The organism is Streptomyces shinuiensis (assembly GCF_043660855.1).
Lineage (GTDB): Bacteria > Actinomycetota > Actinomycetes > Streptomycetales > Streptomycetaceae > Streptomyces.
The window spans coordinates 5,243,359-5,356,140 of the sequence record NZ_JBIHML010000001.1; the positions used below are offsets into that span (position 1 = coordinate 5,243,359).

Sequence of the window (112,782 nt, forward strand, 5' to 3'; positions counted from 1 at the left end):
GAGAGGATCTGCGTGCCCGGGCGGGCCAGTTCGGCCCGGATCAGCAGGGCCAGCACGCCGGCGACCGTGAAGAAGCCGAAGGAGCTGATGAGGTAGAGGGTGCCGATCTTCTTGTGGTCGGTGGTGGTCAGCCACTCGACCACAACCGCCCCCACGCTTTTCTTCCGCTCCCGCGCCCGCTTCGGCTCGTCCGTCCGCAGTGCCATGCCCGTGTCCTCTCGACCCACCAGCTCCGACCGGTGCCCCGGCGGCGACGCCTGTCCGGCGCGCACCCGCGGCCTCGGTTCCCGTCCTCTACACGGGCGGTCTCGTCCGACGGGCCGCCCCGACGTGGATAACACCGCCGCCCGGCTCCACCGGCTTTTGACCCTTCGGTGGGCGTGTGGAACGAATGCCGCGGTCGTGTCCTCCGTCTTGTGTCCTACGCGCGCGGGCCGTCGGCCGCAACGGCGCCCTCCGGGCGTCCGGAATCCGAAGCGGCCGCGGCACGGCGGCCGGGACCCGGGGAGACGGCCGTACGCGCTCCGCCCCTCTCGCCGGGCGCCTCGCGGCCGTGTGGGCCGGCCGGGGTGAACCACAGCAGCCATGCCGCGAACGCCGCGCCGGTACCCAGCAGGACGGTGAGGACACAGGTGCTCAGCACCTCGGGGGAGGGGGCGAAAGAGGCCGTCAGGTCATAGGCGATGTGCCCGGCGACCAGCGGAGTGAGCCTGCGGCAGCGCAGGTAGAGCAGGAGGGCACACGAGCCGAGCAGTACCAGTGCGACGCCGGGCACGCCCAGGTACAGGTGCGCCGCCACCCGCAGCAGCAGGCTGATCGCGCAGGCCGCCCACAGCGGGCGGCCCGCCGCGCGGCTCAGTACCACGACGGCGCCCACCAGCACCATCTCCTCGGCGACGCCCGTGAAAAGGACGTTGGCCATCATGTCCGCGGGGCCGCTCCAGCCCAGGGCCGCGCTCTGGGCGCGGTCCAGGACGGGCAGCCAGGGCGCGGCCTCCGGCAGACCTATCCGGAGGCCCGCCATCCAGGTGACGGTGGTGTAGGCGAGGACGAAGACCGCCCCGAAGACCATCGCGGCCGTCAGCCGTTCGGCGGCGGGGTGCGCACCGGACGGACCGACCCCCGGCCCGCGCCACCCGGCCCCGTGCCGCGCCGCCAACTCGCCGCAGAGCCAGGCCAGCAGAACGGTGGTGGCGACGCTGCCCACCACCCCCTGGGCCTCACCGGCCCGTACGAGATCGGCGACGCGGGCGGCACCGGCCACGGCCACCACGGCGAGGGCGGCACCACGCCGCCGCGGCGCGCCGCGCTTTGTGAGCAGCCCGGCCAGCCGGCAGCCCGCGGCCAGCGAGCACAGCAGCCGCAGCCACGGAAGCACCGCGCCGGACCACCCGTCCACCGGTGCGCCGGAAAGCCGGGCGAAGTCGAGCACCGATCCGGTGAGCGGCACCGCGCACGCCACCAGCAGCAGCCCCCACAGATCGCGTTCGGCCCGCCGCGCGCCGGCGGTACGCGCGGGGCGGCGGGCCGGGCCGGGCACGGTGGTGTTCGGCGGGATGTGGGCCACGGGCGTGTCTCCCGTACGTCGGCGTCGGCGGATGGCCGCGCTGTCGAGAAATGCTGGGACGGCTCTCCTTTCCGGGTAGCCGGTCACGGGCGGCCGACACCTGCGAAGGCGGCATCCGGCCACGGAGCCCCGCGGAGGCGGCTGCGGGAGTCGTCTCGCGAACGGCCGCAAGGGGGAGCGACCGTGAGGCCGTGTCAGGGAGCGAGCGGCACCGCGCCCGCCGTCCCGTCCCCGCCGTCCGCCCGGCTGCCTCCGCCTCCGGCGGAGCCCGGACGCACAGGCTCAGAACACGTCCAGGGGGACATCGGGAACGGTGCCCGGCGCCTGCTCGGTCCAGATGGTCTTGCCGGAAGGGGTGTAGCGGCTGCCCCAGCGGTGTGCGAGCTGGGCGATGAGGAACAGACCGCGGCCGCCCTCGTCGGTCAGGCGGGCACGGCGCAGATGGGGCTGGGTCTGGCTGGGATCGGACACCTCGCAGATCAGGGTCTTGTCCCTGATCAGCCGCAGCCCGATGGGGGAGCCGGCGTAACGGATGGCGTTGGTCACCAGTTCGCTGACGATCAGTTCGGTGGTGAAGGCCATCTCCTCCAGACCCCAGGCGGTGAGCTGGGCGGTGACCAGCTCGCGGGCCTGGCCGACGACGGTCGGGTCGGCGGTGAACCGCCAGGCCACGGTGGCGCCTTCCGGCAGTGCTCGCACCCGGGCGACGAGAAGGGCGATGTCGTCGGCCGCGGGTTCGGTCAGGACGCGGTCGACGGCGGTGTGTCCGATGTCGGCGGGGGAGCCGCCGGCCTCCACCGCGGCGTGCAGGCTCTCGCGCAGCCGCCGCGTCAGGCCCTCGGAGGACGCCTCGTCGTGGGCCACCAACTGGTTGGTGTAGAAGGCCAGTACGCTGTCCGGGCCCAGGTGGAGTTCGACGGGCTCGAAGGGCATGCCGCCCACCCCGAGGGCGGGACCGGGCTTGAGGTCCACGTGGCGGGTGCGCCCTTCGGCACTGGTCAGGATCGGCGGCGGATGGCCGGCGCTGGCCATCGCGCAGCGCCCGGTGACCGGGTCGTAGACGCAGTACAGGCAGCTCGCCCCCACGACTCCGCCCGTGCTGCCGTCCGGCTGCGGTTCGGTGTAGGACAGGCGGGTGGCCAGATCGTCGAGGTGGGTGAGGAGCTCCTCCGGAGGGAGATCGAGGTCGGCGAGGGTCTGCACGGCGGTGCGCAGCCGGCCCATGGTGGCCGTCGCGCCCAGCCCGTGCCCGGCCACGTCGCCGATGACGAACGCGACCCGTGCGGAGGACAGGGGGATGACGTCGTACCAGCTCCCGCCGATTCCCGCGGCGGTGCCGGCCGGTACGTAGGTCCCGGCGGTCTCGGCCGCGGTGAACTCCACTCCGGCCGGGGGCAGCAGACTGCGCTGCAGCGTCTCCACGGTGCGCAGCTCGGAGGTGTAGCGGCGGGAGTTCTCCACGCTGAGCGCGGCCCGGGAGGCGATCTCCTCCGCCAGGGGGACGTCGTTCATCCCGAAGGGGAGCCGGTCCCGGCCGCGCCACAGGCCCAGCACGCCCAGTACCCGCCCCCGGGCGCGCAGCGGGACGATCAGTGCCGAGGCGGCCCCCTCCGGGAACAGCAGCCGCTGCCGCTCCGGGTCGGGAGCCAGCCGCTTTGCCAGGTCGGCCAGGTCGGGCACGAGGACGGCCTGGCCGTCGCGGAGGGCGTCGCTCTCCAGATCCCTGGCGTGGATGGGATCCCCGCGCTGGTACATCCCGGCGGGCCAGGCGCCGCCCGCCGGAGCCACCGCGATCCGGCGCAACGGCGTCCCGGGGGAGAAGGCCCCGGGCTCATCACCCTGCAACACCTTCTCCACCAGGTCCACACAGGCCAGGTTCGCGAAGTCGGGCACCAGGACGCGGGTCAGCTCCTCGGAGTTGCGGGCGATGTCCAGGGTCTGCCCCAGCCGCGCCGCGGCGGCGTGCAGGAGGGCCAGCCGCCGCCGCGCGGTGTGCTGCTCGGTGACGTCGGTGAAGACCGCGGCGACCCCGATGGCGCGGCCGTGGCTGTCCTCGAGCCGGAAGGCCGAGGAGGACAGGATCCGCTCCTGGTCGGGAGCGTTCAGGCGCCGCGCCGAGTGCTCCCAGTCGATGACCGCCTCGCCGGTCCGCAGGACCCGCCGCCACCGCTCCTCGACCGCGGCGGCGTCCTCCGGCACGAGGATCGACCGCAGGTCCCGGCCGGGCACGTGCTGCCAGGGCTCCGCGGCCAGGGGGACGCCGAAGAACTCCGAACCGAGGTTCGCGCGGGTCGTGCGCAGTTCGGTGTCGTGGACCACCAGGCCGATACGGCTCTGGCCGAACAGCGCGCGGATGAGCGACTGGTCCTCCGTCCAGCGCCGCCCGGCGGCGGACGGAGCGGCGCACACCAGGAAGCGCGCCTCGCCGTCGGCGGGCAGCGGCAGCACCTCGGCGTCCACCTCGACCGGCGTGCCGTCCCGGTGGCGCAGGGTCGTGCGCAGCTCCAGGGGCTCGGAGCCGGGGTGGCCGGCTGCTCTGCCCCAGGGCCCGGGGTCGGTGGCGAACTCCGTCATCGGCCGTCCGCGGACCTGGCCGGCCGAGCGGCCGATCAGGTCCAGCACGCCGGCGGTGCACTGCAGCACGGCCCCGTCCCCGTCCAGCACGAACACCACCGCGCCGCCCCGCGCGGGGCCGGCACCGGCGTCGTGGCGATCTGTGGTCGGGTTCACTCGGCTGCCTCGCTCCATGGGAGTGCGACGCTACTTTCGGCCATTCAACCCCGACCGGAGCCTGTGCGCATGACGACGGCCGTCCGCGTACCGGCCCTGCGGGGCGCATACCGCGAGGACGGACGGTTACCCCGTGAGTCGGGCGGGGAATCGCTTTGCCGCCCACGTGCCACCGGAAGGCGGCGGAGGACGGCCGGGGACGGCGGACGGCGGGAGGAGAGACCATGACGGAGGGTCCGGAGCCGGTTCCGGTCCTGTACACGGTGGGGCACGGCACGGCCGGCCGGGAGAGACTGGCCGGGCTGCTCGCGGAAGCGGGCGTCACCCTGGTGGTGGACGTGCGCACCGCCCCGGGCAGCCGCCGCGACCCGGACCTCGCCCGGGACAGGCTCGCGCGGTGGCTGCCCGAACACGGCATCGGCTACCGCTGGGAGAAACCGCTGGGCGGTTTCCGCAGGCCCCCGGCCGACTCGCCCGACACCGTGTGGCGCAACGCCTCCTTCCGGGGATACGCCGCCCACACCCGGGCCCCCTCCTTCCGGGAGGCGCTGGACGGGGTGCTGAGGGACGCCGCACGGAACACCGCGGCGGTCATGTGCTCCGAGTCGGTGTGGTGGCGCTGCCACCGCCGGCTGATCGCCGACGCCGCGGTCCTGACCGCGGGAGCGGACGTCCTGCACCTGATGCACGACGGCAGGTTGATGCCGCACCGGCCGACGCCGGGAGCGCGGTTGCGGGAGGACGGTCTGCTCGTCTACGACGATCCGGCCGCCGCCGACGGGGACCGGTGACGGCCCCGCACCGGCGGCGGGCCGGCGTGGGGCCGGGGTCAGACCACCGTCCACAGGCCCAGGGCGATCAGGAACGCCGACAGGCCCAGGGTCGTCTCCATCACCGTCCAGGTCCGCAGGGTGGTCTTGACGTCCATCCCGAAGAAGCGGCTCACCAGCCAGAAGCCGGAGTCGTTCACATGTGAGAGCACCGTCGCGCCCGCCGCGACGGCCACCACCAGCAAGGTGAGCTTCAGATCGCTCAGCTCCGCGGCGCGGGCCGCCCCGGCGATCAGGCCGGAGGCGGTGGTCAGGGCTACCGTGGCCGAGCCCTGGGCGACGCGCAGCAGGGTGGCGATCACGAACGCCTGGACGATCAGGGACATGCCCAGGCCGGACAGGGAGTCGCTGAGTGCGCTCCCGATGCCGGACAGTTCCAGCACACCGCCGAACATGCCGCCCGCGCCGGTGATCAGGATGATGGAGCAGATCGGCCCGAGGGCGCCGTCGATGATGTCGCCGACCTTCCCCATCGGGGCGCGCGGCCGCCCCAGCACGAGGATCGCGGCTATGACGGTGATCAGCAGGGCGACCGGGGTGAAGCCCAGCAGGCCCAGGAACTCCGCCCAGTCCTCGCCCTCGTCGATGACGCCCGCGGTGGCCAGCGTGCTCAGGACGGTGTCGAAGGAGATCAGCACCAGCGGGATCAGCAGCAGGCCGAGGACCGTGCCGAAGGACGGCGGCCGCTCGCCGAGCCGCCCCTCGCCGGTGCCGTTCGCGCGATCCCCCTCGCCGCGCCCGTCGGCGTCGCGCACCTCGCCGAAGACCACGTCGGGCAGCGACACGTGTATGCGGGAGCCGAGGAAGCGGGAGACCAGCAGGACGCCGACATACCACGACGCCACTGCGACCGGGAGGCCCACCAGCAGGGTGAGCCCGATGTCCGCGCCGAGCACCTCGGATGCGGCGACCGGCCCCGGGTGGGGCGGGACGATGGCGTGCATGGCGGCGAAGGCGCCGGCCGCGGGCAGGGCGTACAGCAGCAGCGAACCGCCGAAGCGCCGGGCCACGGTCAGGATGATGGGCAGGAACACCACCAGCCCGGCGTCGAAGAAGATCGGGAAGCCGAAGAGGAGCGCGGCCGCGCCCAGCGCCAGCGGGGCCCGTCGCTCCCCGAAGCGGTTGATCAGGGTGTCGGCCAGTACCTGGGCGCCGCCGGTGATCTCCAGCAGCCGGCCGAGCATCACCCCGAAGGCGACCAGGAGGGCCACCGAGCCGATGGTGTCGGCGAAGCCGAACATCAGCACGTCGGGGATGTCGGCCAGGGGGAAACCGACCGTGATCGCGGTCACCGCACTCACCAGGACCAGCGAAACGAAGGCGTGCAGTCTCACCTTCATGATCAGGAACAGCAGCAGGGCCACGGCGCCTGCGGCTATCAGCAGCAGTGTCGTCGTTCCGTAGGCCGGGTCGATCGCTTCCACGAACCACTCCGTTTTCGTGTTCGCATCGCCGGTCGCCTCGCCCGCGACGGCCGGCGGCTGTCAGAGACACCGTCACCCTGCCCCGGCGTGCTCCCTCCGACACGTGAGCAGCGGAGGCCGGGGAAGCGGCGGGAAGGGACGAAGGGGCGTCCCGTGACCCGCTTCTGGAGGCGCTCCCACAAAGGGGCAGGTGGGGGGGCGGCGCCCCCGGAGGGTGTCGTGACGCCCCGTCTGTTGCCTCATACCTGTTCAGGAAAACGTCGCCGTTCGGTTGTCGCGCAGTTTCCCTTGACGCCGAACCCAGTGTCGCTACTCTTTGTGGGAGCGCTCCCATGAAGTGTTCCAGATCACATGCTCCGGATCGGCGGTCGGCCGCCGACGGTCGGCGTCCACCGCGGCGCCGCACCGCCGGTCCGGTGACCGTACCCTCCCGGTCTTCGCGTCCGGCCGAGTTCCGGGCTTCCGCGTGACGCGGACACACTCCGTTCCGGTCGTGCGGGAGCGGGGCCGGGAGGTCCGGAGTCGCGACGGGCCGCCGGCGAGCGGTGGTCCGTGTCCCCCCACCGAGGAGTACGCATGCTCCGCAAGAACTTTTCCCCGACCGGTCGCGCGCTCGCGCCGGCCGCGGCCGTGCTGGCGGCCGCCAGCACGGCGCTGTTCCTGCCGGCCGAGGCCGCGCAGGCGACCGCCGCCGCGGCCTCGCCCTACTACGTCAACCCCGCCACCCAGTCGGCCCGCTGGGTGGCGGCCAACCCGGGAGACCGGCGCGCGCCCGTGATCCGCGACCGGATCGCCTCCGTCCCGCAGGGGCAGTGGTTCACCAAGACCGACACCGGCACGGTCCGCGCCGAGGTTGACTCGCTCGTCACGGCCGCCGAGGAGGCGGGCGGGATACCGATCCTGGTGGTCTACAACATGCCCGACCGCGACTGCGGCGGCGCCAGCGGAGGCGGAGCCCCCAGCCACTCCGCGTACCGGCAGTGGATCGACGAACTGGCCGCCGGGCTGGAGGGCCGGCCGGCCGCCGTCGTCGTCGAGCCGGACGTCCTGGCCCTGATGACGAACTGCCAGAGCGCCGGGGAGCAGGCGCAGACCCGGGAGTCGATGGCCTATGCGGGCAAGGCCCTCAAGGCGGCATCTTCCCGGGCGAAGGTTTACTTCGACGCCGCGCACTCGAACTGGCACCCCCCGGCGGAGATGGCGTCCCGGCTGAGGGCGGCCGGGATCACCGAGAGCGCCGACGGCATCTCCACCAACGTCTCCAACTACAACCGCACCGCCGACGAGACCGCCTACGCCAGGGCGGTCCTGGACGCGATCGGATCACCGGGCCTGCGTGCGGTGATCGACACCAGCCGCAACGGCAACGGGCCCGCCGGAGGCCAGTGGTGCGATCCGTCCGGGCGGGCGATCGGCGCCCCGACGACCGACCGGACCGGCGACGAGAGGATCGCCGCCTTCCTGTGGGTCAAGCTCCCCGGCGAGGCGGACGGCTGCGCCGGACCGGCCGGGCAGTTCGTCCCCCAGCTCGCTTACGACATGGCCGCCGCGGCACCCGCGGGGACGCGGTGAGCGGCGGCAGGACGGCCGAGAGAGGACACCCCATGGAACTGCTGGACAGGTACAGGGACCATGTGCTCGGGCTCTACCGGATCGTGGTGGGGCTGCTGTTCGCCTGCCACGGCGCGGCGACTCTGTTCGACGTGCTCGGCGGGCCCCACGGCGGCCAGGTGCCCGGGGCCGGCCAGTGGCCCGCCTGGTGGGCCGCCGTCATCCAGCTCGTCGGCGGCGGCCTGGTGATGTCGGGCGTCGGCACCCGTGTCGCCGCGCTGCTCTGCTCCGGCTCGATGGCGTACGCCTACTTCGTCAAGCACCAGACCGAGGCGCTCTTCCCGATACAGAACGGCGGGGAGGCGGCTGCGATGTTCTGCTGGGCCTTCCTCCTGGTCGCCGCGCTCGGCCCCGGCGCGTGGTCGCTGGGCTCCCTGTTCGCGCGCACCGGTCGCGCCGGCCGCGGCGAGGGGGTGCGGGCCACCGCTGCCTGAGGCGGCCGTCGCCGGGTCCCGCGCACCCGCCGCGGGGTCCGGCCGCGGCGGGTGCGCGGGACGGAACGCCTCAGGCGCTGGACCGCTCCACCGGGGCGGGGTCGGAGTCGGCGAGGTTCTCCGGCAGGCGCAGCCCCTGGCGCAGCGGTACGAGTTCCGACTGCAGCACCAGGGCCGCGGCGCCGATCGCGGGCGCGGTGGCGGCCGACCGGGAGAGCCGGACGGCGACGGGGTGCGCCGCGCGGGAGAAGAACGCGCGGTCCAGTTCCTCCTGCACCACCGGCAGGTACACCGAACCCGCGATCGCCAGGCTCGGGCCGGTGAGCACCAGCAGCTCCAGGTCCATGATGTTGGCCAGCGTGCGTGCGGCCACCGCCAGATAGCGCGCCGAGCGCTCCAGCAGGGCCCGTGCCCCCGGTTCGCCGCGGCGCGCGGCGCGGGTGACGGCCGCGAAGTCCGCGGTCACCGACGCCCGGCGGCGTCCGGAGCCGCCGTCCAGCCCGGCCGCGCGGGCCAGGGCCCGGTCGGCGCGGGCGGCGGCGACGACGGCGGAGGGCCCGGCCAGGGCCTCGACGCAGCCCCGGGCCCCGCACCAGCACTGAGGGCCGTCCACGGCCAGGCAGCTGTGGCCGATCTCGCCCGCGTTCCCGCTGGCGCCGCGGTAGGCCATCCCGTCGACCAGCAGGCCCGCGCCTATGCCGGTGCCCATGTACAGCGCGGCGAAGGTCGCGGCCGCGCCGACGCCTCCGGACCAGTGCTCGCCCAGGGCCGCCGCCGTGGCGTCGTTGTCGGAGACCACCGGCAGCCCGGTGGCCTCCTTCAGGGCCCGGTCGAGGGGGAAGTCCTCCCAGTGCCGCATCAGGGGCGGGGTCAGCCGCATTCCGCTGGTGGGGGTCAGGGGGCCGGGGGAGACCAGGCCCAGGCCGAGCACCCGTTCGCGCCCGACTCCGACGCCCTCGACGAGGGCGCCGACCTCGCCCGCCATGCGTGCGACGACGGAAGGAGGGTCCTCGGCCCCCGCCCCCGCCCGGGACATCCGGGCGACGACCGAGCCGCCGAGGTTGGTGAGGACGTAGGTGATGCCCGCGTGGTCGAGGTGGACTCCGACCGCGTACCGGGAGGACTGGTTGAGCTGGAGCAGTACGCGGCGCTTGCCGCCGGTGGACTCCGCGCGCCCGGTCTCCACCACCAGCCCGTCGTCGATGAGGCGGCGTACGACGGTCGAGATCGTCGCACCGGTGAATCCGGTGGCGTTGATGAGGCCGACCCGGCTGATGGTGCCCGCCGCGCGGATCACGTCGAGGACGGCCGCTCTGCTGCTCGCGTGGGCCGTGGCCCGAGCCGGTCCGCTCACTGCTTCCTCCGCCCGCGCCCCGCCGCGGCGGGGCGCTGTCGATGTGCTCCGCGCGGTCCGCGCCGCGCGTGTACGGAACGTTAGTTTATTTGCCTATCGAAGACGGGCAAGCGCCCCTCCGGCCGGGCGTCCGGCGCCTCTCCCCGTGAACGGCCCCCGTCCGGCCGCCTCCCGGCCGCCTCCCGGCCGCCCCCGGTCCCCGTCCGGTTCTCGGTCTCACTTGTGTCTCTGTGAACCGGTGGCGTCGCAGGAGTATTGACTTTCTTTCTTCGGCGACTTAAGAATCGCCCCACTGAGCGACCCGCCGCCCGCGAGGCGGCCGAACGGCACAGGGACGTGCCCCTCCAGGACGAGAGGAACCATCCACCATGTTCCAGCAAGCAAGACGCCGCCGTGCACGCGTCGCAGCGGCCGGGATGGCCGCGATCGCCCTGCTGGCCACGGCCTGCTCGGGGTCGGGCGGCAGCGGCGGCGCCGAGGGCGAGACCCTGGTGGTCTTCACGGGGCAGGCCGGCGACTACCAGGCCAACTTCAACCCGTTCTCGCCGACCATGAACGAGGGGCCGGGCACGATCTTCGAACCGCTCTTCTACTTCAACCAGGTACGCGACGAGCCCGCCGAACCGCTCCTGGGCACCGAGTACTCCTGGAACGAGGACGGCACCGAGCTCTCGGTCACCCTGCGCGAGGGCGTCGAATGGTCGGACGGCGAGGCGTTCACCGCCGACGACGTCGTCTTCACGCTGGGCATGATCTCCAAGTACAAGGAGATGAACGGCACCGGCTACAAGGGCAGGGCCGAGGCCGTCGACGACACCCATGTGAAGATCACCTTCGACGAGCCGTCCTACATGGACGGCCCGCAGATCCTGGGCAAGATCTTCGTCGTTCCCGAGCACATCTGGAAGGAGTTCAAGGAGCCCTCCAAGAACACCGTCACCAAGCCCGTCGGTACCGGCCCCTACCTGATGGGCGACTTCAAGGGCCAGGCCTTCACGCTCAAGGCCAACCCCGACTACTGGGACGGCGAGCCCGCCGTCAGGCAGGTCCGCTACATCGCCCTGTCGGGCAACCAGGCCGGCGCGGACGCGCTGAAGGCGGGGAAGATCGACTGGCAGACCGGCCCGGTCCCGGACATGAAGAACGTCGAGAAGAACTACCCGGGCTACAAGGCCGTCACGGTCCCGATCAACCAGACCGCCCTGATGACCTGCTCCGACGCGGAGATGGGGTGCGAGGGCCCGCAGACGGACCCCGCGGTGCGCAAGGCGATCTACTACGCCATGGACCGCTCCCAGATCAACTCGCTGGCCTTCCAGGACACATCCAGCCAGATATCGCCCGGGTTCGCACTGGCGGGGAGCAGCGAGGAGATCGTCTCCGACGAGCTCGAGGAGAACCTGGCCCCGATGAAGCCGGACGTCTCCAGGGCCACGCGGCTGCTGGAGCAGGCCGGCTACACCAAGGGCTCGGACGGCTTCTACGCCAAGGGCGGCAAGAAGCTGTCCCTGACCGTCCGGGTCGTCTCCGGCTGGACCGACTACATCACCGCCGTCGACACCATGGCCGAGCAGCTCAAGAAGGCCGGCATCAAGCTGACCTCCCAGCAGTCCTCCTGGAACGAGTGGTCCGAGGCGCGCGGCCAGGGCAAGTACCAACTGCTGATCGACTCGCTGTACCCCGGACCGACACCCGACCCCTACTACACCTACAGCTACTTCTTCAGCAGCGAGACCACCGCGAAGGTCGGCGAGACGGCGAACCCGAACTTCGCCCGCTACAGCGACCCGCGGGTGGACAGGGCGCTGAAGGAGCTGAAGAAGATCTCCCCCGATGCGGCCGAGCAGCGCCAGAGGCAGTACGACGTCATCCAGACCCGGATCGAGGAGGACATGCCCTACATCCCGATCCTCACCGCCGGCACCACCAGCGAGTACCACGCCTCCAAGTTCGAGGGCTGGCCGACGGAGTACAACCTCTACGCCGTCCCGGCGGTCTGGAGCCGTCCCGACCAGGCGCAGATCTACAAGGCCCTCAAGCCGGCCGGCAAGTGACGGCACGGCGATGACACGGCAGTGAACGGTTCCGAGGAGAAGCAGACAGTGATAGGCGGAGATCGGTGAGGTACTACGCCCGGAAGATCGGGTTCTATCTCGTCGCCCTGTGGGCGGCGCTGACCCTGAACTTCTTCATCCCGAGGATGATGCCGGGGAACCCGGTGGACACCCTCATGGCGAAGCTGCAACAGCGAGGCGGCGCAACCGACCCGTCGGTCCGCAGATCCTACGAGCTCCTCCTCGGAACCGACACCGGCGAACCGCTGGTGGTCCAGTACTTCTCGTACCTGGCCAACATGTTCCGCGGCGACCTGGGCATCTCGGTGAGCGTCTTCCCGGCGGAGGTCGCCACCGTCATCGGGGACGCGCTGCCCTGGACGATCGTGCTGGTGGGCATCGCCACCGCGCTGTCGTTCCTGCTCGGCGTCGGACTCGGCGCCCTCGTCGGATGGAAGCGCGGATCCTGGCTGGACTCGCTCGTCCCGGCCACCACCGTGCTCGCGGCGGTGCCCTACTTCTGGCTGGCGCTGATCCTGGTCGCCCTCTTCGCCACGGCTCTGAGCTGGTTCCCGCTCAACGGCGGCTACGACGTGATCCTCACCCCCGGCTGGGACGGCGAGTTCATCGCCTCGGCGGTCTACCACGGCATCCTCCCCGCCCTGACGATCGTGATCTCCTCGGTGGGCGGCTGGCTGCTGGGGATGCGGAACATGATGGTCTCGACCGTGTCGGAGGACTACATCCTCACCGCCCAGGCCAAGGGTCTGCGCGACCGGCGCATCATGACCCGCTACGCCGCGCGCAACGCGGTCCTGCCGTCCGTCGCCGGCTTCGCGATCTCCCTCGGCTTCGTGGTCTCCGGTTCGGTCATCACCGAGCAGGTCTTCTCCTACCCCGGCATCGGATCGAGGCTGCTGCAGGCCGTGGAGAACAACGACTACGCCCTGATGCAGGGGATCTTCCTGGTCATCACCGTGGCCGTGCTGGGCGCCAACCTGGTCGTCGACCTGCTGTACGGCCTCATCGACCCCCGCACCCGCGCCGGCAACTGAGAGCTGAGGGACCGACACCGTGACGAACACCAACCCGCCCGCCGGGGCCGCCGACGCGGCGCCGGACACCCCGGCCGGCACCACCGGCGCATCCCCGGCCCCCCCGCGCCCCGGCGCCGGCGGCTGGCGCTCCCTGGTGCCGCGCTGGTCGCCCAGGCTCGGGATCGGCCTCGGCCTCGTGGGCGCCATCGCCCTGTTCGGGATCCTCGGACCGATGCTGACCGGCGACCCCGACGCCATCCGCAACATCAGCATGACCCCGCCCGGCGGCGAGTTCTGGCTGGGCACCACCCAGACCGGCCAGGACGTGCTGGCCCTGCTGGCCCACTCCACCCGAGGCTCCCTGCAGATCGGTCTGCTGGTGGGCGTCCTGGCCACCGTGCTGTCCGCGGTCTTCGGCGTCATCGGCGGCTATGTCGGCGGTGCGGTGGACGAGGGGTTCTCCCTGTTCTCCAACGTGATGCTGGTGATCCCCGGCCTGCCGCTGGTGATCGTCATCGCCGGCTTCGTCCCCGTGGAGCAGCGCGGCTGGTGGACCATCGCGGTCGTCCTGGCGATCACCGGCTGGGCGGCCTCCGCCCGGGTGCTGCGCGCCCAGACCCTCTCCCTGCGCAACCGCGACTACGTCGCCGCGGCGAAGGTGGCGGGCGAGAAGCCCTGGCGAATCGTTTCCGTGGAGATCCTGCCCAACCTGCTTCCGCTGATGGCCTCGCAGTTCGTGTTCGCCGTCATCCTGGCCATCCTCAGCGAGGCGGGCCTGTCCTTCCTGGGCCTGGGTGCCTCGGGCTCCGACACGCTGGGCACGATGCTCTACTACGCCCAGAACGGCTTCGCCCTCCAGCGGGAGGCGTGGTGGTGGTTCGGCCCGCCCGGGCTGGTAATCGCGCTGTTCGGCTGCGGCCTCTCCCTGGTCAACTTCAGCATCGACGAGATCATCAACCCCAAGCTGCGCACCGTCCCGGCCGCCTCCCGCCGCGCCCGTGAGGGCAGGGGCGGCGCAGAACGCAGGGCCCGTACGGCCGCCGCCCGTTCCGTCCCCGGCCGCGAGGAGTCCGGCCGCGACGCCGTCCTGACCGTCGAGAACCTCAACGTGGTCTACCGGGGCGAGAAGCCCGTCCACGCGGTCAGGGACGTCTCGCTCACCCTCGGCCGCGGCGAGATCCTCGGCCTGGCCGGGGAGTCCGGCTGCGGCAAGACCACGCTCGCGTACGCGATCAACCGGCTGCACAGGCCGCCGGCCGAGGTCACCTCGGGATCGGTGGTCTTCCACGACCGCGACGGCTTCGACCTCGACCTGCTCGCCCTGGGCAGGGAGGAGTTGCGCACCTTCCGCTGGTCGAAGCTGTCGATGGTCTTCCAGGGCGCGATGAACGCCCTGAACCCGGTCGTCTCCATCCGGTCCCAGCTCGAGGACGTGCTCACCACCCACCGCCCCGGGATGTCCGCGCAGGCCCGCCGCGAGCGGTGCGCCGAGGTCCTGCGCCTGGTCGGGGTGGACCCGTGCCGACTGGACTCCTTCCCGCACGAACTCTCCGGGGGCATGCGGCAGCGTGTCATGATCGCCATGGCGCTGCTGCTCGACCCCCAGGTGATGATCATGGACGAACCCACCACCGCCCTCGACGTGGTGGTCCAGCGCGGCATCCTGAGGGAGATCCTGCGCTTCCGCGACGAGCTGGGCTTCGCCGTCGTCTTCATCACCCACGACCTGCCGCTGCTGCTGGAGCTGAGCGACCGCATCGCGGTCATGCGCGAGGGCGAGGTGATCGAGTACGCCACCGCCGACGAGATACACCGCGCCCCGGAGCACCCCTACACCCGCAGGCTGCTCGACTCCTTCCCCAGCCTCACCGGCGAGCGGGGGGCGTTCATCCGCACCGGGGAGTCCGGCGCCCGCGAGCGCACCGGCGCGGGGACCGGCACCGAAACGATCGTGAAGGAGGCGGGCTCGCGATGACGACGCTCGAAGTACGCGGCCTGACCAAGGACTTCCCCATACGCTCCGGCCTGCGCCACTCCCGCCTCCGTGCGGTTGACAACGTCTCCTTCACCCTCAACCCCGGCCGGACGGTCGCACTGGTCGGTGAGTCCGGGTCGGGCAAGTCGACGGTCGCCCGCATGATCGCCCGTCTGGAGAAGCCCAGCGCGGGCGAGATCACCGCCACCGGTCCCGACGGCAGGCGGGTGGCCGACCGCGCCTACCGCGACCATGTCCAGATGGTCTTCCAGGACCCCTTCGCCTCGCTCAACCCGTTCCACACCGTCGAGCACCATCTGGCCCGCCCGCTGAAGCTGCACGGCAGGGCCCGAGGGAAGGCGGAGGTCGCGGAGAAGGTCGGACAGCTCCTGGAGCGCGTCAACCTGACCCCGGCCGCCGACATCGCCCAGCGCCGCCCCCACGAACTGTCCGGCGGCATGCGCCAGCGCGTGGCGATCGCCCGGGCCCTGGCGCCCGGGGCCCAGGTCGTCGTCGCCGACGAGCCGGTCTCCATGCTGGACGTCTCCATCCGCCTGGGCGTGCTCAACCTGCTCGCCCGCCTCCAGCGCGAGGACGACCTCGCCGTCCTCTACATCACCCACGACCTGGCCACCGCGCGGCACTTCTCCGACGACATCCTGGTGATGTACCGCGGGCGCGTGGTGGAGAGGGGGCCGGCGGACGAGGTCATCCTCAACCCGCGGCATCCGTACACCAGGATCCTGGCGGCCGCGGCGCCCGACCCCGAGGCACGCGACCGAGCCCGGCCCACCGGGGCGCCGGGCACCGAGCCGGCCGGCGGCTCCGCCCTCCCCGGCGACGATCCGGGCTGCGCCTTCCGGGACCGCTGCCCCGCGGCGTTCGACGCCTGCACCCGTGTGCCGGAGGACTTCGCGGTGGGCTACGACCACTACGCGAAGTGCTGGCTGCACGCCGGTGACGGCCGCGGCGCCCGTCCGGCGGCCGGAGGCACCGCCACCGCGTAGGGCCGGCCCGCCCGCGCGGCGGCGCGCCGGGAGGGACCGGTCGGCGGTCCCTCCCGGCGCGCACGGCTCACACCCGGGTCGCGCGCAGCAGCACCAGCCGCTCGGGGTGGAGCACCGGGGCCTGGATCCCCGCCGCGGCCAGCACCCGGCCCGGCAGCCGTACACCCTCCGGCGTCCACCAGGGCAGACGGACGCCCCAGTGGTGGGCGTTGCCGTCCGGCAGATCGCCGGGGGGCTGCGGACGCACATGGTAGACGGCGTCGGCGTCCAGCCCCGGCAGCCGGACCGCGCCGGCCGGATACAGCTCGGAGGAGGCGGTGGTGACGAGGGCGTACACCGCGTCCGAGCCGTCCTCGGCGACCACGCCGTGCAGGCGGCAGGCCGGGTCCGGATGGTCGGCGTGGACGGAGGTGCCGGTGTGGAGCAGGCCGCGCAGCTCCTTGTAGAGCTCCACCCACCTCGCCAGCCGCGCCAGTTCCTCCGGCGCGGCGGCGCTCAGGTCCCACTCGATGCCGAAGTGCCCGAACAGCGCCGTGCCCGCCCGGAAGTCGAGGGGATGGCGGCGCCCGGTGGTGTGCGCGACGTCCGACCCCACATGGGTGCCCATGAGTTCGAGGGGGATCAGGGCGTTCGTCCAGCGCTGGATGGTCTGGCGCTCCAGGGCGTCGATGCAGTCCGAGACCCACACCCGGTCGGTGCGCTGGAGGATCTCCAGGTCCACCCGTGCGCCGCCGGAGGAGCAGGACTCGATCTCCACCCCGGGATGGCGGCGGCGCAGCTCGTCCATCAGCCGGTGGACCGCCCGGGTCTGGCCGTGCACGCCGGCGCGGCCGGTGGGCCGGTGCCCGGCGTCCACCAGGTCCCGGTTGTGGTCCCACTTCAGATACGCGATCGGATGCGCCTCCAGCAGTTCGTCCAGGCGCTGGAGGATGTACGCGAACGCCTCCGGGCGGGCCAGGTCGAGGACCTGCTGGTGGCGGGCCGCGCCGGGCAGCCGGTCACCGGCGGCCATGATCCAGTCGGGGTGGGCGCGGGCCAGGTCGGAGTCCTCGTTGATCATCTCCGGCTCGACCCAGAGGCCGAACTGCATGCCCAGGCCGGTGACGTGGTCGGTCAGCGGACCCAGCCCGTCCGGCCACACCTCGCCCGAGACGTACCAGTCGCCCAGGGCCCGCCGGTCGTCGCGGCGCGAGCCGAACCAGCCGTCGTCCAGGACGAAGCGCTCGGCCCCCACAGCGGCGGCGGCGTCGGCCAGGGCGCGCAGCCGGTCCAGGTCGTGGTCGAAGTAGACCGCCTCCCAGGTGTTGAGGGTGACCGGCCGGGGGGTGGAGGGATGGTGCGGGCGGGAACGCAGCCATCGGTGGAAGCGGGCGGAGACCTCGTCCAGGCCGTGCCGACCGTAGGAGCCGTACTGCCAGGGGGAGGCGTAGGACTCCCCGGGCTCCAGCAACACCTCGCCGGACAGCAGCAGCTCGCCCGAGCCCAGCAGCGACACCGAGTGGAAGGTGCGCTCGGCGAAGGTGCGGTGGTTGCCGGACCACGCGGTGTGCACGGCCCACACCTCGCCCGAGCGGTCGCCGAAGCCCGCGGTACCCGCGGCCAGCAGATAGGCGCTGTCGTAGCCGGTGCGGCCGGTGCGGTTCTCCCGAACCCGCAGGCCCTGGGTGAAGGCGGTGCGCTGCGGACTGCGTTCGCGCAGGTGGTGCCCGGTGAAGTCCAGCAGTTCGGCGGCCTCGGCGGGCACCGGCAGCGTGAGGTTCACGGCGTCGACGGTGAAGGGGGAGGGGCCGCGGTTGGTGACCGTGGCGCGCTGGCGCACCAGCCCGGACGCGGTCAGCTCGATCACCAGCTCCACATCCAGGGCCGCGGCCTGGTCGTGGGCGAGGACGGTGACGGTGGTGCCGTCGCCTTCGCCACCGGAGGAGCGGGACTCCCGCGCGGGCCCGGTGAGGGTGGCCTCGCGGACGGCGAAGGTGGTGGAGAAGTCCCGGCCGCCGCGGTTGCCCACCAGACCGGGGGTGCCCAGCCAGCCGGCCGACTGCTCGGGCAGCACGGAGACATCGACCGGGCCGTCGACGGAGAAGCCGATGGGCTGCGGCGCCCCGGCGAGCCGCAGGGAGCCCAGTTCCCCGGGGCCGAGCGCGCCGAGGTCGGCGCCCCAGTGCAGGACCCGCGGAAGGGTACCGCCGGTCAGGTCCAGCACGAGGCTGACGCCGGCTGCCCGCAGATGTGTCACATCGAGGGGGAGGGGAGCGGGAGATGGTGCCACGGTGGTGTCTCCGTCCTGGCCGTGCCGGCGCCGGAGGCGCCGTTGACTTACTTTGTTCGGTGGCGTAAGAATCTCGGGCGACGATACTCGGCCCGCCAGGGAGAAATCCACCGGAGGCCGACCGCATTCTCCCGTCCGTTCCCGTTCCCGTCCCCGCCCCGTCTTCCGTCCGTTCCCGGACGCCTTCGCAGACCAGCCGCTCCGCACCGCGGAGCCGACCGAGGAGTGAGCGCCGATGATCCGCCAAACCCTGCACGACGGCTGGCAGTTGTCGGCGACCGGCGGGCCGGTCCCCGCAGGCGTCGCGGGCCGGACCGTACCGGCCGCCGTGCCGGGCAGCGCCCACCTGGACCTGCTCGCGGCCGGCCTGATCCCCGACCCCTACCTGGACCGCGCCGAGGAGGAGCTGGCCTGGGCCCACCGCACCGACTGGCGCTACACGCTCGCCCTCACGGCCGACGCCGCGGAGCCGGGGGAGCGGGTGGACCTCGTCTTCGACGGCCTGGACACCGTGGCGACGATCGAGCTGGACGGGAAGGTGCTGGGCGGCACGGCCAACATGCACCGCGCCTACCGCTTCGACGTCCGCGGCGCCCTGACCGGCGGTGCCCAGGAGCTGGCGGTGTCCTTCCGCTCCGCGCTGGAGTACGCCGAGGAGGTCGAGCGGAGCCTCGGCCGCCGCGACCACGTCTACCCGCACCCCTTCAACATGGTCCGCAAGATGGCCTGCAGCTTCGGCTGGGACTGGGGGCCGGACCTGCAGACCGCGGGCATCTGGAAGCCGGTGCGCCTGGAGCGCTGGCACACCGCCCGTCTGGCAGGGGTGCGCCCGCTGGTGACGGTGGACGCGGACGGCACCGGGCGCGCCGAGATCCACGTCGACGTCGAGCGCTCCGGTCCGGACGGCGCCGGCGGGGACGTCCCCCTGGAGGTGGCCGCCACCGTGGACGGCCGCACCGAGCGCGTCACCGTACCCGCGGGCGAGACGGCCGCGACCGTCACCGTCACCGTGCCCCGCGCCCGCCTGTGGTGGCCCGCCGGATACGGCGACCAGCCCCTGTACGGCCTCACGGTGACCCTCGGCGCCGCCGGGGAGGCGGGCTCCCGGGAGCCGCTGGACACCTGGGAGCGCCGCATCGGCTTCCGGAACGTCACCGTGGACACCGCGCCGGACGAGATCGGCACCCCCTTCACCGTCGTCGTCAACGGCAGGCCCGTCTTCGTCAAGGGCGCCAACTGGATCCCCGACGACCACTTCCTGACCCGGGTCACCCGCGAGCGGATCGAGCGCCGCGTGGACCAGGCCGCCGGTGCCCATATGAACCTGCTGCGGGTGTGGGGCGGCGGCATCTACGAGACCGAGGACTTCTACGACGTCTGCGACGAGCGCGGCGTCCTGGTCTGGCAGGACTTCCCCTTCGCCTGTGCCTCCTACCCGGAGGAGGAGCCGCTGTGGAGCGAGGTGGAGGCCGAGGCCCGCGAGAACGTCGCCCGCCTCGCCCCGCACCCCTGCCTGGCCCTGTGGAACGGCGCCAACGAGAACATGTGGGGCTTTCGCGACTGGGGCTGGCCCGAGCGGCTGAAGGGCCGCACCTGGGGCCTGCGCTACTACACCGAACTGCTGCCCTCCATCGTGGCCGAACTCGACCCGACCCGCTTCTACAGCGCCAACAGCCCCTACAGCCCCGGCGCGCCGGTCGACGGGACCCACCCCAACGACCAGGACCACGGCACCCGGCACGAGTGGGAGGTGTGGAACCGCGTCGACTACACCCACTACCGCGACCACATCCCGCGGTTCTGCTCGGAGTTCGGCTTCCAGGGCCCCCCGACGTGGGCGACCCTGACGAAGTGGGTCCACGACGAGCCGATGACGCCGGCCTCGCCCGCCTTCCTGCTGCACCAGAAGGCCGAGGAGGGCAACGACAAGCTCGCCCGCGGCATGGCCCCCCATCTGCCCGAGCCGGGCGGCTTCGAGGACTGGCACTGGGCGACCCAGCTCAACCAGGCCCGCGCGGTCGCCTTCGGCATCGAGCACTTCCGCTCCTGGTGGCCGAGGACGGCCGGGTCGGTCGTCTGGCAGCTCAACGACTGCTGGCCGGTCATCTCCTGGGCGGCGGTGGACGGTGACGAGCGGCCCAAGCCGCTGTGGTACGGGCTGCGCCACGCCTACGCCCCCCGGCTGCTGACCGTCCAGCCCCGCGACGGCCGGCCCGCCCTGATCGCCGTCAACGACCACGACGAGCCCTGGAGGGGCGAGCTGCTCCTGGAGCGGCAGACCTTCGCGGGCGTCGTACTGCGGAGCGTTAAGCTTTCCCTCGACGTGCCGCCCCGTTCGGTCACCCGCACCGAACCGGACACGTCACTGGTCAGCCCGGACGACGCCCGCAGGGAGGTGCTGGTGGTCACCGCACCGGACGCGCGCGCCGTGCACCTCTTCGCCGAGGACGTGGAACTGGACTACGACCCCGCGCCGCTCAAGGCGGAGGCCGTCGCCGTGCCGGGCGGCTACCGGGTGGACGTGAGGGCCTCGTCGTTCGCGCGCGACATCGCGATCCTGGCCGACCGGGTCGCCCCCGACGCGGTCGTGGACGAGATGCTGGTGTCCCTGCTCGCCGGGGAGAGCCGGTCCTTCACCGTGCGGACCGGGGCCGACATCGACCCCGCCGCGCTGACGGAGCCGCCGGTGCTGCGCTCCGCCAACGGCCTGCGCGCTCCGGTGGTGCGGTCTGAGTGAACGCTTCGGAACACACCGGGACGGCGGGCGCCGGCTTCTCGGGAGCCGTCGGGCTGGTGCTCGCGCGTCCCGCGCGGCTGCTGGGCATCGAGCCGTTCTTCATGGAGTTCATCGCCGGCATCGAGGAGCGCCTCGCCGAGCGCGGCCTGTCCCTCCTGCTGCACGTCGTGGCGGACCAGGAGGCCGAGATCGCAGCCTACCGCCGCTGGGCGGAACGCGGGCTGGTCGAGGCGGTGGTGGTGGTCAACCGCACCGTCGGCGACCGGCGGCCGGCGGTACTGCGTGAACTGGAACTGCCCGCGGTCCTGGTCGGCGCGGGCAGCGGTGACGACACACCGGTGCCCGCGGTCCGCACCGACGACGCGGGGCCGGTGCGCGAGGCGCTGGCGCACCTGCTCGACCTCGGCCACCGCCGTATCGCCCGGGTCAGCGGCCCGGCGGGCCTGCTGCACACCCGGGCCCGCACCGGGGCGCTGGTCGAGGGGTGCCGGAAGGCCGGCATCGAACCGGTGGTCGTCGAGGGCGACTACTCCGACGAGTCGGGGGCCAGGCTCACCGCGGAACTGCTGCGCCGGCCGGAGCCGCCCACCGCGATCCTCTACGACAACGACGTGATGGCGGTCGCCGGGCTGGGCGCGGCCAAGGAGGCGGGCGTCGCCGTTCCCGGGCGGCTCAGCCTGATCGCCTGGGACGACTCGACGATGTGCCGCCTGGCATCGCCGCCGCTGACCACCATGAGCGTGGACGTGCACCAGTACGGCGTGCTGGTGGCCGAGTCGGTGCTGGAACTGGTCGACGGCCTCCCGGTCGCCGAGCGGTGGTCGCCCACCGCCCGGTGCGTACCCCGGAGCAGCACCGCGCGCTGCGCCGTCCCCTCCACCGCCTGACGCCGAGCGGCGCCTCCCGGCACCGGGACGGGGGCGCGGGGAGGCCGGAAACGGAAGACCTCCGGGGAGGAGGCCCTTCTCACGGGCCTCCTCCCCGGAGGTTCTCATGGATCCGGACGTGGCCGGCGGCGCGGTCAGCGGCTGCCGTGGTGCTTCTTGCCGTGGTCCTTCTTGGAGTGGTGCTTCTTGCCGTGGTCCTTCTTGGTGTGGAACTGGTGCCCGTTGACGCAGGTGTTGCCGAAGGCCGGGTTCAGCAGACCGACGATGTTGGCGGTGTTGCCACAGGCGTTGACCGGGATGTGGACCGGCACCTGGATGACATTGCCGGAGATGACGCCCGGGGAGCCGATGGCGGCGCCCTGCGCCCCGGCGTCGGCGGCGGCGACTCCGGCGGAACCGGCCAGAGCGGCACCGGCGGCGGCCGTCACGGCGACAGCCTTGGCAATACGCGACATGAAGAGTCACTCCTTATAGCGAACAAATACCCATCCGCCCGACTGGAGGCGGTGGTGCCGTGACCAACGCCCGACCATTCCGGAGGTCACCACGATTAGGCCGAATGGTGGTCAAACGGCAGCCCGGAGGCGGCCCGAACGGCCCCGGCCGCCTTCGGCCCCGGCCGTTTCGCCGGCAGGTGCCCGGGTACCGGAACCCGGCCCGGAGCACGATCGAGGAGGCCCGATGAACGCGCACGGCGATTCCCCCGCTCGCGTCGCGGTGGTCACGGGCGCGGACTCGGGGATCGGTCGCGCCACCGCCGTACGACTGGCCGAGCAGGGGATGGGAATCGGCATCACCTGGCACGAGGACGAGCAGGGCGCCCGGGAGACGGCCGAAGAGGTCCGCTCCCACGGACGCCGGGCCGCCGTCGAGCGGATGGACCTCACCGACCTGCCCGCCGCGGCGGACGCGGTCGACCGCCTCGCCGACGAACTCGGCAGGATCGACGTCCTGGTGAACAACGCCGGCACCGGCACCGCCATCCCCTTCCTCGACATCGGCCTCGACACCGTCCGGCAGGTCCTCGACGTCGACCTCGTCGGCCCCTTCCTGTGCGGGCAGCGCGCCGCCCGCCGTATGATCCGGCAGGGCGAGGGCGGCAGGATCGTCAACATCACCAGCATCCACGAGCACCAGCCGCGGGTGGGGGCCGCGCCCTACTGCGCGGCCAAGGGCGGACTCGGCCTGCTCACCCAGGTCATGGCCCTGGAACTGGCCGCCGACAGGATCACCGTGAACGCCGTCGCGCCCGGTGAGACCGCCACGCCGATGACCGGCCGGCAGGACACCGACGTGACCACCGAGAAGCGGCCCGGCATCCCCGCGGGACGGCCCGGCGACGCCCGTGAGGTGGCGGCCGTGGTCGCCTTCCTCGCCGGGCCGGACGCCGCCTACGTCACCGGTGCGTCGTGGGCGGTGGACGGCGGCATGCTCCGGATGGGACCGCAGGCCGGCTCCCACCTGGAGGACGACTCCTGGCGCCGTCCCTGAACCGCTCCCGCCGGGGACGGCCGTTGCTCCGGTTGGTGGACGCCGGTTTCCCCCAGGCGCCGTGAGAGGGCAGCATCGGTCCGGGGCGGTCCGGTCAGGAAGACAGCCCGGACAGGAAAGCCCGGATGGGACAACCCGGACAGGGCAACCCGGACAGGACGGCCCGGCAGAACGGCCTGACAAGACGGCCCGGACGAGAGACGGTGTGGTGATCGGCCGTGACGGAGACCGAGCGCGTGCCGCAGGGCGCGCCCTGCTGGGTCACCCTGCTGGTTCCCAGCCTGGAAGCCGCGCAGAACTTCTACGGCGAACTCTTCGGCTGGCGGTACCGGCCGGGCTCGCAGCGGCTCGGCCACTACGTGGTCGCGCTGGCCGGGGACGTCCCGGTCGCCGGGCTGGGCGAGACCAAGGACAGCCTGCGCACCCTCACCGCCTGGACCGCGTACTTCGCCTCCGACAGTGTCGACGCCGCGGCCGGGCGGGTGCGCGAACGAGGGGCGACCGTCGCCGTGGGACCGGTGCGGTTCGCCTCCGGCCGGGTGGCGTGGGCGGCCGACCCGGCGGGGGCGGTCTTCGGGATCTGGGAGGGCGGCATCGACCCGGAGTGGCAGGCCGGGAGCAGGATCAACGCCCCCTCCTGGCTGGAACTGCTCACCCGCGACGCCTTCGCCGCCGCGCTCTTCTACGGTGAGGTGTTCGGCTGGGACAAGGGCGATCCCGAACGCTACGACGTCCACTACGAGCACGACCGGGTGATCCTGCGCATCGACAGGCGCACCGTGGCGGGACTGAGCGGCGGAGCGGTGGAGGACGCGCCCGATCCGCAGGTGCGGCCGCACTGGCACGTCCACTTCCGCGTCGATGACGTGGACGCGGCGGCGGTGAAGGCGGAGGCGCTGGGGGCCGAGGTGGTCTCCGCCCCGGCCGACACCCCCTCGGGGCGGCAGGCGGTCGTCCGGGATCCGCAGGGCGCCCTGTTCTCGGTCGAGAACAGGGCGCCCTAGGGGCGTCTGTGCGATGTCGTGTTCGGCCGGCCGCCGACCGAACACGCCCGGCCTCGCGCCACCGCGCGGTCTGCCCCGGGCCGCCGGATCCGGAACGGAAGGGCCGGTCACGACGTCGCGCCGCCTCCGGGGCCCCAGGCGCCCTCGCCGTAACGGCCGAGGTGGCGTCGCAGGCTGAGCTCCAGATGGTCACGCATGGCCTGCGCCGCCAGTTCGGGGTCGCGCCGCAGCACCGCCTTCAGGACGCGGATGTGCTCCAGGACGGTGGCCGGGCTTCCGCCCCTGACGGCGCCGAGGCGGAAGAGATGCAGATGGGTGTGCAGCCGCTCCAGCGCCGCTGCCAGCAGGGGACGAGTCGACGTGGCGGCGAGGGCGTCGTGGAACTGCTGGTCCAGCGCCGCGAAGCGGCCGTACTCGGCGTAGCTGTCGCCCTTGTCGGGCAGCCCCCTCATCTCCTCGATCACCGACTCCAGCCGGTCCAGCGCACCCCCGCCGATGTTCTCGGCCGCCAGGGCGGCAGCCCTCGGCTCCAGCAGCAACCGCACCTCGAACAGGTCCTCCACCCCCTGCCGGGTCAGCAGTTCGGTGGCCCGGTACCCGGACAGGGAGCGCTTGACGACGAGGCCGTCGGCCTCCAGCCGGGCCAGTGCCTCGCGCACGGGTGTCGGGGACACGTCGAGCGTGCGTGCCAGGGCCTCGATGCCGACGCGTGCGCCCGGGGCGATCTCATGGTCCATGACCATGGCCTTGACGTTCTCGTAGACACTGTCGGACAGCACCTGGCGGGGCGGTGACGCGGGCGGCCCGTCCGCCCCGGCCGCGTCACCGGAGACGGACGCGTCGTATGCCGACATCCGGATCTCTCCTCCACGCTCCGGAGCTGTGCCCGGGCCGTCCCCGGGGCCACCCGCCGTCAGTCTAACGGGACGGCGGGTGCGGACCTCACACGTCCGTGCGGACCACCACCACGAGGGTGCGCGGCCCGTGCACGCCCTCCACCCGCTCCAGTTCGATGTCGGAGGTGGCGGACGGCCCGCTGATCAGAGTCGTCGGCCGTTCGGGGACCAGCCGGGCCAGTGCCTCCGGGACACCGGCGGCCACCGAGGACAGCTCCACCACGCACACATGGACGTCGGGGACGAGGGACAGGGCACGGCGCCCCTGGCCGGCCGAGCCGTCGAGGAAGACCGTTCCGGTTTCGGCGCAGCCCGCCGCCGAGGCCGTCACGACCGCGTCGAGGGACTCCAGCCGTGCCACGGGGACATCGGCGCCGTCCTCCTCGGCGGTGCCGTCCCAGTCCGCGAGCCAGGACGGCTCGAGGCCGGCGGGCACTCCGATCCGGTGGGCGCCGAGCCCGTCGAGGACCTCCGCCAGGGTCGCGGCGGTCCCGGCGGCGGTACAGGCGTGGACGCGGGCCCCGTGGTCCACCAGCCGGTCGGTGAACAGTGCCAGGCGTTCGCCGTCCGGCAGGACACGGTCCCGCAGGTAGGCGCGTTCCACCGTGACGGTCGGCTGCGGGGCGATCTCCAGCGCGTCCCGTACACGGCCCAGCACCGTCTCGCGTGCGGTCACCGCTCCTCCTCGCCGGTGTCGCCGGTGTCGTCGGTGGTCTCGGGCACGGCGTCGGCGAGGGCGCGGCGGCCCGCGTCGGAGGCGTACCACTCCCGGAAGCTCCGCCGGGGTGGTGCGGGTGTGTCACGGCTGTCGCTCCAGCCGTCGAGGGGAGGCGGCAGGCGGGAGATCTTCCCGTCGCGCCCGGCGGCGACCCGGCCCAGCCGGGCGGCCTTCTGCGCCGCCGTGTACAGCTTCGGCCGGCTCATGACGGCGGCGGCGGCCCGCATGGCGAGTCGCTCGGCGGTCCGGCCGCTCCGTTCGGTGTTCTGGTGGCGCAGTTCCACCAGCAGCGACGGTATGTCGATCTTCACGGGACAGGCGTCGTAGCAGGCGCCGCAGAGTGTCGAGGCGTACGGAAGCGACGCGTTCGGGTCGTTCTCCGCCTCGTGCATGCCGGCGAGCTGCGGGGTGAGCACGGCGCCGATCGGGCCGGGGTAGGTCGACCCGTAGGCATGCCCGCCGACCCGCTCGTACACCGGGCACACGTTGAGACAGGCCGAGCAGCGGATGCAGCTCAGCGCCTGCCTGCCGACGGCGTCGGCGAGCGCGGCGGTGCGTCCGTTGTCGAGCAGCACCAGGTGGAACTCCTGGGGGCCGTCGCCCGGTGTCACGCCGCTCCACAGCGAGGTGTAGGGGTTCATCCGTTCGCCGGTGGAGGAACGCGGCAGCAACTGGAGGAAGACCTCCAGGTCGGCGTAGCGCGGCAGGACCTTCTCGATGCCCATGAGCGTGATCAGGGTGCGCGGAAGCGTCAGGCACATGCGGCCGTTGCCCTCGGACTCGACCACCGACAGGGTGCCGGTCTCGGCGATCCCGAAGTTGGCACCGGAGACGGCGACGGGGACGGTCATGAACTTCTCGCGGAGACAGGCGCGGGCGGCGGCCGCCAGTTCCGCGGGCACGGAGGTCAGTGCGGGATCGACGCCTGCCATCCCATCGAGGAAGATCCGGCGGATCTCCTCCCGGTTGCGGTGGATCGCGGGAACCAGGATGTGGGAGGGCCGGTCGTCCGCGAGCTGCACGATCAGCTCCGCGAGGTCGGTCTCGTGCGCGGTGATGCCGTGACGGCGCAGGTGTTCGTTGAGGCCGATCTCCTGGGTGGCCATGGACTTGACCTTGACGACTTCCCGGCTGCCGGTGGCGGCGACGAGATCCCTGATGATCCCGTTCGCCTCCGAGGCGTCCCTCGCCCAGTGGACGGTGCCTCCGGCCGCCGCGACGTTGGCCTCCAGCCGTTCCAGCAGCTCGGGCAGCCGGCTCATGGCGTCGGCCTTGATCGCCGCGCCGGCGGCGCGCAGCTCCTCCCAGTCGGGCAGCTCCTCCGTGGCGGCCAGGCGTTTGGCACGGATGGTGTGCGTCGCCCTGCGGAGGTTGTCACGGAGCTGCCCGTCGCGCAGCCCGGCCACGGCCGACTCGGGGAACGTGCGCTCGCCGCGCAGCCGGCCCTCGCCGTAGGGGGCGCGGGGAGGGGGTGCGGGCATGCCGAGGAAGGTGCTGCTCATCGTGCGGCCTCCGACAAGGGGTACGGCGAGGTACGGGTGGCGGCGAGAATCTGGGCCAGGTGGAGCGCGAGGGTTCCGGAGCGGATCCGGGACAGGCCGCCGCCGATGTGCATCAGGCACGACGTGTCCCCGGCGGTGCACACGGACGCCCCCGTGGACATCACCCGGTCGACCTTGTCGGCCAGCATCGCGGAGGATGTCGCGGCGTTCTTGACGGCGAAGGTGCCGCCGAAGCCGCAGCAGGCGTCCGCCTCGGGCATTTCGGCCAGGTCGATGCCCTCGACGGCTCTCAGCAGCCGCAGCGGTTTGTCGCCCACACGCAGCATACGCAGCGAGTGGCAGGTCGGGTGGTAGGTGACCCGGTGCGGGAAGTACGCCCCCACGTCCACGGTTCCCGCGACGTCGACCAGGAATTCCGACAGCTCGTAGGTCTTGCCCTCGACGGCCGCGACCCCGGCGCGCAGGGCGGGGTCGCCGTACCGTTCGGCGACCATCCGGTGCTGGTGGCGCACGCATCCGGCGCACGAGCCGGACGGCATCACGACGGCGTCGATGGCGCGGTCGCCGAACTGCTCGGCGAAGTCGCGTACCAGGGGCACCGGTTCGCGCTGGTACCCGGTGTTGATGTGCACCTGGCCACAGCAGGTCTGTTCCGGCGGGAACACCAGCTCGTGGCCGAGGCGGCTGAGGAGCAGCGCCGTCGCTCTCACCGCGTCGGGGAACAGGGTGTCTCCCAGACAGGTGGCGAAGAGTCCGATCCGCATGAGGACCTCCACGAATCTACTTGTGGTCCGACCATATGCCGAGCGCAGTGAGTGCGTAAAGGGTGGACCGAATTTTGGTCGGACCATACATGTTCTCGTCGTCGGAGGACAGGGGCCGGGTTCGGACGCGCTGCTCCGGGACTTCGGTGACGGGCGGCGTGCCCCGAGCCGCCCTTGAGAGGGGAGAGTGAGGGACCGGTGGCCCGGCGCCGTGGGGACACCGCACGACACCCGGTGTGACCTGGGCCTCGGCCCCGCTTCGGAGGCCGAGGCCCGGCGGCGTTTCCCGGTGCTAGGCCGTGCCGGTCCCCTCCGGGCGCACCAGGGCGCCGTGGAATCCGCGGATGTGCCGCTCCACCAGGTCGGCGGCCGCGGCCCCGTCGCCGGCCCGCAGCAGCCGCAGCAGCTCCGCGTGCTCGGCGTCGAGCCCCTGGGCCGTCGACGACCAGTCCGCCGAGGCCTCCTCCGCCCGGAGGATCAGGCCGCGCACGGACTCCCGTACGGCGGAGGTCAGCGTCGAGACGAGGTTGTTGCCCGAACTGCGGGCGATCAGCACGTGGAAGGCGGTGTCCAGCTCGTTGTAGGCGGCGGCGTCCGATCCCGCCTCGCGCATCCGGGCGAGCAGCGTCTGCGCCTCGGCCAGGTCCTCTTCGGACGCGCGGCGGGCGGCGGCCTCGAAGCTCGAGCGCTCCAGCACGACGCGGGCCTCGAGCACGTTCTCGAGGTCGTAACTGCCCAGGGCCAGATGGAGCCGCAGCACCCGGCCGAGGGCGTCGTCGGGATTCCGCACGATCCGTGCGCCCGTGTCCGGGCCGCGCCCCACGTTCGCGACCAGCACCCCGATGGCCTCCATCACCCGCAGCGCTTCGCGCAGCGCGGACCGGCTGACCCCGAGTGCCGACGCCAGCTCCCGCTCCGGCGGCAGCCGGTCGCCCGCCCTGAGCTCACCCGCGAGCACCCGCTGCTCGATGCTCTCCAGCACCAGCTCGTGCGTGCGCGACCGGCGCACGGGTTGCCACTGGGCCGTCACCGGCGCCTCCCCGTCTCGAACACACGGAGCATGGCCTGCATGCCCGCCCGGGTCATCGTAACTGTGGTCCGATCAATGCGCGGACCGTCGGGGGCGACACCGGAGACCGGAGGTGCTCTCATGCGCCCGGCGGAAGCCCGGCCCGGTCAGCCGTCCGTCTCCTCGCCGAGGGCGAGCAGCCCCTGCCCGACCACGGCGTCCAGCGACAGGGTGCGGTAGCCGACCGTGTCGAACAGGACGGTGATCCGGTCCTCCTCCTCGCTCATCACCAGGCCCTCGCCCCACTCGCGGTGGCGCACCCGTGCCCCGGCGCGGAACCGGCCCGCGTCCGGTCGCGGCCCCTCTCCGGCGCGGGGCACAGGCCGTTCGGGCAGGCCGCGTGCCCCGCGCTCCTCGTACCGCTCCGGCCCACGGCCGTCGCCGCCCCGCGTCCGCTCCCGTTCCTCCCCGGCCGCCGGGCAGTTGTCGCAGTTGCCGCAGGGCGGTTCGTACTCCTCGCCGAAGTAGCCCAGCAGGAAACGGCGGCGGCAGCCGGCGGTCTCGGCGTAGCCGCGCATCATCTCCACCCTCGACCGCTCCAGCCTGTGCCGCGCCTCGGCCAGCTCCGCCGCGCGGCCGACGGCCTCCCGGGGGCCGAGCTCCCCGGCGGGCGCCAGCTCGCCGCCGGGGGTGACGGCCACCGCCCCGGCCTCCTCCAGGAGGCTGACGGCGGCGGTGAGGCGGCTGGCGGACAACCCGGTCCGCTCGCGCACCCGCGCCACGGGCAGCGGGGCGCCGCGGCCGCGCACCGCCTCGGCGACGTCGGTCAGCGTCCCGGTGTCGGTGTGCCCCGAGGAGAAGAACTTCTGCAGCCCCAGGTCCTCGGGCCGGTAGTGCAGCACGGCCAGTGCCGGGGCGCCGTCGCGGCCGGCCCGGCCGATCTCCTGGTAGTAGGCGTCCGGCGAGCCCGGCACGGAGGCGTGCAGCACGAACCGCACGTCCGGCTTGTCGATGCCCATTCCGAAGGCGGAGGTGGCGACCACCACGTCCAGCCCGCCGCCGAGGAACGCCTCGTGGGCGCGGGAGCGCTCGGCCGGCCGCAGGCCCGCGTGGTAGGCGAGGGCCGACAGGCCGAGCTCCGCCAGCTGCCCGGCGTACTCCTCCGCCTCCCGGCGCGTGGCGGTGTAGACGATGCCCGGCTTGGGCTCGGTGGCGGCCCGCTCCACCACGGCCCGGCGCTTGTCCGCCCCGTCCAGGAAACCGCGCACCTCCAGGCGGAGGTTGGGACGGTCGAAGCCGGCGACGATCCGGGCGGGGCGCTCCATGCCCAGGCGCTCGGTGATCTCCTCGCGCACGGGAGGGGCGGCGGTGGCGGTCAGAGCGAGGACGGTGGGACGGCCCAGCCGCCGCGCCACGTGCCCCAGGCGGAGGTAGTCCGGCCGGAAGTCGTGGCCCCAGGAGGAGACGCACTGGGCCTCGTCGACCACGAACAGCGAGGGCCCGGTCCGTGCCAGCCGCTCCACCACCTCGTCCTTGGCCAGCTGCTCGGGGGAGAGGAGCAGATACTCCGCGTCCCCCTCGCGCACGGCCCGCCAGGCCTCGGCCGTCTCGCCCGTGCCCTGGGCGGAGTTGACCGCGACGGCCTTCGGGGCGTCCGGCGCCCCGCCTCCCGACAGCCCCTCGATCTGGTCCCGCTGGAGCGCGATGAGGGGGGAGACCACCACGGTGGGACCGGGCAGCAGCACCGCGGGCACCTGGTAGACGGCGGACTTCCCCGCGCCGGTGGGCATCACCACCAGCGTGTCCCGGCCGCGCAGCACCTGCTCCATGGCCTCGGCCTGGCCGGGGCGCAGCTCGCTCCAGCCGAATACCTCCGCGGCGACACGCTCCAGCCCGGCCCGGGCGCTGTCCTCCGCGTAGGTGGCCGCACCGCGGCCGGACCCGGTGGCGTCGTGCACGGCCTGCTCTCCTCTCGTACGCACGGGGCCGGGTGTGCGGAACGGCGCCCCGGCGCTCCGGCGGACGCGGCGGTGGCTCAGCGGGAGGCCCCGGCCAGCGCCCCGGCCCCGCGTTCCGGGCCGGGTTCCAGGTGGTAGACCGCGAAGGCGCGCCGGATGACCGGCTGGGCGACGTTGCGCACCCGCACCCCGCCGCTGGTCAGGCCGTGCTCGGTGCCCGCGTGGGCGTGCCCGTGGACGGCCAGGTCGGCGCCCGCCTCGTCCACCGCCTCGGCCAGCAGATAGCTGCCCAGGAAGGGGTAGATCTCCAGCGGCTCGCCGGCGAGGGTGTCGGGCACGGGGGAGAAGTGCGTCAGGGCGATCCGTACGGCGCACCCCCGCCGGTCCAGCTCCTCCAGCGAGGCCCGCAGGCCGTCCGCGCAGCGGCGGGTGTAGCGGATGAACTCCTTCATGACCGGCTCGCCGAACTCGCCGCCGCTGCGCCCGGCGAACCCTCCGCCGAAACCCTTGGTCCCCGCGACGCCGACACCGGTGCCGTCCACGTCCACGACCGTCCCCTCGCCCTCCAGGACGGTCACGCCCGCGTCCCGCAGCACGGCGGTGACCTCCTCGGGGCGCTCGTCCTGGTGGTCGTGGTTGCCCAGCACGGCGATCACCGGCACCCGCAGGCCCGTGACCTCCTCGGCGACGACACTCATCTCCTCGGGCGTGCCGTGGCGGGTCAGGTCCCCGGCGAGCAGCAGCAGGTCGGCGCAGTCGGGCAGGGTCTCAAAAGCGGGGCGCAGCACTCCGCCGCTGTCCGGTCCCATGTGGATGTCACCCACGGCTGCGATGCGGATCATGCCAGCTCCTCAGGACGGTCGGGGGCGGTGGGGTCGGCCACGACGATGTCGGTCCGCACCGGTGTGCCGCCCAGTTCCTCCTTCGCGACGCGCACGACGGTGTCGCGGCACTCGGCGGTGGGGACGGTGCCGCTGACGACCACCGCGCCGCCGTGGGACTCGATGCGCATGCCGAGTTCGGCGACCTCCTCGCGCACGAGCCTCTCCTGCAGGTGGGCGATGCGGTACTCGGTGTTGTCCGCGCCGCTTCCCCGGTCGCCCCGGCCGGTGTCAGGGTCCGTCATGGCCGTCCTCCGCGGTCGTCGTCCTCCGGTGAGATGACCTGCAGACGTTCCAGCAGGTAGAGAAAGGCGTCCGGCATCGGCGCCGCGCCGCACTCGCGCCGCACCCGGGACCAGTCGACCTTCTCGCGCAGGGCCCGCGCGATCGGCAGCACGGCACCGAAGTCGCAGTGGTGCTCGGTGAAGGCGTTCAGCAGGCTGGCGAGCAGGTCGGTCACCGACAGCACGGGCATGCGGACCGACTCCACGGGCAGTTCCCCCGCCCGCCCCAGCAGTTCGCGGGTCACCGGCTGCCGTGCCAGCTCGAAGATCAGATCGATGTCCTGGCCCATGCACCGGGCCTTGAGCAGCCAGTCCTCCGGCGGGGTGTACACCTCCAGCCCGGCGTCGCGAAGCGTGGCGGCCACCGCGTCGGCGTCCTCGGGCAGGACGCAGAAGTCGGCGTCGTGCTGGAGGTTCCCCGGGCCGCCGTGGGCGTAGACGGCGACGCTGCCCGCCAGGGCGAAGGGATGCCCCGCGCCCTTCAGCAGGGAGGCCACCTGCTTGGTGGCCTCCAGAATGGCCTGGGTGAGGTTCGGGGGCAGCTCATCGAGTCCCGCGTCGGCCTCCGGCCCCTGCCGGCCGTCCTGCCGGCCGCCCTGTCCGCCGCCTGGCCCGGTCGCCGGGCGCGGGGCGGTCGGCGCGTTCCGCTCGGCCGGTGCCGCCTCGCCCGGATACTCGGTCACAGTCACTCCGCTCTCCAGGTCGTCTCGTCGTTCCCCACCGCCGTGACACCGCGCCGCCGTCCCGGTGGACCGCCGGGGTCGCGGTCGGCGGGCGCGAGGTGCCGGCCCGGCCTCCTCGGCCGTACGGCCGAGGAGGGGCCGGAGGCTTCCACGAGAGGACCGGTACCCGCCGTCGTCCGTTCGATACCGGCCGATACCGGGCGCACCGGGGCGGACGGGCGGGGCGGACGGACCGGCGGGCGGGTGCGACGCGGCGTCCGCGGGCGCGCCCGCCTCTTCCGGAACGGCCCCAACTCCCTGCCATGCGGCGGAAGTTTCGGGGAACACCTCATCTGACGGAGTCTCCCGCCGCCGACGGAGGTGCACGCAGATGGTCCGCCCCGACAGGTCCAAGTCCTCCCCGAGATGGATCGCCCCGCTCCTCGTGGTGGTCCTCCTGCTGGCCGGAGCGCTGCTGGCCGGGCAGCTCCGCCTCCTGCCCGAACTGGGGAACCCGTTCGCCACCGAGACCGAGGACCGCACCGGCCCCGCGGTGCTGAAGTCCCTCAGGGACATGAGCCGTTACGAGGGCGCCTCCGGTACCTTCCAGGTCGTCGTCGACCTGGACAAGGACGCGAAGTTCCTGCCGGACGCGGTACGCGGCAGCCGGACGCTGTTCGTCGGCACGGGCAGCGTCGGCGCGTACGTGGACCTCGGCGGTCTCGGTGAGGAGGCCGTCACGGTCACCGACGACCGCAGGGGCGCCGCGGTACGGCTGCCGCACGCCCGGCTGGAGAAGCCCTCGCTGGACGCCGAGCGCTCGTACGCCGTCACCAAGGAACGCGGCCTGCTCGACCGGCTCGGCGACCTCTTCTCCGACAATCCGGGCGACGAGCGGGAGGTCCACCGGCTCGCGGTCGAGCACATCGGCGAGGCCGCGAAGGAGAGCGGACTGGCGAAGCGGGCCGAGGCGAACACCGAGGACATGCTGGAGAACCTGCTGCGTTCCCTGGGGTTCGAGCAGGTCTCGGTGACCTTCGGAGAGGAAGGGGGCGGGCGCGGCTGAACGCGGGTGCCGGTGTGCCCCGTCCGGCACGGGGCGGTCGCGGGAGGCCGCCCGGCCGGGGAGCCTTCCGCCGTTCCCTCCGGGAAGCTGCCCCGCTATCGTACCGACCGGCTGGTAGGTGGCACCCGCCCGGCGGGCCCCGCACGGCCCGGCGACGGGCGGCGTACCGCCCGACGGCCGCGGAAGCCGACCGCCCCGGCCCCGGCCGGGCCCCGCCGAGGAGGAACACATGCCGCGTGCCCTGTCCAACGGGATGGAACTGGAGTACGACACCTTCGGCGACCCGGAGGGGCCGGTGCTGCTGCTCATCATGGGGCTCGGCGCCCAGATGACCGCCTGGCACCCGGAATTCCGCGGGATGCTCGCCGACCGGGGCTTCCGCGTCGTCCGCTACGACAACCGCGACTGCGGTCTGTCCACATTCCTGGACGGCTGCCCGCCCCCGGACTTCCGGGCCGTCCTGGCGGGCGACACCTCCACCGCTCCCTACCGCATCGCCGACATGGCCCGGGACGCCGCGGGCCTGCTCGACGTCCTGGAGGTCGAGGCCGCACACATCGCCGGAGCCTCGATGGGCGGCATGATCGCCCAGCAGTTCGCGATCGACCACCCGTCGCGGGTACGCTCGCTGTGCTCGATCATGTCCACCACCGGGGACCGCTCCGTCGGCCGGGGCACTCCCGAGGCGCTGGCCGCGCTGGCGGCACCACCGCCCCGCGACCGGCGGGAGGCGGGGGAGCGGGGCGTGCGCTCGTTCTCCGTCATCGGATCGCCCGGCTACCCGGCCGACCCCGGGGAACTGCGCGAGCGTGCCGAGGCCGCCTACGACCGCTCCCCCCGGTCCGACGGCTTCGCGCGCCAGTACGCCGCGATCCTGGCCTCGCCCGACCGCACACCGCACCTGCGGACCGTCACCGCTCCGGCGCTGGTCGTCCACGGCGCCGACGACCCCCTCGTCGACCGCGCCGGCGGCGAGGCGACGGCAGCCGCGATCCCCGGCGCCGAACTCCTGATGGTCCCCGGCATGGGACACGACCTGCCCGAACAGCTCTGGCCGCTCCTCGCCGACGCCATCGCCCGCAACGCCGCCCGCGCGGATGACCGCGTCACCGCCCCCGGTGCTCCCGCCTCTTGCGGCACCGCCTCCCCGGGCTCCGCGGCGGGCGGCCCCGGGCACGGCGGCTGAAGCCCCTCACGGCCCCCTGTGCGCGGGAGCTGTGCCTGGAGTGCCCCGGGGACGGGGAGAAGTGGGTGACCGAGCCCCGGAAGCCGATCACACCGGCCCGGCCCCGTACGACGACGTCGTCCGCTCCCGCCCCGCCACAGGGGCGGGAGAAGGCACCGGCACGCCGCGCGAGCCGGTCACGGCCAGGACGTCTCGCTGCGCGGCACCACGACCACCTCGGGTATCACGCTGCCCTCGGGGACCGCCAGCGCGCACATGACCGCGTCCGCCACGATGTCGGGGCTCTGCAGCTTGGAGGTGTCCGCGTCGGGGAAGCGTTCCGTCACGAACGGGGTCTCCATACCCCCCGCGACCACCCCGGTGACCCCGATGCCGGCGCAGTCGCGCTGCGCCTCCTTGAAGAGGGTGTGGGTGAAGGCGCGCAGCCCCGACTTGCCGGCCGAGTACGGGCCGGCCTCGGTCCAGGTGCGGTTGGACGCGGTGGACAGGATGTTGACGATGTGTCCGCCGCCGCGGGCGACCATGCGCCGGTAGGTCTCCAGGCACATGTACATCGGCCCCAGCAGGTTGGTGGAGACCACCCGGGTGACCTCCTCGGCGGACAGGTGCTCGATCGGCTTGGAGACGTCCACGGCCGCGTTGTTGACCAGGACGTCCAGTGGCCAGGACGCCTCGTCCAGCCCCCGGAAGGCCACCCCGACAGCCTCCGGGTCGCGGACGTCCACCTCCATGAAGCGGACGTCCGCGCCCTCCTCCTCGCTGAGCCGGGCGCAGAACTTCTCGCCCTCCCCGCGGCGTACGTCCACCACCCGCACAGCGGCCTCGGCCCGTGCGAGACGCCGGGTGATGGACGCGCCCAGACCGCGGGCGCCGCCCGTCACCAGTGCGTTCCTGCCCTCCAGGTCCAGCCGTACCGCTTCGCCCACGGTGCTGCCTCCTCACTCGGCCGCTGCGGCCGCTGCGGCGTCCGCGCCGGGTGCCCTTCCGGCAGAGGGCCGAAACGGGGGACGGGCGTCCGGCGGCGGACGGAAACCGCCCGTTTCACCCGTACGGAGCACCGCCGGGCCGGACCGCCGCGCGGCGGGGCGACGCCGGCGACGAGCTGCCGCACCTCCTGGCCTGGACGCTCGCCTGGACGGGGCCGGACGAGGAGGTGCCCACCGACGGCACGGTGCCCGGACCGGGGGTGCTCAGCGGGGGGCGAGGCGCGCCGGCCGCCCGAACAGGGGGAACAGCCGCGTGGTGTCCAGGAAGGAGTTGAGCGCGGTGATCCGGCCGCCGGACACCTCGACGACCTGCAACGCCCAGGGGGAGAAGCCGCCGTCCGGATCCGGCCGGTACTGCCCGAAAGCCCGGCAGCCGTTCGCCGTGACCGGTACCAGGCGTGACCCCCGGCAGCCCGCGCCGTGCCCGGTGAGCCACGCCCGTATCTCGTCCCGGCCGCGCAGCCACAGCTCGTAGGGCGGCATCGACAGTGTCGCGTCGTCGTGCAGCACAGCGGTGAGGGCGTCGAGGTCGTAGGACTCGAAGGCGCTGACGTAGCGGGCGAGGAGAGCGCGCTGCTCCTCGTCCATCGGATCCGTGCTCCCGCCGGCGGTGATCTCGGCGGAGGCGAGCGTGGCGCGGGCGCGCTGGAGCGCGCTGTTGACCGACGCGACCGTGGTGTCCAGCAGCTCGGCGACCTCGCTCGCCCGCCAGGCGAGCACCTCGCGCAGGATCAGTACCGCACGCTGCCGGGGCGGCAGATGCTGGAGGGCCGCGATGAAGGCCAGCCGGACCGATTCCCGCGTCACGGCCGTCTCGGCCGGATCGCCGCCGGGCAGGATCCGGCCGCTCGGCATCGGCTCTATCCAGGTGGTCTCCGGGAGGGTTGGTCCGGGCGGATTCTCCGCTCCCGAGGGGGACGACAGGTCCATGGGGCGGGCGCGTCGCCCGCTGCCCCCGAGCATGTCCAGGCACACGTTGGTGGCGATGCGGTACAGCCACGACCGCAGTGAGGAACGGCCCTCGAAACGCTCCAGGGCGCGCCAGGCGCGCACCATCGTCTCCTGTACGGCGTCCTCCGCCTCGAAGGCCGAGCCCAGCATCCGGTAGCAGTAGCCCGTCAGCTCCACCCGGTGCCGTTCCAGCCGCAGCTCCGCCTGCTCCGGCTGAGCGGACTCGCGCGCGGCCGCGCCCTTCGTGCTGCCCGCCGTCGCGACGTCACTCATCGAGACTCCCTGTGACCCTTGCCCCTCGTCCGGGCCCTCCGCCCGGCGGCGGGGGAGCGGAACACTCACGGACCGGCCCGCCGAGGTTTTGGCCGACCGCTTCCCAGCAAACCACCGGCCACTGACAATCGCGCCCCGACGCGGCCCGGGTGCGCTCACACCTCCGCCCGGTCGGTGTCGGGACCGCGGCGGCGACGGCGGCCGCGGGGCAGCCGGAAACGGCGCTTGAGCTCGTACAGCACCGGGTGCCGGTCCCGCTCCTCGCGGGTGTAGCGGTCCAGCTCCTCCGCCAGGCGCGTCGAGCGCTTCTCCACGTCCAGCTCGTCCAGCACCCGGTCGAACTCCGACAGCAGGGCCCCCAGCAGGTGCCACTGGCGCGGGTGCTCCTGGACGCGGGCGAGCAGCAGGTGCGCGACCCGCTCGCGCCCGGCGCGCCCGGCCTCCATCTCGGCCGCCAGCCGGTCCTCCGCCTCCTCGGAACTGGCGCTGTCGGTGCTGGTGACCAGGACGGCGAAGCTCTGCACAGCTCTGGCGACGTTGCCGAACAGCTCCTCCACGGCCTCGGCCACCTCGTGCGGGAACAGCGGCTCCTCCTCGCGCGCCCTGGCGAGGTCGGTGAGGGTCCGCGACATCGCGCGTATCACGGTGGTGCAGATCTCCAGGGTGTCCAGGCCCGTCCGCAGCACGACCCGGGACAGCAGCGCCTCCTTGACCCGGGGGTTCAGGCGCAGGCTCTCCTCGGCCTGTACGAGCGCGGCGTCGACCTGTGCGATGTCGTTGTCCAGCCGCCGGGCCTCGTGGAGCCGGGCGGCCGCCCGGTGCACCGGCGTCGGGACGCCCAGCTGCTCGCCCATGCGCAGCAGCAGCCGCCGCATCCGGTCGGCCAGGTCCACCAGTGCCTCCTCGGCGGGCTGCACCCACACCGGAGGCACGAACAGGAAGTTGAACAGCAGGCCGACCGCGGCGCCGATCAGGGTCTCCAGCACCCGGCTCAGCGCCAGGTCCGTGGCGTGGGACACCCCGAGCACCAGCATGGCGCTGATGGCCACCTCGGGGATGAAGACGCCGGCCCGCACCAGGTGCCCGACGGCCAGGGAGGTGAGGATCAGCAGGCCCAGACTCCACCAGCTCAGGCCCACCAGGACGCTGAAACCGACGGCGACCGTGACCCCGGTCACCACGGCGTTGACCCGGGTGATGCCGCTGGTGATCGTGGCGTAGAGGGTGACCTGGACGACCAGCAGCGCGGTCAGCGGGGCCAGCAGCGGGGCCCGGGCGTCGGTCAGCCAGAGGGCGGCGGAGTAGGCGAGCGTCGCGGCCGCCGTGGAGCGCAGGGCCTGGACGACCACCGGCTCCCTGCGCCGCCGCACCAGCTCGATCACGGGTTCGGGAACTTCAGGCACACTACGGCCCTTCCCGTCCGGGAAAGATCGATACCGGCTCTCCTCCCACCGTCCCACCCGGCTGTCCCTCCCACCGTCCCCCCGCGGTCCATGGCCGTGCCCCCGGCCGCCCGTCGCATCCCGCCCACCCGGGCGGAGTACGCCCGCCCGGCGGTGCGGAATGTCTGGGAAAGCGGGAACCGGGTAACCGGCAGTTCCGCGGCCCTGGCGTACGCGGGTGCGCGGTGCCGGCGCGGGCAGGGCGGGACACCGCGGCCGGCCGGGCGAGGAGGCGGTGAAGGGCAGTGGGACCAGCAGGGACGGAGGGGCGATGAGCGGGGCCGACCGGACGCGGGAGCCCGGTGTCCTGCGCGCGGTCTTCGACAGCCTGGGCGCGGGCGTCTACGCCACGGACGCCACGGGCCGCCTGATCGCAGCCAACCCCCGGGCCGAGCGGATGGTGGCGCGGCCGGCGGCGGAGATGCTGGGCCGCGACATGCACGACCTGCTGCACCGCGACGCGGACGGTGCGGAGATCCCCAGGGAGAGCTGCCGGATGTTCGCGGTCCTCGCCGACGGCCGCCCGCGTGAGGGGGGCGACGAGTACCTGCTGCGGGGTGACGGCACCACCATCCCGGTCATCTGGTCGGCCGCCCCGCTGGAGCTGTTGGGGGAACCGGCCGGACTGGTCCTCGCCTTCCACGACTTCAGCGTGCGCAGGGCCGCCGAGCGGCAGACGGCCGCCTACCTGGAGGCGCTGGAGGCCCTGACCGCCCGGCTGACCCTGGTGTCGGAGGTCTCCTCCGTCCTCATCTCCAGCCTGGACATCCCCCAGGTGCTCCGGAAGCTGGGCCGGATGCTGGTGCCGGACCTGGCCGACTGGACGGCGGTGGACGTGTTCACCGGGCAGCCGGAGGAGGTACGGCGCATCGCCGTGCACAGTGCCGCGGACCCGGCAGCGGCCGGTGAACTGGAGGGACCTCTGCCGCCGCCGGCGGCGGAGTCCGCGGGCGCGGGCCCGGTGCGCGCCCTGCGCGACGCCGAGACGGTCCTGCTGGACGCCGGGGACCTCGCGCGCGAACCCGACACGCCGCTCACGGTGGCCCATCGGCGGCTGTTCGACCGGTTCGGCGGGCACAGCGCCGTGGTGGTGCCGCTGCACAGCCGCCGCCAGGTCTTCGGCGCCTTCACCGCGGCGCGCACCGGCGACTCGCCCCCGTACACCGAGGACGAGGCGATGATGCTCGCGGACATCGGCCGCCGGGCCGGGCTGGCCATGGACAACGCCCGCCTCTTCGACCAGCAGAGGCATGTCGCCGAGACCATGCAGCGCCAGCTGCTGACCCCGCTGCCCCAGGTCGACCATCTGCGGATGGCCGCCCGCTACCGGCCCGCCCAGGTGGCGGCCGAGATCGGCGGGGACTGGTACGACGCCTTCCTGCTGGAGGACGGCGTCACCACGATGGTCATCGGGGACGTGGTGGGCCACGACCTCAGGGCCGCCGCCCACATGGCCGAGGTCCGCAACATGCTGCGCGCCCTGGCCTGGGACCGCATGGAGCCGCCCAGCGTGATCATGCGCCGTCTGGACGAGGCGATGACCAACACCAGCGACGCCCCCATGGCCACCGTCGTCTTCGCCCGGATCGAGGGCCGTGAGGGCGGGCCCTGGCGGCTGCACTGGGTCAACGCCGGGCACCCCCCGCCGCTGCTGGTCGCGCCCGGTGGCGGCACCCGCTTCCTGGAAGCCGGCCACGGCCCCCTGCTGGGCATGAGCGCGACCCTGAACCTGGGGCTGCACTGGCCCGACGCCCACGAGGAGCTGCCGCCGGAGGCGACGGTGGTGTTCTACACCGACGGCCTGGTGGAGAGCCGCACCAGGCCGATCGACACCGGCATGGAGCTGCTGTGCCGCCACGCCTCCGCCCTGGCCCGCCACGATCTGGAGGAGTTCTGCGACGAGCTGCTGGAGCGCATGGACCCCCGCGGCGACGATGTCGCCCTGTTGGCCCTGCGGCTGCCGCGGTACGGGGAAGGGGGCCCCGGAGACCTCACCCCGCCGCCGTCGCGCGGCGAACCGGCGCACAGCCCGGCGGACCCCTCCAGGTCGGCCCCGGGGGCCGAGGCGCTGGGCGCGGACGAGGTCTTCACGCAGGCGCCCCACGGAACCGACCGGCCGCCGCTGCCCTGAGGATCCCGGAACCCTCCGCCGTACGCCGGCCGCCCGCCCCCCGGAGGGAAGACGCCCCCGGGTGCGCATTTCCGCCGCAGCCCGGGGTACCGCGTGGCACGGCACGCACGGCCGGGAGCAGGCAGGGAGAGGAAGCGCATGGACCGGATCGCCGACATCTGGGGACCCCGCACGCCGCACGCCGGAGGGACGGTGTGGCCCGCCCGGGTCGACCGCCGTCTGGAGGAGGGGGTGGCGGAGGAGGACGTCGAGCGCTGGGTGCGCTCCGCCTGTGTGCTGTGCAGCAACGGCTGCGGCTGCGAGATCGCCGTCAGGGGCGGGCGCATGGTCGGGGTGCGCGGGGTGGCGACCGACGTGGTCAACCACGGTCGGCTGGGTCCCAAGGGTCTGTACGGGAGCTGGCCCTGGGCGAACAGCGCGGACCGGCTCACCCGGCCCCTGGTGCGCGAGAACGGCCGCCTGGCCGAGACCGACTGGGAGACCGCGATGGGCCGGATCGCCGGGGTCTCCCGGCGGCTGCTGGCTGAGAAGGGCCCGCTGTCCCACGGCTTCCACACCTCCGGCCAGCTCTTCCTGGAGGAGTACTACACCCTGGCCGTGATCGGGAAGGCCGGTCTGGGAACCCCCCACATGGACGGCAACACCAGGCTGTGCACGGCCACCAGTGCCGCCGCCCTCAAGGAGTCCTTCGGCACCGACGGGCAGCCCGGCTCCTACACCGACGTCGAGCACTGCGACGCGCTCTTCCTCTTCGGCCACAACATGCCCGAGACCCAGACGGTGCTGTGGACAAGGGTGCTGGACCGCACCCGCGCCGACGACCCGCCGAAGGTGGTGTGCGTGGACCCGCGCCGCACCAAGGTCGCCGAGGAGGCCGAGCGCACCGGCGGCGTCCACCTCGCGCCCCGGGTCGGCACCAACATGGCCCTGATGAACGGCCTGACCCGGGAACTCTTCGCGAACGGCCGGGTGGACGAGGAGTGGGTGGGGCGCCACACCCTGGGCGTGGAGGAGCTGCGCGAGACGGTGGAGTCCTGCACGCCCGAGGAGACCGCCCGGATCTGCGGCGTGGACGCCGGCGACGTACGGCGCGCGGCACGGATCTTCGGGGAGAGCGAGCGGGTGCTGTCCACCGTGCTGCAGGGCTTCTACCAGTCGCACCAGGCCACCGCCGCCGCCGTGGCCGTGCACAACCTGCATCTGCTGCGCGGCATGATCGGCCGCCCGGGCGCCGGTGTCCTCCAGATGAACGGCCAGCCCACCGCCCAGAACACCCGTGAGTGCGGCGCCGACGGCGATCTGCCCGGCTTCCGCAACTGGGGCAACCCCGCGCACGTCCGCGAGCTGGCGGAGCTGTGGAACGTCGACGAGATGACGATCCCGCACTGGGCCCCGCCCACCCACGCCATGCAGATCTTCCGCCACGCCGAGCAGGGTTCCATCGGACTGCTGTGGATCTCGGCCACCAACCCGGCCGTCTCCATGCCCGAGTCGTCCCGCGTCCGCAGGATCCTCGGCGGCGAGAAGTGCTTCACGGTCGTCCAGGACCTCTTCCTCACCGAGACCGCGGAGCTGGCGGACGTGGTGCTGCCCGCGGCCGGCTGGGGCGAGAAGACCGGCTGCTACACCAACGCGGGCCGCGTCGTGCACCTGTCCGACAAGGCCGTCGAGCCGCCCGGCGAGGCCAGGAGCGACCTGGACATCTTCCTGATGTACGCCGACGCCATGGACTTCCGCGACTCCGGCGGCGCCCCGCTGCTCAAGTGGCGCACCCCCGAGGAGGCGTTCGACGCCTGGCGCGAGTGCAGCCGCGGCCGTCCCTGCGACTACAGCGGCCTGTCCTACGAAAAGCTGCGCGGCCCCACCGGCATCCCCTGGCCCTGCGACGAGGAGCACCCCGACGGCACCGACCGGCTCTACGCGGACGGCGTGTTCAACACCGACCCCGGATACTGCGAGAGCTACGGCCACGACCTGCTCACCGGCGGCACGGTGACCCCCACCGAGTACCGGGCCGAGGCACCTGCCGGACGTGCCTTCCTCAAGGGCGCGGCCTACGTGCCGCCCCACGAGGAACCCGGTGAGGAGTACCCGCTGCTGTACACCACCGGGCGCACCGCCTACCACTTCCACACCCGCACCAAGACCGGCCGCTCCCGCGAGCTGAACCGGGCCGCGCCCGACGCCTGGGTGGAGCTGTCCGTCCCCGACGCGCGGCGGCTGGGGATCGCCGAGGGCGACCGGGTGCGGGTGGAGTCGCCGCGCGGGGCGATCGAGGTACGCGCCCGGATCGGGCATGTGCGGGAGGGCACGGTGTTCGCGCCCTTCCACTACGGCCGCTGGGACCCGGACGAGGCGGCGTCCGACGGCGCGCCCCGGCAGGCCAACGAACTGACCATGACCATCTGGGACCCGGTCTCCAAGCAGCCGTACTTCAAGACGGCCGCCTGCCGGGTGGTGAAGGCCGCCGGCGGCGACGGCCCCGCCCCCGCGCCCACCACGACCGCCTCCGAGCCGGCCGGCGCTCCCGTGCCGCCCACCCGGGGCGGGCCGGAGGCGGACACCTCCGCCGAGTCCGCCGCCACCCCCGACTACCCGGGCGACCCCGCCGCCGCCCCCGAGTACCCCGGCCACATCGCCGAGGTCGCCGCCCCGGGGAGGTCCTGATGTCCCACCTGGCCGTCTACGTGGGCCTGCTCCACCGCAGCGAGCGGACCCTCGCCGAGGCCCTGCGCACCGTGGGGGAGGGGCATGCCGCGGAGGCCGACGTGTACCACGTCTGCGACACCCTGGCCAGGATGAGCGAGGAGCACGTCCGCCGCCTGACCCCCGTCGCCCGCCGCTACGGCGAGCAGGCCGCCGGCGAGGACGTCGAGGAGCCCGAGCGGCTGCACGCCGACGGGCTCGCCGGGGTGCGGGAGGGGCCCGTCGGGCTGCTGCGCGACCTTCAGGACCTGTACGTGCTGGGCGCCCTCGTCCAGACGACCTGGACGGCCGTCGCCCAGGCGGCCCAGGGGGCGCGCGACCGCGAGCTGCTGGAACTCGCCCACCACTGCGAGGGCGAGACGGGCCGCCAGTTGTCCTGGCTCAACACCCGGCTGAGGGCGGCGGCCCCGCAGGCGCTGCTGGTCGCGGGCTGACCGCGAGCCGGCCCGGCCCGACCGCGCCCCGGCGCCGCACCGGCCGGAGGGGCCGCTCCCCACCCGCGGGGCGGATCACGGTTAAGGGGAACGGAGTCCGCGTTCGAGCGCGGCCCGCGCCGCGGCGACGTACGCCGAGGCGCGGGGCAGCTCGCGGAAGGCGTCGGCCATGGCCTCCAGTACCGCGGACAGGGCGTGGACGGGCAGGTTCCGGGCGGTCATGATCCGGCCCGTCCACGCGGTGAAGCCCTCGAACAACCCCGGATCGTCGACGTACAGCGCGGCCACCAGGTACTCCACGACGCGCTGGAGATCCTCGACGGTGTACTCCCACCGGCGTCCGGTGTACTCCCGCAGTTGCGGGAACCGTTCGGGCAGCACCGCCATCACGTCGTCGACGAGCCGACGGCGGGCCTCGTCGACCAGGGCGTGCTCGCGGTCGGCCAGATGCGGCAGCGCCTCCTCGGCGGTCGGGGGGAGCGCGGACGGGGGCGGGATGCCCGCCGCGAGGCGTTCGGCCGCGCCGCGGGCGCTGCCGGCCCAGCCGTCGGCGCCCAGCAGACGGGCGTAGCGGCCGTCCGGGCCGAACCCGGCGCCTCCCGCCAGTACGGGCACACCGGCGGCCCGGCAGGCGGTGACGGCCGCGTGGGCGACGGGCAGGCGTACGGGCAGGGAGCACGACAGGGCCACCGCGTCCGGGCCGGTGGAGTGCAGATGGGACACCAGTTGCCGGATGGACACATGGGCCCCGAGGAAGTCCACGTGCCAGCCGCGCAGCCGCAGCACCTCGGCGACCAGCCGGGCGGGCAGCGTGTGCCACTCGCCGTCGGCGCAGGCCACGGTGACCCGGCCGAGCCGGGCCGGGACCCGGGCCGCCGGATGGCCGGCGACCGCGGTGACGGCGCGGTCGCTGACGGCGGTGGCCGCGTGCTCCTGGGAGACGGTGAGCCGGTTCTCCGCCCAGCGCACGCCGACCTGCCGCTGCGCGGGCGCGATGACCTCCAGCAGGACGTCCTCGGGAGCGAAGCCCCGGTCCAGCGCCTCGGTGACCTGGGCGACGGCCCAGTGCTCGTCCGCGTTCTCCAGCGCCGTCCAGAAGTTCTCCATCCGGCTCCCGAGGGACTCCGCCCCCGGGCTCACCGGTCGTCTCCCGAACGGACGGTCCCGCCCACCGCGCTCAGCGGGGTGCGGTGGGCCGCGGTGACGGCCACCAGCGCGATGTCGTCGTGTTCCCGGCCCGCCAGCCACTCGGAGGTGAGCATCCCGACGCGCTCGACGACGGCCTGGGCGTGCAGGCCCGCGCAGGAGCCCAGCGCGTCGGCCAGGCGCTCCTCCCCGAACATCTCGCCGTAGGGCCCGCCCCTGGCCTCGGTGACGCCGTCGGAGTACAGCAGGCAGGTCTCCCCGGGCAGGAGGGTGGTGGAGCAGGTGGTCGCGGAAGCATCCGGCAGCACGCCGATCAGCGTGCCCGAGGTGCGGGCGGCCTCCACCGTCCCGTCGCGCCGCAGGATCAGCGGCGGCGGATGCCCGGCCGAGGTCAGCCGCAGGGTGACCCGGCCGGTGCCGGGGTCCGGGGCGCCGAACGAGGCGAGCACCAGAGTGACGAACCGGTTCTGGGGGCCGCTCAGCAGCGCGCGGTTGAGCAGGTCCAGCAGCCGTACGTGGTCGGACTCGACCAGCCGCAGCGCCGCGAGCGTGTTGCGGACCTTCCCCGTCAGAACGGCCGCCTCCGGGCCCTTGCCGGCCACGTCGCCGAGCACGACGTCGGTCTCCCGGCCGGGCCCGCCGGCCGGGTGCACGTCGTAGAAGTCGCCACCGACGCTCTGGGCGCCCTGGGCGGGTCGGTAGGCCCCGGCCAGCTCCACGCCCTCCGGATGCTCCAGTGTGGGCGGCAGCAGCTCACGCTGGAGCACGGCGACGGTGGCGACCTGCTCCGCGTAGAGCGCGGCGGCCGAGATCGCCGCACCGGCGCGGGCGGCGAAGATCCGCGTCACGGTGTCGTCCCCCGGGTCGGCGTCCTCGCTCCCGGCACGGCGCAGCAGCACCATCGCCCCGGCGATCTCGCCGCTGCCCGGCAGCGGGACGACCGTCGGCGAGGCCGGGCGGCCGAACCCCTCGGGCAGCAGCCACGCGGGGACCCGGCCGGGGTCGACGGACCGGAAGGACAGCGGCGGGAAGCCCGCCAGTGCCTCGGCCAGCCCCGGCATCTCCTCCGGGGACGCGGACAGGGTCTCCTCCTCCAGCCGCCCGTCGGAGACCGCCCGGGTCACCTCCGGGCGGCGGTCCCGCGACAGGCGGACCACGACGGCGGCGTCGGCGAGGTGGCCGGCCGCCAGCCGGGCGGTCGTCACCACGCACCTGCGCGGGTTGAGCGAGGCCTGGAGCCGGGCGGAGGCCCGGGCCAGGAAGGCGGTGCTCTCCCGTTCCGACCGCAGCGACCGCTCGGCGTCCTCCCGGCCGGTGACGTCCGACAGCCACCAGGCGGTGTGCCCGTCCGGCAGAGGAGCGGCGTGCGCGGTGAAGGCACGCCCCCGGAGGGGCCCGTGCGCCGTCGCTGCCGTAGTCGCCGTCTTCGCCCCGGACGTCTCGGCTGCCTCGGTCGTCTCGGCGTCCGGCCCGCCGTGTCCGCGGCCTGCGGCGGCGACCAGCCAGTCGGGCGCCATGCCTGTGTCCAGCGGGACCCCGGGGACGAGACCGGGCAGCAGGGCGCGCGCCGCGGCGTTCACCAGCGACACCCGTCCCCGCCGGTCCACCGCGACCACCGGCGCCGGCGCCGACTCGACCGCCGGCTCGGCCAGGCCGCGGTGATGCGGGGCCGCGGGCCCGTCACCGCCGCCGGTCCGGGCGTGGTCGTCCCCGGGGACGTCTGGGAAGAGAGGAGGGTTGCTCACGGAAGAACAGGGGCACGGCACCCGAGGTGCTCCGCCCGGTCCCCCCTTCGACGGTCGGCGCAGATGGACGGTTGCTCTCTGCCAAGATTCTCGCGGAGGGGGTGACGGGCGCAAACCCGTCCCACCACGCCCCCCGCCACCGGCCCGCGCGGGCCCCGACCGCCTCCACCTCCCTCCCGTACCCCCGGGCCGGGACCTCACCCCGGCTCCTGGGTGCGGGGGCCGCGGTCGGAGGCGGGCCACACATACGGCAGGCCGGCCGGCACACCGGGGAACAGGGGCGCGTAGTGGTCGGGATCCTTGCGGACCAGGGAGGAGCGGTGGCTGCGGTGGAAGGAGGGCTCGCCCAGCCAGGGCGGCAGCTCACCGGCCGCCCCCAGTTCCCCCTGGGAGCGGGGAACGGCGATGCCGGTCGCGTGCCGCAGATCGGTCAGCATCGTGGCCTCGCAGGTGTCGGCGCGCCCCGCCAGCCGCCAGTGGCGGCAGATCTCCATGCCGTAGCGGACCAGTGCCTCCTCGTAACCCGTCCACATGCGCACGGCCGGGTGCCGGGCCCAGCCGTAGCCGGGCACGGTCAGGGCACGCAGCGCCTGCAGGGCCTCCACCCGCTGCTTCCCCAGCCGCCGGGCGTCGAGCACACGGGCGGTCCCGGCGAAGTCGGAAAGCGGCAGGAACGTCTGCACGGTGTCCCATCCATCCCTTCCGTCCCCCGCGGCGCGGACTGCGATCATCGCAGTCCGCGCCGCGCGCCGCAGTCGGGAGGCGGCCGACCGGGTGCCCGGCCTACCGCCTCCCGGAGCACCGCCCGCAGCGCCGCCGGATCAGTCCTCGCGGGCGTCGACGACGCGGCGGATCTTGCCCACCGAGCGCTCCAGGGTCTCCGGATCGACGACGTCGACATCGACGGTGATGCCGATCCCGTCCTTGACGTCCCGGGCGATCGCCGCGGCCGCGTCCGTGCGCTGCTCGGGCCCGGCACCCGGGCGGGCCTCGACGCGTACGGTCATGTGGTCCATCCGGCCCCGGCGGGTGAGCCGTATCTGGAAGTGCGGTGCGACGCCGGGGACCCGCAGCAGGATCTCCTCGACCTGGGTGGGGAAGACGTTGACCCCGCGCAGGATGATCATGTCGTCGCAGCGGCCTGTGACCTTCTCCATGCGCCGGAAGGCCGGGCGCGCGGTGCCCGGCAGCAGCCGGGTCAGATCGCGGGTGCGGTAGCGGACGACCGGCAGGGCCTGCTTGGTCAGCGAGGTGAACACCAGCTCTCCCTCCTCGCCGTCGGGCAGCACCTCGCCGGTGACCGGGTCCACGACCTCCGGGTAGAAGTGGTCCTCCCAGACGTGCAGCCCGTCCTTGGTCTCCACGCACTCCTGCGCGACCCCGGGACCCATCACCTCCGACAGCCCGTAGATGTCCACAGCGTGCAGCCCGGCGCGTTCCTCGATCTCGCGGCGCATCCCCTCCGTCCACGGTTCGGCGCCGAAGATCCCGACCTCCAGGGAGGAGTCGCGCGGATCGACGCCCTGGCGCTCGAACTCGTCGAGGAGGGCGAGCATGTATGAGGGCGTGACCATGATGATTTCGGGCCGGAGGTCCAGGATCAGCCGCACCTGCCGGGCCGTCATCCCGCCGGAGGCCGGTATGACGGTGCAGCCCGCCCGCTCGGCCCCGTAGTGCGCGCCGAGCCCGCCGGTGAACAGGCCGTAGCCGTAGGCGACGTGCACCTTGTGCCCGGGGCGGCCGCCGGCGGCCCGGATGGAGCGGGCGACGACGTCCGCCCACACCTCCAGGTCGTCCTCGGTGTAACCGACCACGGTGGGGCGTCCGGTGGTGCCGCTGGAGGCGTGCAGCCGGCGCACCCGCGACATCGGGACGGCGAACATGCCGTAGGGGTAGGTGTCGCGCAGACCGGCCTTGGTGGTGAACGGGAAGCGCGCGAGGTCTGCCAGGGAGCGGCAGTCCTCCGGCGTGACGCCCGCCTCCTCGAAGGCGTGCCGGTAGTGCTCCACGTTGTCGTACGCGTGCCGCAGGGTGGAGCGGAGCCGGTCGAGCTGGAGGGCGCGCAGCTCCTCGCGGTCCATCCGCTCGGCCGCGTCCAGCGAGTCGGGGGCGGGCGCCCGGCCCGGTCGCGGGGCCGGGCCGGCGGCCGGCCCGCCGCTCATGACGACTCCTTCCCCGCCGTGGCGCCGCGTTCGCCCGTGCCGCGTTCGCCGACGGCGCGGCTGCGTCCGCGGAACTCGGCGATCACCAGGCCGTCCGCCTCCCGCAGGACGGTCACGTCGTAGACGCCGCTGCGGCCGAAGCGGGCGCGCTCCTCGGCGACGGCCAGCAGCACGTCGCCCTCGCGGGCGGGAGCGGTGAAGACGACGTCCGCGCCGGCCGCCACGGTCACCGGGCCGCGGCTGTTGCAGGCGCAGGCGAACGCTGTGTCGGCGAGTGTGAACAGAAAGCCGCCGTGGGCCACTCCGTGGCCGTTCACCATGTGCGCGGTCACCGTCATCCGCACCGCCGCCGAGCCGTCGCCGGCCCGGAGCAGCTCCATGCCCAGGCCCCGGGAGGCCCGGTCGGCGGCGAACATCCGCTGGGCGGGGCCCTGTCCGGCCTGCGTGAGCTGTGTCATGCGCCTCCACCACTTCCGTCGTGGGCCGTCGTCGGCCGTCATGGAGCACAGCGGGCCCGGCCCCGCGGCTCTTGAGCCCGACCGACCATTCGGTTAGCTTTGCGGCGACGCCAGATAAACCGACACCCGGACCCCCTGTCAAGGGACGGGACGCCCGCCGGTACGGTCGCCCTGCCCCCGCCGTGCGCCCCGGTGCCTGTGCGGCACACGCACGTGCTGACGGGCACACGCGGCGCGGCGGACACGGCGGGCACGGCAGCGGACGCGACAGACACGAGGAGAGCTCATGGCAGCGGCACCGGGAACCGTCGGCGTGGTGGGCGGCGGACGGATGGGCGCGGGCATCGCGCAGTCCTTCGCGACGGCCGGCTCGGCCGTGGTCGTCGTCGAGAGCGGTGAGGAGGCCGCCGCGGCGGCCCTGGAGCGCGTCGCCACCGGTCTGCGCCGGGCCGCCGAGCGCGGCAGGCTGGAGGAGCCCGCCGAGCGGGTCCTGGCACGCGTCACCACGGTCACCGCCGTGGACGACCTGCCCGTCGGCGCCGAACTGGTCGTCGAGGCCGTCCCCGAGGACCCCGCCCTCAAGGCCCGGCTGCTCGCCGCCGCGGAGAAGGCCGTGGGCGAGTCGACGGTGCTGGCCACCAACACCAGCTCCCTGTCAGTCACCGAACTCGGCACCGCGCTGGCCCGCCCCGAGCGGTTCCTGGGCATGCACTTCTTCAACCCCGTGCCCGCCTCCGCCCTGGTGGAGCTGGTCGTGGCCGGGCGGACCGCGGACGACACCGTGCGGGCGGCCCTGGAGTGGACCCGCGCACTGGGCAAGAAGGACGTCGTCGTCAGGGACTCGCCCGGCTTCGCCAGCAGCCGGCTGGGCGTGGCCCTCGGCCTGGAGGCGATCCGGATGGTGGAGGAGGGCGTCGCCGAGCCCGAGGCCATCGACGCCGCCATGAGCCTGGGCTACAAGCACCCGATGGGTCCGCTGCGGCTGACCGACCTCGTCGGCCTCGACGTGCGCCTGGCCATCGCCGAGTACCTCCACGGCACCCTGGGCGAGCGCTTCGCGCCGCCGGAGCTGCTGCGGGAGAAGGTCGCCCGCGGCGAGCTGGGCCGCAAGACCGGCCGCGGCTTCTACACCTGGGAGGACTGACACCCGGGAGGACCGACGCACCCCGGTTCCGGCCCCGCGAGTACAGCCGGCGGGCGGTCCGCCTCACCCGCAACGGATTCGGCATCAGGCCGGACGGACGCCTGTACGTGGCCGAAGTCGGCGAGATCCCGGTCCGCCGGCCCCGCGAGCCGCCGTCCGCGCCGTCCTCGGTCCGGGAGGGGCCCGGGCCCCTACGCCGGAGGAGGATCCAGCTGGTCGCTGATCGGGCAGATGCGCAGGGCCTGTTCGATGACGCGCCTGCGCCGGTCCCCCTCGGCGGAGGGCAGCGAGACGTCGGCGGTGGCGTCGAAGCGGTAGTGCTGGGCGCCGCCGTTGCTGAGCCGCACGCGGGCGGTCACCTCGCTGCCGGAGGGGTCCACACCCGTCTCGGTGGCCGCGATGACCAGCGCCTGGTGCAGACAGGTGGCCAGCGCGGCCGCGTAGAGCTGCTCGGCGTCGTACCCGTGCCCGCTGCCGCCCAGCTCGCCCGGGGCACCGACCGGGAGGCCGGCCCTCCCGGAGACGTCCACCCGGCCGGTGCCGTGCAGGGAGCGGGCCTGGGCGGTGTACAGATCCTGTTGGGTTGGGGCCATGGGGAAGGTCTACCCGTGCGCTCCGGCGGGAGGCGCCCCCGAACGCGTGACGCCCCGCGGGCGCCGGCCGGCCTCCCGCAGGCCCCGTGCCGGGCCCCCGCGTCAGCCCGCGTCCTCGGTGCGCATCCGCACCTCCTCGGCCAGCCTCTCCAGGCTCCGGTCGAGGGAGGTGCCGATCTCCTCCCGCGAGGGCGCATGGCCCTCGTCGAAGAAGGACAGGTGCACGGTCACCTCGCTGGCTCCGCTGCCGATGCCCGCCACCTGCAGCCAGCCCGCGTACGCGCCCTCGTCGCGGGTGCCCCACTCCGCCCGCAACTGCTCGGGCCGGGTGCGGAACAGGGCCCGGACGTCGTGCCCGGTGCGGTCCTCGTGCACGGTCACGGCCGGGGGATCCTCCACATGGGCGTGGAGGTCCGACGGAAGCCAGCGGTCCAGCCGCTCCGGATCGCTGACCTGGTCGAAGACCAGCTCGGGCAGGGCGGGCATGGTGCGGGAACGCTCGTACTCGCTCACCGGATCCCACTTTCGGGTCGTACGGCATCGGACCCGGCACTGCGTACCCCCATCCGGGCCGGGCATCCCCGCCTTCTCCGTCCGACCCGCTACCGGCGGGTCAGCCGAACCCGCCCGCCGCGTCCAGGATCCGCCCGGCGACCCCCACCGAGTCCACCAGCGGGTGCAGCGCCAGCGCCCGCAGCGCCGCCCCGCGCGACCCGGTGCGCGCCGCCTCGATCGCGGCCCGCTCGACGGCCTTGAGCGTGAGCATCAGGCCGAGCTGGTCGGCCGCCACGGCACCGGCCGCCAGCGGGTGCGCGCCGGAGGCGTCGACCAGGCACGGCACCTCGACCACCGCGTCGCCGTCCAGCCCGGGGACGGCGCCGAGGCCGGGGACGTTCAGGATCAGCGTGGTGCGCTCGTCCCGGGCGATCGCCCGCATCAGGGCCAGCGCCACCCGGTCGTAGCCGCCGCCCTCCAGATCGCAGCTGTCGCGCTCCCAGCCGCCGGAGGCCTCGCGGCTGTCGGCCAGATAGGTCTCCTCGCGCTCGCGGCGGGTGCGCTCCCACTCGCCGTACGCCTGCGCGGGGTCGTCCGGCCGCGCCAGCTCGTAGAAGCGGGACTGCTGGCCGCGCAGGAACTCGCCGCGCGTCTCCCGGGCCCCGCGGACGGCGGCCACCGCCTCGCGGTTGAAGTAGTAGTGGTGCAGGTACTCGTTGGGCAGCGCGCCCAGCGTCCGCAGCCAGTCGGCGCCGAACAGCCTGCCCTCCTCGAAGGAGGCGAGTGCGGCGGGGTCTGCCAGCAGTTCGGGCAGCCGGTCGCGGCCGTCCACCGTGAGGCGGCGCAGCCAGCCCAGGTGGTTCAGGCCCACGTAGTCGTAGCCGGCGCGGTCCGGGTCGGCGCCCAGGGCGCGCGCGGCGCGGCGGCACAGCCCGACGGGCGAGTCGCAGATGCCGACGACACGCTCGCCCAGGCCGCGCTCGCGCAGGACGGCGGCCATCGCCTCGGTCACCATCCCCGCCGGGTTGGTGAAGTTGATGGTCCAGGCGCCGGGAGCGACCTCGGCGATCCGTTCGGCGACGCGCACGGCCACCGGCAGGGTGCGCAGGCCGTACAGCACGCCTCCCGCGCCCACCGTCTCCTGCCCCAGCACCCCCTCGGCCAGCGGGATCCGCTCGTCGCGCACCCGGCCGGCCAGACCTCCGACCCGGATGGCGGAGAAGACGAAGTCGGCGCCGCGCAGCGCGTCGTCGAGGTCGGTGGTGGCGCGCAGCGCGGGGGGCCGGCCGGTGTGCCGGCCACGCTGGTGGGTGAGGACCGCGCCGATCGCGTCCAGCCGGGCGCGGTCGGTGTCGTACAGGACGAGTTCGGTGACGCGGCCGGCCCGGTCCCCGGAGTCCTCCAGCAGCGCCCGGTGCACCAGCGGCACCCGGAACCCGCCGCCGCCGATCACGGTGAGCCTCATGCCCGGCCACCTCCGGCAGCCGCTCCCGGCACGGTCCGCGGCACGGTCGTCACGACGTCATGTCTCACGCCGCCACGGTCTCACACCGGCCCCGCACCGGGGTACGGGCCGGCCGTCCGGCCGCTCAGCCGTGGTCGATCAGCTCCGCGTGCCCCTGCGTCCGCGCGCAGTGGGCGGAACAGAAGAACCGTCCGTCCGCCGACTGCGAACCGTGGCCCAGGATGCGGCACTGGCAGTTCTCGCAGATGGGCGCCATCCGGTGCGCCGCGCACTCCAGGCTGTCGAAGACGTGGACGGCGCCCGCCGCGCGCACCTCGAACGCCATCTCGTAGTCGTTGCCGCACACCTCGCACACGCTCATGACATGTGTCCCTTCCGCCGGTCGTCCGCTGGGTGGGTCAGCCGCAAGGATGGCGGCGGGCGCCCGGCGGCCCCTCCGCGACGCGGCGGCCGGGCTCCGACCGGCGCACCGCTACCACCCGCCCGGCCGACGCGCCGACGCGCCGGGGCGCGAACGGGATGACGTGCCCCCGACAATAAGGTCCGGGTTCCGGACATCTCCTCTCCGCCGGCGGGGCATGACTGGCCGTGACACCCACGGCGGGGCCCGGCAGGGCGCGCACCGACGGACCGGGAGGACGGGACGATGACGGCGACCGAGGAGGCCAGGGACGGAGAGGCCGCAGACGGGGAGGGCACGCCGCCCGCGTCACGGCGCGCGCTGGTGGCGGGATCGGTCGGCAACCTCATCGAGTGGTACGAGTTCGGGGTCTACGGCTATTTCGCGACCGTCATCGCCGCGCGGTTCTTCACCCCCGAGGGCGGGAGCGACGCCGAGGCACTGGTGAAGACCTACGCCTCCTTCGCCCTGGCCTTCTTCTTCCGCCCGGTGGGCGCGGCCCTGTTCGGCCGGATCGGCGACCGGATCGGCCGCCGCCCCACCCTGATCCTGGTGGTCCTGCTGATGACCGCCGCCACGGCGGCCATCGGCCTGCTGCCGACGTACGGCACCGTGGGCGCCGCCGCGCCGTGGCTGCTCACCCTCGCCCGCGTCGTCCAGGGGCTTTCGGCGGGCGGGGAGTTCGGCGGCGCGGTGTCGGTGATGACGGAGTTCGCGCCGCCCGGCCGGCGCGGGCTGTACGGGGCCTGGCAGTCGTTCACGGTGGCGCTGGGGCTGCTCGCCGGCGCCGGTCTGGCGGCCCTGCTGGCCGCGGTGCTCGGCGAGGCGGACCTCCAGCGGTGGGGCTGGCGGCTGCCGTTCCTGCTGGCCGTGCCGATGGGGCTGGCCGCACTGTGGCTGCGGCTGCGGCTGGAGGAGACACCCTCCTTCCGGCGAGCCTCCGGCGGTCCCACCGGCCACACGCACGGCGCGGGAGCGGCCTGCGCGCCACAAGGCGCGCCCCCGGCCCACGCCGTGGCGCCCCCGCCGTCCGCCGCCGCGACCCGGCGGGCCATCGGACTGGGCATCGGCCGTCTGATGGGCTGGTCCGCGGCCGGGTACACCTTCCTCGTCGTGATGCCCTCCTACCTCCAGAGCACCCTGGGGGCCTCCTTCCAGCAGGCGCTGCTGGCCACGGTCGTGGCCAACGCGGGCTTCGCGCTGGCGATCCTCCCCGCCGGGGCGCTCAGCGACCGGATCGGACGGCGGGCGGTGATGGCCGCGGGCACGGTCGCGCTGATCGCCCTCGCCCTCCCCCTGCTCAACCTCCTCCAGGACCCGGACGCCTCCTCGGCGGCCAGGGCGGCGGCGGTGTTCGCAGCCGGCGCGGCGGTGGGGCTGCTGGCCGGGCCCGGCCCGGCGATGCTCGCCGAGATGTTCCCCACCACCGTCCGCTACACCGGTCTGGGGCTGGCGTACTCGCTGTCCAACGCGGTGTTCTCCGGCTCGGCCGGGCTCATCATCACCGAGCTGATCAAGCGCACCGGCGACGCCGACATCCCCGCGCTGTACGTGATGGCCGTCTGCGCGGTGGGCCTGCCGGCGCTGCTCACGCTGCGCGGCGACGACCACCGGCGCGCGCTGCGGGACTGACCGGGCACGGACGGCGGGCACGGACAGGGACGGCACGAAGGACGAGGAGGGCACGGGCATGAGGGTGATCGGACTGATGTCGGGGACGTCCTGCGACGCGATCGACGCGGCGGCCGCCGATCTGCGGATCGAGGGTGACACCGTCGTCCTGACGCCGCTGGGCGACCGCGAGTGCGTCTTCCCCGGAGGGCTGCGCCGCGAACTGCTCGCGGCACTCCCGCCGTCGTCCACCACCATGGCCGCGGTCTGCCGGCTCGACACCCTCCTCGGGCAGGCCCTCGCCGCGGCGGCCGACCGCGCCGACCGCGAACTGTGTTCCGGAAGTGCGGAGTTGGTCGTCTCACACGGGCATACCTGTTACCACTGGACGGAGGACGGCCGGGTCCGCGGCACCCTCCAGCTCGGCCAGCCCGCCTGGATCGCCGAACGCACCGGCCGCACGGTCGTCTCCGACCTGCGCCCCCGCGACGTGGCCGCCGGCGGGCAGGGCGCGCCGCTGGTGAGCGCCCTGGACGTGATGTGGCTGCGCGGCCGGCCGGGGACGCCCGTCGCCCTCAACCTGGGCGGCATCGCCAACATCACGGTGGCGCACGGGGCGCACGGCCCGCTGGCGTACGACACCGGGCCCGCCAACGTGCTGCTCGACACGGCCGTTCGGGAGCTGACCGGGGGGCGCGCCGACCACGACGCGGACGGCGCGCTGGCCGCCGCGGGCGCCGTCCGCGGGCCGCTGCTGGACAGACTGCTGGCCGAGCCGTACTACACCCGGCCCGCGCCCAGGACCACCGGCCGGGAGCTGTTCAACGCCGCCTATCTGCGCACCGCCCTGGCCGGCTTCGGACAACTGCCCGCCGAGGATGTGCTGGCCACCCTCACCGAGCTGACCGCCCGCACCGTCGCCGACGCCGTACGCGCCGCCGGCGGCACCGAGGTGATCACCTCGGGCGGCGGCACCCGCAACCCCGTGCTGCTGGCCCGGCTCGCCCGCGCCCTGGACGGGATCCCGGTGCGCGTGTCCGACGAGCTCGGCCTGCCTTCCGGGGCCAAGGAGGCGCACGCCTTCGCGCTGCTGGGTTTCCTCACGGCCCTCGGCCTGCCCGGCACGCTCCCGGCCTGCACCGGCGCGCGCCACGCCCGGGTGCTGGGGTCGATCACACCGGGCCGGGGCGGGCCGCTGCCGCGCCCCTGGGGCGGTCCGGCGCCCGTACGGCTCCATGTGGCCTGAACCGGACCTCCGCACGATCCTCAAATTCGCATCCAGGATGCGCATTGATACCGTCATCGCATGCGGTTGACGAAGTTCACCGATCTGGCGCTGCGTGTGGTGATGCGCCTGGCGGTGATGGACGAGGGCGACGTCCCCACCTCCCGGGAGGTCGCCGAATCGGTGGCCGCGCCGTACACGCACGTGTCCAAGGTGGTGAGCCGGCTCCAGCACATGGGCGTGCTGGAGGCCCGGCGGGGCAGGGGCGGCGGGCTGGAGCTGACCTCCCGCGGCCGGGAGGCCTCCGTCGGCCGGCTCGTCCGGCAACTGGAGGGCGCCGGTGACGTGGTGGGCTGCGAGGACCCGTCCGCGCCGTGCCCGCTGCGCGGCGCGTGCCGCCTGCGGACCGCGCTGCACGAGGCCCAGGAGGCGTTCTACGCGACGCTCGACCCGCTGACGGTGCGGGATCTGGTGGGCGGGCGGGCGGGGCCCGTGATGCTCCGTCTGCTCACCGGCCCGCCGTCCCCCGCGTAGCCGCCCGGGCCCGATCCGTACCCGATCCAGCCGCGAACCGACCGAGGTGCCGTGGAGTGATTCCGCGCGCCCTGAAACTCGCATCTTCTGTGCGAATTAAGGAGTCAGTGATGCTGTCCGAGAAGTCCACCGCCGTCGTACGCGCCACCCTGCCGGCCATCGGAGCCGCCATCGGCGACATCACCCCGGTCTTCTACCGCAGGATGTTCGCCGCCCACCCCGAGCTGCTGCGCGACCTGTTCAACCGGGGCAACCAGGCCAACGGCACCCAGAGCCGCGCACTGGCCGGCTCCATCGCCGTCTTCGCCACCATGCTGCTGGAGCACCCCGACCGCCGCCCCGACGCGATGCTGGCCCGTATCGCCCACAAGCACGCGTCCCTGGGCATCACGGCCGACCAGTACACGATCGTCCACCGCCATCTGTTCGACGCCATCGCCGAGGTCCTGGGAGAGGCGGTCACGCCCGAGGTGGCCGAGGCGTGGGACGAGGTGTACTGGCTGATGGCCGGAGCCCTGATTGCCATGGAGGCGCGGCTGTACGCGGCGAGCGGACTCGGCGACGGGGACGTGTGGCGGCCCTGGAGGGTGATCGGCCGCATGGAGGAGACCGCCGAGGTGGCGACCTTCATGCTCCGCCCGGCCGACAGCCGCCCGGTGCCGCCCTTCCGGCCGGGGCAGTACGTCTCCGTCCAGGTCACCCTGCCCGACGGGGCGCGGCAGATCCGCCAGTACAGCCTCTCCTGCGCCCCCGACGGCGACGACCGCTGGATATCGGTCAAGCGCGTCGACGGCGCCCTGGCCGGCGAGGTCTCCAACTGGCTGCACGAGAACGTCCGCGAGGGTGATGTGCTCACCGTCGGCGCCCCCTTCGGCGACGTGGCGCTGGAGGACGGCGACGACCCGGTCCTGCTCGCCTCGGCGGGGATCGGCTGCACTCCGATGGTTGGCATGCTGGCCCATCTGGCCGCCACCGGATCCCCGCGCCGCACGACCGTGGTGCACGGCGACCGAACCGAGTCCTCGCACGCCTTCCGCGAGCAGACGGAACTGCTCACCGCCAAGCTGTCCGACGCCGCCCTCCACGTCTGGTACGAGCGCCCCGAGGGCGAGTGGCCGGCCGAGCGCACCGGACTGGTCGACCTGTCGGGCGTCGAGATCCCCGAGGGGGTCCGCGCCTACCTGTGCGGGCCGGTGCCGTTCATGCGCTCGGTGCGCACCCAGCTGCTGGAGCGCGGCGTCCCCGCCTCCCGCATCCACTACGAGTCCTTCGGACCCGACCTGGGCCTCGACGCCGACTGAGCAGGCCGGCCGGGCAGGCCGGCCGGGACACCGCTCCGGCGTCCCGCCACAGGCCGCCGCGCTCTTCAGCGTGCGGCGGCCGAGGCCCTCAGGGCGGCGACCACCTCCTCGTCGCCCACCTGGTGGAAGTCCTCGTACCACTGCCCGACCCCCTGGAAGGACGGCGGCGTCTCCAGGCACACCAGGAGGTCGGCCACCCCCTCCATCGCCGCGGCCGCCTGTACGGAGGAGACCGGGACGGCCAGGACCAGCAGCTCCGGCTCCAGGACACGGGCGGCGTGCAGCGCGGCGCGCGCGGTGACGCCGGTGGCCAGCCCGTCGTCGACGACCACCGCAGTGCGGCCCCGAAGCTCCAGGGCGGGACGGCCGCCGCGGTACAGGTGCTCGCGGCGGCGCAGCTCCGCCCGCTCCCGCCCGACCTGCCCGGCCAGGTCCCCGGCCGTCAGGCCGAGCATCCGCAGGGACTGCTCGTCGAACAGCGGCGGACCCCCGCCCGCCACGGCCCCGACGCCGAACTCCGGGTTGAACGGCGCGCCGATCTTGCGGGCGACCAGTACGTCCAGCGGTGCGTGCAGTGCGCGGGCGACCTCATCGCCCACGGGAACGCCGCCCCGGGGGAGGGCCAGGACCAGCGGGTCCCCGATCTCTCCGGCGCGCTGGAGGTCCCGCAGCGGCTCGGCGAGCATCCGGCCCGCCTGCGTGCGGTCGTGGAAGCGCATGATCTGTCTCCCTTCGCTTCCGGCGGCCCCGCCGCCCGGAGGCCGGACACCGGTGCGGCAGCGGCGGGACGGCTCACCCGGGCACCGTCTCCCGGGCCATCCGGACGAACCAGTCGCGGGCCGCGGCGGCGGCCTGGTCGAGGGTGCCGGGCTCCTCGAACAGATGGGTGGCGCCGGGCACCACGTGCACCGTGCACGGGGCCGACAGCCGTGAGGCCGCCTGCTCGTTCAGCCGCAGCACCTCGCGGTCCTCGCCGCCGACGATCAGCAGGACGGGCGCGGAGACCCGGTCCAGGGCGCCGCCCGCGAGGTCGGGCCTGCCGCCCCGGGAGACCACGGCCCGCACCCGGCCGGGCTGCTCGGCCGCGGCCACCAGGGCCGCGGCGGCGCCGGTGCTGGCCCCGAACAGGCCGATCGGCAGCCGGGCGGTGCCCGGACGGCCGCCGAGCCAGTCGACCGCCGCCACCAGGCGCCGCGCGAGGAGGGGGATGTCGAAGCGGTACTCGGCGGTGACCATGTCCGTCCGCTCCTCGTCCTCGGTGAGCAGGTCGAACAGGAGAGTGCCCAGCCCGGCGTCCTGCAGGACCCCGGCCACCGCCCGGTTGCGCGGACTGTGCCGGGAGCTGCCGCTGCCGTGGGCGAAGGCCACGACGCCGCGGGCCCCGTCGGGCACGGTGAGGTCCCCGGTCAGGGCGGCTCCCGCGTCGGTCGGGATCCTCAGTGTCTGGGGGAGCATCGGCCACCTCCCGTGCTGTGGGGATCGGTGCGCCGCCGGGGTACCCGCCGGTCGCGGCGGTATGCGTCCGGAGGCGGGCCCGGCGCCCTACCGGCCCGCCCCGCCCGCCGGTGCCCGTTCCTCCTCTCGCCCTCCCGGCCCTCCCGGCTCCCGCTTTTCCCGCGGCTCCCCGGCGTCCTCGGGCCCGAACAGCGAGATCGAGCCGTACTCGCCGTCGTAGCCGGGCTCGCGCCGTACCCGGTCGGCGCGCAGCCGCTCGATCGCCTCGGCCGTCTCCGGCTCGCCCGCCTCGCGCACCCGGCTCACCGGCACCTGGAGCAGTAGCGGCAGCTCCGGGCCCAGCGCGGCGGTCAGACCCTCCAGAGCCCGCCCGACGGCCTTGGTCTTCGGCCCGACCCCGAGGACCTCGCCCGTGATCTCCGGCAGCGGGACGATCCTCAGTGCCTCCCCGCCGGTGGACGGCCTCCGCCCGGGGGGACGGTCGGCCAGCTCCTCGACCCGGTGGAGCACACCGACGGTCGGCTTCCTGCCGCACACCGGGCACCTGCCGCCGAGCGCCCTGGTCTCGGCCGGCTCCAGCCGCACCCCGCAGGCACGGTGCCCGTCCAGGTGGTACTTGCCCGCCTCCGGGTACAGATCCACGGTGCCGGCGTACCCCTGACCGGTCTCCAGGGCGCGGCGGATCGCGAAGTAGTCCAACCCGGTGTCGAACACGGTGGCGTTGCGGCCCAGGACGGGCGGGGAGTGCGCATCCGAGTGGCTGACCAGCCGGAGGCGGTCCAGGCGGGAGACCCGCCAGTTCATCTCCGGATCCGAGGACAGGCCCGTCTCCAGTGCGAAGACGTGCCCGGCCAGGTCGCCGTAGCACTCGTCCACGCCGTCGAAGCCGGACTTCGAGCCCAGGACGCCGAACCAGGGCGTCCAGGCGTGCGCCGGGACCAGATAGGAGCCCTCGCCGCAGGACAGGACGGCCTCCAGCAGATCGCGGGAGTCCATCGCCAGGGCGGGCCGCCCGTCCGAGGCGAGGTCGCCGTACGGGGACAGGGCGCGGGCCAGGCGCCCGGCCGCGTCGAAGCCGGGCGCGTAGCACAGGTGGTGGATCCTGCGACCCCGGTCGCCGCGCCGGTAGTTCGTGGCGACCTCCACCTGGAGCAGGAAGCGCAGCGGGCCGCGGCATGAGGGCGGCAGGGCCTCCAGCACCTCGTGGTCGAGGTCGTCGCGCAGCCGGAACAGGCCCGGCTCCGCGGGCACCAGCGACTCGCGCAGCACCTCCGCCCACACGGGGTGGAGGAAGTCGCCGGTGCCCAGCACGGTGATCCCCTTGCGCCGCGCCCACCAGGCCAGGTGCGGCAGATCGCTGTTGCGGCTGCACGCCCTGCTGTACCGGGAGTGCACGTGCAGGTCGGCGTAGTAGCGCATGTACCCACGCGTGCCCGGGAAGCGCGGCGGCATGACGGGGGCGCGGACGAGGGTACGGACGAGGGTACGGACGGGGGCGTCGCGGGCCGGTGCTAGGTTGGCCGTGGCGCCCCGCGCCCCGGACGAGCGCGCCGTACCCGGCAGGACAAGACGGCGCAGGTCATACGCGGCAAAGCGACATCACCTGCGGAGGGTCACGTCATGGCGTGGGTCGTACTGGTCGTCTCGGGGCTCCTGGAGGCGGTGTGGGCCGCGGCGCTCTCGGCGTCGCACGGCCTCACCCGCCTCAGGCCCGGCGTGCTGTTCGTCGTCGCCCTCGCCCTGAGCATGGGCGGCCTGGCCTACGCGATGCGCGGCATCCCCATCGGCACCGGGTACGCGGTGTGGGTCGGGATCGGGGCGGTCTGCACGGCGCTGTACGGGATGGTCGCGCTGGGTGACCCCGTGTCCGCCGGACGTGTGCTCTGCCTGGTGCTGATCGTCGCCGGTGTCGTGGGTCTGAAGATCCTGGAGTGAGTGCGGTGGGTCCCGGCCCGCTCGGCCGGGATCCACCGCACAGGGCCGGAGCAGCCCTCAGCGGGACGTGTCGCCCTTGCCGGGGGATCCCTTCTTCCGCCAGGTGCGTCCGGCGCGCCCGGTCGTGGACGGGTCGACCCGCCCCTTGGCGGTCTCGCCGGACAGGTGGCGGACGTGCTCCTTGGCGACCTGCCTGAGTCGCCTGTCCTTCTCGTGCTGCTCTTCCTTGTGGCGGCGTTTGAACATGGTGCCTCGCTCCCTGCCTCGTACGGGCTGCGCGTGCGGGCCGTACGGGCAGCCCGTTGTGGGCGTTCCGCGCTACGCGGTTCCCCGCACCCGGGTGTCCATGCCTCCTCGGTGGGGAGCAGCTGGAACGGGGAGCCGGAATAGGCGGGGGAGCCAGGCTGTTCGATAAAGTGATTGAACAGTCAACTATTGGGATGTGAGTGCAGTGCAGTTCGGAATCTTCACCGTGGGCGACGTCACCCCGGACCCGACCACGGGCCGGACGCCCACCGAGCACGAGCGCATCAAGGCCATGGTCGCCATCGCGCTCAAGGCCGAGGAGGTGGGCTTGGACGTCTTCGCCACCGGTGAGCACCACAACCCGCCCTTCGTGCCCTCCTCGCCGACGACCATGCTCGGCTGGATCGCCGCCCGCACCGAGCGCCTGATCCTGTCGACCTCCACCACCCTGATCACCACCAATGACCCGGTCAAGATCGCGGAGGACTTCGCGATGCTTCAGCACCTGGCCGACGGGCGCGTGGACGTGATGCTGGGCCGCGGCAACACCGGACCGGTCTACCCCTGGTTCGGGCAGGACATCCGCCAGGGCGTCCCGCTGGCCGTCGAGAACTACGCGCTGCTGCACAAACTGTGGCGCGAGGACGTGGTGGACTGGCAGGGCCGTTTCCGCACCCCCCTGCAGGGCTTCACCTCCACCCCGCGCCCGCTCGACGGCGTCCCGCCGTTCGTCTGGCACGGCTCCATCCGCTCCCCGGAGATCGCCGAGCAGGCCGCCTACTACGGCGACGGCTTCTTCCACAACAACATCTTCTGGGACAAGGAGCACACCCGGCGCATGGTCTCCCTGTACCGGGAGCGCTACGCCCACTACGGCCACGGCACCGCCGAGCAGGCGATCGTCGGCCTCGGCGGCCAGGTGTTCATGCGGCGCGACTCCCAGGACGCCGTCCGCGAGTTCCGCCCCTACTTCGACAACGCGCCCGTCTACGGCCACGGGCCGTCGCTGGAGGACTTCACCGAGCAGACCCCGCTGACGGTGGGCAGCCCGCAGCAGGTCGTCGAGAAGACCCTCGCCTTCCGCGACTACGCCGGCGACTACCAGCGCCAGCTCTTCCTGATGGACCACGCCGGGCTGCCGCTGAAGACCGTGCTGGAGCAGATCGACATGCTCGGCGAGGAGGTCGTGCCCGTGCTGCGCGAGGAGTTCGCCGCCAGGCGCCCCGCGCAGGTGCCGGACGCACCCACGCACGCCTCCCTCGTCGCCCGCCGCGAGGCCGGGGCCGAAGCCGCGGCCCCCGGTGCCACGGCCTGACCCCACCGCCGCACCCCGCCCGGACACCACCGGGCACACCGGACGCCCCCGCACAGGACCTGTAGGAGCACAACCATGGAACCCATCCGGATCACGGCCGTCTCGGCCGGCCTCGGCCGCCCCTCCTCGACCCGCCTGCTCGCCGACCGGCTGGCGGAGTCGACCCGGCGGCACCTGGAGGGCGGGGAGCGCCCGGTCGAGGTGCAGGTGGTGGAACTGCGCGGCCTGGCCACCGACATCGCCCACAACCTGGTCACCGGCTTCCCCGGTCCCGCCCTGGCCGAGGCGGTCGGGGCCGTGACCGGCGCCGACGGCCTGATAGCGGTCACCCCCGTCTTCACCGCCTCCTACAGCGGTCTGTTCAAGTCCTTCTTCGACGTCATCGACAACACCGCGCTGCACGGCAAGCCGGTCCTGATGGCCGCGACCGGCGGCACGCCGCGGCACTCCCTGGTCACGGAGCACGCCATGCGCCCGATGTTCGCCTACCTGCGGGCGGTCACCGTCCCCACCGCCGTCTACGCGGCCTCCGAGGACTGGGGTGCCGGGGACGAGAGGGCCGGTGAGCTGTCCGCCCGGATCGGCCGGGCCGCGCGGGAGCTGGCGGAGCTGGCCGGCGGCCGGCCGCTGCCCGGTGACGGGACCGGCGGGGAGAATGCGATCGCGGGGGAGGCCGGCGGGGCGGGCGAGACCGTCGTCCCCTTCGCCCGGCACCTGGCCGCCCTCGGCCTCGACTGATCCGCCCGCGCCCCGCCCGCCGCGTCCGCCCGGGGCCGATACTGGGCCGTATGGGCACCGCGAACGGAACCGACCCAACCCGCCCCGCCGGCCCCGAGGCGGCCGGCGGGGCGGTCGACGAGTACGTGGGCCGCCGCCCGGCCCCCGCGCTGCGGCCGTACGTCGCCGGGTACACCGGCTACCGCCAGGCCGGTCTGCCGCCCACCCTCCACCGCGGCCTGCCCTCCCCGTACCTGACGCTGATCCTCACCCTGGACGACCGGCTCACCGTGGCCGCCCACCCCGACCCCCGGCAGCCGCCCGCCCACTACGACACGCTGCTCGGCGGCCTCCACGCGGCGCCCGCGCTGATCGCCCACGAGGGCAGGCAGTCGGGCGTCCGGATCGCGCTCGGCCCGCTGGGCGCACGGGCCCTGCTGGGCCCGCCCGCCGGTGAGCTGGCGCATCTGGACGTACCCGCCGACGCCGTGCTCGGCCGGCGCTGCGCCGAGCTCCACGACCGGCTGCGGCAGGCCGCGACCTGGCCGGAGCGCTTCGCCGTACTGGACCGCGCCCTGTCCGACCTGCTGCGCCCGGAGCGGACCGTGCGCCCCGGAGTGGCGAGGGCCTGGCACCGGCTGCTGGCCTCCGGCGGCACCGCCGCCGTCCCGGAGCTGGCCAAGGAGGCCGGCTGGAGCACCCGCCACCTCACCGGCCGCTTCCGCGCCGAGATCGGACTCACGCCCAGGACCGCGGCCCGGGTGGTCCGCTTCGACCGGGCCCGCCGGCTGCTGGTGGCCCGGGCCGCGGGGACCGCCGGAACCGGTGCGGCGGTCGCGGGCGAGCCGGGACCGGCCGGACTGGCGGTGGAGTGTGGTTACTTCGACCAGGCCCATCTGGCCCGGGAGTTCCGCGCACTGGCGGGCTGCGCACCCAGCCGCTGGCTGGAGCAGGAGCACGGCACGCTGTTCCGAAACGTCCAAGCCGCCGAGGACGCCGCGGCGCCACAGTGGGATGTGCGGGGGCTCACCGAGAAGGGGTGAGCCGCGAGAAACCCGGCGGAACCCGGCACAGGAGGGCGGCGGAGATGACGGCAGGCACGGAACCCACGACACCGGAACCCACGGCACCGGACCCCGCGGTGTGGCCGACGCTGCGGGCCCGCGACGCCCTGGCGCTGATCCGCTTCCTGACCGACGCGTTCGGTTTCCGGCAGACGCTGGTCGTCAGGGGCGAGGGCGCGGACGCCGACACCGTCCACCACGCGCAACTGGACTGGCCCGAGGGCGGCGGGATCATGCTCGGCTCGGTACGCGGAGGCGACGACGACCCCTGGCCCCTGGAGCCGGGGAGCTTCGGCGCGTACGTCGTCACCGCCCGCCCCGACGAACTCTTCGCCCGGGCCGTGGGCGCCGGTGCGCGGGTGCTGAGGGAGCCGTACGACACCGGCCACGGCTCCCGCGACTTCGCCGTACGGGACCCCGAGGGCAACCGCTGGCAGTTCGGCACCTACCGCGGCGAGCCGCGCGGGGCGGCGCGTCCGGCGCGGGCCGCCGCCGGGAGCTGACGGGATCCGCCGGGGCCGCCGGGCGTACGGGTGCCGGAGCGGGCGAGCGGGTAGGCGTCCGGTTCCCGCGCCCCGAGAACCGGTCAACCGGTCAACCGGACGGCCGGACGGCCGGGCGTCCGAGAGCCGGCGAGCCCGAGAGGAAGACAGCCCCCATGACGACCAGCGTCGGCAACCCCGGCAGCACGACAGCCGAGTACAAGAGGTCCCCGAGCCACTTCACCGACCGCATCACGGCCGACGGCGCCGGCGGCTGGCCGGCCGAGGCCGGACGGTACCGGCTGGTGGTCAGCCGGGCCTGCCCCTGGGCGAGCCGGGCCCTGGTGGTGCGGCGGCTGCTCGGCCTGGAGGACGCGATCTCCCTGGCGGTCGCCGACCCCCTGCAGGACGAGCGGAGCTGGCGCTTCACCCTGGACCCGGACGGCCGGGACCCGGTGCTGGGCATCGCCTTCCTCGGCGAGGCGTACGCCGCCCGCGAACCCGGCTACGACGGCGGGATCAGCGTCCCGGCGATCGTCGACGTCCCCAGCGGCGTGCTCGTCACCAACGACTACCCGCGCATCACGCTCGACCTGGCCACCGAGTGGACCGCGCTGCACCGCGACGGCGCGCCCGACCTGTACCCCGAGCCGCTGCGCGACGAGATCGACGAGGTGATGGAGGACGTCTACCGCAATCTGAACAACGGCGTGTACCTGGCCGGGTTCGCCAAGAGCGAGCGGGCCTACGAGCGCGCCTACCGGAACCTGTTCGCCTGCTGGGACCGGCTCTCACAGCGCCTGGCCGACCGCCGCTACCTGGTGGGGGACACCATCACCGAGGCCGACGTGCGGCTGTTCACCACCCTGGTGCGCTTCGACGCGGTCTACCACAACCACTTCAGGTGCAACCGCAACAAGCTGACCGAGGACCTGGTGCTGTGGGCCTACGCCCGCGATCTCTTCCAGACCCCCGGCTTCGGCGACACGGTCGACTTCGACCACATCAAGCACCACTACTACCAGGTGCACACCGACATCAACCCCACCCAGATCGTGCCGCTGGGCCCGGACCTGTCCGGGTGGTCGGCCCCGCACCGCCGCGAGGAGCTGGGCGGACGGCCCTTCGGCGACGGGACCCCGCCCGGCCCGCCGCCCGCGGCGGAGGAGATCCCCGCCCCGGGCCGGGCCGGCACCGGATCCGGTGCCGGGAGCGGGGGCGGCGCAGGCGGAGCGTGAAACCGCCTGCCGGGCCGCGTTCCCCGTCATTCCGCGTCGTTCCCCGGCCCCGGATTTCCCGTCTCCGGCGCGGGTACCCCGGCGGGGACGCAGGACGATCGCAGGCACCGACGTGGGAAACAGGTGGTCACCGTGCTCGCCGGACGGCTGGACGTGAAGACGCGGGCCTTCTCGGTGGAGGAGGTGCCCACCCCGCGCCCGGGGCCGGGAGAAGCGCTGGTCAAGGTGGAGGCCGCGGGGGTCTGCCTGTCGGACGTGCACCTGATCGACGGCACGCTCACCCCGCTGTACCTGCCCGGGGACACCGTCACCCTCGGCCACGAGGTCGCGGGCGTCGTCGCCGAACCGGGCGCGGGCGTGACCCGGTGGCGGCCGGGGCAGCGCGTCCTGCTCCAGGCCGGGGAGGAGCGGGACGGGGCGGTGTGGACCCGCGGCGTGGACTACGACGGCGGCTGGGCCGAGTACGCGGTGGCGACCGAGTCGACGCTGGTGCGGATCCCGGACGAGCTGCCCTTCGAGCAGGCCGCGATCATCCCGGACGCGGTGTCCACCCCGTGGGCCGCCATCACCGCCACCGCCCGCACCGAGCCCGCGCGCCCGGCCGGCGTCTGGGGCGCGGGCGGTCTGGGCGCGCACGGCGTGCAACTGCTGCGCCTGGTCGGCGCCGCGCCGATCATCGCGGTCGATCCCCTGCCCGAGGCGCGTGAGCGGTCCCTGGCCTTCGGCGCCGACATGGCCTTCTCGCCGGACGACCCCGAGCTGCCCGCCCGGGTGCGGGGGGAGACCGGCGGGGCCGGGCTGGCCGTCGCCTTCGACTTCGCCGGTGTGCCGACGGTGCGGGAGCAGGCGGTGCGCTGCCTGGGGCCAGGTGGCAGGCTGGTGCTGGTCGGGCTCACCGACAAGCCGCTGACCATCAGCGACGGCACCGCCTTCAGCTACTTCCAGCAGCAGGTGCTGGGCCACTACGGCTCCTCCGACGAGCACGTGGTGCAGCTCGTCGAACTGGTGCGGCGGCACCGGCTGGACTTCTCGCGGTCGGTCAGCGGGGTGCTGCCGCTGGCGGAGGCACGGGAGGCGGTGGACCGGCTGCTGCGCAAGGAGGGCAACCCGGTTCGGCTGATCCTGCGCCCGTGACGCGGCGCCGGTGCGGCGGCCGGGCGGGCCGTACGGGTTGTGCGGGCCGTGGGCGCCGGCGCCGGGCAGGGTCTCGTCCCTCCTGCCCGGCGCCGGAGCGAGTCCGCCGGACCGGCGTCCGTGGGGGGAGAAAACGCCGGGCCGGCGGGCGGGTGGCCGCGCCGGTCGGCGGTCGCCCGGTGAGCGGGCTCACCAGGTGGCCGCCCTGCCGTCAGCGGGCCTTGGCGGCGGATTCCTTCTGGAAGGCGCTCAGGCCGTACGCCCAGATCTGGTTGACCCGGCTGCGCTCGGCGGCGTTGGGGTAGGCGTTGGTGCAGGACGGGCCGGGGCCGCCGCCGGACATCAGCTCGCTGCACGGCCCGGAGTAGTTGTCCCGCAGGCCCAGCACATGGCCGGTCTCGTGCGAGGTCACGCGGGTGGAGTTGTAGACCTGGTTCTGCCGGTAGTCCAGGAAGATGTAGCCGTTGCCGCGGCCGTCGGTGCTGGCGTAGGAGCCGCGCGAGTCGTTGCCCTCGTAGTACCGGAAGTCGGCGTTGCTGCCCGACACCAGGCGCACGTTGCTGACCGAGGAGTTCCAGATCTGGGCGCTGCGGGATATCTCGGTGGCGAACGAGGGCGCCCGGCTGGCGTCGTAGACCACCGTGACGGCCTGCGCGCCCGTGGTCCGCTGCTTGGACAGCGCGGACTCCATCACGGCCTCGAAGAAGGCCCTGGTGTTGGCCTGGTCGGTGGCGGAGCCGGAGTACGCGGCGATCGAGGCGGGGAGCCGGTCGGCCTGGGCGGGGGCCGCGGAGGCCGGCACCGCGGTCAGGCTCAGGGCCGTGCCCAGGCCGAGCGCCGCGGCCAAGGCCGCTCTGGAGGACTTCATGTGGGGGGTCTCCTTCTCGTCGGTGAACCCGGGTGCGGAACCTGTGGGGGCCGGGTCCGGCGGAGGAACTTCGTTCAGTCAGAATTGTGTTCGACCTCGGCGCCGCCGGGATGATGCCAACAGCCGATAGCGCCGGGCTATCACCCGGATCGCACCGCTCGATCCCCCGACCGGAAGAGGCGTGCCGAGGACCACCGGAACGGCCCGGGACGGCCGAAGTCGCGTGCCGGGAACGCCGGGCATGCCGTTTCGGTGGCGTTTGGGCGGCTGGTGCCGCCTGTTGGGGCGTCGTTATCCTCCAGGGGTGGAGCTCGACGTGAGGCATCTGCGTGTGCTGTGCGCCATCGCCGACGCCGGCAGCGTCCGCAAGGCGGCGCTGCGCCTGGGCATGAGCCAGCCCTCCCTGACCACGCAGCTGCGCCGTATCGAGAACGCCATCGGCGGACGGCTGTTCACCCGTGAGCGCACGGGCAGCCGCCCCACGGCCCTGGGGCGGTCCGTGCTCTGCCGCGCACGTCCGATCGTCGCCGACATGGCGGCCCTGGTGAGCGAGGCCAGGAGCGCGGCGGCGCTGGCCGGAGGGGCGCGGCTGCGGATCGGCAGCACGGCCAGCCGTGCCGTGGCCGGATGGGTGCGCAGGCTCCGGGCCCGCTACCCCGGCGCCGAGACCGGGATCCACATCGACGTCTCGGCCAACTCGCTGCTCCAGACGGTCGCCGACGGGCAGGTGGACGTGGCGTTCGTCCACGAGCCGGAGGGCTTTCCGCTGCGTTTCCCCCCAGGCGTGGAACAGCACGTCCTGGTCGCCAGGGAACCGCAGTTCATCGCCCTGCCCGAGACCCACACCCAGGCCGGCCGCCGGGTGGTCGACATGGCCGACCTCGCCGAGGAGCAGTGGATCGTCGACTTCACGGCGGACGGGGAGTGGGCCGCCACGCGCCGCGCCTTCGCGACCGCCGGACTGAACCCGCGCATGGTCCACGTGCCCGACAACACCACCGCCGCGGCGCTGATCGCCGGGGGTGAGGCTGTGAGCGTGTGCCAGCCCGCCTCGCAGCAGCGCCAGGGAATGGTCATCCGGCCGCTGCGCGACGACCCGCTGGCGGTACGGCTGTTACTGACCTGCCGGTCGGACAGCCCTCTGGCGGCGGAGATCGGCGGACTGCGCACCGACCTCATGGCCGCCTACGCCGAGGTCGCCTGGGCCAGCCCCGCCTACCGCTGGTGGCTGCTGCGCCACGGCAGCCCGCTGCTCCCCTCACCGGGCGGCGGCCCCGCGCCGTCCGCCGCCGTGCGGTCCGGCGCACCGTCGCCCGGCCACGCCGACGGCCGGGCTGAGGCCGCGGGCGGCCTGCCGGACGGGCCGCCGGAGCACGCCCTGGCCGCGGTGCCCGGCCCGCTCCGGGCCGCACGGCGGCCCGCCCCGCACACCACCGCGCCGCGCGTACCCCGGGCGCGCGGATGAGGCGGACGCAGGGCGGGATACGGGTGGGAAGAGCAGGGCGGGATACGGGTGGGAAGAGCGGGGCGTGGGCGGGAAGAAGTGTGCGCGGCGGACGGCCCCGGGTCAGCCCCTGCCGAAGTCCAGCGGCGGCTCGACGGTGTGGAAGCACTGGGTGCACACATAGCCGCCGCGCGGCCCTTCCTGGACCGACCAGCCGCACTGCGCGCAGTGCATCACGGCCACGTCGTGCGCCGGGACGTCGGAGTGTGATGGGCTCATCCGGTTGCTCCGCAGTTGCCGCAGGACCAGCGCCCGTCGGGGCCCTGGATCACGGTGGCTCCGCATGTGGTGCAGTTCAACGGCAGTTCCCCTCCCGCCGTGTCCCGCCGGGTCCGTCCGCGCCGCCGGTGCGGTCACCACCGAAGGCGCGGCTGTCACACGTCACCGTAGCCCGGCGTACGGCCGGTGACGAGACCCCTCCGCGCGCCCTCCTACCTGATCCGCCTCCCGGTGCGGTGTTCCGCGCGCCGCCGGGTGCCCGGTGTCGCAATTCACCCCGGCGGCCCGGGTGCGGCTCGCTACCATCGAGGTACCGAATACCGGAATCCGCTCTTCCGAAATGCGGGACCAAGGTGTCTGCTGATCTCTCCTCCGTCATAGCCGCCACCACCCGGTGGCTGGTCCGTTCCTACCCGACCGCCGGCGGCGTGCTCAGCGCCTCCCTTGCCGAGGCGCAGGCGCGCCAGGCGGTCACGGTCGCGGCCTGGCTGCGCTATCCGACGCCGCTGGACGCCGCGCTGGTGACGGTCGCCGGACCGGGCGGCGCCCTGCGGCTGGACCGGATCACCGGCGTGGTGGCCCCGGAGCCGGCCGGCCCCGGGGACCCGGAAAGGGCCGACGAGTCCGGCGGCCCCGGCAGCTCCGGCGACCTCGCCGGCGCGTCCGCCGGACTGCCGTGGATCCCCGTGCCCCGCGAGCCCGGTGAGACGGGGAGCGCCTGGCGCACCTGGGTGGACGAGGTCCTCGCCAGCTGGGCGGCCTGCCTGCTGACCTCGCCGGACCTGGTGGAGGAGGCGGTGGCCGGTGCCCTGCGCAGCGAGCACGCGCGGGGGCTGGCGGTCGACTTCCGCAGGCTGGCCGCTCCCGACGGACTCGACCGGCAGGCCGTGCCCCTGCTGCGGCACCCCGACCTGATGGCGCCGATCGCCGAGCTGCACCGTGCCGGACTCCTGGCCTGCCTCACCTCCCACCGGGGCCCGGACGCCGAGGCCGCGGCGGCCGGCTGACCGCGACGGCGCTCGCCGCCGGGGCGGGCCGGCCGGCCGCCGTGTGCCGGAACGGCACCGGGTCGAGGATCGCGTCGGTGCCGTTGCGCGGCTCGCCCGGGAAGTAGAGCCGGGTGGTGAGCACGCGGCGGCCGCAGCCACGGCCGCTTCCGCAGACCCCGCAGCGTCTCGCGGTCCTCCGGGTGCTCCAGCAGGAAGTCGTCGGTGAACAGCACCACCCAGCCGTTCAGGCCCGGGACCCCGCGTCAGGGGCGCACCTGCCCGGGGGCGACCGCGCAGAGGTTCGGCGGGCTCGGCCGCCACGGCACCGCGTCCACCACATGCGTGCAGCGGCCGCCGGTGACGTACACGATCTCGTGGAAGACGTGCCGGCGCGGGAAGCCGGCGCGCGACGGCGGCCCGATGGTGTCGAAGGAGCCCACGGCGAACAGCAGCGCGTTCGGCGCGGGCACCTCCAGCCGGTGCGGCGGTACCGGCTCGTACGTCACTCCCCCCACCTCCCCGGCCGCCGGGGAGGATCAGGCCAGCACGGTGAACGCGCGCGTGGTGCCGGAGAAGGAGCGGGCGCCGCCCAGCAGGGGTTTGGCGTCGCCGTGGTAGCGGACGCGGTAGCGGCCGGGGGCGGTACCGTCGGGCACGTCCCAGGTGACGGTCACCTTCGAGGCGGCGATCCCGTCGCGCTCCCAGCGGAAGGCCGTCGACCAGTCGCCGTCGTCGGCGACCGTGCGCCACACCCCGCCCTCGTACCGCTCCACCCGCAGATAGGTGCTGCCCCTGTGCAGGTCGTTGCCGGGATGGGCGCCGGCGAACACCGCCGTGACCCGCTCGCCGGCCCGGTGGCCCTCGCGCGGCTGGGTCAGCACGTCCCCGAACGAGCGCCCGATCTGCGGGGCGTCCACAACGATCGGCGGCTGGAGGGCGAGCGGCGCGGCGGACAGGTCGGGCGGCTCCGGGCCGGCCGGCAGCGTCCGCCCCTCGCGCATCGCGCGGGCCAGCTCCGCCGAGATCTGCTGGACGGCGGGCAGTTGCCAGCGGCCGAAGAGGGTGCTGCCGCCCTCGTAGTGCTGGGCGTCGTACTCCTCGGGGGTGGTGAGGTAGTGGAAGTAGGAGTTGGCGTAGCCCGCCACCAGCACGTCGTCCAGGTCGGCGCCGGTGACCTCCGCGACGGTGCGCCGCAGCCGCAGCCCCGCCGCGATGGTGACCTCGCCGGGGACGCCGATCAGGTACAGGCGGCCGATCCGCACGAGCTGGACGGGGACGGTCTCCTGCACCCAGGGGTAGATCCGGTTCATCTCCCCGATGGGCACGGCTATCGCCTTGGGCGCGTGGGCGTCGCGCAGCTCCGGTGAGACGGTGTAGATCACCGAGTGGGAGACGGCGTCCCAGAAGGGGTTGTCGCCCTCGGAGAAGCCGGGAAAGGCCGGGCCGTCCTCCGTGCTGCCCGCCGCCATGGCCGCGCCGACCGCGGGCCTGGCGGTCCTGTGGGTGCGCCCGTCGCCGGTGAACTCCGGTTCCACGGTGACGTCGGAGAGGTCCACGTACACCAGCCGGGAGTCCACGCCGCCGGACAGCCGGGTGCCGGGCCGGTCCAACTGCCTCACGGCTGCCTCGTACTGGCGCAGGCCCATCTCCCGGGTGCGCTCGAAGTCCTCCGGCGTGGTCGGCGGCTCCAGGTCGAGGTTGGGGGACATGTCCCCGGCGTTGGTCTGCGCGAAGGCCGCGATCACCTCGGGCGCGGTACCGGCCAGGTAGTCCGCGCCCGCCACCTCGCGCTCCCAGCGGTGGGCGGCGTAGCCCTTGTTGTCGGCGCTGATGAGCCGGTTGTCGCCGGACATGCTGGTGCAGTGGGTGGCGAACCAGTTGACCGCGCCCACCAGCCGGCCCTGCCGCTCGATCCGCAGCAGCGTGGTGAGCGGGTCGGTCGCGTCGGGGAAGTGCGCCTTGACGCCGGCCGGGTTGCGGTCGAAGGCGGTACGGGAGCGGTTGACGCTGGCGCCGCGCAACTCACCGCGGGAGAGGGAGAGATCGGAGGGCGCGAGATCGGCGTGGGCCCGGCCCACGGCCTCCACGATGCCGCGTACGACCGCGTCGAAGGTCTTGGCGTGGAAGCCGAGCGTGGTGATGTTGTAGAGCAGGTGGTGGGAGTAGCCGCCCGGCCCGGCGTGGGTGTGGGTGGCGGTGACCATGGTGTTGCGGGCGTTGTAGAGGCCGCCGTACCGCTCGTCCAGGGCACGCAGCACCGCCTGGTGCACGCTGGAGAAGATCATGGGGGAGTCGACCACGACGAGGGCCACCCGCTCCCCGGCGCTCCCGTCCCCGGCCTGGTCGGCGATGACGAAGGCGCGGGCCCGCAGCCGGTTGTGCAGGCCCTGGGCCTGCTGGTCGGTGCGCCCGTAGCCCATCATGCCGACCTCGGCCACCTCGCCGGTGGCGTCCGCGATGCCGCGTCCCACCAGGTAGGAGCCGTCCCCCGCCCCGCCGGCCTGCCCGGGTGCGGCGGAGGTGTGGCCGGCGGTGGTGCTCCCGGCGGCGCGGGCCGCGGCCGCGGGGAGTCCGGCGAGGCCGAGTCCGGCCGTCGCGGCGGTGGCGCGCAGGACACCGCGGCGGCTGCTGCCCGGCGTACGGGCGGGGGAGTCCGGTGCGCCCGGTGCGTCGCCGGACGGTGTGCGCCGCTGGGTTCGGGGATCGCTCACGTGCGGCTCCTCACGGTGCTGTGGGGGGTTACCGCCGGTTTACCGACAGGTGTTGCGAGCATGACACCCATGGCATCCGCAGACAATCCGTCTGCGCGGGATCGACGCCGAAGCGGCCGCGCCGCCCGCGACCGCTCCGGTGTGAGCCCGGCGCGCCTCCTGCGGGCCGCCCGCGCGGGCCGCGGTGGACCGGGCGGCGGGACCGCTGGGCGGGTACGGCCCGCCCCGAGGCCGCGCCGTGCGAGACACCCGGCCCCGCAGGGGGCCGGCCGACTACCAGAGATCGCCCTCGCGCCAGTCGCAGACCAGTTCACCGGACAGGTCCGGGACCGGACCGCCCGCCACCGGCAGGACGTGGACGCACCCGTCGTCCTCCTCCGTGCGCACGGCGCCCGAGGTGGTGAGCACCGAGGTGGGCCCCTGCCACAGCAGCCAGCCGCGCGCCGCGTAGAAGCCCAGCGCCTCGTCGGTGGAGGCCAGCGCCCCCAGGTCGTACGCACCGCGCACCACCCGCTCCAGCGCCCCCATCAGTGCCGCCCCGTATCCGCGTCCGCGCCGGCCGGCACGGACCCCGACCCCCTCCACATAGCCGGCGCGCAGCGCGCGGCCGCCGTGCAGCAGCCGCCGCTGGACCAGCGAGGCGTGGCCCACCAGCTCCGGCCCCTCCCAGGCCAGCGCGTGCACACCGCCCAGGGCGTGCTCCCAGTCCTGGTCGGTCATGTCCCCCTCGAACACCTCCTCGAGCAGGGACCGGGCCGCCGCGCGGACGGAGGCGCCCAGATCCGCCGTGTGGACGAGCACGATCCCGCCGGAACCACCGCCGTCCCCGATCCTGATGCCTGTCATGCCCCCATCCTGGCAGTACGGCGCCGCCCGCCGCCGTGTCCCCACGGCGGCGGGCGGCGTTGCTCGGGGGCGGCGGGCCGGGCAGGGGCGGTACGCCTCAGTGGCGCCCCGGCCCCCGGCCGCGCAGCCTGCTCAGGGCCTGCTTGGCCTGGGCCCGCTTCCTGGGGTCGGAGGCCGCCCTCTTGGCCTGCCGGGTCAGTCGGCGACCCTGCGGGGTTCGGGCGAACATGGCGATCTTGCTCAGAATGCCCGGCACGGTTCCTCCAGCTGTTCACGGGCGCTCGCCGTGGCGAGCCGCACCCTTTGCGCTCGGTTGTCCTCCCGCCTCCTACCCCGGCGGGCGCGGGTGATGTGCGGGTGTCCCCGGAGCCGCGCCCCACGGCCTTCGGGAGGCGTGTTCCGGGCGTGAGCGGGCCGCTCTAGGATGAGCCCCGGTTCGCCGGCGACCGCGGGCGGGAGGGAGAAGCGTTGAAGCGTCCCACGATGGTGGACATCGCCCGCCGTGCGGGAGTGACCAAGAGCGCGGTCTCCTTCGCGCTCAACGGCCGCCCGGGGGTGTCGGAGGCGACCCGCGCCAGAGTGCTCGCCATCGCCGAGGAGCTGGGCTGGCAGCCCAACAGCGCGGCCAGGGCCCTCTCGGACGGCAGGGCCGGGGCCTTCGGACTGGTGGTGGACCGCCCGGCCCGCTCCCTGGGTATCGAGCCGTTCTTCATGCAACTGGTCTCGGGCATCCAGGGCGAGTTGTCCGGGGACGGCACCTCCCTGCTGTTCACCGTCGCGCCCGACGCGGACGCCGAGACGGCCACCTACCGGGCCTGGTGGGCGCAGCGCAAGGTCGACGGCGTCTTCCTGGTCGACCTGCGGGTGGACGACCCCCGGATACGCGTCCTGGAGGAACTGCGCCTGCCCGCCGTGGTGATCGGCTCACCCGTCGGCACCGGAAGCCTGCCCACGGTGTGGAGTGACGACGCGGCGGGGGTGCGCACCGCCGTCACTCACCTCGCCGACCTCGGGCACCGCTCCATCGCCCACGTCACCGGCCCCGCAGCCCTGCGGCACACCCTCCTGCGCACCGAGGCGTTCGCCGCCGCCACCGTCGAGCGCGGCGTCACCGGCCGGAGCGTGGAGGCCGACTACAGCGGCGAACAGGGCTGCGCCGCCACCCGGGCCCTGCTGGAGGGCGAGAACCGCCCCACCGCGATCCTCTACGACAACGACGTGATGGCCGTCTCCGGCCTGAGCGCCGCGCAGAGCCTGGGCGTCCGAGTCCCCGCCGACGTCTCCCTGGTCGCCTGGGACGACTCACCGCTGTGCGAACTGGTCCACCCCGGTCTGACCGCACTGCGCCGCGACATCGCCGCCTATGGCGCCCTGGCCGCCCGCCGGCTCAGGGCCGTGGCCGCCGGCCGCCGCGTCGAACACCGCCGCGCCCCCGCCCCCACCCTGACCGTCCGCGCCAGCACCGCCGCCCCCTCCCGCGACACGGCGGCGCTGTAGCCCGCGCCGGGTGTGCCGCCTGGCTACCGTACGAAGGCGGTGACGCCCTCGTACGTGCCCTGTGACGCCTGGCCCGTCGTCTCGTACTCCATGAGCAGCAGTCCGTTCGGCGTCGCCTCGTGGCGGACCAGACGGAGACCGGAGGGGGCGCCGGGGCCGGACATCAGGCGGCGGCCGGCCCTGAGCACCGTGGGCGCGACAACGAGGCGGAGCGTGTCGACCAGGCCCGCGGCCAGCAGCGCGTCTCCCAGGCGGGCGCTGCCGTGGACCTGGATCTCCCGCCCCGGCCGTGCCCTGAGCTCGGCGACCGTGCGGACCGGATCGCCCCTGAGCACGGTCGTGGGATGCCAGGCCCCCTCGGTGAGGGTGTTGGAGACGACGTACTTCGGCAGTGTGTTCATCCGCTCGGCGAACGGATCGGCCGGGTCGGTGATCGCCGGCCAGTCGCGTGCGAACGCCTCGTAGGTGCGCCGGCCCAGCAGCAGGCCGTCGGCGAGGTCGAGCCACTCGGAGGCACGCCGGACGAACGTCCCGTCCATGTGGGGGACGAGCCAGCCGCCGCGGCCGAAACCGCCGCTGGTGTCCTCGTCCGGCGAGCCGGGCCCCTGGCTGACCCCGTCGAGCGTGGTGAAGGCGGTGAGGGCGATCCTCATCGCGGAGCCCGTCGCGGAGCCGTGCCGCACGGCCATCCGGTAGTCCGTGCCCTCCGGGTGATCGGCCAGTGTGATCGTGGCGGTCATCGCGACCGGGGCCGGGTCCGCGGGACGCCAGGCGCTGTCCACCGCGTTGGTGAACACGATCCGGTGGAGTCCGTCGACGGCGAGGAAGCACGCGTCCAGATGCGGGACGAACCCGGCCCTGTCCCCGCGGCTCTCCGGAAACGGCGACGGCGCACCCTTCCCGCCCCGGGTCGGACGTCAGGCTTCGGGGTCCAGCATCGCCGCCGCGGTGGCCCGGTCGGTCTCGGCGCCGGTGGTCAGCGCGTACAGGGCGTACCCGATCGGGGAGGCGTCCCACAGGTCCTTCGCCTGGGCCGCCAGGCCGGGGTGGACGCGCCCACCCGCCCGCTCGTACGCGGTGAGAGTGGCCTGCAGCATCTCCTCGCCCGCGGCGCCGTACTGGAAGGACAGGTCACGGGCGGGGTCGTCCACGCGGGCGGTGGTCCAGTCCAGGACACCGGTGATCGTGCCCTCCTCGTCCAGCAGCACGTGCGCGGGGTAGATCTCGCCGTGGGTCATCACGGTCCGCTCGGGCCAGCAGGTGTCGTCCTCGAGCCAGGCCCGCCAGGCCTCGGCCAGGGCGGGGGAGACGGTGAAGGCCTCGCTCACGCGGGCGATGTCGTCCCGCCACGCCTGACGTACCCGGGCCGGTGCGCGGACCTCGACGCCCGCGGCCCCGGCCCGCTCCGGAGCGATGGAGTGCAGACGGGCCAGCAGGCGCCCCAGGCGCTCGGCGTAGTCCGGGCTGGCGGGGTCCATGTGCCAGTTTGGCTCCCCGGCGTCGGTCAGGGTCAGGCCCGGGGCGCCGGGCAGGGCCGGGTAGGCGATCAGCTCGGGGGAGCGGACCTGCCAGTCGGGGACCGCGACACCGTCCTCGGCCAGGACGGGGGCGACCAGCTCGAGGATGCGTCTCTCGGCGGCCGTGCCCTCGGAGACGTCGGCGCGACGCGGCACGCGCAGCACCCACCTCCGGCCGCTCGTGTCGAAGGCCATGACGACCCGGTAGTCCAGGCCCGCCTCGTTCACGGTGGCGTCCCGCGCGGACAGGTGAAGGCCGTGTACGGCGGCCAGGGCGATGACATCGTCGATCGTGCTCATGGGGCCACGCTCCCACCCGCGCTCGCGCCGCCTCCAACTCTTTTCCCCACCACCCGCGCCGCCGGGGGCTGTTCCTCCGGAGCGAGGCGACCCCCTCCTCGGCCGTCTTCGCCTGCCGGATCATCCCTGTACTCGCCCCGGGCAGAGCGCTGCCTCCTCGCCCGCGGCCACCGGTTCGAGCCATCGAAGTACAGCGCGGAAGGACTGGGTTCGCCCGGAGGGCGGGCGCGGTCGTCACAGGGGCTTGAGGCGGGTGCGCAGGAGGCAGAACTCGTTGCCCTCGGGATCGGACAGGACGTGCCAGCTCTCGGTACCGGTCTGGCCGACGTCGGCGGGCCTGGCGCCGAGGGCGAGCAGCCGTTCCAGCTCGGCGTCCTGGTCGCGGTCGGTGGGGCTGACATCGATGTGCAGCCGGAGTCTCCCCGGTCGGGGGTCGCCGGTGGGGCTGATGACGAGGGTGGGCTGTGGGCCTCCGAAACCGGCCTCGGGCGGGCCGATCTCGATGCTTCCGTCGTCCTCCCGGCCGAGTTCGGCGTATCCGAGGACCTCGCTCCAGAACGCGGCCAGCCGTTCGGGATCGGCGGCGTCGATGACGAGTTCGCTGATGCGGCATGCCATGGCCGTCACCCTACGCGGGCCAGGACGGCCCGCACTCACACGAGGAAGAACTCAGGCTGCAAGGCGCACCACGGCATGACAGAGGGCGTCGATCTGCTCGGGGGACATGTCGAAGTCGTAGGCGGTGTCCTCGACCGACTCCCCGGCCTCCCACAGATCGGTGATGGCCTTGACCGGGACGCGATTGGCCGCGACGACAGGACGGCCGTGGCCGAATCGCGGATCGATCACGACGGGAACGGTCTGCGGATACTGCCTCAGCCGCAGACTCGTGGGGAAGTCGTCGTCGGAGTCCCAGGAGAGGTGACGGAGGTAGTCGGACACGACCTCGTGAATCGGGGCCTGCCCGTCCCGGGCCCTGCGCAGATCCCCGAAACCGTGCTCGGCGAGGATGTCCACACCGTCCGTGGCGATCCGCTTCGACACCAGGCCGTAGGGGGTGGCGAAGGCGTTCCGCACGGCCGTCGCGGCCTCCCTGCGCTCGCTCGTCCGCAGGCCGAGGGAGCGCAGGGACCGCAGGACGTGGGCTTCGGCCACGGCGACGAACGGTACGGAGGGCTGCCCCCTCCGTATCGGCTCCACCTGGTGGACCAGAGGGGCGCCGGCGGCCTTCCCCTTCAGCCAGGACGCGAGAGTCGATGACGGGATCTCCAGGTAGGTAGAGGTTTCCGCAGGCGTCAGCAGTCCGTCCGTGAACCTGTCGACCATGATCGGCCTCCCGTTGGCGTCAGGGCTCGCATCGTCGCGCGTTCGGTCTTACGCGGTCTCTCCGGGGCGGTTTCGTGTGGTGGCGCGACGGCGGTCGTGCTCGGTGTCGAGGTCTTCCAGCTCCCGCAGTGCCGCAGCGCGCTCGTTCTCGGTGACCGGCCCGTGCTCCTCTTCCAACCAGTCGGCCAGTTCCCGGAGCCGGGCCCGCTCCTGCTTCAGGCGCAGCGCCTCGGTGAAGCAAGCCGACAGGCCGCGCTCGGTCACTTCGGGCCGGATCTCCTCCAGAAGATCCTCCGGGATCGTGACGGTGACCTTCCTGGTTGCCGTGCGGGGCCCCGTGCCCGGTGAATCAGCCGGTCGCACGGAGTTCCTCCCGCTCCGTGCGGCAGTCGCGGCACAACTGGCCGGGCCGGGCCGCGCGGATGGCGCGTTCGCAGCCGTCGCAGGTCTGGAGGGGCAGGACGGCGGGCTTGGCGGGCGACGGGGCCGAGGCGGGCGCGGGCAGGGGCGGCTCGCCGAGGCGGAAGGCCAGGATGCGGGCAGGGCGGGCCAGGAGCCGTTCGGGCAGGCCTGCGGTGAGCGTCTCGGTGATCCGGGCGGCCTCGCTCCCGGAGAGGATCAGCCGGGGGTCGGCGGCGCGGAGACAGGCCAGGACCCGTACCGCGTCCGGATCGGCATCACCCAGCGGAGCGGGCTGAGCGGGCGGAGCCTGCGGTGACCGCACCACGGCCGGGAGCGGGTCCGGGGGAGCGGTGGCCGGTGCCGGGGGAGACGGCAGGGGCGCCGGGTCGGAGGCCGTACGCGGCGCGGGCACGTGGACGGGTGCGGGACGGGGCCGGCGGCCGGGCGGCGGGGTCGGGTCCGGGTCGTCGTCGCCCGGCGGTACGTCGTGGAAGTAGGTACGGGTACGGACCCGGCCGTCCGGCCCGCGCTCGCGCCGCCGCTCCAGGTACCCGGACGCCTCCAGCTCCCGCAGAGCCCGGGAGATCAGGATCTCCCCCTCGGAGAAGTGCTCGCACAGCGCGGTGATGCTCACCGGAGCACCGTCCGGCAGCGAGGCGATGTAGGCCGCGACCCCGATGGTGACCGCGCTGCCGGGCCGCTGCGCGAGTGCGTTGGCGAGGACGGTGAAGTTGGCGGTGAGGCGGGTGCGTACGTGAATCACGCCGGATGTCGGTGCACCGGCGCGGGCGCGCGTGGGCGCGCTAAACTGCGAGTCAGCCATCGGGAAGGTGCTTTCTTCCTGATCGGTGAGGCCCTCGATCGGGATGCCAGTCCCGGCCGGGGGCCGCAACTTTTTGCGGTTGTCGCGGTGAACGTAACCACTCGCTTTTCAAACCCGCAAGCTCATCACCCGTACGGGTGATGAGGGGAAAGGGTGGGTGGGTGGGAGGTTCTTTCTCCCGGTTCTTTAAGGGAGTTCGTGGGCCGCCGGACCCTCGTGGGCGAGGGTCCGGCGGGCCCGGGAAGCCGATACGTACCGGCCCCCGGATCGCTCAGGCGCGGCGTTCGGCCTTCAACTCGCTTATGAAGGGAGCCCAGGACGCCGACGGGAACGCCAGCACCGGCCCGTGCGGGGCCTTGCTGTCACGGACGGGGACGATGCCGGGGAAGCCGTCGGCCATCTCCACGCAGTTGCCACCCTCCTGGTTGCTGTAGCTGCTCCTGCGCCACTCGGCGCCGCTGAGATCGGGACGGGACACTCGCTTCACGGTTGTCCTCCAGCGCGGATCGGATCATGTCGAGCGACATGAGCGGGGGCAGGGCTGCCGCCCGCAGTCGATCGTATGTCTCCCTGTACGGCCTGATCTCCGCCGGTTCCTCGACGAGTTGGCCGTAGTCGGTGCCTTCCGTGTAGACCGTCTCCGGGCCGTCCGGCATCGTCAGCAGAGTCAGGGAACCGCCCAGCGCACCATGCTCGCCCTGGTCGAACGGCAGCACCTGCACGGTGATGTGACGTTCCTCGGCGGCTTCGAGGAGGCTCACCATCTGGCCTCGCATGACGGCCCGGCCTCCGATCGGGCGCCGCAGCACCGACTCGTCCAGGATCACCCACAGTTCGGGGTGGTCCGGTGACCACAGCCGTGCCTGCCGCCCGATCCGGGCCGCGACGCGTTCCTCCAACTGCTCCTTGCCGCTGAGCGTCCGGCCGACACTCAGCAGGGCTCGCGCGTAGTCCTCGGTCTGGAGCAGGCCGGGCACCACATGTGCCGCGTACTCGCAGATGGACACCGCCCGTTCCGCGTACTCCATGAACCTGCGCGACCAGTTCGGGAATGTCTCGCGGTAGACGTACGGCCACAGATCGACCAGCAGGTTGTCCGCTCCGAGGGCGTCGTCCAGCGTGCGCGCCAGATCAAGCGTCGGTCTCGCCCCGGAGGCCCGCTCGACCTGGGTGATCCGGCTGGCGACCACATGCGCCTTCTCGCCCAGTTCCGCCTGGGTCAGCCCGGCGGCGGCGCGGAGTCTGCGCACCCGCGAGCCGAACAGGGCCGCCATCGATGCCCCGGGATCAACATCCTTGGCCAAAACATCACTTCCGTTTCTTGCAGACTGGAAGGTAAGGCTTCATCCCCTTCCGAGCCTAGGCTCGCCGGTCGATCCTGAAGCACGGAACGTAGTGATCCGCCTACGTTGCGGATCGAACGAGGAAGCGAAGGACGACTTTCGTGCTGATGACGACGACCACGCCCGACGAGGACCCGCAGCCGGGCGCGGCGCACCCGGGCGACACCGGACCCCTGCCGTTCACCATGCGGTTCACGTCATCACCGAAGGGGGCGCGGCTCGCCCGGAAACTCGCCGTGCGGCGCATGGAGGAGTGGGGGTGGCCTGCCGCGTCGGACACCTCGTGCACCGTCTCCCTGCTGGTCGGCGAACTGGCCGCCAACGCGGTACGGCACGGCCGCGTGCCCGGACGCGACTTCCGCCTCGCGCTCGAACTGCGGGGGGACGTGGTCCGTATCGAGGTCTCGGACGCCTCCCCGGTCCGGCCTCCGGCCGCCCCGCCCTCACCGTCCGCCGACGACGAGTCCGGGCGCGGCCTGCTCCTGGTGGACATCCTCGCCACCCGCTGGGGTGCGGTCCCGCGCGACTCCGTCGGCAAGACGGTCTGGGCGCAAGTGGCGGTCCAGGCCGCTGAAAGGGACCACTGCGAGGACGGGGCGGTTGTGCCGGGGTGCTTGCCGGCGCCCTCCGGTGTGCCGTGGAGAATGCGTGCATGTCCATTCGAGCCGTGCGCCTGAACGAGCTGCCCGTCCTCCAGGACATCGAGAGGGCCGCAGGGCAGTGCTTCCGGGACATCGGCATGCCGGAGATCGCCGAGGACGAGCCGCTCCCGCTCGGCGAGCTGGCCCGCTACCACCGTGCCGGGCTGGCCTGGGTCGTGGCCGACGGCGCCGATGTCCCGGTCGCCTACCTGATCGCCGACCGTGTCGACGGCAACCTCCACGTCGAGCAGGTCTCGGTGCATCCGGACAGCGCGCGTCGCGGTGTCGGCCGGTCGCTGCTGGAGCATCTGGCGGCACACGCCAGGGGTCAGGGCGCTCCCGCCCTGACCCTCACCACGTTCGCCCAGGTCCCGTGGAACGCCCCTTATTACGCACGCTGTGGTTTCCGGATCATGGACGACGGTGGGCTCACTCCCGGTCTGCGGAAGATCCGCGAGCGTGAAGCGGCCCACGGCCTGGACCGGTGGCCGCGGGTCTGCATGCGCCGGGCACTGTGACGCCACGGCGGTGTCGGTGCGGGCGCCGCTCAGGGGCCGGTGGTGCCGTCCACGCGTTCCCGGATCAGGTCCGCGTGGCCGTTGTGGCGCGCGTACTCCTCGATCAGGTGGACCAGGATCCAGCGCAGTGAGACCTCCTCGCTGCCCAGGTGTGCGGCCTCCTGCTCCGAGAGCCTGCCGATCTCCTCCAGCGAGGCGCCGGCGGTCAGTTCGCGTCCGCGCGCGACCTCGGCGCGCCAGGCGGCCAGCGCCTCGTCGAGGCCGCGCTCCGGGACGAGCCCGAAGCCGTCCCGGCCCGCGTCCGCGTGGACCGGCGGCACGTCGAGGCCGGCGAAGATCCGCTGGAACCAGTTGCGTTCGACCTCCGCCAGGTGCTGGACCAGGCCCAGCAGCGTCATCTGCGACGGCTCCAGCGGGGCGGTGCGAAGCCCGCGGTCGTCCAGCCCCGAGCACTTCAGCACCAGGGTCTCCCGGTGGAAGTCCAACCAGCCCTCCAGCGTGGTGCGTTCGTCGGCGTGCGGCGGCGGGACGGTGCGGCCGTCCGGTGTCGTGGTCATGTGCTTCCTCTCCTCGGGCGTCCTCTCGTAGATCATCCCCGAAACGGGGCCGCTGCCGTCCGGACCGGACGGTCGCCGCGCACGGTCGGGGCTCCACTCGTGGTCTCCCGCGGTGCCGGGACTACCGGGTAGGCCCAGGGCCGGGAGGCGCGGGCCGGTGCCTTACCCGCTGTGCGCGATCTGAATCAGGTTGCCGCAGGTGTCGTCCAGGACCGCCGTGGTGATCGTGCCCATCTCCAGCGGCTCCTGGGTGAAGCGCACCCCGAGCCCGCGCAGCCGATCGAACTCCGCCCGTACGTCGTCCACGGCGAAAGAGGCGGCCGGGATGCCGTCCTGGGCCAGTGCCGTCCTGTACGGCCGCACCGCGGGATGGCCGGAGGGCTCGAGCAGCAGCTCGGTTCCGTCGGGATCCTCCGGCGAGACCACGGTCAGCCACCGGTCCGTGCCCAGCGGGACGTCGTGCTTCTTCACGAAGCCCAGCACGTCGGTGTAGAAGCGCAGGGCCTTGTCCTGGTCGTCGACGAAGACGCTGGTGAGGTGGATCCTCATGGTGTGCTCTCCGGGGTGTCGGGCCTGAGCCATCGGGTCACGATGAGCTCAAGGGGTTCGGTGTTCAGGTCGTGGAACTTGTAGCGGCCCTGGCGCCGTGAAACGACCAGACCGGCGGATTCCAGTACGGCCAGGTGCTGGCTGATCGCCTGGCGGGACAGCCCCAGACCGTGCTTGGTCGCCAGCCGTGCGCAAATCTCGAAGAGGGTCTGGCCGTCCCGCTCCACCAGCTCATCGAGGATGCGCCGGCGGGTGGGGTCGGCCAGTGCCTTGAAGAGGTCCTCCGCCACGGCCAACACCATAGGCAAGTTTCTACTTGCCTATCAAGGGGCGTGCCGCCCTCGCCTGATCGAAGAAGCGGGCCCCCGCTGGTCGGAGTCGTCGGATCGGAGGCGGTCGGGGGTGCGGGTGCCGGCCCGGAGACCCGCATCACCCGCCACGGTTCCAGGACAAGGCCTGACCGGAGTCCGTTGCGCACACGGCTCAAGGCCGAGGCCGCTCGTGCCGGTGCACTGCTTCCCACGGGAGCGGTGCGTGTGTGGGCGCCGTTCAGGCGCCGGTGGTGCCGTCCACACGTTCCCGGATCAGGTCCGCGGGGCCCCGCTGCGCGCGCCGCGGGGCTCCTCCGCCACCGCCCCCGGGAGGAGATGCTGGCCGACACCCCCGCCTGGAAGCGCGGGCAGGGCCTGGACCGGTCGCGACGCGCCGGCCTCAGCGCCCGGCGCGAGCGCGAACTGCTCGCCGCCCTCGGCTGGAGGTCGGGGAGCACCCGGACGGACGGCGGCGGCAGACGACGGGGCCCGGCGCCTGTTCCTCAGCCGGGGCGCCTGGCCATGACGACCACGCCCGGGCCGGTCTGCTCGTCGGCGGGGAGGCGGAGCTCGGCGACCGGGTGCAGGCCGGCCCGCTCGATCAGCTCCACGAGCTGCTCCGGCCGCCACCGGTGGGTCGTCCAGCGGACGGGGACGCCTCCGTAGGCCTCGGTGCGTGCCACGTCCTCGTCGCCGACGTGTGTCGCGGTGATGAGGTGCCCTCCCGGCTTCAGGGCGCGCGCGAACATGGCGAGGACCTGGGGAAGGACGTCACGGGGGAGGTTGAACAGCGACCACCACCCGAGCACGCCGCCCAGGGACGCCTCACCGAGGTCGAGGTCGGTGGCGGAGGCGACGTCGAAGCGGCAGTGCGGGTGGAGGCGGCGCGCGTTCTCGATCATGCGGGGGGAGAGGTCGACCCCGGACACGTCGAGTCCGCGTTCGGCGAGGTAGGCGGTCACCGTTCCGGGCCCGCAGCCGACGTCGAGGACGGGCCCGAGTCCGCGCACGGTGTCGGCGAAGGCGTCGATCGACGCCTTGAGCCAGGGGTGGGTGCGGATGTCGCCGAATCCCGTCGTCAGCACCATGTGAACGTAGTTGTCGGCCGCCCGGTCATAGGACTCACGGACCACGTCGAGATCGGCCGGGCGGTCGATAGGGGGTAAGCGCATCGGCCAACGATAGGACAGCGGCCCTGGTCGTGGGACCGTCGGCCTCCCCTTCGGGCCGAACGGCACTGGCCGCCGGGGAGGCGCGGTGTTGTCATGGGGGGGAGGACGGCGCGGACGGGCCGGCGAGGCGCGGCGGCCGGCGCCGTGAAGCGGAGGAGGCCGATGCCATGCTGTACCGCCACACGGTCGGTGACGTGATGACCGAGGACGTGGTCACCTTCCGCCCCGACACACCGCTGCCGGAGGCCGCCGCCCTGCTGGACGCGAACGACATCGTCGCGGCTCCGGTCGTAGACGACGACGGCGCTCCCGTCGGCGTCGTCTCCGCCTCCGACGTGCTGCGGCACGAGACCGGCATGCCCGATCCGCAGGGTCAGGACGGGGACGACGAGCGCTCCTGGGGCAAGGCCCGGGCCCGGACCGCGGGCGCGCTCATGAGCAGCCCCGTCTTCACCGCCCGCGCCGACTGGACGATCCCCCGGGTCGCGCGGGAACTGCGCAGGCGGCACGTCAAGCAGCTGCCGGTGGTCGACGACGAAGGGCTCCTGGCCGGCATCGTCACCCGCAGCGACCTGCTCGACGTCTTCATCCGCTCCGACGCCGAGATCCGCGACGAGGTCGAGCAGGACGTTCTGGGGGACATCCTCGGCCTGGACGAGGACGCCGTCGCGGTCGAGGTCCGGGACGGGGTCGTCACCCTCCGTGGAGACGTCCCGGAACCGCGCCTGGTCCCGGTGGTCGTGGCCCTGTGCCAGGGCATCGACGGTGTCGCCGCGGTGGGGGCCCACCTCGCCGCCGCCCGGGCGGGCTGAGCGTCCGCTCTGGAGGGCCGGGGCGTCCTGAGGCCCGGACGCCTGGCCGGCCGGGGCGGAGCGGGACCGGGGAACGACTGGTCGGCCCAGAGCTCGTTTGGGAAGCGGCTCCCGGCCCCGGCCGCCCGGCTGAGGGCGCGGTCACTGGCGGCTGAGGGCGCGGGTGATGCCCGCCGCGGTGGTGGTGGCCAGGATCCAGCCGGTGACGACGAGCAGATACGCCAGCCACTGGTACGCGCCCTGGGGCGCGAAGGCGGCCTCCTGGCCGAAACCGATGACCGGCAGCAGCAGGTCGAGGGTGTAGAAGAGGGGGGTGAAGTCGGGGGCCTCGTCGGCCTTGAGCGGGCGGGGGTGCTCCCCGGCGAAGACCAGCGTGCCGGCGAGCAGCAGCGCCAGCAGCCAGCCGCCCGCCCGCATCGGGCGGAAGCCGTAACCGACGGTCGCGTCCTGGAGATGTCCCCAGAACCTGGCGTACGGGGGCAGGGAGCGGCGGTGGCGGCGCAGTTTGGCGAGCTGCACGGTGCGGGCGCCCGCCTCGTCGCCCGCGGTGCGGTACGCGGTGGCCAACTGCTCGTACGAGTACGGAAGATGGCCGGTCTCCTCGCGCTCCAGCAGCGGCAGCCGCCGCTCGGCGGGCAGGTGAGGGGTCAGCCGCCGGTAGGTGAGCCCGTCGAGCCTGACCCGTTCGGGCCACACCTCCGGGACGGCGTCCAGCAGGTCGAGCCGGGCGCCGCGCAGGTTCACGGTGCCCCGGACCGGAGCCGCGCCGCGCAGCCACAGTTCGCCGACGGCGCAGGCGCTGACGCGCAGCGCCTGGCCGGCGGGGTTGGAGAGCCGGGCGGAGTTCAGGACGAGCCGACGGGGGATCGTGGCGCCGCTGAGGTTGACCATGCCGCGGGCGCGCAGCCGGGCGGCGCGCAGATCGGTGCCGACCGCCAGGGTCTCGGCCTCCAGGGCGAGGCCGCCCGGGTCGTGCAGCTCGGCGTCGTCGAGGTTCACCAGTCCGCCGATGGTGGCGCCGTCCATCCGCACCCGGCCGTATGCGGTGAGCCCCGCGGCCCAGACGTCGGTGCCGACCGTCGCGTGGTCGAGCTGGAGGACCGGTTCCGGCCGTTCCCCGGAGCCCTCCCGCTCCGGGCCCGGTGGCCGGCCGTCCTGCGCTCCGGGGACGCCCAGCACCGCGCCGTCGAGGAAGAGAGCCCCGGACAGCTGTGCCCCCGCGAGCCGTACGGGGCCGGTGACCCGGCAGCCGGTCATCCGCAGCACGATGTCGACGCGCAGGGTCCCGGCAGTGAGGCGGGGGAGCACCGAATCGCTCAGGACGAGGGCGCGCATCCGCGCCCCGTAGAGGTTCGGCGGCTGCTCGAAGTGGCAGGACCGCAGCCGTACGGCGTGCTCGACCGTCCCGTACATGAGATCCAGCCGGCCGGTGATGCGCGCGCCGGTCAGCTTCAGGCCGGGCACCTCGCCGCCGGTGGCGGGGCCGTCGAGCAGCAGTGCCTGCAGCACCTTGGCGCGGACGGTGCGCCCGGGGCCCCACGAGGCGCCGTCCGCCGGGTCGTCGTCCGCGCTCTCGCGCAGGTCGACGCCCTCGTTGAGCGGGAACGCCCGCCACACGCGGAGCTCGGCCCGGGTGAGGTCGGTGATCTCCACCCGGCGGATGGTGCCGTGGTTCCACCGGGGGCGTCAACTCCGTTTATGAAGAGGGTCGTTCGAGGTCACGGTATGGCTTGGGCGCCGGGCTCAGGATGAGTAGAGGGCCTCGATCTCCGCCTCGTACATCTTCGCGATCGCCGCCCGCCGCATCTTCAGCGACGGCGTGATCAGCCCCTCCCTCATGCTGAACTCCGTGGGCAGGATCCGGAAGGCCCGGATGGACTCCGCCCGTGACACCGCGTTGTTCGCCTGGGACACCGCCCGCTGGACCTCCGCGTGCAGTTCCCCGTCGCGCAGGACATCCCGGGGGGACAGCGGTTCCCTCTCGCGCAGCCGGAACCAGTGCTCCAGTGCCTCGGGGTCGAGGGTGAGCAGCGCCGCGACGTAGGGGCGGTCGTCGCCGACGACCAGGCACTGGGAGATCAGCGGATGGGCGCGGACGCGGTCCTCCAGGACCTGCGGGGCGACGCTCTTGCCGCCGCTGGTGATGATGATGTCCTTCTTGCGTCCGGTGATGACCAGATAGCCCTCGTCGTCCAGGTGGCCGACGTCCCCGGTGGCGAACCAGCCGTCCCGCAGCACCCTGGTGGTCGCCCCGGGGTTGTTGAGGTAGCCGGCGAAGACGACGTCGCCGTGCACCCAGATCTCCCCGTCGCGGGCGATGTGGATCGAGTGGCCCGGCATCGGGCGGCCCACCGTGCCGAACTTGACGCGGCCCATCGGCTGGCCGGTCACCGCCGCGGTGGTCTCGGTCAGCCCGTAGCCGTCGTAGACCGTGATCCCGGCGCCGGCGAAGATCAGGCCGAGTTCGCGGCGCAGCGTGGAGCCGCCCGAGACCGCGTACCGCACCCGCCCGCCCAGCACCGCCCGCAGTTTCCGGTAGACGGTGCGGTCGAAGACCGCGTGCGAGGCCCTGAGCACGGGGCCGGGCCCTGGGCCCGCGCCCGCGTTGTGCCGTTCCACGGCCTCGGCGTAGCGCACCGCGACGTCCGTCGCCCGGTCGAACACGTCGCCCTTGCCTGCCTCCAGGGCGGCCTGCCGGGCCTTGCGGTAGATCTTCTCGAAGACGTAGGGCACGGCGAAGACGAACGTCGGCCTGAAGGACGCGAGCGCGGGCAGCAGCTCGGCGGGCGCGATCTCGGGCTGGTGGCCCAGCAGTACGCGGTTGCGGATGCAGAAGACCTGCACCATCAGGCCGTAGATGTGGGACAGCGGCAGGAAGGCGAGGATGGCGGGCCGCTCGCCCTGCGCAGCGATGAGCCCGGGCCATCCGGCGAGCAGGATGTCGCACTCGGCCGCGAGGTTCGCGTGGGTGATCACGCAGCCCTTGGGGCGCCCGGTGGTGCCGGAGGTGTAGGTGACGGCGGCGACCGAGCGCGGTGTCACCGCGAGGCGGTGGCGGTCCACCAGATCGTCGGGTACGCCGCGCCCCAGCTCGGCCAGCTCCCTCACGCAGCCGGTGTCGAGCTGCCAGATGCGGCGCAGCGACGGCGCCGCGTCGCACACCGAACCCACCGTCATAGCGTGTTCCTCGTGCTCGACGACGACCGCCGCCACCTGCGCGTCGGCCAGGATCCAGCGCACCTGCTCGGCGGAGGAGGTGGGGTAGACGGGCACGACCCGGGCGCCGATCGTCCACAGCGCGTAGCTGAACAGCGTCCACTCGTAGCGGGTGCGGGCCATCACCGCGACCCGGTCGTCGAACCGTATGCCGTCGGCCAGCAGGCCCTTGGCCAGAACCCTCACCTCGTCGCGGAAGGCGGCGGCGGTGACGGTGGCCCATTCACCGCCCGCCGGGTTCTCACGGCGGGCGAGCTGCGCGAAGTGCGGTTCGTGTTCGGCCAGTTCGTGGACCGAGTCCGCCAGCCCTCCCTTCCGCACCGGCTCCACCACGGGCGGAAGACTGAAGTCGCGCACGGTACCCCCATCACCGAACCTCTGCCGCATCGCGTTCCGGGCGGCAGGGGGCGAAAAATACCGATGAACGCCCCTGTTGCCCAGGGCTTGATCAAAAACCGTTCCCCTGTGTGAGTTCTCCGGGCGGGCCGGGCTCGGCGACGGCACACCGGGCACGACCGCGGCCGGAGGGCGCTCCCCCCATGGGGCGCCCTCCGGCCTCGTGCCGCCCGCGCACCCGGGCGGCACGAGGTGGCGGTCAGGAGCGGAGTCGGAGGCAGGCTCGGACCGGGGCCGGGCCGGTGCTCACACCCGCTGCCACAGCGCCGGGGTGTTCGGCGGCTCCCAGCCCGGCTGCGCCTGGTGGGCCTGGAGGCAGCGGTAGGTCGCGCCCCCGTAGGTCACCCGGTCGCCGACCGAGTAGACGGTGCCGGCCTGCCAGGTGCCGCCCGGCGGGTCGGTGGGCGGGTCGGTGGGCTCGGGGTCCGGGTCGCCGCCGGCGGTCTTCAGCGTCAGGCCGTAGGCGGAGAGGATCTCGTTGACCGGCTGGTGGTACGTGGTGCCGCCGGTGCGGCAGTTGCCGGATCCGCCGGAGGTGACGCCCTGGGCCTGGTTGCCGGAGATGTAGGAGCCGCCGGAGTCGCCGGGCTCGGCGCACACGGTGGTGCGGGTCACGCCGGTGATGGTGCCCTCGGGGTAGGTGACGCTGGTGTTGTGCTGCTGGATGGTGCCGCAGTGCCATCCGGTGGTGGAACCGGAGCGGCATATGGACGAGCCCACCGCCGCCTGCGTGGAGCCCGCCACCTGGACGCTGCCGCTGGAGGTCTTCACGTACGGGGTGGCGGTCCAGTTGGAGTTGGCCGCGACCCAGGCGTAGTCGTTGCCGGGGAAGGACGAGCCCTGGAAGGTCCCCAGCGACGCCTGGTTGTAGCCCGAGACGCTGGTGCCGGTACGGCCGCAGTGGCCGGCGGTGGCGAAGCCCTGCCGGCTGTCCCTGGTGACGGGGAAGCCGACCGAGCAGCGGCCGGAGCCGCCCATGTAGTACGCGTCGCCGCCGCGCAGGTCGTACAGCGGGCGGGGCCGCTCGTCGGACCTCACCACGCGCACCAGGCCGCCGTCCACGTCCGCGGCTTCGGCGAAGGCGTGGGCCTTGCCGGTGTCGAAGGCGCGGACGACGACGGAGTTGGTCTTGACGTCGACGTACCACACCGGCGCGGCGGTGGTGGCGTTCTTCTCGGCGGCCCGGTCCAGTGCGGCCTTGGCGGCGTCGAGTTCGGCCAGGGTGTGCTCGACGACCTTGGCCCGGGCGCCCGCCCCGGTGATGGCGGAGGCCTCGGAGGCGTCGGTGGTGGCGACGGTGAGGGTCGCGGCGTCGTCGCCCGCCACCCAGGCGCCGGCGAAGTCGCCGCCGAGCGCCAGGCGCAGTTTCCCGGCGGCCGTTCCGGCCCTGCTCTCGTTCACCAGCCGGTCCTTCGCCTGGCCGGCGGTGAGACCGAGATCGCGCTGCATGGCCTTGAGCAGGCCGGGCGGTACGGAGGACAGGGCGGACGGGGCAGGGTGGGCGTCCGCCTTCCGCGGGGCGGACGCGGCGGGATCGGCCGTCGCGGTGCCCGGCAGCAGTCCGGTCAGGGCGAGCGCGCCGGCCGCCACGGCGGCCGCGCACGCGCCTGCGACGCGTCTGTGGAGCATGTGGTTCTCCTCGGTTTCGTCGGGGTGACCGAAACCGTAGACGCGGAAGCGGTGGGGGGAGGAGCTGTCAACTCTCCTCCCCCCACCGCGTTATGGAAGCCGCCGTACCCTTTGTGGCCTGCGGGTTCCGCTGCGCCGCCGCGTACGGCTCAGCGCTTGCCCACCGGGGCGAGGTGGTCCAGGGACGTGGCCAGGGTCTTGCGCCGTCCGTTCTTGGCCGGGGCGGAGACCACTTCGAGTTGCTCGAGCGCGTCCAGAGCGCGCCGGGCGGCCGTACGGGAGAGGGAGAACCGCTGCTGCACGTAGACCATGCTGGCGTTCTGCTCGGTGACGACCGCCTGCGCGATCTCGCGGAGCGTCTCGGCGTCCATCCCGGCGGCCTCAGCCCCCCGGGCGAGCGGACCGCCGGCGGACTCGGATCCGGAAGCGGCCGGTTCGGGCTCGGCGGGCGGTTCGGCGGCCGCGGCAGGCGCCTCGGGGGCTTCGGTCTCCTCGGCCGACGGGGCCGCCTGCTTCACGATGCGCGCGGTGGGCGCACCGGCGGCCCCGTCCGCGGTCCGCCCGGGCTCCGGGGCGGTGTCGTCGACGTCCCCGGCGGGCACCGTGGGGGGCGCTGTGGCGGCGGGTGCGGACGGCGTGGCACCGTCGACGTCCTCGGCAGCCGGCTCCGGCCCCGACTCTGATTCTGGCCCCGACTCTGATTCCGGCTCCGGCTCCGGCTCCGGCTCCGGCGTACGGGGCGCCAGGTCCTCGGCCACGGGGGTGGCGGGCGCCTCGGCGGCCTCATCGGTGTCCGGCGCGGACGCCTCGGCGGGTGCGGAGGGTTCGTTTCCGGCGGAGGGCTGCGGAACCGCGACCTTGCCGTCGGCGGCCTCGGCGGCCTCGGCGGCCTCGGCGGCTTCCACGGCGGCCGGGGCTGCCGGTGCGGCCTCCTCGGCCCGGGGAGCGGGGATCTCGGCGGGGGCTTCGGTCTCCCGGGCGGGCGCCTCGGCCTTCACCGCCTCCACCGTGGGGGTGGCGGGCTCATCGGCACGGGGTTCCGGCGTCTGGGGGGCCGTGTCCAGGCTGGCCGTGTCCAGGCTCTCCGAACGGTCCGGTTGAGGGGCGGAGTCGGCGGGATCGGAGATGAACAGACCGCCGACCGAAAACCGTTCCGGAGCGGCCTCCTCCACGGAGACCGCCTCCACCGGGACGGAACCGGAGACGCTCTCCCTGCCGTACTCGCGGCCTTCCGCCTCCTGCCGCGGCTCTGTCCGCGGCTCCGGTTCGGCCTGGACGGTGGCCGCCTCCTCCGGCGTCTTCTCCTCCTCCGGCGTCTTCTCCTTCTCCTCGGCCTTCTCCTCGGCCGCCTTCTCGGCCGCCTTCTCGGCCCCGCCCTGCTCGGCGGTCCGCTCACCGGCCGTCCCGCGGGCGGTACCGCGCCCGCCCGCCGGGGCGCGGCGGCCCAGCAGGACACCGGCCCCCGCCGCGACGAGGAGGACGGCGCCCCCCGTCAGGACCGGTACGGAGCCGACAACGGCCCCGAGGGCGAGCAGGAGCAGGCCGACCAGCCCCAGGGCCGCGGACAGAGGCGCGGCCGTCCTCGTACGGTTCTCCTCGGCGGGACGCGGAGCGTCCCCCTGCGGGACCGGCGCCTTCGCGGCGGTCCGGCCCGCTCCTCGGCAGCTTCGGCCTTCGCTCTCGTGGTGGCCGATGACCCCGTCGGTCACCGGCGCCCGCTGCTCGCAGACCGGGCATGTATCGCGACGCATTCAGCCCCCTTGTGGCACTTCCCAGGACGACGGACTGTAGCGGACCGGGGGATGTCATCGTGGGGGTGGTACCGGCACTCCGCATCCGTCCGGGCGTACGCCCCGACCAGCGGCCCGCCGGTCGCCGCGCAACTCCGTTCTGCTACGGGACTCTTGGCGGTGGGGCCGGGCGGGCCGCCGTGGCGCCGGCCAGGTGCCCCGGCGTGTCGTGCGAGGCCGTCTCGTCCGACTGTCATCCCGCGGTCATCCGACCGCCGCCGGGGAAGTCGCGCCGAACCCGGGGTGGTCGGCCAGCCACTGGGTGTAACTGGCGCTGCGGGCGGCGGCCTCGGTGTGCGCCGCGCGGGCCTGGGCGACCACCGGGCCCGCGACGTCCGCCGCGGGCGAGCCCGGATGCCAGCCGACCAGATGCCGCCAGCGCAGCGGAGCCCCGGCCAGTGGACGGGTCACCACGCCCGGGGCCGGCGGGAACGTAGCCCGGCACAGTCCCACCGCCCGCCCCACCTGTACCAGATGGACGCACGAGGCGGTGTCGGTCTCGTAGACGCGGGCGGGGGTGAACCCGGCGCGGGCGCAGACGGCGGCGAAGCAGTCCGCGAAGCAGCCGTCCCCCGGCACGTCCGTCCAGGACTCCCGGGCCAGCTCGGCCAGTTCCATTTCGCGCCGTTCGGCCAGCGGGTGGTCCCGGCCCAGCATCACGAACACCGGATCGACGGCGATCTCACGCCACACCAGCCGGTCCGCCGCGGGCGGTGGACTCTCCCCGCAGGCGCCGACCAGGGCGAAGTCCACCCGCCCCTCGACCACCAGCGCGGCGATCTCCCGTTCCGACCAGGAGGTGCGCGTGGTCACCGCGACCTGCGGGTGGGATTCCGCCAGCCGGTCCACCAGGCCGCCCAGCAGCGGCCCGTGCGTACCGCCGAGCCGGAAGCGCGGCATGCCCTCCCACGCCCGCGCGAACCGTACGGCCTCCTCCTGGAGTTCGCGCACCGCGGGCAGCAGCACACAGGCACGGTCCAGCACCAGTTCGCCCAGCGCGGTCGGCCGGACCCCGAACCGGCCGCGGACGAACAGCGCCCCGCCCAGGGCACGTTCGATCCGCTTGAGCTGTGCGCTGAGTGCCGGCTGGGCCAGTCCCAGCGCCGTGGCCGCCCGGGTGAGACTGCCCGCGTCCGCGATCGCCCGGATCGTCTTCAGGTGCCGCAGTTCCAGGTCCATGCCCGACAGCTTGGGCCGCCCGGTACGCGGGGGCAATACATCGGCGGGGGATTGGTACGGACCACAATTCCGGTGTGCGGTCGCCGAGTCGGCGCCCGGGTCGGGCTCTGCGCGTGTCCGGGGCAGCTCAGGGGTTCGACTCGTCCATGGCCGCCTGGCGGCAGTGGCAGCAGGCCCCCTGGGGGCGTCTGCGCTTCACCCTCGCCGAGGCCGACCTCCTGCGTCATCTGGGCGGACTCGGCGACGGCCCCCTGCGGATCCTGGACCTTGCCGGGGGAGACGGCGGCGACGCCGTCCGGCTCGCGGCTCGCGGCCGCCGCGTGACCGTGGTGGACCTCGCCCCCGGGATGCTGGCCGTCGCGGAGGGCCGGGCCGGGGCGGCCGGAGTCGCCGACCCCGTCACCTGCGTCCGGGCCCGCGCCGAGGAGTTGCCGCGGGAGATCGCCTCGGGCGGCTGGGACGCCGTGCTGTGCCACAACCTCCCGCCCTACGCGGAGGTTCCGGCCGCGGCGGAGGAGATACTGGCGGCGGCCGTGGCGCCACTGCGGGAGGGCGGCGTGCTGTCGGTGATGGCCGTCAACCGCCACTGCGCCCCGCCGGTCGCGGCCGTACGCGAACTGGACCCGGCCGCCGCGCTGGCGGCCCTCGGCCGGGACCGCGCCGACGGCCGCACCTTCGGCACCGGCATGACGCTGTACATCGCCGAGGAGATCGCCTCCCGGCTGGAGGGCCTGGGCTGCCCGGGTGCGGCGCACTACGGCATCCGCAGCGTCAGCGACTACATCACCGACGACGAGCGCAAGCACGCCCCGGCCTTCTACGCCGGCCCGGAGCGGCTGGAACTCGCGCTCACCGACCGGCCCGCCCACCGGCACGCCGGCCGCCTCTTCCAGTTGATCGCTCCCCGGGAACCCGCGGAGCCCGCGCCCCCGGCCCGGCCGGGAGCCTGACGTCCCCCCGGTCTCGTCACCCGGTCAGGGCAGGGTGAGCACGCGCGGGCCCTCGTCGGTGACCGCGACGGTGTGCTCGATGTGGGCGGCCCGGCTGCCGTCGGCGGTGCGCAGCGTCCAGCCGTCGGCGTCGGTGCGGTAGGCGTCGCTCCCGCCGGCCATCAGCATCGGCTCGATGGCGAGGACCAGGCCGTGGCGCAGGGGGAAGCCGCGCCCGGGGCGCCCGCGGTTGGGCACGTGGGGGTCCTCGTGCATGCGGCGGCCGATGCCGTGGCCGCCGAAATCCCGCGGCATGCCGCAGTGGGCCGCTTCGGCGACGGCGCCCACGGCGTGCGAGATGTCGCCGATCCTGTTTCCGGCGGTGGCCGCCGCGATGCCCGCGTCGAGCGCCTCCCGGGTGGCCTTGACCAGTTCCAGGTCGGCGGGCCGGGGAGTGCCCACGACGAAGCTGACGGCCGCGTCGCCGGTCCAGCCGTCGAGCTCCGCGCCGCAGTCGACGCTGACCAGATCGCCGTCGCGCAGCCGGTAGCCGCCGGGGACACCGTGCACGATCGCGTCGTTGACGGAGACGCAGACCACCGCCGGGAACGGGGTGGGCGCGAAGGAGGGGTGGTAGCCCAGGAAGGGTGAACGCGCCCCCGCCCCGGCCAGGACGGCGCGCGCCGCCTCGTCCAGCTCCCGCAGGGACACGCCGACGCCCGCCGCATCCCGGGCGGCCGCGAGGGCCCGGGCCACGACGCGCCCGGCCTCCCGCATGGCCTCAAGCGCCGCGTCGGTCTTGATCTCCACCATGTTCCACCGCTCCCTGTTCCCGCCGTGCCGTTCGCACCGTGCCGTCCGCATCGCACAGGACCGGCGCGACCCAATTCTTATACCGGTATTAGTATCACGGCCATGGTGAGAACTCCTCTGACCCCGTGGGAGCGGCAGCGCGGGGAGCGGCTCGGCGCGCTGCTGCGCGAGGCGCGCGGCGGACGCAGCATGGTGGAGGTCGCCGCAGCGGCCGGGGTGTCGGCGGAGACGCTGCGGAAGATCGAGACCGGACGGGCGCCGACTCCGGCGTTCTTCACGGTGGCGGCCCTGGCGGCCGTACTGGGGATCTCCCTGGACGGCCTGACCGCCGCCTGTGTCCGGGACGACGGCGAAGACGGGCGCGCCTTGTCGGCGTAGCGCCTCCCCCCCCTTCGGCCCGGGGCGGAAGCGGAGGCCGCCCGCGGCGGGCCGGTGGCCGCGTGAGTCCCGGGCCGGACGGGAAAGTCCGTGTCTCGCCGGGGGCGGCAGGCGCGGGAGAGTGTTACGAGACGAGACGTATCGTCTCGTCAAGTGGTACGGTTCCGTCATGTCCAGACAACCGGCGGCCGCCCGGCGCAGCGCGGCCTCCCGTGCCGCGATCCTGAACGCGGCCTTCGAACTGGTCGGCGAGGTCGGCTACGGCAGGCTCGGCATCGAGGCGATCGCCTCGCGCGCCGGGGTCGGCAAGCAGACGATCTACCGGTGGTGGCCCTCGAAGGGCGCGGTGCTGTTCGAGGCGATCCTCGTGCGCAGCTTCGGGGACGCCGAGGAGCCGGTGCCACTGCCCGACACCGGGGATCTGGAGGCGGACCTGCGCACCGTCCTGCGGGCCACCGCGCTGGAACTCGCCGGCCCCGAGGCGGACCGGCCGCTGCGGGCGCTGACGGTCGCGCTGGTCGAGGACGAGGCCCTGGCCGAGGAGCACCGGGTCCGCGTGGAGGAACCCACCCGGGAGGCCAAGCGGGCCCGGCTGCGGTCCGCGCAGCGCGCGGGCCAGCTCCCGGCCTCCCTGGACCTGGACATCGCCGTCGACGCGATCTTCGCGCCGATGGCGCAGCGGTGGCTGACCCGCAGCGGGCCGCTGACCGAGGAGTACGCCGACGCGCTGCTGGAGACCGCGCTCAACGGTCTGCGACACCACGGCCCGGAATGAAGGAGGAAGCATGACGGGGACCTTCGCCGAAACGGGGGACGGCTACCGGCTGTGGGCCGAGACCGCCGGAGACGAAGACCTGCCGCCGCTGCTGCTCGTCATGGGCGCCGGCGCCTGCGGCCTCGGATGGCCCGACGAACTCGTGGCCCGGCTGGCGCGGCACCACCGCGTCATCCGCTACGACCACCGCGACACCGGCCGCTCCACCCGCGCCTTCCAGGAGCGCCCCTACGCCGTCCGCGACCTCGCCGGTGACGCCGTGGCGGTGCTGGACGCGCTGTCCGTCGACCGGGCGCACGTGGCGGGGATGTCGATGGGCGGCTACCTGGTGCAACTGCTGCTCCTGGACCACCCGCAGCGGCTGCTCAGCGCAGCGCTGTGGGGCACCTCCGTACTGGGCGGCGCGCGCCCCGACCCGGAGATCCCCGACGAGGACCTGCCCGGCCCCGACCCGCGCCTGCTCGCGATGTGGGAGCGGATGGGGCAGGAACGCGGCCAGGAGGCCGAACTCGAGTGGCGGGTGGAGCACTGGCGCCTGCTCAACGGCGGCGTGATGCCCTTCGACGCCGAGGAGTTCCGCGACCTCGAACGCCGGGTCGCCGCCCACAGCGGCACCTGGCGCGAATCGTCCGCGCACGCCCTGGCCGACCAGTCCGGCATGGACAGGGGAGGGGAACTGGCCCGGGTGACGGTCCCGACGCTGGTCGTCGACGCGCCCGAGGACCCGGTCACGCCCCCGCCGCACGCGGCCCGGCTGGCCCGCGCGATCCCCTCCGCGCGGCTGGTGACCGTCCCCGGGCTCGGGCACGCGCTCGGACGCGCGGCCGTGCCGCCGCTGGCCGACGCGCTCCTGGCCCACACCCGGGCCGCCGGCGCGGGCGGCCGTACGTCCTGACCGTCCCGTTCCGCCCCGCCCAGGACCCGGACGGGGCGGAAACCGGGATGCGGCGGAAGGGGCCGGCCTGTGAGGATCAGGCGTGTGAACGGCGGACCACGAGACTCCTGGAACATCGCGCCCCTGCCCGTCGGGCATCCCGACTCCGCGGCCCTGCTGCGCGCGTACTACGACGACATCGTCGGCCGCTACCACGGCCGCCGCGCCACCCGGGAGGAGGTCCACGCGGCGCTCGCCGAGGAGCCCAGCGACGATCTCGCCCCTCCCACCGGCCGCTTCCTGGTGGGCCGGTGGGAGGGGCGGCCCGCCGGGTGCGCCGGCCTGCGCCTGCTGGACGCGCGGACCGCCGAGCTGACCCGCCTCTTCGTGCTCCCCGGCGCACGGGGGACGGGCGGTGGCGCGCGGCTGCTGGCGGCGGCCGAGCGCGCCGCCGCCGAGGTGCTGGGCGCGCGGGTGATCCGCCTGGACACCCGCGCCGACCTGGTCGAGGCCCGCGCCCTGTACGCGCACGGCGGCTACGCCGAGATCCCCGACTACAACGGCGGGAAGTACGCCGACCACTGGTTCGAGAAGAGGCTCAGTCCGTCACCCTGAAGGCCCCCTTCGCGCCGCGTTCGGCGTCGCTCATGATGTGCGAGACGAACGGATAGGTGCCGGCCTCGGGGAAGGCCAGCTCCACGAACCCGCCGGAGGCCGGGGCCAGATCCAGCACCTGCGCGCCGCCGCTGCCCGGATCGTCCGGCCGCAGCCGGTAGGCGCCCTCCTGGTGGACGGTGTCGAACTGGCCGCCGACGACGTGGAAGGCGCTCGGCCGGTTCGGCCCGGCCGCCAGCACCCAGATCCGTACCCGCTCGCCGGCGCGGACGGCCGGCGGGTCGTAGGCGTACTGGTTCGCGTAGCCGTTGAAGACCACGGCGTCGGGCCGCAGGGCCGCCACCTTGTCCGCGTCGGCGGTGCCGCCCTGCCCGCCCAGGTACAGGTCGGACTGGACCAGCAGGAACTCCCGGTCGACCTCGGGCAGTTGCGGCGGGTCGATGATGACGGCCCCGTACATGCCGTTGGCGATGTGCAGCGACATCGGCATCGTGGAGCAGTGGTACATCCACACCCCGCTGCGCTCGGCGGTGAACCGGTAGGTCAGCGACTCGCCGGGGGCGATGGTGCGCATCGGCTCGTCGGGGGTCAGGACTCCGGCGTGGAAGTCGATGCTGTGGCCGATCGACCCGTCGTTGACCAGGGTGATCTCGAAGGTGTCGCCGACCCGTCCGCGCAGCACCGGGCCGGGCGCGGTGCCGCCGAAGGTCCACAGGGTCTGCTGCACCCCGGGGGCGACCTCGCGCACGGTCTCGCGCACCGTCAGGGTCCGGCGTTGCAGGCGTGGCCCGGAACCGTCGGCGGGCGGCAGCGCGGCGTCGCGGGCGGTGAAGCCGGGGGCGGGCTCGGCCGAGGGGTCGAACGCGGAGGCGGCGGACTCCTTGCCGGCGCCGCCCTGTTCCCCGTACTCCCCCTTCTCCCCGTGCTCCGCGGACTCTGCGGGCTTCTCTCCTCCGGCCGCCGCACCGCCGCCGCTTCCGCCGGTGACCCGTACGCCGAAGACCATGCCCGTCTGCCGGTGCCCCACCACCGAGCACCAGCCCTCCAGATCACGGCCGACGACTCCGGCGTCCAGCGTCTCCCGCTCGCCGGGGGCGAGCCGGCCGGTGCGGGCGCCGGACTCCAGCACCAGATCGTGGCTGTCCTCGCCCTCGTTGCGCACCTCGATCACCAGGCGGTTCCCGGCGGGCACCTCGACGGATGCCGGGTGGAACCGCATACCGCGCATCACCACCTCCACGGTGGTGGTCTCGCCGGTGGCCTCCGCACCTCCGTTCGCCGCGCCGTCCGCCGTGCCCGACGCGGCACGGGGCAGGACCGGAAGGGAGCGCACATCCGCCGCGCCGCCGACCGCGACCGCCAGCACCACCGCCGCCAGTCCCGCGGCGACGCCGCCCAGGACGCGGTGCGGGCGGGGTTCTGCGGTCTGCTTCCCGGCCGACGGTGCGGGCGGTTGCGCGGAAGACCGTGCGTCAGGCGCCGAAGCCCCGCCCCGGCGGGCCCGCAGCCCGCGTACGACGGTGCGGACCAGCAGCACCAGGAAGGCGACCAGCACCCCCAGCAGCAGCACCGAGCCCACCACCCGGACCACCGACGGCACCGGCAGCAGGCACAGCGCCAGCGCGGCGTTGCCCGCGGCCAGCCGGAAGGGACCGCCCCGCTCCAGCCCGGCGGAGGCGGCCCGTACGGCGGCCGGCCCGCCGCCGAGCACGACCGGCACCAGGAAGGTCAGCGCCCCCAGCAGGGTCTGGGCGATCCACCCGGCGGCCAGCGGCGCGGTCAGGGCCGGCACCCGCGCCGCCGCCTGCGGCCAGGAAGGCGAGGTCAGCAGGATCCAGACCAGGCCCGCCAGCGAGCCGAGCAGCCACACCCCGCCCGCCGCCACCGACCAGGTGGCGAAGGAGTGCGGCGCCTTCACCCGCGCCTCGCGCGTCCAGGGCACACCCGCCACGGCCCACCCGGCGGCGTAGGCGGCGGCCCCGGCGGCGGCCAGGGGCGGCGGGCCGGCGAGCACGGCGACGACGGTCATGCCGAGCCCGCCGAGCAGTACGGGCAGGGCGCGGCGGCCCGCGCGCTCCGCGCCGTCCGCCACCTTGGTGCGCAGCATCGTGGGCCACAGGGTGATCAGCGTCCCGGCCACGGTCAGGCCCACCCAGCCCAGCAGGTTGACCAGTTCATGGGCCGTCAGCAGCCTCGCGTGGAGGCCGCCGGACAGATCACCGCGGGCCATGACCACACCCAGCACGGCACCCGCGGGCAGCAGGCAGGCGGCGGCCATGTAGTAGCGCACGGTCATGGTGAAGCGGCCGGGCAGGGCGCGGCGCATCAGCCGCACCAGCCACACCGCGTGGGCCGCCACCGCGCCCGCCACGGCCGCCCCGCCCACCAGGACGGCCGGCCACACCCCGGCGGCCATTCCGCCGATCACGGCGGCGGCGCCGGCGTTGAGGCAGACCAGCCGCCATACGGCCGGGGCCCCTCGGTTCGCCTCCGGCAGCCGCAGCACCGAGGCGGCGAAGTGCCCCGACCAGATGACGATCGCGTTGCTCACCGCGCCGAGCAGCAGCAGATGGGCCATCAGCCAGCGGGCGGACGGCAGGAAGTGGTGCCCGGCCGCCGCGGCGGCGAACAGCGCCAGCCACAGCGCCACCACCGCGTTCGCGCCCAGGTGCCAGGAGGCGCGCGGTGAACGCCCGGCGGGCGGCGGGGGCGGGCCGCCGGGCGAGGGGGGGCGGGGCGAAAGGAGCGTCACCGGGAGACCTCCGGGGCGGACTGGCTGGGCCGGGAGGTCCGGGCGGTCCGGGAACGTCGGGCGGCGACCATCGAGAGGGACGCCGCCACCGCCGCGAACAGCAGCACGGCGGCGATGTTGAGGGCCCCGCCCAGCCGCCAGGCCCACTCCACGCCACGCAGGTCGCCCACCAGGACGCGCAGGGCCAGCGAGAGGTGCAGCAGCCAGGCCGGTACGGCGAGGGCGGGATGGTAGGGCAGGGGGCGGCGCAGCACCGCGGGCAGGATCACCGGGGCATGGGCCATGATCATCGACAGTACGAAGCCCAGGAACACGCAGTGCACCACCGCGTCGTACCGCGGCCCGCCGGCGATCGGCCCGTACACCAGCCACAGCGCCCCGGCCAGGCCCAGCCAGGCGTAGCCGGCCAGCAGGCACGCGGCGCCGAAGCGGGGCAGCCCTGTGGAGCGCAGCGTCCGGCGGGCGACGTCGTACGCGGTGAGCCGGCCGACCAGGGCGAGCAGCGCGGCGCCCAGCAGCAGGGTGCCGGCGGCGGGCCACAGCAGGGTGGCGACGGCCCCGGCGAGTACGGCGCCGGAGCAGGCGAGGAAGGTGTGCTCGGCGCGGGGCGGCAGCAGGCCCACCCGGGACAGCTCCAGCCGCTCCCCGGCGATGGTCAGCACCGGGAAGGCGGCCAGCCAGGGCAGCAGCCGGGGCACGTCGAGTCCGCCGAGCCACAGCAGCGCGGCGCCCAGCGCGGCCACCGCGCCCCCGGCCTGCACGGCCAGGGCCGGGCCGGGCTGGCGCCGCCACAGCCGGACGTAGACCGCGAGCAGGACGGCGGCGCCGGAGGCGAGCAGCAGCCCGCCCGGACGAAGCCCGCCGGGCGTGATCAGCAGCAGGCCGCCCGCGCCCAGGCAGGCGGGGGAGAGGTACCCCCAGCGGTCGCCCAGGGCGACCGCCCGCTCCAGCGACACCAGTGTCCCGGCGAAGCCGAGCACCAGCAGCACCCCGTGCGCGCGCGGCAGCCGGTCGGCGCCGACGGGGGCGGGCAGGCCGAGCAGCAGCAGGGCGGCGTCGAGTCCGGCGAGCAGGGCCAGCCCGGCCGGCAGCAGCAGGACGGCGCGGCGGGCACCCGTACGCCGGGCCGCGGCGGCGGAGGCACGGGCGGGCGCGGGTGCCGCCCCGGCGCCGGTCACCGGGCTCCTTCGGCGTCGTCGTCCCCCGACGGCCCGCGCGGTCCGGTGTCCAGGCTCAGCCGGCAGGCGTCCGGTTCGGCGAAGGGATGCAGCGCCACCCGTTCCGCGTCCCCGCCCAGAGCGGTGAGACCCGCCCTGACCAGGCCCTCGTGGACGGCGCAGACCACGCCGGGGTACTCGCGGGCGGCCTCGACGAAGGGGCAGCGCGGCAGCCGCACCTCACGGGCGCCCTCGTCCGGCTGCGGGGCGAAGCCGATCTCCTCCAGCAGCGCCAGCACCCTTACGCGCGCGTCCCCGGGATCGCGCGCGGGCCCCTGCCCGGCGAGCAGGGCGCGGCCCCACTCCTCCCCGGCGGCCAGGGCGTCGGCGCGCGGGTCGGGGCTGGAGCGGGCGATCCGCGCGGCGAGGACGGTGGCCAGCCCGGCGTACTCGCGTACGGCGGACTGCTGCGGAGCCCGGGCCCGGTAGAGCCAGGCGGGCCGGCCGCGGCCGTCGGCCGGAGCCCGCTCGCGGGCGGCCAGGGAGGCGTCGACCAGGGCGTCGAGGTGCTCGCGGACGGTGTTGGCGTGCAGCCCGCACTCCGCCGCGAGGCCTGCGGCCGTGACCGGTTCCGTCCGGCCGCGCAGATGCAGCAGTACCGCCCTGCGCTGCCGGGAGACCGGCGGATGGCCGTCCGGGCCGCCGCCCGGCAGTGGACCCTTATTTTTCACGGACATGTCCGTAGTATATTGCGAGCGTCGGCCCCGGAGGACCTGATGCGGGCCGCCCACCCTCGGGAGGAAAGCCATGAGCACTCTCACCCTCGCCTCCGACCCCCGGGACGCCGCGGCCGTCGAAGCCGTCGAGGCCCACCACGCGCAACTCGCGGATCGGTTGGCCGGACGCGTCGCGATGCTGCTGGACGCGGCCGACCGCGACCCGGCCGCCGCCGACGAGACCCGCGCGGATCTGATCGCCTTCTGCGACCGCGAACTCCTCCCGCACGCCGCCGCCGAGGAGTCCGCCCTCTACCCCGCCGCGCACCGCACCGCCGAGGCCCGGCTGCTGGTCGACGGCATGCTCGCCGAGCACCGCAGGATCGGAGCGCTCGTCGACGCACTGCGCGCTCCGCTCACCCCGGCCCGCGCGGCGGCCGACGCACGGGCGCTCCAGGTCCTCTTCGAGGAACACCTGGACAAGGAGAACGACCTGGTGCTGCCGCTGATCGCCGCCGCGCCCGACGTCTCCCTGGCCGAGATGCTCGCCGGGATGCACGAACTGCTGGGCGGCCGCGAGGAGCCCGGCCACGAGGAGCCGGGGGGGACGGGCGGGACCGGCGAGGAGGGCGGCTGCGGCGGAGGCTGCGCCTGCGGGGAGACGGACGCCGGGGAAGCGCCCGAGCTGGACGTGCGCGAGGTCCCGCACGCCATCCGCCACGCCACGGTCTTCGGAGCGCTCGAGGCCGTCCCCGAGGGCCGGTCCATGGTGCTGGTCGCGCCGCACGACCCGCTGCCCCTGCTGGCCCAGATCGAGAAGCGCACCGGCGGGGCCTTCGCGGTGGAGTACCTGGAGCGCGGCCCGCAGGCCTGGCGCCTGCGCCTCACCCACCACTGACACGGCCGCCCTCCGCCCGTGCCCGGGACCCCCGGGACGGGACCGAGGGCCGGAAGTCCCGGCGCGGGGGACCTTCGCCGCCCTTACGTCGGCGTACCCCGGAACGACAATCGGCCTCGACGTCCGATCACCCGCCGCGACCGCGAGGGGACCCTGAGGAGCGCATGTGACCACCCCGCCCACGGCCGAGGCGGCCGACGCCCCGTCACCGGGCATACCCGACCCGTCCGAACCGCACGGCCCGCGCGGCGGACCTCCGCCCACGAGCACCTCGTGGCGGGCGCCCCTGTCCGGAGCCATGGCCGGCGTCCTGCTAACCGTACTGGCCGTACTGGTGGCCGGGACGCCGGGCGGCGGGGCGGGGGCGGCGGACGGCCGGGGCGCCGGTGCCGCCGCCTCCGGGACGCGCACCGTGCGGGTGGAGCTGACGGGCATGCGGGTCAGCCCCACCACCGTCGAGGTCCCCTCCGGTACCCGCCTGGTCCTGGAGGTCGTCAACCGGGACGCCATGCGGCACGACCTGCGTGTGGAGGGCGGCCCGCGCACTCCGGTGCTCGGCCTGGACGAGAGCGCCCGGCTGGACGTCGGGACGGTCACCGCCGACCGCGCGGCCTGGTGCACCGTGGCCGGACACCGCGACGCGGGCATGAGCATGCGCATCGCCGTACGGAAGGCCGGCGCCCACGGTACGACAGGGGTGAGGAGGTGAACGGGGTGGACACCTGGGCCCTCGTACGCTTCGCCCACGTCATCGGGGCCGCGCTGTGGGTCGGCGGGCAACTGGCCCTGTCCCTGGTGATCCTGCCTCTGGCCCGCCGGACGCTGGCCCCCGAGGCCCGGGGGCGGTTCGTCCGGGAGGCCGGACGCCGCTTCGGGAAGCTCACCGGAGCGGTGTTCCTGCCCCTCCAGCTGGCCAGCGGGGTGGCGATGGCCTGGCACAAGGGGGTGACCTGGGCCTCACTGGCCGAACCCGGCTACGGGCGGACCCTGGCCGCCAAACTGGCTCTGTTCACCGCCGTGATGGCTGTCGCCGCGCTGCACGGCCGGGCCCACTCGCTGGGCCGCCCCGAACTGGCCCGCGCCCTGGCGGTCACCTCCCTGGTCGGCTCGCTGGGAGTGGTGCTCCTGGCGGCGGCCCTGCCCGTCACCTGATGGGCGCCGTGCCGCGGGGGGCGCGCCGGACGGCCCCGCAAAGGCGAGACCAATGGTCCCTTACGGGACCTGATGGCCCCTTACGGCCGGACAGAGGTGTGAAGACCCTTGAGGTGCGGGCATGGCACCGGCCGCCCAGGGCACCTGGGCACACAGCCGGTTCCGGCCCGCACACGGAGCCACCACGAGCCGGCTGGGGACGACATGACCGCACTGCCGTACGGAACGGATACGGACACCACCATGGACCGTGAGTCGCACGGGACGGCCGCGACCGTCCAGCCGTCCGCCGGCGGCGCCGAGGTGACCGCCGGAGTCGGCGGTGCCGACGGGGCCGCGAGACAGCGCATGCTGATGCTGGCCCTGGCCACCGTCGGCTTCGCCCTGAACTTCTGGGCCTGGGCGCTGCTGAGCCCGCTGGGCCCCCGGTTCCAGGAGATCCTGGAGCTGTCCTCCATGGAGCAGTCGCTGATCGTCGCGGTGCCGGTGATCGTCGGCTCGGTGGGCCGCATCCCGGTGGGCGCGCTCACCGACCGGTTCGGCGGCCGGGTGATGTTCCCACTGGTCTCCGCCGCGACCATCGTCCCCGTCCTCTATCTGGGCCTGTCCGGCCACACCTCCCTGGCGGGGCTGCTGATCGGCGGCTTCTTCCTCGGCATCGGCGGCACCGCCTTCGCCATCGGCGTGCCGTTCGTCAACGCCTGGTTCCCGCCCGAGCGTCGCGGTCTGGCGGTGGGGATCTTCGGCGCGGGCATGGGCGGCACCGCCATCAGCGCCCTGACCACGGTCCAGCTCGTCAAGGACCACGGAACCGCCACCCCGTTCGTGATCACCGCCGTCGCCCTCGCCCTCTACGCGGTCCTGGCCTACGCCGTGCTGCGCGACGCCCCCGGCCGCAGCGTGCCCTCCCAGCCCCTGGTCAGCAGGCTGGCGGCCACCGCCCGTCTGGAGATCACCTGGCAGGCGTCGGCGCTGTACGCGGTGGCGTTCGGCGGCTACGTCGCCTTCTCGGTCTACCTGCCGGTCTATCTCAGGACCGCCTACGGACTGGAGCAGGCCGACGCGGCCAACCGGATGGCCGGGTTCGTGGTGCTGGCGGTGCTGATGCGCCCGATCGGCGGGTGGCTGTCGGACCGCTTCGGCCCGGTGCGCGTCCTGGCCGCCTCCCTGGCGGTGGTGGTCGCCGGGGCCGTGATGCAGTCCTTCACCATGGACCTGGCCCCGCAGGGCACCGTGGCCTTCCTGTCGATGGCCGTCGCCCTGGGCGCCGGCAGCGGCGCCACCTTCGCCCTGGTCTCGCTGGCCGCCCCGGCGGACAAGGTCGGCTCGGTCACCGGTGTGGTGGGCGCCGCGGGAGGCCTGGGCGGATTCCTGCCGCCGCTGGTGATGGGCGCGGTCTACGGGGCCACCGGCTCCTACGCGATCGGTCTGGCGCTGCTGGCCCTGGTCGCCGCGGCGGCCCTGGTCTTCACCCTCACCGGGGTGCGGCGGGCCGTGGAGCGGCACAACGCCTGACGGCACGGCACCCGAAAGACAAGAGGGACGAGGAGATGTGCGAGTACTGCGGCTGCCAGTCCCTGGAAGCCATCGGCGAGCTGACCCGTGAGCACGACACGGTCGTCAACATGATCGGCGAGGTGCGTGCGGCCCGGAGCGACGGCGATGTCCCCCGGATGGCCCGGGCCGCCCGGAGCATCGCCGCGGTCCTCGGCCCGCACACCGAGGTCGAGGAGCACGGGCTCTTCCCCGCGATGAAGGAGGAGTTCCCCGACCACATCGCGGCACTGGAGGACGAACACCGGCGCATCGGGTCGGTGCTGGCGCAGGCGGAGGGCGGCACCCCCGCCGATCCGGACTGGCCGCGGCGCCTGTGGGAGGCACTGGAACTACTGCGCGAGCACATCCTCAAGGAACAGGACGGCGTCTTCCCCGCCGCCCTGTCCGTCCTGGACACCGAGGACTGGGAGGCGGTCGCCGCCGCCCGAGGCCGCGCCGGATCGGGGGTGCCCGCCGCCACTTCCTGACAGTACGTCACACGGGCCGCAGACGTCTTTCGCCGCTCCCGTGTGAGATCTTCACGCCCGGGTAGCCAACGCCGGAGTGCGGGCCCGGGCCCCACAGCGGGACCGGTGCCGTAAACCGGTCTTCGATCACGGGAGGAACCCCTGGTGCGAGCGAGGAACAGGAAAACGACGGCGAGGCCGGAGAGCCCTCCCCGGCTGGACGGTGAGTTGGCCGACGCCCTGGTCGGCAGCCGCCGTTTCTTCACCCGGGCCGAGGTCTCCGGGGACCGCCGGGCCCTGTACCGCATCGGCGGACGCCAGGCCGACACCTTCTACCGCGACCGCTGGTCCCACGACAAGGTGGTGCGCTCCACCCACGGCGTGAACTGCACCGGCTCGTGCTCGTGGAAGGTGTACGTCAAGGACGGCATCATCACCTGGGAGGCCCAGCAGACCGACTACCCCTCGGTCGGCCCCGACCGCCCCGAGTACGAGCCCCGCGGCTGCCCGCGCGGCGCCGCGTTCTCCTGGTACACCTACTCGCCCACCCGGGTGCGCTACCCGTACGTGCGCGGGGTGCTGCTGCAGATGTACCGCGAGGCCAGGCAGCGCCTGGGCGACCCGGTGGCGGCCTGGGCCGACGTCGTCTCCGACCCCGAGCGCTCCCGGCGCTACAAGTCGGTGCGCGGCAGGGGAGGGCTGGTGCGGGCCACCTGGGAGGAGGCGGCCGAGATGATCGCCGCCGCCCATGTGCACACCATCAAGGAGTACGGCCCCGACCGGCTGGCGGGCTTCTCCCCGATCCCGGCGATGTCGATGGTCTCCCACGCCGCCGGGGCCCGCTTCTACTCCCTGCTCGGCGGGGCGATGCTGTCGTTCTACGACTGGTACGCCGACCTGCCGGTGGCCTCCCCGCAGGTCTTCGGCGACCAGACCGACGTCCCCGAGTCCGGGGACTGGTGGGACGCCGGCTACCTGGTCATGTGGGGCTCCAACCTGCCGGTGACCCGCACCCCCGACGCGCACTGGATGGCCGAGGCCCGCTACCGGGGCCAGAAGGTCGTCGCCGTCGCCCCCGACTACGCCGACAACGTCAAGTTCGCCGACGAGTGGCTGGCCCCGCAGCCGGGCACCGACGGCGCGCTGGCGATGGCGATGGGGCATGTGATCCTCAAGGAGTTCTTCGTCGACCGGCGGGCCGGTCGTTTCGCCGACTACGTCGAGCGCTACACCGACCTGCCGTTCCTGGTCCGCCTGGAGGAGGGCGAGGCGGGTGTGTACCGGCCGGGCAAGTTCCTGACCGCCGCCGACCTCGGCGGTGCCGAAGCGGAGGCGGAGAACGCGGAGTTCAAGACCGTCCTGCTGGATTCGGCCACCGGGGACCCCGTGGTGCCGAACGGCTCGCTCGGCCACCGCTGGGGCGAGTCCGGCGCCGGGAGGTGGAACCTCGAACTGGGCGGTACCGACCCGCTGCTCACCGCCGCCGGAGGCGGCGAGGCGGCCGTCGAGGTCGAACTGCCCCGCTTCGACACCCCCGACGGCCGGGCCGCGGCGCTGCGCCGCGGCGTCCCCGTCCGCCGGGTCGGCGGGAAGACGGTCACCACCGTCTTCGACCTGCTGCTGGCCCAGTACGGCGTCGCCCGCGACGGGCTGCCCGGCACCTGGCCCGCCGGCTACGACGACGCCTCCCAGCCCTACACCCCCGCCTGGCAGGAGGCCATCACCGGGGTCCCGGCGGAGAAGGCCGCCCGCATCGGGCGGGAGTTCGCCGACAACGCCGAGGAGTCCGGCGGCCGGTCCATGATCATCATGGGTGCGGGCACCAACCACTGGTTCCACTCCGACACCATCTACCGGGCCTTCCTCACCCTGACCACCATCACCGGCTGCCAGGGTGTCAACGGCGGTGGCTGGGCCCACTACGTCGGCCAGGAGAAGGTCCGCCCCATCACCGGTTACTCGGCGCTGGCCACCGCCGCCGACTGGAACCGGCCCGCCCGGCAGATGATCCAGACCGCGTACTGGTACCTGCACACCGACCAGTTCCGTTACGACCCCTTCGGTGCCGACACCCTCTCGGCCGCCTCCGCCGGGGGCGGTTTCGCCGGGAAGAGCACCGCCGACGTCATCGCCCAGTCCGCCCGCCTGGGCTGGATGCCCTCCTACCCCACCTTCGACCGCAACCCGCTGGCCGTCGCCGAGGACGCCGCGGCGGCCGGCCGCGAGGTGGGGGAGTACGTGGTGGACGAACTCAAGGCCGGGCGGCTGCGGTTCGCCGCCGAGGACCCGGACGCCCCGGCGAACTTCCCCCGGGTGCTGACGGTGTGGCGGGCCAACCTGCTGGGCTCCTCCGCCAAGGGCAACGAGTACTTCCTCAAGCACCTGCTGGGCACCGACTCCTCCGTGCGTGCCGAGGAGGCGCCCGAGGGGGCCCGCCCGCGCGACGTGGTCTGGCGAGAGCAGGCGCCCACCGGCAAGCTCGACCTGCTGCTGTCGCTGGACTTCCGGATGACGTCCACCACCGTCTACTCCGACATCGTGCTCCCGGCCGCCACCTGGTACGAGAAGCACGATCTCAACACCACCGACATGCACCCCTATGTGCACTCGTTCAACCCGGCCATCTCCCCGCCCTGGCAGACCCGCACCGACTGGGACGCCTTCAACACCATCGCCGAGGCCTTCAGCCGGCTGGCCGCCGACCACCTGGGCACCGTCCGCGACGTGGTCGCCGCTCCACTCCTCCACGACACCCCGGACGAACTGGCCACCCCCCACGGCCGCGTACGGGACTGGAAGGCCGGCGAGTGCGAGCCCGTCCCCGGCCGCACCATGCCCAAGCTGGTGGCCGTCGAACGCGACTACGCGGCCGTGGCGGAGAAGATGACCGCCCTCGGCCCCCTGCTGGACACCCTGGGCGCCACCACCAAGGGCGTCACCTTCGAGCTCGACCGGGAACTGGAGTACCTGCGGAGCAAGAACGGCACCGTCCGCGGCGGCGCGGCCGACGGCCGTCCCTCCATCGCCCGCGACGTCCAGGCGTGCGAGGCGATCCTCGCCCTGTCCGGCACCACCAACGGACACCTGGCCACCCAGGGCTTCCGCACCGTCGAGGCCCGCACCGGCACCCGGTTGGCCGACCTGGCCGCCGAACACGAGGGCAAGCAGGTCACCTTCGCCGACACCCAGGCCCGGCCCGTCCCCGTCATCACCTCCCCCGAGTGGTCCGGATCGGAGTCCGGGGGGCGGCGCTACTCGCCGTTCACCATCAACGTCGAACGCCTCAAACCCTGGCACACCCTCACCGGACGCCAGCACTTCTTCCTCGACCACGACTGGATGGCGGAGCTGGGCGAGTGGCTGCCGGTCTACCGGCCGCCGCTGAACATGCACGCCCTCTTCGGCGAGCCGCAGATCGGCAGTACCGGTGAACTCGGCGTCACCGTCAGGTATCTGACCCCGCACAACAAGTGGTCCATCCACTCCGAGTACCAGGACAACCTGTTCATGCTCTCGCTCTCCCGCGGCGGGCCGACCGTCTGGATGAGCCGGGAGGACGCACAGAAGATCGGGGTGGCGGACAACGACTGGATCGAGGCGGTCAACCGCAACGGCGTTGTCGTCGCCCGCGCGATCGTCTCCCACCGCATGCCGGAGGGCACCGTCTACATGCACCACGCGCAGGACCGGCTCATCGACGTGCCCCGCGCCGAGACCAGCGGGCGGCGCGGCGGCATCCACAACTCCCTCACCAGGCTGCTGATCAAACCCACCCACCTCATCGGCGGCTACGCACAGCTCTCCTTCGCCTTCAACTACCTCGGCCCCACCGGCAACCAGCGCGACGAGGTCACCGTCATCCGCCGCCGCTCGCAGGAGGTGACCTACTGATGAAGGTCATGGCCCAGATGGCGATGGTGATGAACCTCGACAAGTGCATCGGGTGCCACACCTGCTCGGTCACCTGCAAGCAGGCGTGGACCAACCGCAGCGGCGTGGAGTACGTCTGGTTCAACAACGTCGAGACCCGGCCCGGCCAGGGCTACCCGCGCCGCTACGAGGACCAGGAGAGGTGGAAGGGCGGCTGGGAGGTCAACAGGCGGGGACGGCTGAAGCTCAGGGCCGGAGGCCGGTTCAAGAAGCTCATCACCATCTTCTCCAACCCCAGGCTGCCCGCCCTCGACGACTACTACGAGCCGTGGACGTACGACTACGAGACCCTCACCAACGCGCCCCTGCAGGAGCACACCCCCGTCGCCCGGCCCAGGTCCCTCATCACCGGTGAGGACATGAAGATCACCTGGTCGGCGAACTGGGACGACAACCTCGGCGGGGCTCCGGAGCACGGAAGCAGGGACGTGCTGGTCGCCGAGATCGCGGACAAGGTGAAGTTCGAGTTCGAGCAGACCTTCATGTTCTACCTGCCGCGCATCTGCGAGCACTGCCTCAACCCCTCGTGCGCCGCCTCCTGCCCCTCGGG

At 74.0% G+C, this 112,782-nt stretch carries 104 protein-coding genes, 2 pseudogenes and 1 riboswitch (2 of these 107 cut by a window edge); of the genes and pseudogenes, 47 read left to right on the forward strand and 59 right to left on the reverse strand.

All coding sequences use genetic code 11. The features are described from left to right. From ctaD to ACGRHY_RS23795, 3 genes are all read right to left on the reverse strand, one after another. Positions 1–206 carry the start of an aa3-type cytochrome oxidase subunit I gene (gene ctaD / locus ACGRHY_RS23785; protein WP_394637343.1) on the reverse strand. It extends 1,507 nt beyond the left edge of the window, so only the first 206 of its 1,713 coding nucleotides appear in the window; its start codon is at positions 204–206; its stop codon lies beyond the left edge, outside the window. A gap of 215 nt (positions 207–421) precedes the next feature. Further along, on the reverse strand, positions 422–1,567 hold the full coding sequence (locus ACGRHY_RS23790) for a CPBP family glutamic-type intramembrane protease (RefSeq protein WP_394637344.1): 1,146 nt from the start codon (positions 1,565–1,567) through the stop codon (positions 422–424). Between the two features lie 282 nt (positions 1,568–1,849). Then, the gene (locus tag ACGRHY_RS23795; protein WP_394637345.1) at positions 1,850–4,297 is read right to left on the reverse strand and encodes a SpoIIE family protein phosphatase; all 2,448 of its coding nucleotides are present in this window, start codon (positions 4,295–4,297) and stop codon (positions 1,850–1,852) included. Positions 4,298–4,521: 224 nt separating this feature from the next. Between ACGRHY_RS23795 and ACGRHY_RS23800 the strand changes: the two genes are divergently transcribed. Next, positions 4,522–5,088, forward strand: a complete 567-nt coding sequence (locus ACGRHY_RS23800; protein ID WP_394637346.1) for a DUF488 domain-containing protein — start codon at positions 4,522–4,524, stop codon at positions 5,086–5,088. Positions 5,089–5,126: 38 nt separating this feature from the next. Here ACGRHY_RS23800 and ACGRHY_RS23805 read toward each other — a convergent pair whose 3' ends face one another. Next, entirely contained in the window at positions 5,127–6,551 is a 1,425-nt protein-coding gene (locus ACGRHY_RS23805) for a GntP family permease (RefSeq protein WP_394637347.1), read from the reverse strand. A gap of 576 nt (positions 6,552–7,127) precedes the next feature. Between ACGRHY_RS23805 and ACGRHY_RS23810 the strand changes: the two genes are divergently transcribed. Both ACGRHY_RS23810 and ACGRHY_RS23815 read left to right on the forward strand, forming a co-directional pair. Next, positions 7,128–8,123 carry a glycoside hydrolase family 6 protein gene (locus ACGRHY_RS23810; RefSeq protein WP_394637348.1) on the forward strand — a complete coding sequence of 332 codons (996 nt, stop codon included), beginning with the start codon at positions 7,128–7,130 and terminating at the stop codon, positions 8,121–8,123. A 32-nt stretch (positions 8,124–8,155) separates the two neighbouring features. Next, complete coding sequence (locus ACGRHY_RS23815; protein ID WP_394637349.1) at positions 8,156–8,596, forward strand: DoxX family protein; 441 nt, start codon at positions 8,156–8,158, stop codon at positions 8,594–8,596. Positions 8,597–8,666: 70 nt separating this feature from the next. On the opposite strand, the gene ACGRHY_RS23820 is transcribed toward ACGRHY_RS23815, so the two are convergent. Then, a complete protein-coding gene (locus tag ACGRHY_RS23820; protein ID WP_394637350.1) occupies positions 8,667–9,950 on the reverse strand; it encodes an ROK family transcriptional regulator in 1,284 nt (427 codons plus the stop codon). A gap of 368 nt (positions 9,951–10,318) precedes the next feature. Between ACGRHY_RS23820 and ACGRHY_RS23825 the strand changes: the two genes are divergently transcribed. The 4 genes from ACGRHY_RS23825 to ACGRHY_RS23840 all read left to right on the forward strand — a co-directional run bounded on the left by ACGRHY_RS23825 (position 10,319) and on the right by ACGRHY_RS23840 (position 16,023). Beyond that, positions 10,319–12,004: an ABC transporter substrate-binding protein gene (locus ACGRHY_RS23825; protein ID WP_394637351.1), complete on the forward strand. Its 1,686-nt coding sequence runs from the start codon at positions 10,319–10,321 to the stop codon at positions 12,002–12,004. Between the two features lie 65 nt (positions 12,005–12,069). Further along, complete coding sequence (locus tag ACGRHY_RS23830) at positions 12,070–13,059, forward strand: ABC transporter permease (protein ID WP_394637352.1); 990 nt, start codon at positions 12,070–12,072, stop codon at positions 13,057–13,059. 19 nt (positions 13,060–13,078) lie between these two features. Beyond that, positions 13,079–15,016, forward strand: coding sequence for a dipeptide/oligopeptide/nickel ABC transporter permease/ATP-binding protein (locus tag ACGRHY_RS23835; RefSeq protein ID WP_394637353.1), 1,938 nt, complete (start codon positions 13,079–13,081; stop codon positions 15,014–15,016). Continuing rightward, positions 15,013–16,023, forward strand: a complete 1,011-nt coding sequence (locus tag ACGRHY_RS23840; RefSeq protein WP_394637354.1) for an ABC transporter ATP-binding protein — start codon at positions 15,013–15,015, stop codon at positions 16,021–16,023. The genes ACGRHY_RS23835 and ACGRHY_RS23840 overlap by 4 nt, the downstream gene beginning before the upstream one ends. 67 nt (positions 16,024–16,090) lie before the next feature. Here ACGRHY_RS23840 and ACGRHY_RS23845 read toward each other — a convergent pair whose 3' ends face one another. Then, a complete protein-coding gene (locus ACGRHY_RS23845) occupies positions 16,091–18,292 on the reverse strand; it encodes an alpha-galactosidase (RefSeq protein ID WP_394637355.1) in 2,202 nt (733 codons plus the stop codon). A 235-nt stretch (positions 18,293–18,527) separates the two neighbouring features. Here ACGRHY_RS23845 and ACGRHY_RS23850 point away from each other — a divergent pair, with 235 nt between their 5' ends. Then, the gene (locus ACGRHY_RS23850) at positions 18,528–21,029 is read left to right on the forward strand and encodes a glycoside hydrolase family 2 protein (RefSeq protein ID WP_394637356.1); all 2,502 of its coding nucleotides are present in this window, start codon (positions 18,528–18,530) and stop codon (positions 21,027–21,029) included. Next, positions 21,026–21,916: a LacI family DNA-binding transcriptional regulator gene (locus tag ACGRHY_RS23855; RefSeq protein ID WP_394637357.1), complete on the forward strand. Its 891-nt coding sequence runs from the start codon at positions 21,026–21,028 to the stop codon at positions 21,914–21,916. The genes ACGRHY_RS23850 and ACGRHY_RS23855 overlap by 4 nt, the downstream gene beginning before the upstream one ends. 134 nt (positions 21,917–22,050) lie before the next feature. Here the strand turns inward: ACGRHY_RS23855 and ACGRHY_RS23860 are convergent, their stop codons facing one another. Continuing rightward, the gene (locus tag ACGRHY_RS23860; RefSeq protein WP_394637358.1) at positions 22,051–22,371 is read right to left on the reverse strand and encodes a chaplin; all 321 of its coding nucleotides are present in this window, start codon (positions 22,369–22,371) and stop codon (positions 22,051–22,053) included. A gap of 226 nt (positions 22,372–22,597) precedes the next feature. Between ACGRHY_RS23860 and ACGRHY_RS23865 the strand changes: the two genes are divergently transcribed. Next, a complete protein-coding gene (locus tag ACGRHY_RS23865; RefSeq protein WP_394637359.1) occupies positions 22,598–23,407 on the forward strand; it encodes an SDR family oxidoreductase in 810 nt (269 codons plus the stop codon). Between the two features lie 218 nt (positions 23,408–23,625). Further along, positions 23,626–24,411, forward strand: a complete 786-nt coding sequence (locus ACGRHY_RS23870; protein WP_394637360.1) for a VOC family protein — start codon at positions 23,626–23,628, stop codon at positions 24,409–24,411. Positions 24,412–24,518: 107 nt separating this feature from the next. Here ACGRHY_RS23870 and ACGRHY_RS23875 read toward each other — a convergent pair whose 3' ends face one another. The 9 genes from ACGRHY_RS23875 to ACGRHY_RS23915 all read right to left on the reverse strand — a co-directional run bounded on the left by ACGRHY_RS23875 (position 24,519) and on the right by ACGRHY_RS23915 (position 33,106). After that, positions 24,519–25,265 (reverse strand): GntR family transcriptional regulator, encoded by a 747-nt coding sequence (locus ACGRHY_RS23875; protein ID WP_394637361.1) that lies wholly within the window; start codon positions 25,263–25,265, stop codon positions 24,519–24,521. An 88-nt stretch (positions 25,266–25,353) separates the two neighbouring features. After that, positions 25,354–25,983, reverse strand: coding sequence for a LutC/YkgG family protein (locus ACGRHY_RS23880; protein WP_394637362.1), 630 nt, complete (start codon positions 25,981–25,983; stop codon positions 25,354–25,356). After that, a complete protein-coding gene (locus tag ACGRHY_RS23885) occupies positions 25,980–27,527 on the reverse strand; it encodes a LutB/LldF family L-lactate oxidation iron-sulfur protein (RefSeq protein ID WP_394637363.1) in 1,548 nt (515 codons plus the stop codon). Before ACGRHY_RS23885 ends, ACGRHY_RS23880 begins: the two co-directional genes overlap by 4 nt. After that, a complete protein-coding gene (locus ACGRHY_RS23890; RefSeq protein ID WP_394637364.1) occupies positions 27,524–28,291 on the reverse strand; it encodes a (Fe-S)-binding protein in 768 nt (255 codons plus the stop codon). Before ACGRHY_RS23890 ends, ACGRHY_RS23885 begins: the two co-directional genes overlap by 4 nt. Positions 28,292–28,583: 292 nt before the next feature. After that, positions 28,584–29,321 carry a FadR/GntR family transcriptional regulator gene (locus ACGRHY_RS23895; protein WP_394637365.1) on the reverse strand — a complete coding sequence of 246 codons (738 nt, stop codon included), beginning with the start codon at positions 29,319–29,321 and terminating at the stop codon, positions 28,584–28,586. Positions 29,322–29,467: 146 nt separating this feature from the next. Next, positions 29,468–31,258 carry a RecQ family ATP-dependent DNA helicase gene (locus tag ACGRHY_RS23900; RefSeq protein WP_394637366.1) on the reverse strand — a complete coding sequence of 597 codons (1,791 nt, stop codon included), beginning with the start codon at positions 31,256–31,258 and terminating at the stop codon, positions 29,468–29,470. 77 nt (positions 31,259–31,335) lie between these two features. Continuing rightward, complete coding sequence (locus ACGRHY_RS23905) at positions 31,336–32,100, reverse strand: metallophosphoesterase family protein (RefSeq protein WP_394637367.1); 765 nt, start codon at positions 32,098–32,100, stop codon at positions 31,336–31,338. Beyond that, on the reverse strand, positions 32,097–32,384 hold the full coding sequence (locus ACGRHY_RS23910; RefSeq protein WP_394637368.1) for a BON domain-containing protein: 288 nt from the start codon (positions 32,382–32,384) through the stop codon (positions 32,097–32,099). The genes ACGRHY_RS23905 and ACGRHY_RS23910 overlap by 4 nt, the downstream gene beginning before the upstream one ends. Beyond that, positions 32,381–33,106 (reverse strand): hypothetical protein, encoded by a 726-nt coding sequence (locus ACGRHY_RS23915; RefSeq protein ID WP_394638178.1) that lies wholly within the window; start codon positions 33,104–33,106, stop codon positions 32,381–32,383. The genes ACGRHY_RS23910 and ACGRHY_RS23915 overlap by 4 nt, the downstream gene beginning before the upstream one ends. Positions 33,107–33,476: 370 nt before the next feature. Between ACGRHY_RS23915 and ACGRHY_RS23920 the strand changes: the two genes are divergently transcribed. Next, the gene (locus tag ACGRHY_RS23920) at positions 33,477–34,151 is read left to right on the forward strand and encodes a DUF4230 domain-containing protein (RefSeq protein ID WP_394637369.1); all 675 of its coding nucleotides are present in this window, start codon (positions 33,477–33,479) and stop codon (positions 34,149–34,151) included. A 229-nt stretch (positions 34,152–34,380) separates the two neighbouring features. Then, positions 34,381–35,337, forward strand: a complete 957-nt coding sequence (locus ACGRHY_RS23925; RefSeq protein ID WP_394637370.1) for an alpha/beta fold hydrolase — start codon at positions 34,381–34,383, stop codon at positions 35,335–35,337. A 176-nt stretch (positions 35,338–35,513) separates the two neighbouring features. Here the strand turns inward: ACGRHY_RS23925 and ACGRHY_RS23930 are convergent, their stop codons facing one another. The 3 genes from ACGRHY_RS23930 to ACGRHY_RS23940 all read right to left on the reverse strand — a co-directional run bounded on the left by ACGRHY_RS23930 (position 35,514) and on the right by ACGRHY_RS23940 (position 38,950). Further along, on the reverse strand, positions 35,514–36,263 hold the full coding sequence (locus ACGRHY_RS23930) for an SDR family oxidoreductase (protein WP_394637371.1): 750 nt from the start codon (positions 36,261–36,263) through the stop codon (positions 35,514–35,516). 264 nt (positions 36,264–36,527) lie between these two features. After that, positions 36,528–37,547, reverse strand: a complete 1,020-nt coding sequence (locus tag ACGRHY_RS23935; RefSeq protein WP_394637372.1) for a sigma-70 family RNA polymerase sigma factor — start codon at positions 37,545–37,547, stop codon at positions 36,528–36,530. A gap of 155 nt (positions 37,548–37,702) precedes the next feature. Next, positions 37,703–38,950: an FUSC family protein gene (locus tag ACGRHY_RS23940; RefSeq protein ID WP_394637373.1), complete on the reverse strand. Its 1,248-nt coding sequence runs from the start codon at positions 38,948–38,950 to the stop codon at positions 37,703–37,705. Between the two features lie 310 nt (positions 38,951–39,260). On the opposite strand from ACGRHY_RS23940, the gene ACGRHY_RS23945 reads away from it, so the two are divergent. From ACGRHY_RS23945 to ACGRHY_RS23955, 3 genes are all read left to right on the forward strand, one after another. Beyond that, the gene (locus tag ACGRHY_RS23945) at positions 39,261–41,120 is read left to right on the forward strand and encodes a SpoIIE family protein phosphatase (protein WP_394637374.1); all 1,860 of its coding nucleotides are present in this window, start codon (positions 39,261–39,263) and stop codon (positions 41,118–41,120) included. 138 nt (positions 41,121–41,258) lie between these two features. Then, positions 41,259–43,787: a molybdopterin oxidoreductase family protein gene (locus ACGRHY_RS23950; protein WP_394637375.1), complete on the forward strand. Its 2,529-nt coding sequence runs from the start codon at positions 41,259–41,261 to the stop codon at positions 43,785–43,787. Continuing rightward, entirely contained in the window at positions 43,787–44,260 is a 474-nt protein-coding gene (locus ACGRHY_RS23955) for a hypothetical protein (RefSeq protein ID WP_394637376.1), read from the forward strand. The genes ACGRHY_RS23950 and ACGRHY_RS23955 overlap by 1 nt, the downstream gene beginning before the upstream one ends. Before the next feature lie 81 nt (positions 44,261–44,341). Here the strand turns inward: ACGRHY_RS23955 and ACGRHY_RS23960 are convergent, their stop codons facing one another. The 5 genes from ACGRHY_RS23960 to paaI all read right to left on the reverse strand — a co-directional run bounded on the left by ACGRHY_RS23960 (position 44,342) and on the right by paaI (position 49,771). Next, on the reverse strand, positions 44,342–45,400 hold the full coding sequence (locus ACGRHY_RS23960) for a cobalamin-dependent protein (protein ID WP_394637377.1): 1,059 nt from the start codon (positions 45,398–45,400) through the stop codon (positions 44,342–44,344). Next, positions 45,397–47,151: a SpoIIE family protein phosphatase gene (locus tag ACGRHY_RS23965; protein ID WP_394637378.1), complete on the reverse strand. Its 1,755-nt coding sequence runs from the start codon at positions 47,149–47,151 to the stop codon at positions 45,397–45,399. The genes ACGRHY_RS23960 and ACGRHY_RS23965 overlap by 4 nt, the downstream gene beginning before the upstream one ends. Positions 47,152–47,348: 197 nt before the next feature. Beyond that, the gene (locus tag ACGRHY_RS23970; protein WP_394637379.1) at positions 47,349–47,834 is read right to left on the reverse strand and encodes an MSMEG_6728 family protein; all 486 of its coding nucleotides are present in this window, start codon (positions 47,832–47,834) and stop codon (positions 47,349–47,351) included. Between the two features lie 138 nt (positions 47,835–47,972). Then, complete coding sequence (gene paaK, locus ACGRHY_RS23975; RefSeq protein ID WP_394637380.1) at positions 47,973–49,313, reverse strand: phenylacetate--CoA ligase PaaK; 1,341 nt, start codon at positions 49,311–49,313, stop codon at positions 47,973–47,975. Further along, entirely contained in the window at positions 49,310–49,771 is a 462-nt protein-coding gene (gene paaI, locus ACGRHY_RS23980) for a hydroxyphenylacetyl-CoA thioesterase PaaI (RefSeq protein ID WP_394637381.1), read from the reverse strand. The genes paaK and paaI overlap by 4 nt, the downstream gene beginning before the upstream one ends. Before the next feature lie 286 nt (positions 49,772–50,057). Here paaI and ACGRHY_RS23985 point away from each other — a divergent pair, with 286 nt between their 5' ends. Next, entirely contained in the window at positions 50,058–50,915 is an 858-nt protein-coding gene (locus ACGRHY_RS23985) for a 3-hydroxyacyl-CoA dehydrogenase family protein (RefSeq protein ID WP_394637382.1), read from the forward strand. A 191-nt stretch (positions 50,916–51,106) separates the two neighbouring features. Here the strand turns inward: ACGRHY_RS23985 and ACGRHY_RS23990 are convergent, their stop codons facing one another. The 4 genes from ACGRHY_RS23990 to ACGRHY_RS24005 all read right to left on the reverse strand — a co-directional run bounded on the left by ACGRHY_RS23990 (position 51,107) and on the right by ACGRHY_RS24005 (position 53,829). After that, complete coding sequence (locus ACGRHY_RS23990) at positions 51,107–51,508, reverse strand: OsmC family protein (protein WP_394637383.1); 402 nt, start codon at positions 51,506–51,508, stop codon at positions 51,107–51,109. Positions 51,509–51,610: 102 nt separating this feature from the next. Next, entirely contained in the window at positions 51,611–52,021 is a 411-nt protein-coding gene (locus tag ACGRHY_RS23995) for an SRPBCC family protein (RefSeq protein ID WP_394637384.1), read from the reverse strand. Between the two features lie 100 nt (positions 52,022–52,121). Further along, positions 52,122–53,468, reverse strand: coding sequence for a 6-phospho-beta-glucosidase (locus ACGRHY_RS24000; RefSeq protein WP_394637385.1), 1,347 nt, complete (start codon positions 53,466–53,468; stop codon positions 52,122–52,124). Between the two features lie 124 nt (positions 53,469–53,592). After that, complete coding sequence (locus ACGRHY_RS24005) at positions 53,593–53,829, reverse strand: hypothetical protein (protein ID WP_394637386.1); 237 nt, start codon at positions 53,827–53,829, stop codon at positions 53,593–53,595. A gap of 285 nt (positions 53,830–54,114) precedes the next feature. Here ACGRHY_RS24005 and ACGRHY_RS24010 point away from each other — a divergent pair, with 285 nt between their 5' ends. The 4 genes from ACGRHY_RS24010 (at position 54,115) to ACGRHY_RS24025 (ending at position 58,539) form a co-directional block, all read left to right on the forward strand. Then, positions 54,115–55,500: an MFS transporter gene (locus tag ACGRHY_RS24010; protein ID WP_394637387.1), complete on the forward strand. Its 1,386-nt coding sequence runs from the start codon at positions 54,115–54,117 to the stop codon at positions 55,498–55,500. Between the two features lie 58 nt (positions 55,501–55,558). After that, on the forward strand, positions 55,559–56,725 hold the full coding sequence (locus tag ACGRHY_RS24015) for an anhydro-N-acetylmuramic acid kinase (RefSeq protein ID WP_394637388.1): 1,167 nt from the start codon (positions 55,559–55,561) through the stop codon (positions 56,723–56,725). A 60-nt stretch (positions 56,726–56,785) separates the two neighbouring features. After that, complete coding sequence (locus ACGRHY_RS24020) at positions 56,786–57,238, forward strand: RrF2 family transcriptional regulator (protein ID WP_394637389.1); 453 nt, start codon at positions 56,786–56,788, stop codon at positions 57,236–57,238. A gap of 110 nt (positions 57,239–57,348) precedes the next feature. Beyond that, positions 57,349–58,539: a globin domain-containing protein gene (locus ACGRHY_RS24025; protein ID WP_394637390.1), complete on the forward strand. Its 1,191-nt coding sequence runs from the start codon at positions 57,349–57,351 to the stop codon at positions 58,537–58,539. A gap of 65 nt (positions 58,540–58,604) precedes the next feature. Here ACGRHY_RS24025 and ACGRHY_RS24030 read toward each other — a convergent pair whose 3' ends face one another. The 3 genes from ACGRHY_RS24030 to ACGRHY_RS24040 form a co-directional block, all read right to left on the reverse strand. Then, positions 58,605–59,258, reverse strand: a complete 654-nt coding sequence (locus tag ACGRHY_RS24030) for a phosphoribosyltransferase (protein WP_394637391.1) — start codon at positions 59,256–59,258, stop codon at positions 58,605–58,607. A gap of 73 nt (positions 59,259–59,331) precedes the next feature. After that, entirely contained in the window at positions 59,332–59,994 is a 663-nt protein-coding gene (locus ACGRHY_RS24035) for a dienelactone hydrolase family protein (protein WP_394637392.1), read from the reverse strand. A gap of 87 nt (positions 59,995–60,081) precedes the next feature. Further along, positions 60,082–61,413 (reverse strand): endonuclease Q family protein, encoded by a 1,332-nt coding sequence (locus ACGRHY_RS24040; RefSeq protein WP_394637393.1) that lies wholly within the window; start codon positions 61,411–61,413, stop codon positions 60,082–60,084. A gap of 97 nt (positions 61,414–61,510) precedes the next feature. After that, positions 61,511–61,573: riboswitch (guanidine-III (ykkC-III) riboswitch) on the forward strand. A gap of 41 nt (positions 61,574–61,614) precedes the next feature. On the opposite strand from ACGRHY_RS24040, the gene ACGRHY_RS24045 reads away from it, so the two are divergent. After that, on the forward strand, positions 61,615–61,929 hold the full coding sequence (locus ACGRHY_RS24045) for a DMT family transporter (RefSeq protein WP_394637394.1): 315 nt from the start codon (positions 61,615–61,617) through the stop codon (positions 61,927–61,929). A gap of 57 nt (positions 61,930–61,986) precedes the next feature. Here ACGRHY_RS24045 and ACGRHY_RS24050 read toward each other — a convergent pair whose 3' ends face one another. Then, positions 61,987–62,175: a hypothetical protein gene (locus tag ACGRHY_RS24050; protein WP_394637395.1), complete on the reverse strand. Its 189-nt coding sequence runs from the start codon at positions 62,173–62,175 to the stop codon at positions 61,987–61,989. A gap of 205 nt (positions 62,176–62,380) precedes the next feature. Here ACGRHY_RS24050 and ACGRHY_RS24055 point away from each other — a divergent pair, with 205 nt between their 5' ends. The 6 genes from ACGRHY_RS24055 to ACGRHY_RS24080 all read left to right on the forward strand — a co-directional run bounded on the left by ACGRHY_RS24055 (position 62,381) and on the right by ACGRHY_RS24080 (position 68,125). Beyond that, positions 62,381–63,490, forward strand: a complete 1,110-nt coding sequence (locus ACGRHY_RS24055; RefSeq protein WP_394638179.1) for an LLM class flavin-dependent oxidoreductase — start codon at positions 62,381–62,383, stop codon at positions 63,488–63,490. A gap of 75 nt (positions 63,491–63,565) precedes the next feature. After that, positions 63,566–64,228 carry an FMN reductase gene (locus tag ACGRHY_RS24060; RefSeq protein WP_394637396.1) on the forward strand — a complete coding sequence of 221 codons (663 nt, stop codon included), beginning with the start codon at positions 63,566–63,568 and terminating at the stop codon, positions 64,226–64,228. A 50-nt stretch (positions 64,229–64,278) separates the two neighbouring features. Further along, the gene (locus ACGRHY_RS24065; protein ID WP_394637397.1) at positions 64,279–65,250 is read left to right on the forward strand and encodes an AraC family transcriptional regulator; all 972 of its coding nucleotides are present in this window, start codon (positions 64,279–64,281) and stop codon (positions 65,248–65,250) included. A 44-nt stretch (positions 65,251–65,294) separates the two neighbouring features. Continuing rightward, entirely contained in the window at positions 65,295–65,774 is a 480-nt protein-coding gene (locus ACGRHY_RS24070) for a VOC family protein (protein WP_394637398.1), read from the forward strand. Between the two features lie 155 nt (positions 65,775–65,929). Beyond that, positions 65,930–66,991 (forward strand): glutathione S-transferase family protein, encoded by a 1,062-nt coding sequence (locus ACGRHY_RS24075; RefSeq protein ID WP_394637399.1) that lies wholly within the window; start codon positions 65,930–65,932, stop codon positions 66,989–66,991. 123 nt (positions 66,992–67,114) lie between these two features. After that, a complete protein-coding gene (locus tag ACGRHY_RS24080) occupies positions 67,115–68,125 on the forward strand; it encodes a zinc-binding dehydrogenase (protein ID WP_394637400.1) in 1,011 nt (336 codons plus the stop codon). Between the two features lie 211 nt (positions 68,126–68,336). Here ACGRHY_RS24080 and snpA read toward each other — a convergent pair whose 3' ends face one another. Further along, positions 68,337–68,993 (reverse strand): snapalysin, encoded by a 657-nt coding sequence (snpA, locus tag ACGRHY_RS24085; protein ID WP_394637401.1) that lies wholly within the window; start codon positions 68,991–68,993, stop codon positions 68,337–68,339. 304 nt (positions 68,994–69,297) lie between these two features. Between snpA and ACGRHY_RS24090 the strand changes: the two genes are divergently transcribed. Further along, a complete protein-coding gene (locus ACGRHY_RS24090) occupies positions 69,298–70,458 on the forward strand; it encodes a LysR family transcriptional regulator (RefSeq protein WP_394637402.1) in 1,161 nt (386 codons plus the stop codon). Between the two features lie 102 nt (positions 70,459–70,560). Here the strand turns inward: ACGRHY_RS24090 and ACGRHY_RS24095 are convergent, their stop codons facing one another. Beyond that, positions 70,561–70,716: a hypothetical protein gene (locus ACGRHY_RS24095; RefSeq protein ID WP_394637403.1), complete on the reverse strand. Its 156-nt coding sequence runs from the start codon at positions 70,714–70,716 to the stop codon at positions 70,561–70,563. A gap of 353 nt (positions 70,717–71,069) precedes the next feature. Between ACGRHY_RS24095 and ACGRHY_RS24100 the strand changes: the two genes are divergently transcribed. Next, positions 71,070–71,723, forward strand: coding sequence for a hypothetical protein (locus ACGRHY_RS24100; RefSeq protein ID WP_394637404.1), 654 nt, complete (start codon positions 71,070–71,072; stop codon positions 71,721–71,723). A gap of 245 nt (positions 71,724–71,968) precedes the next feature. Here ACGRHY_RS24100 and ACGRHY_RS24105 read toward each other — a convergent pair whose 3' ends face one another. The 4 genes from ACGRHY_RS24105 to ACGRHY_RS24120 form a co-directional block, all read right to left on the reverse strand. Beyond that, the gene (locus ACGRHY_RS24105) at positions 71,969–72,211 is read right to left on the reverse strand and encodes a cupin domain-containing protein (RefSeq protein ID WP_394637405.1); all 243 of its coding nucleotides are present in this window, start codon (positions 72,209–72,211) and stop codon (positions 71,969–71,971) included. 30 nt (positions 72,212–72,241) lie between these two features. Continuing rightward, a complete protein-coding gene (locus ACGRHY_RS24110) occupies positions 72,242–74,317 on the reverse strand; it encodes a neutral/alkaline non-lysosomal ceramidase N-terminal domain-containing protein (RefSeq protein WP_394638180.1) in 2,076 nt (691 codons plus the stop codon). Between the two features lie 372 nt (positions 74,318–74,689). Beyond that, positions 74,690–75,262: a GNAT family N-acetyltransferase gene (locus tag ACGRHY_RS24115; protein WP_394637406.1), complete on the reverse strand. Its 573-nt coding sequence runs from the start codon at positions 75,260–75,262 to the stop codon at positions 74,690–74,692. A 97-nt stretch (positions 75,263–75,359) separates the two neighbouring features. Further along, positions 75,360–75,518 (reverse strand): hypothetical protein, encoded by a 159-nt coding sequence (locus ACGRHY_RS24120; RefSeq protein ID WP_394638221.1) that lies wholly within the window; start codon positions 75,516–75,518, stop codon positions 75,360–75,362. 212 nt (positions 75,519–75,730) lie between these two features. On the opposite strand from ACGRHY_RS24120, the gene ACGRHY_RS24125 reads away from it, so the two are divergent. Next, complete coding sequence (locus tag ACGRHY_RS24125; RefSeq protein ID WP_394637407.1) at positions 75,731–76,759, forward strand: LacI family DNA-binding transcriptional regulator; 1,029 nt, start codon at positions 75,731–75,733, stop codon at positions 76,757–76,759. Positions 76,760–76,782: 23 nt separating this feature from the next. On the opposite strand, the gene ACGRHY_RS24130 is transcribed toward ACGRHY_RS24125, so the two are convergent. The 8 genes from ACGRHY_RS24130 to ACGRHY_RS24165 form a co-directional block, all read right to left on the reverse strand. Continuing rightward, positions 76,783–77,556, reverse strand: a complete 774-nt coding sequence (locus tag ACGRHY_RS24130; RefSeq protein WP_394637408.1) for a dihydrofolate reductase family protein — start codon at positions 77,554–77,556, stop codon at positions 76,783–76,785. Positions 77,557–77,676: 120 nt separating this feature from the next. Further along, on the reverse strand, positions 77,677–78,576 hold the full coding sequence (locus ACGRHY_RS24135; RefSeq protein WP_394637409.1) for a macrolide 2'-phosphotransferase: 900 nt from the start codon (positions 78,574–78,576) through the stop codon (positions 77,677–77,679). Positions 78,577–78,810: 234 nt separating this feature from the next. Further along, entirely contained in the window at positions 78,811–79,194 is a 384-nt protein-coding gene (locus tag ACGRHY_RS24140; RefSeq protein ID WP_394637410.1) for a VOC family protein, read from the reverse strand. Positions 79,195–79,245: 51 nt separating this feature from the next. Continuing rightward, entirely contained in the window at positions 79,246–79,902 is a 657-nt protein-coding gene (locus ACGRHY_RS24145) for a DUF433 domain-containing protein (protein WP_394637411.1), read from the reverse strand. A gap of 48 nt (positions 79,903–79,950) precedes the next feature. Further along, positions 79,951–80,166, reverse strand: coding sequence for a CopG family transcriptional regulator (locus ACGRHY_RS24150; protein WP_394637412.1), 216 nt, complete (start codon positions 80,164–80,166; stop codon positions 79,951–79,953). Between the two features lie 85 nt (positions 80,167–80,251). After that, positions 80,252–81,127 carry a hypothetical protein gene (locus ACGRHY_RS24155; RefSeq protein ID WP_394637413.1) on the reverse strand — a complete coding sequence of 292 codons (876 nt, stop codon included), beginning with the start codon at positions 81,125–81,127 and terminating at the stop codon, positions 80,252–80,254. Between the two features lie 271 nt (positions 81,128–81,398). Continuing rightward, entirely contained in the window at positions 81,399–81,527 is a 129-nt protein-coding gene (locus ACGRHY_RS24160; RefSeq protein WP_394638181.1) for a DUF397 domain-containing protein, read from the reverse strand. Then, on the reverse strand, positions 81,490–82,401 hold the full coding sequence (locus ACGRHY_RS24165) for a helix-turn-helix domain-containing protein (protein ID WP_394638182.1): 912 nt from the start codon (positions 82,399–82,401) through the stop codon (positions 81,490–81,492). Before ACGRHY_RS24165 ends, ACGRHY_RS24160 begins: the two co-directional genes overlap by 38 nt. 176 nt (positions 82,402–82,577) lie before the next feature. On the opposite strand from ACGRHY_RS24165, the pseudogene ACGRHY_RS24170 reads away from it, so the two are divergent. After that, positions 82,578–83,036 (forward strand): annotated as a pseudogene (locus tag ACGRHY_RS24170) (ATP-binding protein); the annotation flags it as partial. 86 nt (positions 83,037–83,122) lie between these two features. Further along, on the forward strand, positions 83,123–83,629 hold the full coding sequence (locus ACGRHY_RS24175; RefSeq protein WP_394637414.1) for a GNAT family N-acetyltransferase: 507 nt from the start codon (positions 83,123–83,125) through the stop codon (positions 83,627–83,629). Positions 83,630–83,658: 29 nt separating this feature from the next. On the opposite strand, the gene ACGRHY_RS24180 is transcribed toward ACGRHY_RS24175, so the two are convergent. From ACGRHY_RS24180 to ACGRHY_RS24190, 3 genes are all read right to left on the reverse strand, one after another. Then, positions 83,659–84,186, reverse strand: coding sequence for a DinB family protein (locus ACGRHY_RS24180; RefSeq protein WP_394637415.1), 528 nt, complete (start codon positions 84,184–84,186; stop codon positions 83,659–83,661). A gap of 162 nt (positions 84,187–84,348) precedes the next feature. Next, the gene (locus ACGRHY_RS24185; protein ID WP_394637416.1) at positions 84,349–84,735 is read right to left on the reverse strand and encodes a VOC family protein; all 387 of its coding nucleotides are present in this window, start codon (positions 84,733–84,735) and stop codon (positions 84,349–84,351) included. Further along, the gene (locus ACGRHY_RS24190; protein ID WP_394637417.1) at positions 84,732–85,025 is read right to left on the reverse strand and encodes an ArsR/SmtB family transcription factor; all 294 of its coding nucleotides are present in this window, start codon (positions 85,023–85,025) and stop codon (positions 84,732–84,734) included. Before ACGRHY_RS24190 ends, ACGRHY_RS24185 begins: the two co-directional genes overlap by 4 nt. 306 nt (positions 85,026–85,331) lie before the next feature. Here ACGRHY_RS24190 and ACGRHY_RS24195 point away from each other — a divergent pair. Then, positions 85,332–85,484 (forward strand): annotated as a pseudogene (locus tag ACGRHY_RS24195) (oxidoreductase); the annotation flags it as partial. Positions 85,485–85,549: 65 nt separating this feature from the next. Here the strand turns inward: ACGRHY_RS24195 and ACGRHY_RS24200 are convergent. Next, the gene (locus ACGRHY_RS24200; protein WP_394637418.1) at positions 85,550–86,218 is read right to left on the reverse strand and encodes a class I SAM-dependent methyltransferase; all 669 of its coding nucleotides are present in this window, start codon (positions 86,216–86,218) and stop codon (positions 85,550–85,552) included. Positions 86,219–86,385: 167 nt separating this feature from the next. Here ACGRHY_RS24200 and ACGRHY_RS24205 point away from each other — a divergent pair, with 167 nt between their 5' ends. Continuing rightward, the gene (locus ACGRHY_RS24205; RefSeq protein WP_394637419.1) at positions 86,386–87,030 is read left to right on the forward strand and encodes a CBS domain-containing protein; all 645 of its coding nucleotides are present in this window, start codon (positions 86,386–86,388) and stop codon (positions 87,028–87,030) included. Positions 87,031–87,171: 141 nt separating this feature from the next. On the opposite strand, the gene ACGRHY_RS24210 is transcribed toward ACGRHY_RS24205, so the two are convergent. From ACGRHY_RS24210 to ACGRHY_RS24230, 5 genes are all read right to left on the reverse strand, one after another. Beyond that, a complete protein-coding gene (locus ACGRHY_RS24210; RefSeq protein ID WP_394637420.1) occupies positions 87,172–88,683 on the reverse strand; it encodes a membrane-associated oxidoreductase in 1,512 nt (503 codons plus the stop codon). A gap of 90 nt (positions 88,684–88,773) precedes the next feature. Next, on the reverse strand, positions 88,774–90,603 hold the full coding sequence (locus ACGRHY_RS24215) for an AMP-dependent synthetase/ligase (RefSeq protein ID WP_394637421.1): 1,830 nt from the start codon (positions 90,601–90,603) through the stop codon (positions 88,774–88,776). 285 nt (positions 90,604–90,888) lie between these two features. Beyond that, the gene (locus ACGRHY_RS24220) at positions 90,889–92,271 is read right to left on the reverse strand and encodes a carbohydrate-binding protein (protein WP_394637422.1); all 1,383 of its coding nucleotides are present in this window, start codon (positions 92,269–92,271) and stop codon (positions 90,889–90,891) included. A 149-nt stretch (positions 92,272–92,420) separates the two neighbouring features. Continuing rightward, positions 92,421–94,022: a DNA translocase FtsK gene (locus tag ACGRHY_RS24225; protein ID WP_394637423.1), complete on the reverse strand. Its 1,602-nt coding sequence runs from the start codon at positions 94,020–94,022 to the stop codon at positions 92,421–92,423. A gap of 243 nt (positions 94,023–94,265) precedes the next feature. Continuing rightward, complete coding sequence (locus ACGRHY_RS24230; RefSeq protein ID WP_394637424.1) at positions 94,266–95,240, reverse strand: LysR family transcriptional regulator; 975 nt, start codon at positions 95,238–95,240, stop codon at positions 94,266–94,268. Between the two features lie 113 nt (positions 95,241–95,353). On the opposite strand from ACGRHY_RS24230, the gene ACGRHY_RS24235 reads away from it, so the two are divergent. Beyond that, positions 95,354–96,190: a methyltransferase domain-containing protein gene (locus ACGRHY_RS24235; protein ID WP_394637425.1), complete on the forward strand. Its 837-nt coding sequence runs from the start codon at positions 95,354–95,356 to the stop codon at positions 96,188–96,190. Between the two features lie 24 nt (positions 96,191–96,214). Here the strand turns inward: ACGRHY_RS24235 and map are convergent, their stop codons facing one another. Then, positions 96,215–96,982 carry a type I methionyl aminopeptidase gene (gene map / locus ACGRHY_RS24240; RefSeq protein ID WP_394637426.1) on the reverse strand — a complete coding sequence of 256 codons (768 nt, stop codon included), beginning with the start codon at positions 96,980–96,982 and terminating at the stop codon, positions 96,215–96,217. Positions 96,983–97,084: 102 nt separating this feature from the next. Between map and ACGRHY_RS24245 the strand changes: the two genes are divergently transcribed. The 4 genes from ACGRHY_RS24245 (at position 97,085) to ACGRHY_RS24260 (ending at position 99,624) form a co-directional block, all read left to right on the forward strand. Next, positions 97,085–97,360, forward strand: a complete 276-nt coding sequence (locus ACGRHY_RS24245) for a helix-turn-helix domain-containing protein (RefSeq protein ID WP_394637427.1) — start codon at positions 97,085–97,087, stop codon at positions 97,358–97,360. A gap of 169 nt (positions 97,361–97,529) precedes the next feature. Further along, on the forward strand, positions 97,530–98,135 hold the full coding sequence (locus ACGRHY_RS24250) for a TetR/AcrR family transcriptional regulator (RefSeq protein ID WP_394637428.1): 606 nt from the start codon (positions 97,530–97,532) through the stop codon (positions 98,133–98,135). A 10-nt stretch (positions 98,136–98,145) separates the two neighbouring features. Next, the gene (locus ACGRHY_RS24255) at positions 98,146–99,030 is read left to right on the forward strand and encodes an alpha/beta fold hydrolase (RefSeq protein ID WP_394637429.1); all 885 of its coding nucleotides are present in this window, start codon (positions 98,146–98,148) and stop codon (positions 99,028–99,030) included. Positions 99,031–99,114: 84 nt separating this feature from the next. Then, entirely contained in the window at positions 99,115–99,624 is a 510-nt protein-coding gene (locus ACGRHY_RS24260) for a GNAT family N-acetyltransferase (protein WP_394637430.1), read from the forward strand. Here ACGRHY_RS24260 and ACGRHY_RS24265 read toward each other — a convergent pair. Genes ACGRHY_RS24265 through ACGRHY_RS24275 form a run of 3 tightly spaced genes read right to left on the reverse strand, consistent with a single transcriptional unit; the run spans position 99,608 to position 104,270 of the window. Continuing rightward, positions 99,608–102,376: a multicopper oxidase domain-containing protein gene (locus ACGRHY_RS24265; protein WP_394637431.1), complete on the reverse strand. Its 2,769-nt coding sequence runs from the start codon at positions 102,374–102,376 to the stop codon at positions 99,608–99,610. The two genes, ACGRHY_RS24260 and ACGRHY_RS24265, sit on opposite strands and share 17 nt — an antisense overlap. Beyond that, positions 102,373–103,554: a DUF8744 domain-containing protein gene (locus ACGRHY_RS24270; protein WP_394637432.1), complete on the reverse strand. Its 1,182-nt coding sequence runs from the start codon at positions 103,552–103,554 to the stop codon at positions 102,373–102,375. The genes ACGRHY_RS24265 and ACGRHY_RS24270 overlap by 4 nt, the downstream gene beginning before the upstream one ends. Continuing rightward, positions 103,551–104,270, reverse strand: coding sequence for a helix-turn-helix transcriptional regulator (locus tag ACGRHY_RS24275; RefSeq protein WP_394637433.1), 720 nt, complete (start codon positions 104,268–104,270; stop codon positions 103,551–103,553). Before ACGRHY_RS24275 ends, ACGRHY_RS24270 begins: the two co-directional genes overlap by 4 nt. 70 nt (positions 104,271–104,340) lie before the next feature. Between ACGRHY_RS24275 and ACGRHY_RS24280 the strand changes: the two genes are divergently transcribed. From ACGRHY_RS24280 to narH, 7 genes are all read left to right on the forward strand, one after another. Then, on the forward strand, positions 104,341–105,147 hold the full coding sequence (locus ACGRHY_RS24280; RefSeq protein ID WP_394637434.1) for a DUF2249 domain-containing protein: 807 nt from the start codon (positions 104,341–104,343) through the stop codon (positions 105,145–105,147). A 166-nt stretch (positions 105,148–105,313) separates the two neighbouring features. Further along, positions 105,314–105,856 (forward strand): cupredoxin domain-containing protein, encoded by a 543-nt coding sequence (locus ACGRHY_RS24285; RefSeq protein ID WP_394637435.1) that lies wholly within the window; start codon positions 105,314–105,316, stop codon positions 105,854–105,856. A gap of 5 nt (positions 105,857–105,861) precedes the next feature. Beyond that, positions 105,862–106,299, forward strand: a complete 438-nt coding sequence (locus ACGRHY_RS24290; protein WP_394637436.1) for a hypothetical protein — start codon at positions 105,862–105,864, stop codon at positions 106,297–106,299. Positions 106,300–106,653: 354 nt separating this feature from the next. Further along, positions 106,654–107,814, forward strand: coding sequence for an MFS transporter (locus ACGRHY_RS24295; RefSeq protein WP_394638183.1), 1,161 nt, complete (start codon positions 106,654–106,656; stop codon positions 107,812–107,814). A gap of 35 nt (positions 107,815–107,849) precedes the next feature. Next, positions 107,850–108,323, forward strand: a complete 474-nt coding sequence (locus tag ACGRHY_RS24300; protein ID WP_394637437.1) for a hemerythrin domain-containing protein — start codon at positions 107,850–107,852, stop codon at positions 108,321–108,323. 144 nt (positions 108,324–108,467) lie between these two features. Continuing rightward, positions 108,468–112,193, forward strand: coding sequence for a nitrate reductase subunit alpha (locus ACGRHY_RS24305; protein WP_394637438.1), 3,726 nt, complete (start codon positions 108,468–108,470; stop codon positions 112,191–112,193). Beyond that, a protein-coding gene (gene narH, locus ACGRHY_RS24310) for a nitrate reductase subunit beta (RefSeq protein ID WP_394637439.1) crosses the window boundary here: on the forward strand, positions 112,193–112,782 show its 5' portion. Its footprint extends 1,132 nt past the window's final position; only the first 590 of its 1,722 coding nucleotides appear in the window; it begins with the start codon at positions 112,193–112,195; its stop codon lies beyond the right edge, outside the window. Before ACGRHY_RS24305 ends, narH begins: the two co-directional genes overlap by 1 nt.

Excerpts from the sequence above, each read along its gene's own strand:
- ACGRHY_RS23800 (WP_394637346.1), top strand. The coding sequence starts at position 4,522 with ATGACGGAGGGTCCGGAGCCGGTTCCGGTCCTGTACACGGTGGGGCAC.
- ACGRHY_RS23810 (WP_394637348.1), top strand. The coding sequence starts at position 7,128 with ATGCTCCGCAAGAACTTTTCCCCGACCGGTCGCGCGCTCGCGCCGGCC.
- ACGRHY_RS23815 (WP_394637349.1), top strand. The coding sequence starts at position 8,156 with ATGGAACTGCTGGACAGGTACAGGGACCATGTGCTCGGGCTCTACCGG.
- ACGRHY_RS23825 (WP_394637351.1), top strand. The coding sequence starts at position 10,319 with ATGTTCCAGCAAGCAAGACGCCGCCGTGCACGCGTCGCAGCGGCCGGG.
- ACGRHY_RS23840 (WP_394637354.1), top strand. The coding sequence starts at position 15,013 with ATGACGACGCTCGAAGTACGCGGCCTGACCAAGGACTTCCCCATACGC.
- ACGRHY_RS23850 (WP_394637356.1), top strand. The coding sequence starts at position 18,528 with ATGATCCGCCAAACCCTGCACGACGGCTGGCAGTTGTCGGCGACCGGC.
- ACGRHY_RS23860 (WP_394637358.1), bottom strand. The coding sequence starts at position 22,371 with ATGTCGCGTATTGCCAAGGCTGTCGCCGTGACGGCCGCCGCCGGTGCC.
- ACGRHY_RS23865 (WP_394637359.1), top strand. The coding sequence starts at position 22,598 with ATGAACGCGCACGGCGATTCCCCCGCTCGCGTCGCGGTGGTCACGGGC.
- ACGRHY_RS23875 (WP_394637361.1), bottom strand. The coding sequence starts at position 25,265 with ATGTCGGCATACGACGCGTCCGTCTCCGGTGACGCGGCCGGGGCGGAC.
- ACGRHY_RS23885 (WP_394637363.1), bottom strand. The coding sequence starts at position 27,527 with ATGAGCAGCACCTTCCTCGGCATGCCCGCACCCCCTCCCCGCGCCCCC.
- ACGRHY_RS23890 (WP_394637364.1), bottom strand. The coding sequence starts at position 28,291 with ATGCGGATCGGACTCTTCGCCACCTGTCTGGGAGACACCCTGTTCCCC.
- ACGRHY_RS23905 (WP_394637367.1), bottom strand. The coding sequence starts at position 32,100 with ATGATCCGCATCGCAGCCGTGGGTGACATCCACATGGGACCGGACAGC.
- ACGRHY_RS23910 (WP_394637368.1), bottom strand. The coding sequence starts at position 32,384 with ATGACGGACCCTGACACCGGCCGGGGCGACCGGGGAAGCGGCGCGGAC.
- ACGRHY_RS23920 (WP_394637369.1), top strand. The coding sequence starts at position 33,477 with ATGGTCCGCCCCGACAGGTCCAAGTCCTCCCCGAGATGGATCGCCCCG.
- ACGRHY_RS23925 (WP_394637370.1), top strand. The coding sequence starts at position 34,381 with ATGCCGCGTGCCCTGTCCAACGGGATGGAACTGGAGTACGACACCTTC.
- ACGRHY_RS23935 (WP_394637372.1), bottom strand. The coding sequence starts at position 37,547 with ATGAGTGACGTCGCGACGGCGGGCAGCACGAAGGGCGCGGCCGCGCGC.
- ACGRHY_RS23945 (WP_394637374.1), top strand. The coding sequence starts at position 39,261 with ATGAGCGGGGCCGACCGGACGCGGGAGCCCGGTGTCCTGCGCGCGGTC.
- ACGRHY_RS23950 (WP_394637375.1), top strand. The coding sequence starts at position 41,259 with ATGGACCGGATCGCCGACATCTGGGGACCCCGCACGCCGCACGCCGGA.
- ACGRHY_RS23955 (WP_394637376.1), top strand. The coding sequence starts at position 43,787 with ATGTCCCACCTGGCCGTCTACGTGGGCCTGCTCCACCGCAGCGAGCGG.
- paaK (WP_394637380.1), bottom strand. The coding sequence starts at position 49,313 with ATGAGCGGCGGGCCGGCCGCCGGCCCGGCCCCGCGACCGGGCCGGGCG.
- paaI (WP_394637381.1), bottom strand. The coding sequence starts at position 49,771 with ATGACACAGCTCACGCAGGCCGGACAGGGCCCCGCCCAGCGGATGTTC.
- ACGRHY_RS23985 (WP_394637382.1), top strand. The coding sequence starts at position 50,058 with ATGGCAGCGGCACCGGGAACCGTCGGCGTGGTGGGCGGCGGACGGATG.
- ACGRHY_RS23990 (WP_394637383.1), bottom strand. The coding sequence starts at position 51,508 with ATGGCCCCAACCCAACAGGATCTGTACACCGCCCAGGCCCGCTCCCTG.
- ACGRHY_RS24000 (WP_394637385.1), bottom strand. The coding sequence starts at position 53,468 with ATGAGGCTCACCGTGATCGGCGGCGGCGGGTTCCGGGTGCCGCTGGTG.
- ACGRHY_RS24005 (WP_394637386.1), bottom strand. The coding sequence starts at position 53,829 with ATGAGCGTGTGCGAGGTGTGCGGCAACGACTACGAGATGGCGTTCGAG.
- ACGRHY_RS24010 (WP_394637387.1), top strand. The coding sequence starts at position 54,115 with ATGACGGCGACCGAGGAGGCCAGGGACGGAGAGGCCGCAGACGGGGAG.
- ACGRHY_RS24015 (WP_394637388.1), top strand. The coding sequence starts at position 55,559 with ATGAGGGTGATCGGACTGATGTCGGGGACGTCCTGCGACGCGATCGAC.
- ACGRHY_RS24020 (WP_394637389.1), top strand. The coding sequence starts at position 56,786 with ATGCGGTTGACGAAGTTCACCGATCTGGCGCTGCGTGTGGTGATGCGC.
- ACGRHY_RS24025 (WP_394637390.1), top strand. The coding sequence starts at position 57,349 with ATGCTGTCCGAGAAGTCCACCGCCGTCGTACGCGCCACCCTGCCGGCC.
- ACGRHY_RS24030 (WP_394637391.1), bottom strand. The coding sequence starts at position 59,258 with ATGCGCTTCCACGACCGCACGCAGGCGGGCCGGATGCTCGCCGAGCCG.
- ACGRHY_RS24035 (WP_394637392.1), bottom strand. The coding sequence starts at position 59,994 with ATGCTCCCCCAGACACTGAGGATCCCGACCGACGCGGGAGCCGCCCTG.
- ACGRHY_RS24040 (WP_394637393.1), bottom strand. The coding sequence starts at position 61,413 with ATGCGCTACTACGCCGACCTGCACGTGCACTCCCGGTACAGCAGGGCG.
- ACGRHY_RS24045 (WP_394637394.1), top strand. The coding sequence starts at position 61,615 with ATGGCGTGGGTCGTACTGGTCGTCTCGGGGCTCCTGGAGGCGGTGTGG.
- ACGRHY_RS24050 (WP_394637395.1), bottom strand. The coding sequence starts at position 62,175 with ATGTTCAAACGCCGCCACAAGGAAGAGCAGCACGAGAAGGACAGGCGA.
- ACGRHY_RS24060 (WP_394637396.1), top strand. The coding sequence starts at position 63,566 with ATGGAACCCATCCGGATCACGGCCGTCTCGGCCGGCCTCGGCCGCCCC.
- ACGRHY_RS24065 (WP_394637397.1), top strand. The coding sequence starts at position 64,279 with ATGGGCACCGCGAACGGAACCGACCCAACCCGCCCCGCCGGCCCCGAG.
- ACGRHY_RS24070 (WP_394637398.1), top strand. The coding sequence starts at position 65,295 with ATGACGGCAGGCACGGAACCCACGACACCGGAACCCACGGCACCGGAC.
- ACGRHY_RS24075 (WP_394637399.1), top strand. The coding sequence starts at position 65,930 with ATGACGACCAGCGTCGGCAACCCCGGCAGCACGACAGCCGAGTACAAG.
- snpA (WP_394637401.1), bottom strand. The coding sequence starts at position 68,993 with ATGAAGTCCTCCAGAGCGGCCTTGGCCGCGGCGCTCGGCCTGGGCACG.
- ACGRHY_RS24095 (WP_394637403.1), bottom strand. The coding sequence starts at position 70,716 with ATGAGCCCATCACACTCCGACGTCCCGGCGCACGACGTGGCCGTGATG.
- ACGRHY_RS24115 (WP_394637406.1), bottom strand. The coding sequence starts at position 75,262 with ATGACAGGCATCAGGATCGGGGACGGCGGTGGTTCCGGCGGGATCGTG.
- ACGRHY_RS24135 (WP_394637409.1), bottom strand. The coding sequence starts at position 78,576 with ATGAGCACGATCGACGATGTCATCGCCCTGGCCGCCGTACACGGCCTT.
- ACGRHY_RS24140 (WP_394637410.1), bottom strand. The coding sequence starts at position 79,194 with ATGGCATGCCGCATCAGCGAACTCGTCATCGACGCCGCCGATCCCGAA.
- ACGRHY_RS24145 (WP_394637411.1), bottom strand. The coding sequence starts at position 79,902 with ATGGTCGACAGGTTCACGGACGGACTGCTGACGCCTGCGGAAACCTCT.
- ACGRHY_RS24155 (WP_394637413.1), bottom strand. The coding sequence starts at position 81,127 with ATGGCTGACTCGCAGTTTAGCGCGCCCACGCGCGCCCGCGCCGGTGCA.
- ACGRHY_RS24160 (WP_394638181.1), bottom strand. The coding sequence starts at position 81,527 with ATGGCCGACGGCTTCCCCGGCATCGTCCCCGTCCGTGACAGCAAGGCC.
- ACGRHY_RS24165 (WP_394638182.1), bottom strand. The coding sequence starts at position 82,401 with ATGGCGGCCCTGTTCGGCTCGCGGGTGCGCAGACTCCGCGCCGCCGCC.
- ACGRHY_RS24175 (WP_394637414.1), top strand. The coding sequence starts at position 83,123 with ATGTCCATTCGAGCCGTGCGCCTGAACGAGCTGCCCGTCCTCCAGGAC.
- ACGRHY_RS24180 (WP_394637415.1), bottom strand. The coding sequence starts at position 84,186 with ATGACCACGACACCGGACGGCCGCACCGTCCCGCCGCCGCACGCCGAC.
- ACGRHY_RS24185 (WP_394637416.1), bottom strand. The coding sequence starts at position 84,735 with ATGAGGATCCACCTCACCAGCGTCTTCGTCGACGACCAGGACAAGGCC.
- ACGRHY_RS24200 (WP_394637418.1), bottom strand. The coding sequence starts at position 86,218 with ATGCGCTTACCCCCTATCGACCGCCCGGCCGATCTCGACGTGGTCCGT.
- ACGRHY_RS24205 (WP_394637419.1), top strand. The coding sequence starts at position 86,386 with ATGCTGTACCGCCACACGGTCGGTGACGTGATGACCGAGGACGTGGTC.
- ACGRHY_RS24220 (WP_394637422.1), bottom strand. The coding sequence starts at position 92,271 with ATGCTCCACAGACGCGTCGCAGGCGCGTGCGCGGCCGCCGTGGCGGCC.
- ACGRHY_RS24225 (WP_394637423.1), bottom strand. The coding sequence starts at position 94,022 with ATGCGTCGCGATACATGCCCGGTCTGCGAGCAGCGGGCGCCGGTGACC.
- ACGRHY_RS24230 (WP_394637424.1), bottom strand. The coding sequence starts at position 95,240 with ATGGACCTGGAACTGCGGCACCTGAAGACGATCCGGGCGATCGCGGAC.
- map (WP_394637426.1), bottom strand. The coding sequence starts at position 96,982 with ATGGTGGAGATCAAGACCGACGCGGCGCTTGAGGCCATGCGGGAGGCC.
- ACGRHY_RS24245 (WP_394637427.1), top strand. The coding sequence starts at position 97,085 with ATGGTGAGAACTCCTCTGACCCCGTGGGAGCGGCAGCGCGGGGAGCGG.
- ACGRHY_RS24250 (WP_394637428.1), top strand. The coding sequence starts at position 97,530 with ATGTCCAGACAACCGGCGGCCGCCCGGCGCAGCGCGGCCTCCCGTGCC.
- ACGRHY_RS24255 (WP_394637429.1), top strand. The coding sequence starts at position 98,146 with ATGACGGGGACCTTCGCCGAAACGGGGGACGGCTACCGGCTGTGGGCC.
- ACGRHY_RS24275 (WP_394637433.1), bottom strand. The coding sequence starts at position 104,270 with ATGTCCGTGAAAAATAAGGGTCCACTGCCGGGCGGCGGCCCGGACGGC.
- ACGRHY_RS24280 (WP_394637434.1), top strand. The coding sequence starts at position 104,341 with ATGAGCACTCTCACCCTCGCCTCCGACCCCCGGGACGCCGCGGCCGTC.
- ACGRHY_RS24295 (WP_394638183.1), top strand. The coding sequence starts at position 106,654 with ATGCTGGCCCTGGCCACCGTCGGCTTCGCCCTGAACTTCTGGGCCTGG.
- ACGRHY_RS24300 (WP_394637437.1), top strand. The coding sequence starts at position 107,850 with ATGTGCGAGTACTGCGGCTGCCAGTCCCTGGAAGCCATCGGCGAGCTG.